Genomic DNA, 115,343 nt, shown 5'->3' with positions numbered 1-115,343 from the left:
CAACCAATGGGTTCTATACGCCAGGTATTTAAAAACACAACCGAGCCGGAAAACATTTTTGTTATCTCCTCTAAAAACTCGGAAAACGAAGCAAGTGAGTGGACAGATTTTTCATTTTCGGCAACCATTGCCTTTATCACGGTTAGTAATGGTTACATCGCCAATATGCCTATGAATGTACCACAATACTATCCTCCACAATCAAAAATAAATGAATTGTATGGAACCGATAATACCGATAGCCGGAAAGATGAATTTTTTAAAGCAAGTCCGTTTGGCGATGTAAATAAGCCTTCGTTAATTAAGTATGCTGATATAGCTTATCAAAATCCTTCAACCAAGTCTGATCCGCGTTCTGAAAGCAATTTAATTGTATTCAGGCTGGCAGATATGATCTTGCTAAAAGCCGAAGCTCTAAATGCCCTGGCCCGAGACGGGGAGGCACTTGTAGCCGTAAATACGATAAGGGCCAGAGCAGGTGCAGCGCCATTAGCAAGTTCAGGATTGATACTTAAAAAGAATATTCTGCAAGAAAGACAGCGAGAACTAATTGGCGAAGGTCATAATTATTTTGACATCGTCAGGAATAGTTCTCAGATCGATAAGGGCGGTCCAAATTATTTTACTCAGCTAACACCCTGGGCAATGTCTGTTGATCGCTTTAAACAAAAAGGATACCTGTGGCCAATTCACAACAGTATTTTAAATGCCAACCGGTTAATCAGCCAAAATCCATGGTGGATGGGGAAATATTAATTCAACACTCAAAACTTACATAACATGAAAAAAATTATATATATACCTGTTGCCGCATTTATGCTGTTGCTGGCAATCAGTTCCTGCAAAAAAGACCCTGTTATTGATGGAGGGCTTTCCATTGCAAAGGTAAATATGAGCACTTATGATTACCTGAAATCAAACAGCAGGCACCTGTTTGATACTACTTTACTGATCGTTGACAAAGCAGGGATGAAAGATATGATCAATGGGCCGGGGACTTTCTTTGTCCCTGACGATTATGCCATAGCCTCTTATTTGGCCGCAAAACAAAATGATGCAAGGAAAATTGATGAAAGGAAAAATTTCACAATAGACACCTTGTTTAAGTATTACTCAGCCCAAATGCTTAAAGATTCAATGGGTATTTATTTCTTTCCGCTCAAGCTTTCCAGGGATGAACTCAGCGCAAACGGGGTCCTGTACCAAACCAGTACCCCGAATATAAAGCTGATGGTTTCGTTGGAGGAGAATGCAGATGATTATCAGGTAGATGGCATTATATCCACAAAGCCCAAATATATCTATTTAACAAAGATCAGAGGCGAAAAAGACCTGGTAAATAGTAATGGCACTACATCGGATCCATCTGGGAACCCTCAAAAACTGGATATTAAAGTTTTGTGCCAAACAACCGGTATTATAACCAATAATGGTATAATACACGTATTGTCAAACCAGCATACCTGGACATTTAAACAATAATTTCCCTTATAATTTTTAAATATAATGAAGAAATATATAAAACTATTAAGCTTAGCATTGTTCGCCGTGATCAGTATACTAAGCTGTAAAAAAACAATTCCTGGTTTTTTAAGTGATAATGTACGTTATTCTGCTGATCCGCTTACCGTTAACCAGGGCGTATTCCTCATTTCAAACGGGATAATACCAGATAACTCTACCCCACCTTTTAAAATCACTTTACTAAACGTACGTAATATAACTACGGGTGCGAGAGAAGAAACCTTTTTTAAGGAGTACGATGTACCTGTCTGGAAAACAGCTTATAACCCGATAACTGACACAACCTTAGATTTGATCAACAAAAAAAGAGCATTTGAAAAGAAAGTTCCATTCTCTGTTCTGGAGAAAAGCGGACAGTTCCTGTTTACACAAGCAACAGAGAACGTGCCTCCGGGTCAATACCTGATTGATATAAAAATTGAAAACCCGCACGGCACCAAAACTTATATGGGGGTATGCAAGGTGATCCTCAATCCTGTTGTACAATATGAATATGTGAATACCCCATATTTTATTGCCTTGCCTGCAAATACTGAAACCGGTATACGGTTTCCTTATGACGATCAATGGATTGATGCAGACAAAGGGCAGTCAACAACTATTACACTTAATATTAAAAGAGTTGCCGCAAGCCCCAATCAAATAGTTTTAAAAGTTCTGGATAAAAATGGTGCGGTTTTCCCGGGAGCTGCATTGGAAAGAAGACCAAGCGGTAACAGTTTTTTAAAAACCCTATCAACATTTGCTTATAAAACAACGGTAACTGATACTGCGGTATTATATGATTACGCACAAACAAGATTTCCAGATATCTATTGGGATTCACAAAGCAACGGGTTGAACTGCTATTACCGCATATACGATAAATACATTGCATCAATCGATACTGCCGATAGTAAAAATTGGAATCCTCCGAGTCAAATTCCTTATGGTACCTGGAATAAACAACCAGTTAAACTAAATATCAGGTTTAATACTAAAATAAATCAGCCTGGTAAGTATATCTATGAACTACGGTTAAAGGCTACAAAAAAGTAAATTACAAAATGATAAGGGTGCCGTTAACCGGGCACCCTTGCATGAAGCCCAAACGATTCGATAAATTTCCGGTCACTTGTATAAAAGTGATTTATGATATTCCTTATAGCGTTTTTTGCTGGTTCGATATCCACTTGAATCTTGTTATTTTTAGTATTGGTAATACTCTATGTTTTGCTATATGATATAAAAGTTTAAAATAACTGTTGCCTAATCTTCATCAACTTGAATATTGTTTTTAGCCATTATTGAAATACCGTTTAATCGGAATTTTTTCTACCCATGTAATTCCTTAATCCACTATCTGGATTTATCATTTTAAACATACGTGGCGATCTTCAAAATGATAAAATCTTTGACCGAACTTTATTAATCTTTAGTGAAATCGTTTCCGGTTTTAATATCGATAATAGTTGGTGGGATCAATTCTTTATACCCCCTCATTACATCTTCTAAAACAAAGCTAAATAATTCTGTTGCTTCATGGGATAGTATTAATTCCTGTAATTAGTCATTATAATTATTATTTATAAGATTCACTTTTGCTCATCCTTCGGGGGAAACCGCTGCGAACTTGCGGCTTCTGTAAGATGACAAATGTTGTGTTTTTATGATAAAAAATTGGCTGCCTGAATCTACTTCAAAAGTAATTTTACGCTTGCAAAGCTGCTACAATTCTAAATCACGTTGCTGCTAAATTATAAACCAATAAAGCCGACTGGCAAGTTCTGTTAAGATTTCGATTTAAGTTATTAAAGGCTTGATCGATCCTGTATACTTTAATTTAATCGTATTCAGAAAAGTACAAACCGGCCCAGCTCTACAATCGATTGCAATTTCATTATGAGACCTATTATGAAAGAATAAATCAAGAGAACTTGTTTCGCCGGTCACAGATTCGTGGCCCGCAGTAAACTACATCGGTATCCATATTATGGATTTTATAACCAATAAATCCGAATCTGATACAAGCTACCGGTTAAGCAACCAATTAAGTAAACCGCTCTTTTATTAAATAAAGTCTTCTTCAAACCGTATGGTTTATTATTTCAGATGAATTAATTCATCTATCACCTAACCCATTAGAAATGCAAAGACCTGTTTGATATAAGTGCTGAACCTTACTAATTTCTCAACCAATGTTTTCAATTAATAAACCACAATATGAAAAAAAAATATTTACTAAGCACTTTCATGAGAATGACGGTTATAATAGTATTTATAAGTATTACTATTATAAATTCCACGTATGCGGCTAATAAACTGGCTCATTTGCGGCATACAGATTCTGACATAATCAAACCAGCCATAAGCAAGATTATAACAGGTAAAGTAACCGATGAAAACGGTTTAGGATTACCGGGTGTGACTGTTAAATTAAAAGGCACTACCACTGTGGTCGGAACCGACGTTAATGGCGCGTACCGAATTGAAGTGCCTAACGACCAGGCGGTACTCGTTTTCAGTTTTATAGGTTATGCGTCAAAGGAAGTTCCCGTTTCAGACAAATTGGTGGTTAATGTATCGCTAAGTAGTGATTCTAAATCATTAAACGAAGTTGTTGTTGTTGGTTATGGAACACAAAAGCGTGCCAACGTAACTGGAGCGGTTTCGTCTGTAAGTGGCAAAACAATATCAGCTTTACCTGTCGGCGGTGTCGATCAGGCTTTACAAGGTCGGGTGGCAGGTTTAACAGTAACCAATAATGGTTCGCCGGGCACCGCGCCAATTGTACAGATACGTGGTGTAAGTTCTGTAGGTTACGGATCAGATCCATTGTATATTATTGATGGTTTTCCCGGTTCTATCGGTAGTCTCGATCCAAGAGACATACAATCAGTTGATGTACTTAAGGATGCAAGCGCTGCCGCGATTTATGGTTCAAGAGCGACTAACGGCGTTATCATCATCACAACTAAGAAGGGCTCCAGTGGCAAAGTGGTTTTAAGCTTCGACTCATATGCCGGATTTCAGGAAGTTACCAAAAAGTATGACCTTCTCAATACAAGCCAATATGTACAATACGAAAGGGCTTTGAATGGAGCCGCCGGTATTGGCGTACCGCCACGATTACAACCGGCAAACTTTAATCAGCCCATTTATGCGGGTTCTTCGCAGACCTTCGCCCAAACCAATACAGACTGGCAGGATGCCTATTTCAAAAAAGGAATTGTACAGCAGCATGCTGTTTCATTAAGCGGCGGAAATGAGAATTCACGCATATTTACATCTGCCAGTTACTTTGATCAGGATGGTATTACCGTTGGAACTAATTTCAGCCGCAAAAGCTTCCGGATAAATTCTGATCATAATCTGAGCAAGTTTATTACAATCGGCGAAACATTCAATGCCTCGGTAACCCGGCAACGCTTTGGCATTCCTCCAGGCAATAGAACGCCCATTACCAATGTGATAAGGATGCAGCCATACTTACCTATTTACAATCCAAATAATGCCGGCGGTTTTTTTGGTCCTCAAAGCAGTTTTGACGGCGCCGACCCGGTAAATCCGATAGAACAGGCATTGATTAACGAAAACCGTAATTATGGTGTCGGAATTCGCGGTAACGCTTATTTAACGGTAAAGTTTACTCCATGGCTGAAATTCAATTCTACCTACGGTATTGATTACGGAACAAACAGGCAAGAGCAATATACCCCAATCTATAACGATGGCGGTACATCAAGCAGCCCGCTTGCATCGATAACCGAAAATACTGGGACCGGTACAACTACATTGTACACACAACAATTAACTTTCGACCACACCTTCGCCAGCAAACATCACGTTTCGGCTGTGGCAGTTTACGAAGTGCAAACCAATCGCAGCGACAGTCAAAACTCTTTTGGCAATCAAAACAACAACATTGTACGCACACTAAACAACGCTACAAATACAACTACCAATTACACTTATAGTACTAACGTTCTGCATTCATTAGTAGGCAGGGTGGGATATGACTTTGAGGGGAAATACCTAATTTCCGGTTCAATACGCCGCGATGGTTTGTCGGTTTGGGCCCCCGGCCACAAATATGAAAACTTCCCTGCAGTTTCGGTGGGATGGAAAGTTGACCAGGAAAGTTTTATGAAAAGCCTTAAATCAATAAGCGAATTAAAAATACGAGGCGGTTACGGCGTCACCGGGATAAACGGAACTGTATTGGGAAATTATCCTTACGTTTCCAATGTTTCTGCGGGTGGTACAACATATCCGTTTGGCAACCTGGCAACAGGTAATAACTCAGGTAACGGATCTTTTTATAGTGCGTTGAGTAACTATTTCCTTCATTGGGAGATAACAAAATCAACAAACATAGGTTTTGATCTGGGCTTATTCCAAAATGCATTTACGCTATCGGCCGAGATTTATAAAAGAAAAACCGATGCTCTGATCTTAACCGTACCGGCACCGCCAAGCCAAGGTGTTGGCGCTCCGTTGGTAAACGTTGGCTATATGCAAAATACTGGTATTGAATTGACCGCAGGTTACCACAAAACATCCGGCGACTTTAAGTATGATGTATCAGCCGTATTTGGATTAAACAGAAATAAGGTGACATCATTAACAGGAACTGCAAATGGTACAATAACCGCGGGCGGCGATGCTGATTTTGGTGGTGGCGGCCCGCTCACGAACACTTCGGTTGGACAGTCTATCCAGTATTTCTACGGCTATGTGGTAGAAGGTATATTCCAAAATGCATCTGATGTAAGCGGTCATGCAACTCAAACTGGTGCGGCACCAGGCGATCTGAAATTTAAAGATGTTAATCACGACGGTGTAATTGACGCTAACGACAGGGTTAACCTGGGCAGTTACCTCCCTAAATTTACCTATTCATTAAATTACTCCGCCAGTTACAAGAATTTTGACCTTGCCTTGTTTTTCCAGGGAGTATATGGCAATAAAATATTCAATGCCGAAAAAATCATCGCAGAAGGTATGTCGAGGCTATTTAACTCAGATGTTAATGTGCTAAAAGCCTGGACTCCCACCAATACCAATACCAATGTTCCGAGGGCTATTTCAGGAGACCCTAACTCGAATGTAAGGCCATCATCCCGCTGGGTGGAAAGCGGTTCATACCTTCGCTTGAAAAACCTCCAGTTAGGTTACAATTTGCCAGCGCCGTGGCTTAAAACGGCTACTAACAATTTAGTAAGCAAAGTGAGGATCTATTTATCATCAACAAACCTATTCACCATTACAAAGTACACCGGGCTTGATCCTGAGGTAGGTTCCAAAAACGGAACGCTTACAAACGGTATAGACTATGGTCAATACCCATCGCCAAGAGTGTTCCAGGTAGGTTTACAGGCAACATTTTAATAATCATAAAATTGGTATATTATGAAACGTAAAAAAATTTATTTTTTGTCAACCATTATCTTATTAACGATAACGGCCATTGTTTTGTCCTGTAAAAAAACGGCGTTAAATACATCTGACCCCAACAACCTTACTACGGCAAACTATTATAAAACAGCAGCGCAATTAAAATCGGGAGTTAACGCCATTTATGCGGTTATGCATCAAAACAACCTCGTATCCCGTGAGTGGTATTATCTGCATGATACAAGGAGCGACGAAGTAGCGCCTGGCGGTGGACAATTGGAAGCTCCAAGGCTCCAATTGCTCAACAATACCGACGATCCTACAAACTCTGTGATGAATTCTGTATGGAGTGGCTGGTATACGGTAATTTTCCGTGCAAACGTTGTAACAGACAATGCGCCAAATGTTACAGATGACGTAGCCGACGCGAAAAAATCAGTGGGTGAGGCAAAATTTCTTCGTGCCTGGGCTTATTTCGACCTGGTTAGCATGTGGGGCGGTGTTCCACTGGTAACATCAGTTCCCAAAAGTCCTACCGATTTTAAACCACGCGCCGATGTTGCCGCTGTTTATGCGCAGATAGTTCAGGATCTTAAAGATGCCGCAGCAGTACTGCCCGGAAAATCAGCTACCGACAAGGGACGGGCCACGGCATCTGCCGCCTATGCGATGCTGGGCAGGGTGTTAATGCAACAAGGTAATTATGCTGATGCCAAAGCTGCATTTCTTAAGATACCGACCAGCGGGGCCGATGGCTATTCGTTAACTGCCCGTTATCTTGATAATTTTGAGTTAGCCACCGAATTTAACAATGAATCAATTTTTGAAGTTGTATTTGTTGATAAAGGAACCAATGGTTACAACTGGGGTGGCGAAAGCGCAACTGAAGAGCAATCAACAGTTAGAAATCAGGAATACTGCCCTGTTGCATGGAGAAACCTTATTCCTTCAAACAAATACCTGAATGAATTTGAAAACACAGCTACCGGTGCAGTAAAAACAGACCCCCGTTTTTCATATAGCGTTTATCAGACCGGCGACCTTTATAATAATGGCCAAAGCACTTTAACTGATGCCGATCAAAACGGTAATTCATCAGTGTTGAACGGCGTCACCAAAAAGATTAGCTGGCGTAAATTTATGATCATTTACCAGGAGAGCGCAAGTACTGCAAGCTTCCACCCTGGTGGTAACAACCAACGTATTATACGTTATTCGGAAGTTTTACTTAATCTTGCCGAGTGTGCTAATGAAACGGGCGACATAGCCGGAGCTGTAGCATACCTTAATATGGTGCGTGCAAGGCCAGATGTTGCCATGCCTCCTTATCCAACAGCTCAATTTCCGGTTACTTCCAAAAACGATGTGGTTAAGGCTATCATGCACGAAAGAATGGTGGAATTAGGCGATGAAGAAGTGCGTAACATCGACATTTTAAGATGGCGCAAAAAAGGATATTTCACTACCGAGCCCATTGCTTCATTCCATGCTAACAGGGATGAGTTATTACCTATACCTCAAGCCGAGTTGGATAATAATCCCCTTGTTTCAGGGCACCAAAATCCAGGCTATTAATTTATTAAACCAATTTTTAAAGCAGGCGGCTTATGGGTCGCCTGCTTTTTCTTATATTAATTGTTAAATTATGAAAAGGCTTCTTATTGGTTTTACTGTGGCTCTGCTAATTTCTTCCTGTAAAAAACATACGCTATTTGAACAAATACCATCTTCTGTTTCCGGCATTATGTTTAATAACCTGATTACAGAAAACGATTCGATTAATCCTATCGATAACGCAACTGTATATAATGGCGGAGGCGTTGGCATAGGTGATTTCAATAATGATGGTTTACCGGATATTTATTTTGTAGGCAACATGGTACCTAATAAGCTATATCTTAACAAAGGCAATTTTAGGTTTGAGGATGTTACCGCCAAGGCAGGAGTAGATGGTAAAGCCCGTTGGGGCCGCGGTGTTGCAGTAATTGATATCAATAACGATGGCTTGCCCGACATATATGTTTGCAACTCTTTTGCAAATGAGCCGCAAAAGAGGCAAAATTTATTGTATATAAACCAAGGCATTAACACAAACGGCGTACCTGTATTTAAAGAAGAAGCGAAGGAATACGGCCTTGATAGTCAGTTATTTTCTACAATGGCCAGCTTTTTCGATTATGATAATGACGGCGACCTCGATATGTACCTGACTGTTAATGAGCCGAACCCTGCGGAGTTTCCCAATCAATTCAGGCCTATTAATATCACTGGCACCGGCAGAAGCACGGGACGATTATATCGGAACGACTGGGACCCGAAACTTAAACATCCGGTATTTAAAGATGTATCATTAGTCGCGGGGATTAAAATAGAGGGATATGGACATGCGGCAACTATTGTTGATATTAACCTCGATGGCTGGAAAGACATATATGTTACAAACGATTTTCTGTCGAATAATATATTGTATATCAACAATCATGACGGCACTTTTACTGACAAGTCAAAGGTGTATTTTAAGCATACCTCTTTCAATGCTATGGGTCAGGATATTGAAGACATCAACAACGATGGGCTGGTCGATATAGTTGAATTGGATATGAATCCTGCTGATAATTTCCGAAAAAAAATGATGTCGGGCCCAAGCAGCTACACCACTATTCAAAACTTTGATCACTATGGTTACCAATATCAATATGTTCGAAATACACTTCAGCTGAATCAAGGGCCTTCTGTTGGCGAAAATAACCAGCTGGGGCATCCTGCCTTTAGCGAAATAGGCTTTTTAAGTGGTATGGCACAAACAGACTGGAGCTGGACACCAATGGTAACGGATTTTGACAACGACGGTTACCGCGATATTATAGTTACGAACGGTTATCCCCGCGACGTTACAGATCATGATTTTATCGCTTATAGGTCCAATGCATTTTTAGTTGCGCCCAAAAAAGAGGTTCTTAAACAGATACCGTCAGTCAAAATTCACAATTACGCATTTCGCAACCATGGCGGTTTGCAATTTAAGGATGTGAGCATAGATTGGGGCTTGGGTATTCCCTCCTTTTCTAATGGTGCCGTATATGTCGATCTAAATAATGACGGCGCAATGGATCTCGTCATTAATAATATCAATGACGAAGCTCTAATTTATAAAAACACAACCGATGAGGATAAAAAATATGTGCATCATTATCTCAACATAAAGTTTGAAGGACCCAATCAGAACCGCGAGGGAATCGGAGCTTTTGTTGATATATATTACCAGCATGGCTTACATCAGGTTTACGAAAACAACCCTTACAGGGGCTATCTTACCAGCATTCAACCTATTGCACATTTCGGGTTAGGTGAATGCAAAATCATAGACTCGGTGGTTATTAAGTGGCCGAACGAATACAGGCAAACATTTTTAAATGTAGATGCAGATCAAACTTTGTCGGCAAACGTTAATAACGCTCATCAAACCTATACGTGGGCAAATCCTATACAAGCAAAAACTCCGCTATTTACAAATATCACAGGCAAAAGCGCGGTTAAATACATTCATCGCGACACGGATTATACAGACTTTAACATTCAAAAGCTTTTGCCGCATAAGCTTTCAGAATACAATCCTGCGCTATCCGTCGGCGATATTAACGGCGATGGCTTAGATGACATCGTTGTCGGTGGAAATTTAACCGAGCCAGCACAGATCTTTTTTCAACAAAAGAACGGCACATTCATACAGCGGGGCCTTTTAGAAGAAAAGAAATACGATCACCCCTATCTTGATGGAGGGATTCTCATTTTTGATTCAAACGGTGATAAATTTCCTGATGTATTAATCACTGGCAGTGGTTATAAAACTCCGGCAAATGATCCGGCATATCAGGACCGCTTATATATTAATGATGGCAAAGGCCATTTTACGCTCGCAAAGGATGCCTTACCCATATGTTTTAAAAGTAAGCTATGTGTAAGGGCTTTTGATTATAACAACGACGGCAAATTAGATCTTTTTATTTCGGGGCGAGTGGAGCCATGGAGATACCCGGAACCGGTAAATAGCTATATTTTAAGAAACGACACAAAAAGCGGGAAAGTGAGATTCACAGATGTGACCAATGAAGTTGCTCCCGATCTGAAAAAGATCGGCCTGATATGCGATGCCATTTTCAGTGATTTCGACAATGATGGCAAAACAGATTTGATATTGGCAGGAGAATGGATGCCGCTAACTTTCTTGAAAAACTTAGGCGGAAAATATGTAAACGTTACAGCAAAAAGTGGCGTTGGCGATAAAACAGGATGGTGGACCTCGATAATTGCAGGTGATTTCAGGCATACAGGTAAAATGGATTACATAGTTGGAAATGTAGGCTTGAATACCCTTTATCAGGTCAGCGCCGAATTTCCGGCCTTTATTACAGCGGGTGATTTCGATAAAAGGAACCGGTTTGACGCTTTTCCATCATTATTCCTTTCGGGCAAGGATGACGTTAAACGGGAATACCCTGCGAATGTAAGGGACGATGCTGTTAAGCAGATGATTACCTTACGTGCAAAATTCACCAATTATCATTCATATGCTGAGGCAACCATGCAAGATGTGTTAAGCGCCGACCAAATGGAAAATGCGTTGCGGCTTAAGGCTACGGAGTTAAGGTCATGCTATTTTAAAAACGATGGCAACGGTAAATTCACAGCAGTTCCTCTACCTCTTGAGGCACAGGTTTCAGCATTAAATGGCATGGTGGCCGATGATTTTGATGCGGACGGCAATCTCGATTTATTGATTAATGGGAATGATTTTAGTACAGATGTTTCCATCGGCAGATATGACGCCTTAAATGGTTTATTGCTAAAAGGTAACGGCAAAGGTGAGTTTGCCCCTTTATCAATTGCACACAGCGGGATCTATTTACCTGGCGATGGAAAGGCACTTGTAAAATTAAGAGGGGCAAACCACAGTTATCTCATGGCGGCAAGCGAGCACTTAGGGCCTCTCAAAATCCTTCAATTAAATGCTAAAGTATCTATGTTTAAAGTAGATGATACAGATCAGAGCGCTGTCATTACATACAAAAACGGCAGTCATACCAAACAAGAATTGTATTATGGCAGTTCGTTTCTTTCCCAATCATCCAGATTTATCCTCATCAATGATAAGATAGCACAGGTATCAATAAAAAATAATTCAGGAGTAACCAGGCTTGTCAAATTTTAATTAAATCTTGTTGTTGTTAGATAGTGCTCGATTGGCTGTTTTTAACAAAGGATTTTATCGGTGCAAATCTAAATCATCGGCCATGATATCCGGTATGGGAATTTAGATTTGCATTTTTCTATATACATACTTAACATCCTCGCTTTTTACATATCAGCCATCTTCATCGACATTGCTGGCTCACTTGTATTAAATTTAAGCGTCTTCAAATTAAATGGTGTTACCTTGCCATCTTCTGTTATTTCCAGGAACTGGTTAGCCGTTATTTTTTGAAGATGCTGCACAGTGCCACTGCCTGCCCACCGGATTTCGATTTCATCTATGATCTTGGCCTGCCCTATCCCTATTTCCTGCCGGAGTGGAGATGAACCAAAGCTTCCACCGGAATTTACATCCTTAAACACACTTCTTTGTAAACCATTCTCTGTAAAAGTGACCTTGATTCGTGATCCGATAGCACACCTATTTGACTTTTTACCAATCAGCTTCAATCCTATCCAATTATTATTATTTTGACCAGGATTAAGGTATAATGCACTTTTGTAGGCATCACCTATATAAGCCCCGCCCATTTCAATGAAAATATCCTGCAGCCCGTTATTCCTAAAATCGGCAAATGATACGCCATGGCCTTTTTGCAAATTGCCGGTACGAGAGGAACTGGTTACATCAGCAAACTTTTTGCCACCTATATTCCGGAAAAGCTTATTCGGTATAAGCGACCCAAAATCCGGATTGCCGGTACCAAAATAAATATCGGGATAGCCATCATTATCAATATCACCAAAATTACCTCCCATGCTAAACACTACCTTGTTCAGCCCTACCTCATGGGTTACATTTGTAAACGTACCATCGCGGTTGTTTTTAAAAAGAAAAATATTGCCATTGTCTGCCACAGGTGTACCCAAAGCCTCCAACGCGGCATAATAACCCAGGGTTGTGGTAAAATTGTAACTGCTAACCAAAATATCAGGCCATCCATCGTTGTTGTAATCATAAAACCAGGTAGTAAATGTATTTTGGGTAATATTAATGCCCGCTTTTTCGGTAACATCTTCAAAATCTACATTCTTCCCTGCCTTACATTTATTTTTTAATAAATATTTTCTTCCACTCATGGTAGAAACAAAAATGTCTGGCCAGCCATCGTTATTGTAATCAGCAGATGTTACACCCTTTACAAAATCGTTTATCCGGCAGTGCGCTTTTTGAGCCATTTCTTTAAAAGTACCATCATGGTTATTTATATAAAGTGCCGATGGATGATTATTCTTAGGATCGGTCTCGCCATGGCTTTCCATCCCGATAAAAACATCAAGCCAGCCATCATTATTAAAATCGTTCCATACGGCGGTTTGCGTAGGATGCATAAAATTAATACCGGCCGCGATGGTGACGTCGGTAAACCCACCATGGCCGTTGTTTTTAAGTAATGAGCTTGGCTGATTACCAAAACCGTCCTTAAGCCAGCCTCCCCGCATTATAAAAATATCAGGATGGCCATCGTTGTTATAATCGGTTTGTTCAATATTAAGGCCGCCGACCACATCTTGTAAGCCACTTTGAGTAGTTCGATCGCTAAATGTACCGTCTCCATTGTTATGAAAATAATGCATATGATCCTGAAGATCCATCCCTGTGGTGATAATATCTATATAACCATCGCCGTCAAAATCATCGGCTATAGAACCGCCCGCCCTGCTATTCAGGTTAATACCAACATTGGCTGCTACATCTGTAAATGGCTTCACTTTATAAAGCCCATCGCCGGCATTTAAATTGGGGATCAAATATTGGGCAGGAACTTGCGCTGGATAACGCCCTAATGTCATATAAGCTATGTTTAACAGCCATCGGGACTGGGCATCGTGAACATTACTTTTCAAGATATTTTCCAGTGTTTCAATTGCTTGCTGCGATCCTGTTTGAGCTTGATGTATACCTGCTCCCTTAATAGGAAATATGCATGATGATCCGTTATGGCCAAGCATGCAATTGGCACGCTCGCCCAAACGCATATAGGCCACAGCCTGATCAGGCATTATATTTACAGGGTTCATATAACGGGGCAACTTTGAAATTTTTGAATATATATCAATAGCCTCTTGTTCATGACCTTCCTGTAATTCAAACAAGGCTTTTTTTGACAACAATTGAACATCATAGTTTGGCGAATCAATCTTTAACAGTGAATCACAGGCGGCAAGCCGGGCATCAGAACTAAAAACATTTTGAGGGTTATAATTTCGCTTTTTAAGTTGTTGCAGCAAGTCTGCCATTTTTGTAGGGGAATGTGGCTTACATGATATTATTAAGCCACAAATACCTGTAGCAAAAAACATGATCATTTTTGCAAATCGCGATATCATGATAATTGATTATAAAATTGGAAACGAATCTTTTTCAGCCTCTTAATATCGAAAATCATAAATGCAACGCAATAATAAATTTGGGCTATAGTAAAATACCAAAAATTTAAACCAGCCGTACACCTTATAATAATACTAACAAGGCAATTAACAAATATAAAAAGGTACGGCAGCTCAAAACACAACATTTGTGTATATTCATATAACATCTGAATAAACCCATCGATTTTAACTACCTGATAACCTGATATGATAACCCATCATTATTATAACTAAACTCCTGCAGTACCCTCAAAATTTGTGTTATAGGATTAAGACTTTGTCAGTTTCATCCAATAATAATTTTATCGCTGCATAAAAAAGTCAGGTAAACCGTATTAGCCGGTATGTTGAACATATGATGTATATATACATACAAATGTGCGTGCGTAGGATGTTTAACCGGATTATATTCGCCCTACAGCAAAAAAAATTAACTGCAGCTGGGGCAGTATACACCCCATAAATTGTTCTGAAATTCAGGGTAAGAAACGACCTGCGGATATTAGGATATAATTAAAGATTAAATAATTAAATAAATCGAAAATATGAAGAAGACGTTTTTAAAGATGATTATGCTGACCGCTGTGTCAACCCTCCTATTCAATCCCTTAATTGCGCAGAAAATCAATAAAGTCAAATATCTTAATCCCCCGCTTATTAAAAATATTTATACAGCAGACCCCTCTGCTCATGTGTTCAATGGGAAGATTTACATTTATCCTTCTCATGACATCGATGCAGGTGTACCCGAAAACGATAACGGCGACCATTTTGCAATGCGCGATTACCATATATTTTCACTTGACCGAATAGGCGGAAAAGTTACAGACCACGGTGTCGCCCTGGATATGAAAAACATTCCATGGGTTGGCAAACAGTTATGGGCCCCCGATGCTGCCTATAAGAATGGGAAATATTATCTGTATTTTCCCGCAAAAAACAAGGATGGTATTTTTCAAATAGGATGCGCAACATCCAATAACCCTGCAGGGCCCTTCAAAGCCAATCTACATCCTATTACCGGAACCTATAGTATTGATCCTGCTGTATTTGTTGATGATGACGGTAAAGCATACATGTATTTTGGAGGTATCTGGGGTGGCCAGCTCCAACGGTGGCAAACCGGAAAATATGAACCTAATGGTTCAAAAACAGATCTTCATAATGACAAGGCACCAGCGATAAGCTGCAGGGTAGCTAAATTGAATAAAAATATGACGGAATTTGACGGTAAAGTGCAAAATGCGTTGATTATTGACAGCGCCGGACACCAGTTATTAGGTGGTGACCACGATCGCCGCTTTTTTGAAGGCTCATGGATGCATAAATATATGGGCAAATATTATCTTACCTATTCTACCGGGGACACGCATTTTCTTGCCTACGCAATTGGCTCCAGCCCCATTGGGCCTTTTGTATACGCCGGGCACTTTATGCAACCTGTGCAAGGGTGGACAACACATCACTCCATTGTTAAATTCAATAATAAATGGTACATATTTTACCACGACACTGAGCTTTCAGGCAAAACAAACCTGAGAAATGTTAAGGTTACCGAGCTGCATCACCTTAGTAATGGTAAGATTGAAATGATTAATACTTACGTGATAGCCGGAGGAAAAAAATAACACCTTAGCAGCCGCATCAATCAACTTTGCGGCTGCTATTTTATATCATTTAAAGTTTGACCCGCGTATCATCGCTAACTTGGATAACAGGTCAATTCACACGTCGTCTGGTTATGGTTACCTTAATTGGATTACCTTTCTATTACGACTGCCGCAATCTCATTTCGCTTTCCTGATTTCAATTGTTAATAATAACCGTTTCACCGGGACGTGTCTGAATATCATATACCCAGGATTTCGTCAGTTTAGCTGTAATATTTTTATCGTCACTTTTTACAATCGGCTGTTTTAAATCCATTACCTGGTAAAAATGGTTTTTATTTATACCACTTGCTGCTGTTAGCAATTTGCTGCCAATCTGTTGATTAACACGCAGACGGCAGTTTCCGCCAAGCGAAGAATGAATAGTCAATTTGATAATTTTGTGGTTGGCCCATTTCATATCAATTTTAAAACCACCCCTTGCCATTAATCCTGATATACTGCCATCCTTCCATTCATCAGGCAATGCCGGCAATAGGTAAATTGCACCATCATGACTTTGCAAAAGCATTTCTGCTATACCGGAAGTACAGCCGAAATTTCCATCAATCTGAAACGGAGGATGAGCATCGAATAAATTAGGATAAGTACCGCCAGAATTCGCACTTATAGGCTTTATTTGATCTTTAATAAGCTTGTAGGCGTGATTGCCATCCAATAAACGTGCCCATAGATTGATCTTCCAAGCCATGGACCACCCGGTTGATACATCACCACGATAAATAAGCGAGTTTTTTACAGCGGCAAAAAGTTGCGGCTGCGTAAAAGGAGATATCTGGTTTCCTGGAAACAAGCCATATAGATGAGAAACATGGCGATGATGATCATCCGTACGGTCAAGATCTTCCAACCACTCCTGTAACTGCCCATATCTTCCAATTTGCATTGGAGGCAATTGACTGCGATACATGGCGAGGCTATCTGCAAATACCTTGTCAATATTTAATTCGGCTGCAGCTCTTATGGCATCAGTAAATAATCCATAAACTAACTGGTTATCCATAGTGGCACCGGCAGTGACAGAAACCTGGTTTTTTCCATCGATATATTCGTGCTCGGGCGAAATTGAGGGTGACACTACCAGCCAGCCATGTTCAGGTTCTTTTTGAAGGGCATCAATGTAATACTCGGCAGCAGCTTTAATTATCGGATAATATTGTCTTAAAAATTTCTTATCGCCCGAGTATAAATAATGTTCCCACAGATGTTGGCAAAGCCATGCATTTGAGGTTGGCCACAACCCCCAGAAAGCACCGTCTACAACACCGGTTATGCGCCAAATGTCTGTATTATGATGTAATGCCCATCCACGTGCTCCGTACATTATTTTTGCGGTTGGCGTGCCGGTAACCGACAAATCGCTGATCATATTAAAAAGCGGGGTACTTAATTCTGCTAACTGGGTTACCTCACTTGGCCAGTAATTCATTTCGGTATTTATGTTAATCGTATACTTACTGTCCCAAGGCCCCTTAAGTTCGCCGTTCCAGATACCTTGTAAATTGGCTGGCTGCGATCCCGGTTGAGATGAACAAATTAACAGATAGCGACCGTATTGAAAATATAGCTCGGCTAATTGTTTATCATTATTATTAGAAAAATTTTGGATGCGGATGTCTGTGGGCTGTTTTGCAGCGCTATCTATACCAAGATCAAGTTTAACTCTATCAAAATACGAGCGATAATATCTGGTACTTTTACTTAACAATTCATCGAAATCGTGCTGATAGGCCTTGTTTAAAATATTTTTTGCCCTAAGCATGGAATTTGCTGAAACATCATGATAGTTGATAAAATTGGTGGCTATAGAAAGATAGATCACCGCTGTATCTGCATTTGCAATAGTAATGCTCGAAGTATCTGCAACGTTTGTGCCTCCGGAATTTTTAACCCTGGTGAGCACATTGAACTTGATTTGCCCCTTTTGTCCTTCGTGCTCACTGCCCTGGCCAGATAAAACCAGTATTTTTTCATCGTTTATGGCGACTGAAGTTTTAAGAGGGCTTTGAAGTTTTAACTTACAGCTAATCATGCCTGGCTTATCGGCCGTAAGCCTTACCATAAACACGTTTGCGCCGAACGACGTAAAAAACTCTCTTTTATAGTTAACTCCGTTTAAAGTATACTTTACTGTAGCTTTGGCATTCGCGATATCCAGATCGCGATAATAATTGCCAACTGTACCCGTTTCAGGAAAGCTGAGATATAAATTACCTGCCAGTTGGTATGGCATGCCACTATTACCCTTTGGCCCAAGTTTACTGTTAGCTAATTCCTGCGCTTCGGCATACTTTTTCTCTGCAAGCAGCCGCCTCACCTGATTAATGTATGGCCTTGCATTTGAGTCGATCGTATTATTGGGTCCTCCTCCCCATATGGTTGATTCATTGAGTTGAATACGTTCATTTTTTGCATCGCCAAACACCATCCCTCCAATAAAACCATTTCCAAGAGGAAGGGCCTCATTCCAGTTTTTAGCTGGTTGATTATACCATAGTTTATATCGCCCTGAGCCATCAGATACGCTGTTTTTTTTATCGGTATAATTTTTTTGTTGAGCTTGCACTGATGAAAAGATCAATAATGCCACAGTGCATAGGCATGCTATTTTATTAACTAATCCTATCATATATTTTGGTTTGTAATACGCAATGTTTATAGTACTGCAATTATATATCTTTTATTTTATCACACTGTATAGTAAAACGCGACTAAAAATTCACCACAGACCAGTAAGCGTTTTTACGTTGCCGGTTTTCGTCAAACAATAAGGGATAGGCTTTGATAATCTGGCGTGATGTATTTGAGCCTGCTGCCGCTCCGCCCATTAATCCGCCACCTCTTCCGTCCAACCAGCTATATCTGTCAGACACATTCCAGAAAGTAACATTTGTTATAAACTTTTTATATTGCCTGAAAATATCGAACACCATTTTGTATTGCGCTATTTGCCTGGCTTCCAATTCTGGCGTATAACCCTGGCCAGCACCTTGCGGCGTTGTTCCGGGCGAAGGTGTTGATTGTGGTAGGCGTACAGTAATATCCAATTCGGTAAATTGTACCTTTAAACCTAACGAAGTTACTTCGTCCAAAGCCTTACGCAATTCATCGGGCGATGGGTCATTCAACTTCCAGTGCGCCTGCATGCCCACCCCATCAATCGGCACGCGGTCTTCAATCAATTTTTTTAACAATTTATATATTTTTTCTCTCTTTACCGGATGTTCACTGTTATAATCATTGTAGTATAGCTTAGCCTGCGGATCGGCTTCATGCGCATATCTAAAGGCGGCGGCTATAAAGTCGGGACCATTGCATATGTTGTACCAGTTGCTTTTACGATATACCTGCGTTGTATCATTGCTGTCATCAACTGCCTCGTTAACCACATCCCAGGCATAAATTTTCCCCTTGTACCTCCCTGCTACAGCAAAAATATGATCCTTCAAACGCTTTAGCAGCAATTCTTTGGTAACCGGCTCTCCGTTTGGCCCCTTAAACATCCATGCAGCTTCCTGATTGTGCCAACATAAGTTGTGCCCTCGTATTTTAATATGATGGCTCGCTGCAAAATCAACAATTTTGTCTGCATTTGCCCAATGATAAATACTTTCCGACGGATGTATCAGTCCCATCTTCATATCATTCTCGGGCGTTATACTGTTAAATTCTTTGATAATTAATGCAGAATCAGGGCCATGTAAGGAAGCCATGCTAACCGCTACGCCAATTGGAAAATAGTTTTTATAATAATCTTTTAAACCCTTATCCGGATGACCGGCTATTGTACCTGTCTGGGATGATGAAGCCACCTGATGTTTTGGTGTACATTGAACAAACAATAAAATAATAAAAGCAATTACCGGGAGCGGGATGCCCCGAACATTTTTTTTATTGACAGTCGAAAAGTTCATAGATCGTTAATGTTTTTATTGAAAATCTTATTGTGTTTACATCGTTAAGCATTGCACATCTTTAACTGGTTAAAGTTTAGTGGTTTTCTTTATGCTTGTAACCCAACAAGGAAAGCATCGCATCGCCGTATCGTTTTCCTAATAACCTGTACCCATCGGCAGTAAAATGCAAATGATCGGAGGAGCAGGCGCAACCTGCTGAAGAAATAACGTATGAATTAGCAACTGTTTGAGGTAAAGTTGCAATAATTTTATTCATCATAGCGCAAACACCGCCCTGGTCTGCATTTACTACCTCGCCTGCAAGTAAAGGCACTTTTTTAGGTTTCAGGTTTAAATCCCTGATCAGATTATCATAAATTCCCTTTACTTTTTTTGTCCATAGCGTATCGTTTGTGTTCGATTCTCCCTGGTGTAATAAAACACCTTTAATTATGCCTGACTTTTGAGCTAATCTGGCCAGCTCTATCAACCTTGCGTATGGATTTCCGCCATATTCAGCAACTATACCTTTCATCCAGCCGGGAGCCGTTGCAAGATATGATTGATAACTATCCTTTTCAAAAACTTCGATTTTGGCACCGGCCACAGAAACATTTATTATACCTACCCTTATTTTTTCAGGTAAGTTAGCCACCAAAGTCCGGCCGAAATAATCTGCCGGAGTTAAGCCCGTCTTGCACCTCGTCAATGGCGGTACGGCTGTGTACCAATTATCTTTTACCCGACCTCTGTCTGCACAATCGACAGCCTGCAGCATCCGGAACCTGCTATCAACGGCAGTAGTATCCTCGGCTTCAATTTTTGCATTACCTTCCATATTTGATTGGCCAAAGCAAATAAATATGTAAAAGTTCTTGTCTTGTGAAAAACTTTTCAGGCTCAACAATGTGAAGCATGCCACTGCCATGAATCTAAGCTTCATTTTCATGCTTGAACTCAATTTTTGAATATCAGGCTTGCAAACTGGTTTAAGGAGCGCCTCCATGATTGCCACTCGTGTGCAGTTCCCGGCGATTCGTAAAATACCTGCTTAATGCCTGCTTTTTCAAGCGCCTCATGAAATCCTTTTACAGTGGTTTGCATTCTTTCGGGTTCGGTAGTTCCGACACTTAAATAAAGCACTTTAACCTTTTTGTTAAAAGCATTTGCATCGGCAAATACACCATTGTACATTTTAGTTATATCAGTTCCCGGCTGCATAAAGCCCGCGCCGCTAAAACCTCCCACATAGGCAAACTTGTCAAGGTTGGTCATGGTAGTCTGAAAAGTTTGAAACCCTCCCATTGAAAGCCCTGCCATAGCGCGGTGGTCGCGATCGGCAAGCGTTCTGAATTTTGCGTCAATCATCGGTATAATTTCCTTTACAAGCACATCCGGAAAAACATTGCCTGCCATGCTCATTCCCCGGGGCGTGCTGGTTACAGGTTGTGTTGGATCTGTAGCATACCCCCTATCCATAACAACTATCATAGGCGTTGCCTGTTTCATGGCAAACAGGTTGTCCATTATAAAATTCATTTTACCTTGTACAGGCCAGCCGGTTTCGTCTTCGCCTGAACCATGCTGTAAGTAAAGTACAGGATATCTCTTTTCGGTTTGTATATCATAGCCGGGGGGCGTGTATACGTTTGCCCGTCTCCATGCCTTTGTTATGCTGGAGTAGTAATTTACTGAACGCACCTCACCGTGAGGCACATCCTTAACAGCATAAAAATCACCCTCCGGATCAGGGATATCGATACCGCTTGCCATTCTCCCCATACCGTAAAAAGTTTGACTGGCCGGGTCGACAACAGATACACCATCAATTATCAATGAATAGTAATGGAATCCTAATGCAATTGGGTCGGTAGTTACTGTCCAATACCCCCCGGTGTCTTTAGTCATTGGGTATTTTTTCAGCAAGTCAATCTGAATGCTCTTTGCCTCCGGTGCTTTTACACGAAAAAAAACTGTATTGTCTGGAAATATTTGCGGGTACTTTACCCCCGGAATATTAGTAGACGCCGGTATACCCACTTCGTTATAAGAATATTGGGGAAATGTTGAAACATTTACGGGCTTAAAAATCAGTTGTGAAAACATATATAAGCCGTTTTTCCAAACCTTAAAGTTATGAACACCAGGTTCTATATAATAGATATGCGGTACGTTTTTTTCTACCAGGTAATCATGAGTTCGTTTGCTGAATGCAATTAACCCATCGCTTGATCCACAGGATATCCAAAGTAACTTCAGTTTACTTTTTGCCGCATCGGGGTTAGGAACCAATTCTTCGGGTTTTTTAGTATTGGGTGCTGCGGAGAAACTACCAACCCATGAAAATACATCAAGGTTTCCCAGGCCGAAATTTAATGATTGCCCCCCTCCCATTGAAAGGCCGGCCACTGCCCTGTGATCCTTATCAGTATATACGCGGTATTTACTATCAATAAATGGTATCAGATCGTTCAGCAAATCTTTTTCAAAAACGGCAAATCCCTGCACCTTATCGGGTGCCATAATATTTCCAGTAGCACGGTCGTCCTTTATAGCCCTGCCATTCGGCAACACTACTATCATGGGTACAATTTTACCGTCCGCATATAGGTTATCCAATATCACCTGGGGGCTGGCACCGTTATACCATTCTTTTTCATCGCCACCAATACCATGCAAAAGATACAATACAGGGTATTTTTTACTTTTAGAATATCCGGGAGGCGTGTAAATAAGCGCACGGCGGGTATTGCCTACGGTTTTTGATTGATAAGTAATGGTGTCAATTTTGCCATGTGGAATATCTGCACGAAATACATCAAAACCTGCTCGTGCCTGGTGAATTACATCTTGTGAATAAGCTGGTATGTTAAACAAAAGAAAGGCGCTTGCCGCAAACAAAATTTGTTTAATATGTTGTAGTCTGTTCATTGTTAATATTGTTGATAGGTAAATAAATTGTCAATTGGTTTGTGGTTTTATAAGCTGGTATTTGCCGCTTAGGTGCATCAGGCTGAATAAATATAACAAGCCGTCATAATATGGATCGAAATATCCATCTGCATACGGCTCAAGCTTAGCGTTCCAAAGAGGTCGAACAAAATCGAATTTTGTATTATCGGTGATCATGAGCGAGGCCGCCGCAGAGGTGGCCACCAATCCCAATGAATGCCTTAACTTCCTAACTCCTCCTGCGGGTAGAATAAAGGCAGGCGTAGATCCATCTGTATTAAACTGATCCTCAAAATCATTTATTCCCTTTGATCGTAAAAAGTTTTGAAGACGCTTTGCATAATTTTGCTGCCACTTTTTGTCCTTGCCAAACCACACATAATCCATTGCAATATTCATGGGCACGCGCCAGGAGTCGAAACGAAAAGCTGGCGGCAACCGGCTCCCTCCGAGTGCCTTACCATTAAAATGAGTATTGTCAGGATTAAGTGCTGTAACAGGGTCGCAGGCCCTGTGTAAAAACACTCTTGCGGTGTCTGCACAATCCCGGTAAAATTGTTCATGGCCGTCTTTTGCATAAAGCGCCCATACCTCGTAAAATGCAGGTAAATCATAGGATGGATCTGTCCATTCATACCCGGCGCCTTCGGGCACAAAGGAAATTTGTTTCGCCGCAAGGTTTATTAAAGGATGAACGTTCCCGGTACCATCTTTTTTCCACATCGCATCCAGTATTATCCTGGCCTCGTCATAATAATTAATGCCTGTGTTATTTCCCCACCGGTTAGAGGCAAAAAGAAGGTCGGTGATATAGTATAATTCTCCGTCAGATGCCGAACCTTCCGAATTATGTTTCATCGTTTGAGGATTAATGCTCCAGGCAAAATATCCTTTGCTTGGCCCGTCCTGGTGTTGAAGATATTTTTTTGACCACCGCCATATACGGTCAAAAACATCTTTTTTATTAAGCTGCACAGCTATCATCATACCATATGAAAGACCCTCTGTTCTGGCATCGTGATTTTTTACATCAGACACATATGCCATTGAATCGCCTACCTCGAAATAAACCTTGTTGGGGCCTTCAAACACATCATGGTAAGCTTTCGCCACTTTAATATTTATATCCCTTTTGCTATATCCCGCTTCATGAAAAAGATCAGGATAAATGCCGGAAGCGAAAGCGCCTTTAACCGGCATTTTTTTTAAAGCTTTCTGACTTTGACTATTTGCCCAGGCAGGCAGCAAGGCAACTATTACATACAATAACACTATTTTTTTCATACTCAAATTGTGGTTTAATAAAGATTAACTCGCCCGCCGAATGTTTTAAAACCGCTGTCTGTTTCGTTTAGGGGTATTGTGGCCATCAAGCTTTTCAGAAATTTCACTTATTCGTTTAAATTGTTTTCTGTATTATTCTACCCAACCGCCGCATGAACGTCGATTTAGTTGCCTTCCAATGCCACATACTCCAACAATTGTTCATTAAATTTTGACCAAAAGTATTTTGTAAATAGAACTTGGCGTGCCACAAATGTTGAAGAAATCAACACTTTGGTTGAAATGGAGAGCTTAAAACATTGGACTGGTAACATTATTATTACGCAATCGATTGTTTATTATCAATTTATCGCTTAAATTTACATTGTGCGATTTTACTTAATGCTTGAATCCGCACCGTTATAAACCTCATTTTTCGAAAATTTATTTTATCAGTACACTTATCTGTTAACAAGCGGATGTGTGTACAATTTTTAAAAAGTAATGGCATCTGATATGTTAAATACTCCCTTATCATTTAAGCGAACTACGGTTACCTGGTTGTTTTTAATTATATTAACGATATCACTCAGTATCACTATTCCATGTAGCGGGCAGGCCATCCGATTTACTGTAATGACATCTCACGACGGTTTGCTCTCGAATACGATTAATGCGATCATAAAGGACCGTTACGGATTTTTATGGTTTGCAACCGCCGATGGGCTTGACAGATTTGACGGTATGGAGCATAAGACATATCGTTTTGATCCGGCAGACAAATCAGGCTATCACTCTAAAGAAGTGAGCAGCATGTATGAGGATGAAGCAGGGCAGTTTTGGGTAGCTACAATGGGGGGCGGCTTATACTATCTCGACCGCTCTCAGGACCAATTTCGGCCCTATCAGGAGCGTTCCGCAGATGGACGTCTTGCAAACAGCTATATAAAATCTATCTACGGTGATAACCATGGCCGCCTTTGGATTGGTATGATAGAAGGCCTGTGCGTACTTGACCCCAAAACAAAAAAAGAAATATTTTACAAGACCGACGAACACAAACCCGGGCAACTCCGTTCGGGTATCATATTATCCATCTTCAGAGATAGCCAGAGCCGAATGTGGATTGGTACGGATAAAGGCCTCTATCTTTATAATGAGGGCTCAAACAACTTTATTGCCTTTAAACATAAAAACAACGACCCCTTAAGTATCCCAAATGAGGGAATAAATACCATAGCTGAATGCCAGCACAGGTTATGGATAGGAACTAATGATGGACTAAGCTGTTTGTCGCCTGATTTAAAAACTTTTAGAAATTTCAAATACCAACCCAGTGATGATAGTACAATAAGCGGCAACCTTATTTATAGCATAGCCGCAAACGGTAATAAAATTTGGGTAGGCACCGAAGGCGGTTTGAATATTTTAGATCCGGTATCTGGAAAGGCAAAACGCTATAATCACGACGACAGGGATAAATTCAGCGTAAGCAGCAAATCTATCCGTTGCATTTATAATGATCCTCAGGGAATTTATTGGCTTGGCACTTACCAGGGAGGTGTGGATAAGTATGACAGAAACCTTACCCTATTTAATTCAAAGCAAAATAATGCTTATGATCCTGCCGGACTAAGCGCCCCTTTCGTTTCATCATTTGCCGAGAACAAGGATGGCGATCTGTTTGTTGGAACAGATGGCGGAGGCTTGAATCTTTTTCATATCAAAAGCGGTTTGTTCAGCCATATTGCTATAAAATCTAAAACGAAAAGTAATTCTGCCGGCCTTCCTATATTAAGTATGATGCTTGACCGCAATCAACAACTTTGGATCGGCACTTTTCAGCATGGCCTGTTCATTTACAATACAAAAACTGGCGAGTACCAACAATTAAATGCCGGAAAAGATGACGCACATATAAACCACAACGAAATTTTTTGTTTGAAGGAAAGCAGCAAGGGCAGGATCTGGATAGGAACCAATGGCGGTGGAATTAATGTGTTTGACCCTGATAAAAAAACCTTTTTAAAGTACGTATCAACTCCAACCTCACCCGGCGAAAGGCAGCTGCCTGTTAATGGTTTTATCAGAGCTATTGAAGAGGATGATAAGGGAAATATCTGGATTGGCACCTATGGCAGTGGAATAGCCGTTTTAAATCCTGCAACTCAAAAGTTCCGGGTGTATAATGATAAGAATACCGGAATGGCGATTGATCGCACATTTTCGCTGTTGCAGGACCATAATGGCAATATGTGGATTGGCACTGCCGGGGATGGGCTATATTGTTTTAATCACAACCAAAAAAAATTGGTTAATTATTCCGCACCAGATGAACTGCCAGACGGGGTAGTGCACAAACTGCTGGAGGACTATAGCGGCAATATATGGCTAAGTACTGACAAAGGAATATGTATGCTTAATGCGGCATCAAAAAAGTTCACTCATTATTCTTCCTGCAATGGGTTGCAAAATGACGCGTTCATTGATGGATCAGGCCTCCGGTCAACTAAAGGCCTGCTTTTCTTTGGCGGGGCCAAGGGCTTTAATTACATTGATCCGCAACAGGATGTAAAAAGTAACAACAATGCCCCTCCGGTATTTTTAACCACCCTTAAAGTAAATAATAACATAATATTATCTGGCAGTAACTCGCCACTTAAGCAAGATATTTCGGTAGCGAAGCAGATTGACCTGAATTACAAGGAAAATTTTTCAATCAGTTATTCTGCAATTAATTTTACGCTTCCCCAGCGGAACAGGTACGCCTACATTCTTAAATCGTTCAATAAAAGCTGGAATTATGTAGGTTCGGCTACAACTGCGTATTATACCAATTTAGACCCGGGAGAATACCTGTTTGTAGTGCGGGCTTGCAATAACGATGGAATATGGAACAACGTGGGTGCACAAATCCGCATCGTGATTCATCCCCCGATATGGATGACCTGGTACGCCTATTTGCTATATGCACTGATAGCTGTGGGCGCGCTTCTGTTCATCCGCCATCGGGGTATAAAAAAATTAAAAAGCAAACTTGCGCTTGAACAGGAAAGAAAGGAAGCGGAACGACTACATGAACTTGACTTACTTAAGATTAAATTTCTTACCAACCTTAGTCATGAATTCCGCACACCAATCTCACTGATCATGGCACCTGCAGATAAGTTATTAACAGAACACAAGGACGAGCAAACCATAGGCCAATTGGCAGTGATACGGCGAAATGCACGGCGGTTGTTGAATTTGGTGAATCAACTTTTAGATTTCCGCAAATTAGAAGAGCAAGAATTAAAGCTTAGCCTAACAGAAGGTGAAATAATTTCATTCATAAGTGACGTTGTAGATTCTTTTCATGATTTGTCAGAATCGAGAAACATCACTTTTAATTATAAGGCCCCTCAGGAAAAATTGTTCGTACGGTTTGATCATGACAAGGTAGAGCGTATTTTATTTAACCTGCTCTCCAACGCTTTCAAATTTACATTACCCGGAGGGAGTGTTTCTGTAAATATTACCAGGCATCCCACATCCAACATAGATAAAACGGTGTTGGAATTTAAAATAACTGACACCGGTATTGGCATTGACCCGGAGAGAAAACATTTAATATTTAAACGGTTTTATCAGGCAGGGGATCCTAATATAGTAAACGTAAATCCTGGAAGCGGAATCGGTCTTTCTATCACTAAAGAGTTTATTGAAATGCACGGTGGCAGCATTACTGTTGAAAGTGAATTAGGAAAAGGTTCAGATTTCACTGTGTTAATTCCTCTTGAAGTTTTTGCTAACCGGTCAATGGAAATTCAGCTGCCGGTTAAAACAGATGTTGAAGAAAAGAATATCCATATTAAAAGAAATATTGCGCAGACAATTACAGACATGCCGGTGCTGCTTATTGTGGAAGATAACGATGAATTTCGTTATTATGTTAAAGATAGTTTAATGACCCAATATAAAATTGTTGAGGCTTCAAATGGCATAGAGGGTTGGGATAAAACGCTATCATGCCATCCAGATTTGATTATTAGCGATATAACTATGCCATTTATGAATGGCATTACGCTGAGCAGGAAAATAAAAGCCGATAAACGTACCAGCCACATTCCATTGATCATGCTTACCGCCTGCACAGGCGAAGATGAGCAGCTGAGAGGACTCGAATCAGGAGCAAACGATTATTTGACCAAACCCTTTAATTTTGAAATTTTAAATATCAAGATCAAAAATCTTTTACATCTCAATGCCATGCTTAAAAACACCTATAAAAAGCAATTAAAAGTTATTCATGCGGACATGGAGGTGGCGTCGAGCGGAGAGAAATTTTTAAAAAGGGTAGTGAATTACATAGACAACAACTTAAATAATCCAAAATTTTCCGTTGTAGATCTCAGCGAACATTTGGCGATGAGCCGGGGAGCACTTTACACCAAAATATTTGAGCTTACCGGTCTTCCCCCCGTTGAATTTATCCGCTCATATAAACTCGACCGGGCCGCAATATTGCTTCTGAAGAGTGATATGACTGTTACACAAATAGCCTATGAAGCGGGTTTTGCTACACCGCATTATTTTTCCCGATCGTTTAAAGAGAAGTTTAATATGCTTCCATCCGATTATAGAAAAGCGGAGAATAGTAGTGTGATGGCATAGAAAAGTGTTTTTAAACAATTTATAATTACGCTTCTTTATGCCAGGCAGATCAGCGAGTGTTCTTTTAAGGTGAAGAGGGTAGCAATAACTTTATAGCCTTTAATACCGAGTTAAAGGTGAAGTGGTGTTAATTCCAAATAGAATAAATCTTATACCCTTATTTGATTTTGAGGGTGCGGTCAAGTCGCTCAATGGCAAACACTTACTACGGGTAATTTCTTGATCGGCTACCTGAAATGGAGTTAAGTTTTTTAGAATCGGAAGTAGAAAATAAGATGTGCTTTTTGAAAAACCTGCCAAAGTGTGCCGAATCTTTAAAACTCAAATAATAAGGCATATTTTACTTTGTTGTAAAGTTTTATTCAAGGGCTAATTATAATAATCTTATTGCTTAGCCAAAGTTCTGGCTTAAACGTTGCAATAATTTATTATACAATTCCCTGTGTGGCAATACCTAAAAAAATTAACTTTATGAACAATCTTAAACCAAACTATGAAGATCTTAACAGAACCTATTGGGAGCATTCCCCGTCCCGCCTATTTGCAGCAGGCTATGACTGCCTTTGGGGCCGGACAAATTAAAGCTGAAGAATTAAACAAATTATTTGACCAGGCTACTCAGGAAACGATCAAAGAACTGGAAACCACGGGTTCGCCTATAATTTCTGATGGTGAACAGTCTAAACCAAGCTTTGTTACTTATCCTTTGCAAGGTTTTAAAAGTTTTGCTCCCGATGGTGTGATCATTCCTTTTGCCGACGGCCATATCCGGCAATTACCTAAACTTACCGCCGGGCCCTTTCATTATACTACCTTTGCTAATTCATACCTGCAAAAAGCCAAACAATTTTCGTCCCTTCCTATAAAACAAGCGGTTATTTCCTGCTCGGCCATGAGCTTGCTTTATCCGCAGGATGGTATTGATGGCTATTCGCGTGAACAATTTTTAACACACCTGGTCAATGACGCGGCCTATGATATCAGAACGTGTTTGAACAATGGGGCGTACAATGTGCAAATTGATTTTACAGAGGCACGTTTGGCTATAAAGTTAGATCCAAGCAAGCATCTGCTCTCGGCGTTTATTGATCTAAACAACCAGGTGCTTGATAAATTTACCCCCGAAGAGCAAAAACGAATAGGCATTCATACTTGTCCTGGTGGCGATCATGATTCTACCCACAGCGCTGATATTCCTTATACCGAACTGCTTCCTCTGTTATTTAAATTACACGCTGGTAATTTTTACCTGGAATATGCTGCCGAAAAGGATAAGAAAACCGTTCTTGAATCGATAAAAGCCAATCTGAAACCAAATCAACGCGTATTTTTAGGGGTCACCAATGTGCTTGATCCAAAGGTAGAAACAGCGGAGCAGATCAGCGACCTGATCCTTGAAGCCACGCAAATAATTCCTGTTCAGCAATTGGGCACTACCGATGATTGTGGTTTTTCACCTTTTGGTGATGATACTTCTACCGCAAGAGACATCGCATTTTCAAAGATCCGAGCCCGGGTAAACGGCACCCGATTAGCCGAGAAAATACTTTCTAATTGAAAACTACAGTAAGCCTTCCTCAAAAATTTTATTGAACCAATAAGAGCCCGGATAAAACCTGGGCTTTTATTGTTATGGTGAATAGGGCAGCTAATTTTGTACCGTAACTGTTGGATTCCAGTAGTAATAGCCAAACAATACCGGATCCGCAAAATCGGTTTGGCGAACGTATAATGCAAACTGAACAGTATAGTATTCTGTTCCGGTATTGATCACATTAGCCTGGTTAAACCAAAAATTCTGTGTGGAAAAATCTACCGGTAACGTAGCGCAATCAATGGGTAAAATACCTTGCCGGGTATAAACACTAAAAGTTAAATTATTAAATACGGTTGTCCCCCCAAACTGGCTTAAGTTGTAAATTACTACTGCAGAGTCGAAATTGCTATTTTCAGAAACAGCATGCCATCGAATTATGTCTCCAACATTGGCCTTTATGGTCAGGTTTGCCGTTCCTGAACCGGTAATAACATCACTCCTGGTGGCAACCATGTACATATAATTATGTGGCAAACCGGTTGGATTGGCGGGATCTTTACTTGGATTTGGATAATCAGTAGTGATCGCATCGGTATCAATAACGATCTGGATATTGATTATTTCCTGTGAGGAAGAAAGAAGCTCATTATAAATTGCCACAATAGTACGGTTAAAAACGCAGGTGTTTTTTTAAGCTTAACAGGAGAAAAGACTGCGTCTTCACGACCTATTTTTCTTATTCCCTGTGCTGCACAAACCTGGCATTAAATATCCAACCCGTTTAGCGTATAAATACCGTATGAAAAAAATGAGTATTTATACGTTCAAACACTTTGATTTATAAAAGCAATTGCACCGATATTTAATATTGCATAAACCGTTATTAATGACATGGGATACTTTTGCGTTAAGCTGATCAAACCCAATTTGTACAAAATGGCCCGCCTGTTCAGGGATTATCATTAAATTACATATTTTCATGGCAGGTAAAATGTTAAGTATGAAAACAGGAAGCCTTTAAGCAATATGCTACCGATATCCCTATAGGGTGTATAGGCAAACCCGATGAGGTAGCCAACGTGATCCTGTTTTTAGCAGGTAACGAATACATGACCGGCAAAGTAGTAAGCTGCGACGGAGGCATGGCTTAAATTAATATAAAGCACAGTATGTCGCGAAACTATCTTTAAAAGTCGTGTTCACCCCCAGCGCTCTCAGGACCAACACATTAACTTTGTATTATCAATTTAAATAATACAATATGAGCACTTTAAATAAACAATTTACAGCAACGCTGTTGAAAAGCCCTAATAAAGGGGGCTGGACTTATTTGATCTGGCCGGATTCGGTTAGCTTTTTTGGCACCCGTGGCCTGGTAAAAATTAAAGCCACGGTTGATGGGCATCCTTTCCAAAGCTCGTTTATGGCCCTGGGCGATGGTACACATAAATTACCCATCAAAGCCGACCTACGTAAACTTATAGGTAAAAATGCAGGTGATACGGTATCGATTAGCTTGCTGGAGCGTATTTAATCATTACACATAATTTTTTAATCCGACATTTTCATACCGGATTTTTTTATTGCCTGATCGCAATTTCAATTGTAACCAGAAACAAACGTTTGCGTGGAAATAAACTGTTTATCATGCTTCCTGCGCCCCTAATTTTTCAATAAACATCTTGCTTAAATTGACAGTTTAAAAGCATTTTACTAATTTTAATGATTACTAAAACTGATAATGACCGGAAAACCAGCCACCATAAAAGAAATAGCTAAAATTCTTAATGTTTCTGTATCAACAGTTTCAAGAGCCTTGCACAAACATCCTACTATTGGTATTACTACCCAATTGAAGGTGCAGGCACTGGCCGAAAAACTGGGTTACGAGCCTAATCAAAATGCTATATCTTTTCAAAAAGGAAAAACCTATACCATCGGTGTTATTATTCCTGAGCTGTCTGAAGCTTTCTTCTCGGCAGCTATCAGCGCTATTGAGGATACTGCCTACAAAAGAAACTATACAGTTTTGATAGCCCAATCACATGACAACGAGGAAAAGGATATACAGCTGGTTGAAAAAATGAAAAACTCCCGTGTTGATGGTCTGCTGATATCGGTGGCTAAATCAACTTCGTCATTTGCTCATTTTGACATGCTGAAGCGCTTTAATATCCCCGTTGTATTTTTCGATCGTATCCCTCCGCTTAAAAACATCCATTATGTGGCCTGCAATATGGAAACCGGCAGCATTGAAGCTGTAAACTACTTATTGCAAAAAGGCCACCGCAGTATCGGTCTTATTAACGGACCGGCTACGCTGGCGGCCAGCGGCGAGCGCAAGGAAGGCTATATTAAAGCCATGACAAAGAACAGGTTAAAGTTTGACCCCTCATTAATAGTAGGCTGCAACTTAACCGAAGAAGGCACACAGGCTGCCCTGGATAGTTTACTTGCGCACAAACGCCGACCTACGGCTATTGTTACCTTTAATGATTATGTGTCTTTATACGCCATAAAACATGCCCGTGCAATTGGTATCAACCTGGATAAAGACCTGCAATTTGTAAGTTACGCCAATTTGCCCATCATCAATTATATGGATTATGCCCCAGTGGCTTCGGTTGAACAGTTCCCCTACCTCCAGGGACAAAAAGCTGCCGATATTTTATTAGATCTTCTTTCCCGCAAAGAGCAATCGCCAGACGAAGTGCAGGCTTATTACAACGTCATTGTTGAGTCGCAGCTGATAGAAAACAAACCCAAAAAACAGCCATTGAAATTGTGAATTTTACACTATTCAAATCGGGCACTGATTTTGAACTTATCTTGATGGATTGTCAATTAAAAAAACAGGCAAACGTTTGCGTGAAAAATTTAGCGGTTTATTAATTAGGTTTGGTTTAAGCATTCAAAAAACCTTAAAAAACTTAGTAAATGTTTGATGTTATCCTAAAATCCTTTGGCCTTATCGCACACGATTATCATATTGAAAAATTTGGCGAAGGATTGATCAACCGAACCTGGAAAATGACCGGTTTTAAAAACGATAACGAGTTTATATTGCAACAGATCAATAAAAACGTTTTTAAAACACCAGAACATATAGCCGAAAACACCAACAAAATAGACGATTATCTATCAAAGCGTTATCCCGATTATTTGTTTGTAGCATCCTTGCCTACCACAACCGGCGATTACATGGTTAAATATACCGATAACGAATACTATCGCCTGTTTCCGTTTATCAAAAACTCCATTACCTTAAACACGGTACAAACCCGCGACGAGGCTTTTGAGGCAGCACGTCAGTTTGCCAAATTCACCAATTTGCTGGCTGGCTTTAATGTAAGTGGCCTGCATTACACCCTGGCTGGCTTCCATGACCTGTCTGGCCGGTTTGAGACTTTTAAACGGGTAGTAAAAAATGCCGGAGTTGAACGGTTAGCTGAAGCCCGGGACACTGTTGACCGGGCTTTCCATCACCGGGATATTGCCGATATGCACCAATCCATCATGCACGATCAGTTGATTCCTTTACGCGTTGTTCACCATGATACCAAGATTAGTAACATTTTGTTTGATGCCGACCATAAAGGCCTCTGTGTCATAGATCTGGATACCGTGATGCCGGGTTACTATATCAGCGATGTGGGCGATATGATGCGTACTTACCTCTCCCCTGCCAATGAGGAAGAACAGGACCTTTCTCTTATCCATGTGCGCGAAGATTTTTTCGCGGCTATTGTAGAAGGCTACCTGTCTGAAATGAATACCAACTTAACCGAAGGTGAGCGGGATCTGTTTGTGTATTCCGGCAAATTTATGATCTATATGCAGGCCATCCGCTTTCTGACCGATTATCTGAACAATGATATTTACTATGGCTCCAGCTATCCCGGACACAACCTGCTGAGGGCCCGTAACCAGTTTACCCTTTTAGAAAAATATATAGCCTGCGAAGATAAATTTATGCAGTTGGTCTCGGCCCCACAAAGTCAGACCAAATGATGTGAAAAAACTTTTTAAACCTTAAATTTTAACACTTCTCTGGCCAAAAACCGGGTAAAAACGGCCTAAAATTTGTTCAAAAACCCTCATTTTAACACTTTTTAACAAATTTCATCACGGTTTTGACGTGTTTTGAAAAGTTTAAAAAGTATTAATTTATTGACTATCAAATAACACATACCAAACGGCCAATTTTTGTTCCCCTTTGGTTCTTTAAGCAAACAGCCCGCTCCTCTGGCAAAAGAGAGCGGGCTGTTTGGCTTTCCATAAATATACGAAATTTTGCAGGATAATCAAATTCGTATTGCAAATGACGCACGGAGAATTTTTCTCCCATTGTCTGTGTTCCCACAGGCAATTATTGCAACTATCAGGCCGTGGTGATCAATTGTATTTCAGGCAAAATCAATAATTCAATAAATCACTAATTCAATAATTAATTATATCATCAGCAACAGGTGTTTGATCATATCAACGGTCATGGCTTCCAGATTAAACCTGGGCTGCCAGCCCCAGTCTTTTTGAGCTTCGGTGTCGTCAATTGATCGCGGCCAGCTGTCGGCTATTTGTTGGCGCAGGTCGTTTTTGAGATAGCTGATGGAAAAGCCCGGAATGTGTTCGCTGATTTCGGCTGCCAGCTCCGCTGGGGTACAGCTAAAACCACCCAGATTATACGAACGGAATACTTTTAGTTTCTCCAGCGGGGTTTGCATCAGCTCGATGGTACCACGGATAGCATCGTCCATATACATCATGGGCAAACACGTACCGGCCGAAAGGAAGCATTGGTAGCTTTCGGTGGCTATGGCATCGTGAAATATCTGTACCGCATAGTCGGTAGTGCCGCCGCCGGGCGCGGCTTTCCAGCTAATGAGGCCGGGATAACGGATACTGCGTACATCCAGGCCATATTTCTTGCGGTAATAATTGCACCAGTTTTCGCCGGCCAGTTTACTGAAGCCATAAACCGTTTGCGGATCCTTTTCGCCAAACTGCGGGGTATCATCCTTGGCCGAACCCGGACCAAATACCGCGATAGAACTGGGCCAGAAAACCTTTTCGACCCGGTAAGCTACCGACAGATCAAGCACATTAAGCAGGCCGTTGATGTTAAGATCCCAGGCATAGCGGGGCTTGGTTTCGCCGGTGGCAGATAACAATGCGGCCAGCAGGTATATCTGTTTGATGCGATACCGCTCAAAAATGATTTTAAGCCGCTCTATATCATTAACATCGGCCTGTACAAACAAGTCGCCCTTCAGCTGCTTACGTGGTCTTATATCGCAGCTAATGACCTGGTACGCGGGCCAGGTTTCCTTTAAGGCGTCAATCAGTTCGGTGCCAATTTGCCCGTTTGAGCCTATTACTAAAATACTATCCATATCCGGTTTAAAAACCGAAATTAGATATCATTAACCGAAAAAGAGGCTTATGAAGCCCTTAACTTCTACACAAACGTTTGATAATGACGGCATCATCTTTATTTTCTTTTGTCATTCCTGATGAACGAAGGATCTTCTTCAGTATACCAATCACCTCACAGATGCTTCAATCATTCAGCATGACAAATTTATTTTGTTTCCTATACTACCGCGGGCTTCCAGCTCTTGGACCACATGGTTTCAGCTTTCAGCTCAACAAAAAAGCCGAGGACTTTAACCATACCACTCACGAGATACGCTATCGCTAATCTCTCGGGAGCGAGGCTGTTTATGAATTCGCTATCTTTATCCATAGAGTTTGTTAAACTCATCCATAATATCTTTTGTTATCTTACTTGAGACTTTTGCAAAAGACTCCAATATGAAAATATTTCTTATTCTTATAAGGCCTAAACTGCCTGCCATGATAACATCCTGTGTCTGCAGAAATTTGAAATTCTTATGCTGTTCAAGTGGCTTATTGAGATCTTTCTGCATAATGCCCCCATTATGTACCAATAAATTTCTTACATCTTGATACTGCGATATTTTATCCCAGGGAGATTTTGAGCGATCTGCTGAGGAAAGGTTACCTGTGAGGTGTAAATAATTGATATATTGGTTTAAAACTCCCCGTCCGCTATGCTCAAGACTAATCTTATTATTTGGCAATTGTTCAATTTTTTTTGCAGCTTTCAATAAATAATGTTCAAATGATGAATACATAGTGATATACAATGCATTAAGAAACAACCATGATATATTATTCAGACGGCTTCCTTCTTCTAACCAGTCCGAATTGCCAGTTTCATCAACAAGCTTTGCGGCAAAGTCTTCGTTTTGCTTTTCAAAAGATTTGAGGTTGTCCTTTGCCAAAGTGAGGTATGAGCTAAGGTTACGAACATATAGCTTGTCGCTTAAATTCAGATCGAATTTCATGAAGGTTTTTTAGATTGAATTTGGTGCAATAAGTATTGTACTAACAAATCTATAATAAGTAAACGATTTTATGACCTATTACCCCAACTGATATCTGTTATTTATTTCAATAGCTCTTTTAACTCCAAATCCCCATCATCCAATAATTCAAAAGCCGTATTTCCATCACAATTGGGGATAGTTTTATCGGCGTCAGCCTGAACCAGGATCCTGACGCATTCCAAATAATTGGATGAAGTGGTTGCGCCTCCGTTCTTTAATCCATGAACAGCCCAAAAGAGCGGTGTGGCTTTAAAATCGATACATATTTTATTAATTTCTGCCCCCTGCTGTACCAGTTTTTCAACTACTTTATCCCTTCCGCACCAGGCTGCCCAGTGTAAGGCAGTACCGCCATGACAGCCGGCGTGATTTAAATCGGCGCCGTTTTCGATGTATAAAAGCGCAACCTGATCGGCATGCAGGCTTGCCGCGGCTGTAAGTGGTGTATCCTGTTTTTCTACCAATCTGTTACCATTGACATTTGCCCCGTGCGCTAAAAATATCCGGGCCATTTTTACGGCTTCGGCATCGGTATACGTTCCGGAAAACACCCCATCGCAGAGCCGGTGCAGCGGATGAGCCTTAGTGGTGTTCACACTATCATACGGAAGGCCTTCATTAGCCAAACTTGGATTATTTGAAAGGGTCTGCTCAATGCCCTGGTAATCTTTATTGTCAATAAGTGTTTTCATTTAGTATCAAGTAGATAGTATCCAGTATCACGACTTTTTATGTTGAATTTAGCTATTTATTTATAAAAATAACAACAAAAAACGGGCATCATGCTGACACCCGTTTCATAAATTTTAACTATACAAATAAAGTTGTCATCCTGAACGTAGCGAAGGATCTTCTTCAACAATGTCTGTTGTACAATAGGTGCTTCAACCGTTCACCCGCCAGTTCAAGTGTCTACGCTTACATCCACAGTAATAAAAATAAGCGTTGACGCTTATTTAAACATCCATCAAGCGTGGACGCTTGATGGGGCGATGTCTTGATTCCTGATTCTAACCTCTTAATTCTATAGCTTACTCCAAAGTCGTTTTGCCCCTGATGGTTTTGGCTTCGTTCTGGTGGAAATCAAATACGATAATTTCATTGCTTCCTTTTTTGAGCCATGATGCCGGGCAGTACAACCTTTGCTGCGGACCGGTGTTCCAGTACCTGCCCAGGTTATGCCCGTTAACGTAAATAATACCTTTGGCATAATTACTCAGGTCGAAAAACGTGTCGCCGGTTTCCCGTAGGTCAAACGCTCCTTTAAAGAACATGCCTTTAGCATCAGCTTCGGCTTTTGCGGGTTTCAGTGTTTTGATGAAAGCTTCGGTCATGGGTAAAGGGTAGATCTGCCAGTCCATCAGGGTCATGCCATTGAGGGTTACCCGATCGGTGATGCCTTTACGATCGATGATGTACTGGGCAAAGTTGATGTGGCCCATGCCTTCTACCAAAATATCCAGTACCGGGTCTTTACTGCTGCTTTCGGGGATCTTGATATTCCATTTGCCGCCGTCGCGGTAAACGGTATCAATCAGTTTACCATCAACAAAAACCATAGCATAATCATGCGGTTCGGTAATGGTAAGGGTACCTTTTTTATGACCGATGAGCTTGGTACGGTAAAGCATCAGACCCTGGTTTTGGTCGTAATACTCCATTGGCTGCGGTTGCGGCGACAGGAAGGGTTTGGGCAGCTGCTGCCAGATACTGGTGAGCGGCGCTAAAGTAATAGCCGGTATGCTGATAGGTTTAGCGGCCTGCGGCACCGCCGGGATCTTGTATTTTACATATTTGCTGATGAGGTTGCGCAGCATATAGTATTTGGGTGTTGCCTGTCCCTGCTCGCTAATGGGCGCATCGTAATCATAACTGGTGAGATCGGGCTGGTATTGGGTAGCCGAAAAAGCGTTGGCACCCGCGGTAAAGCCAAAATTGGTACCGCCATGTATCACATACAGGTTAAATGATTTATGTTTCTCCAACAGGTAGGTAATTTCTTTCTTGAGACCATTGGTATCGGGTTTGGCAAATTTCTCTTTCCAGTGGGTTAACCAGCCGGGATAAGTTTCGCTGCTGAATGATGGTACATTGGGGTTACGTTTAGTGGCCTGGGCAAAATCCTCGTCGCTGCTGCCGCTGTCCAGGCCGATAGCCGCGCCGTCGATATTACCGGCTTCCAGCATGTAAGGTGTAGCGCCATCGGCAGTATAAAAGGGTACAGTAATACCATTTTGCAACCATAGTTTGCGCAGGGCTTCCAGGTAGGTTTTATCGTTAGCATAACTACCATACTCGTTCTCGATCTGCGACATGATGATAGGGCCGCCATTGGTACATTGCAGGGATTTAACCTCAGCGGCCAGGCGGGCTACATAACGGCTAACCGCATTCATGTAGCGGCTATCCATACAGCGCACTTTAATATCGGGAATTTTTAACAGCCATGAGGGCAATCCGCCAAAATCCCATTCGGCACAAACATACGGACCGGGACGCAGCAATACCCACATGCCTTCTTCCTTACAAATGCGGATGAATTCGGCAATATCATGATTGCCCGTTTTAAAGTCAAAAACACCCGGGGTAGCCTCATGATAGTTCCAGAATATGTACGCGGCGATGGTATTGCAACCCATGGCCTTGGTCATGCGGATACGGTCGCGCCAGTACTCGCGCGGAATCCGGGCCGGGTGCATTTCACCGCTGATAATCTGGAAAGGTTTGCCATCCAGCAGAAATTCATTTTTACTGAGGCTGAAAATATGCTTGTCCTGCGCGAAACATAGCACAGGTAATAAAAAGAGTAAGGGTAAAAGGTATTTTTTCACGGTCTATTTTATTTTAGTATCAAGTAGTTAGTATCAAGTATCATGACTTTTTTCTTTCTTTTTTAACATCAAGTAGACAAGGTATCTTGATACTTGACACTAACTACTTGATACAAATCTCACGGTAATTTATTAAAATCTATACTGGGGTGAACGCCTGATTGCGGGCGGCTAAGATCGCTTCTTAAGGTCGAAAAATCATTAAAAAAACCACAATTTCTGAGATAAAAATGATCGCCCTGTACACCGCCGCCATAATCCTTTCTGTATTTGATATTTGCGGTGGCATCGCCGGTAAAAAGAGCCTTGGTGAGCGGGTACCATTTGCCTGCGGTATCTACCAGCCAGCCATTGCCAAAGTTTACCCGGCGCTCGGTAGTACCCATCTCCGGATCAAAATTTTCCAGGAACGAATACAATCCTTTTAAATAAAAGCCCGACATGGGTCGTTTAAAACTGGCCACCAACTGCCAGCCGCTTTGATCGGCGGGTTTAAAGTACGCCGTAAATATGGTGATTTTAGCCGCGGCGTCGGCCTGAGCATGGATCAAAAAGGCGTAGGTTTTGCCCGCTACCCAGGGATAGTTCATGTAGCTTTGACCGCCCGAACCTTCGCCGCCAAACTCCCCGCCGTGTACGCCCGCTCCTTTCTTTAACAGGTGGATCTTTAAACTATCGGGGATACTTTTAGGATCATCGGTATTGTACGGGCTCCAGATAGAAAACAGTACATGGCGCTCGGTAGGTGAATTTACCTGCATACCGAAATAGCCGCCGGTAAAACCATTGGCCATAAAGTACGAACCCAGCACATCGTTGCCTACGGGTACAGTCACTTCATTATAGAACCATTCGGCAGTAGTTTTGGCTTCATCGGGCAGTGGATAATTAAGGTGAACCGACGGCCCCCTGCGTCCCCAGTGGAAATAGTTGCCATGATTATCTTTGGTATACTCAGCGCCATTGGCAGTAGCCCGACCACTCAGCAACAGATCGCTCACTTGCGCGAATACATTGCCGCTCTTTTTTAAACCCTGCAATTTTATTTGCAGATAGCCAGGAGCTTTAATATGGGCAGTGCCAAAATCAACAACTGCGGTTTCATGATTGGATACCGTTTTGGTTAACACACTTTGCCCTGCCGATACTTTGATGGTGCTGCTACCCTCCGGCACTTGCAGCCTAAGCGCAATTTTCAGATCACCAGCTGCCTCCAGGCGCACGTATATGCTCACCACGTCGGTATTGCTGCTCCAGTTAATGAGGCCGGCGCTGTCAATGGCCGCCTGCCCGTTTTTGCTTAGCCAGGCGTTGCCGCCCAACGGTACTTTAAGCATACTGTCTACCGGGAGCGTGGTAGCTTGGCTGCTCAATTGCAGTAGTGCAAAAGTCGCGCAGGCGTATAATATCCTGCTTATTTGTTTTTTATTAATCATATCGTTTATTTAATGATCAGCAACCAGCCTTTGGCTTTTTCAACCGGGATCTTATCATTCAAACCAAATGTTTTGGCTGGTTGGAATGTCCTGATCTCCGGTGCGGTGATTGTTGCCTTTGATGGGTCGATACCCAGTTTTTTCCAATCGATTTTTAGCTGGATCTCCGTATCTGTATCCGCCCAGCTGGCTATGGAAACCAGTACAGCGCCATCTTTTTTGTAGATAGTGGCCAATACTTTATCATGGTCGGTTTTTACGGGGTTATCATCAACCCAGTAACCTATCATTTTGGTGCCTTTGATGCCAAAATCATCCCAAACTTTCCATATCGGGCGTGGGTCGGCGCCATCGCTCCAGGGCATACGGTTGGTCATACCATAAACCATACCGCGCCATTTGTTACCGCCGCCTTGCAGCATTTCGCCCATCAAACCAAACGGGATACCGCTCACTTCGGTCAGGAAAAAATCAGGACTGTTCTTTTCATAATCAAAATACTCACCGAACCACAGCCGGTTGAGGTATGGAAAATGCTCCATGTACAGGTTGGCGCTGTTGTTAAAACCATCGCTTTTGTTGTACTGGTTGGCCGAGTGCAGATCGATAATACCAGGGTGGCCATCCTTAGTCAATACCCTTTTAACCCGTTTCATGGTTACACGGTCAAAAGCCACATCGTCCAGGTAGATACCGTCGATGCCCACGTTTTGAGTCAGCCAGTTCATACCCTCTACATAGTAATTGTGCCAGCGGTTCATACCGCTGTTGATGATGGCGGCATCCTTAATTTCGGGTACAAACCAGGCGGCAATATAATCATCGCCCACGTGTTCCTGCAGCCAGCTGAACCCGCCGCCTTTACCCGGCGAATAGATCTCGTGCCCCAGACTACGCAGAGCAAAGGTTTCATAAGCATGGTTGGATAGCTCGCGGATGGTATTATAGATCTTCACCTTTAAACCTGCAGCGTGTGCCGAATCATCATAAGCTTTCATGGCTTTCCAGGCGATGAACGGATAATTGATATTGGGGTTGATAGCCGTAGCATGATGAATATTGATCACCGTAGCGCCGGCCTGTTTAATGGTATCGATAGGCTTGTAGGCATGATAAAACCGGGTAGTCCACTGAAAATCGGTATTGATGGTATGGAAAGGTGTGATCAGCAGGTTGAAGTTATAATACAACACATCGCCTTTGCTCAGTTTGCGCTCGCCGCTGTAATTGTTAGCCAATACGGCTTTGCCATCGTCTTTTACGTTGATACCCCCTTTGTCGCCATTACCCCATGATGATGGCAGGATCAATGGTTTTTGCAGGTAGAAATTGGTATTGAGCGGACGAACATATTTTTCATCGCGCAGGGAATATTGCAAACCGGCGTTCACATTGCCTATCCAGGCGCCATCCTGATTTTTATGCGTTACATCCCATTTCCATTCAAAATTTTCGGGGCGATAGCCGCCTTTTTGACCCAGACCCATCATGTATTTGGCCACATCCCGTTTAAAGGGAATATGCATGGTAATGTCTTTAAAACTCACATCCTGCAGGGCTTTTACCTTAACAGTATAGGCTATAAAACCATCAAATTCCATGGAAGCGGTCACTTCCATCTGCAGACTATCGTTGGCACTGGTGGCCGTCCATTGTACCGTGCCGGGCTCCTGTTTGGTAAATTGCAGGCCCTGACTTTTTAGTTTAATATTTTTACCCGCGTTGTTCAGGAAATGAAAATGAATAGCCTCGGTCAGCAGATTATTGGGTGCATCGGCATATTCGGTCATTTCGGGCGTAAAGAAAGTTTGGATCTGTTTGGGGAAACCATCGGTATTCACTTCCACTTTTCTGCCTAACAGTTCAACCGTGTTATTTTTTACTACCAGTGGTTTGTATGGCGCTATCACTGTATTTTTCTGCGCCATGGTAGAGTTCAACCAGCCCAGGCGGGTCATTTTCCAGGGTTCGTCAACGCCGCCGTTTTTGGCCAATGCCGGGTTCACTTTCACCAACAATTGAATTCCTTTCGATGCTTTGCCGTTGATACTGATGGTAGCCTTGCCCGTATAAACAGCCGCAGAGGCACTTACAGGCACATCTATACCACACCATAAGGCCTGGATAGTTCCTGTAGCTACGCTTACCGTTTTCGTTAGCGGCGAACCATCATAGGCGGTACCCCCTGTATTGATACAGAACAAAGCCGAAGCCGGAATTTTTTTACCAGTCGTACTTTTCAGATCGCTGAAAGTAACTTTTACATCATCCAGGTTTTGCAGGGCGTATATACCCAACTGGAACGAGAAGTTTTCACCGCGCAGGGCTGAGGCGGTATATTTACTTTGCGGACCAAGTGCTATCCAACGCTGGGGAAGATCTTTGGTCATGCGGATGGAATTTAACCTATCCTCCGGAAAAACCAGGAACGATTCGTTTTTATGTTTGCTGATCAGCGCATCCGTTTCGTTTTTGGTGGCGATCACTTCCATGGGATAAAAGCTATTGAACGCATCTATCGATTGAAACTCCTTTACCGTGGCCGCAGGGATATTGGCGCCTAAACTGTTTAACCATGCAGGTGAAGCCGTGTTCTCTGGTTTCAAATAGATCCCCCTTGGATAATTGGACCGGCCCTCATTTTTATAAGGCATATAATATACAAAGTAAGTTCCCGCGCCCGATGTGGGCTCAAAAACCACTTCGCCGCTTTCGCGGGTAATGGCGTCCAGTTTTACGTTGGTTATTTTTTGCTTTGTTTTGGCATCTTCAATAATCACCCGTTTGTTTTCCGGGTCGTTATCCCTTCTTCTCCAGGGAATTATCGCTTTGGCTGCCTTGCCTGTGCCTGTAAAAGTTAAAACTACCCGGTGGTTCCCCAACGAATCGGGCAGCCAGCAGTTTTTACAATTGGTATAAGGTATTTTTTGAGCCTGCGCCGCAAAACCGGATAACAGAAAGAAGATAGCGAAAAACTGTTTTTTCATAATATGTATAAATCAGCAGATATAAAGTTAAAGGAGGGAGTTACCCCCTCCTAATGTAACTATAAATAAAATATCTGTTTGTTGTGCCAACCCATGCTATTTCTAAAGCATGGTAAGCGTTGTTATTTTAAGGATTTTGTGTGAGTTTTGGATTGTTATCAATTTCTGTTTGAGGGATATAGAATACCACCCGCGGGTCTGTAGGCGCTACGGTTTGCATAATATTGGTTGTTGGGGTATTGTTCAGCGCATGTGTACCCGGGTAGTTGCGTACCATAGGTAAATTATTCCTGAACAGATCATAAGAGCGCTGCCCTTCAAAAGCAAACTCCAGGCGACGTTCTTCCAGCACAGCACTTAATACATCGCCGGCTGTTGCCTGGGTAAGTGTTGGTATACCCGCCCTGGTACGAATGATGTTGACATCGTCAAGCGCCGGCTGACTGTTACCCAATTTAGCATTGGCTTCGGCACGGTTTAAATACATTTCGGCCAAACGGAGGTATACCGGCGAACTCAGGGTTACTATGCCTTCCTGAAAACTGTATTTAGTAATGTAATACATCGGTGTTTTGGGCGTTAGCTTTGGGTTGTACTGTAAAACACCCGAAATGGTGTATGGCGCTATAAAGCTATGACGAAGGTCATTCGGGTATTTATCCAGATCTTCTACATAAGTTTTTGAGGCATATATCTCGCCCCAACCGGTATTGCCCTGTCCACCGGGAGTGGTTAAAGAACTGGTGCCATCTGGCCCCTGCCCGCTGTAATACATAGAGCCAATAGCGCTAAAACCCTGATCTTGTGTTTTGGTGTATTTGATACAGAAAATGGTTTCCTTGTTATTTTCGGGTACACCGCTAAAGTAACCTTTATAATCACCTCCCTGTAGCAAACCATAACGACCGGAATTGATCACGAGGTTGGCATATTTAATGGTATTGGGATAATCGTTCATATATAAATAAACGCGCGATAATAAAGCGTAAGCCACTTCTTTTGAGGCATACACATTGGTATTAGATGATGTCATCAGATCGGCCGCCTTTAAAAGATCAGTCAGTACAGCGCTATACACATCTTTTACCGAGCTACGGGCCGGAGCAATATCGGTACTGGTTTCTACTAATATCGGTACGCCAGGGTTGTTGCCATTGCCTTGTGAATATGGCCTGCCAAAAATACGCACCAGGTTAAATTCGGCCATGGCACGGAGGTACAGATTTTCGCCTTTAAGCTCTTTCAGGCTAACTGAGGCGTTATCGGGAATAGCGGCTATGATCTTGTTGGCAGCTGCAACCAGGTGGTAAGCCTGTTTCCAAAAATTAGTTGCATGCCCCCCGGTCGGAATTTGATTATACCTGTAACACCGTGAAAGATCATCAGATGAAGGTTGTCCCTGTGCTATATTATCACCAGGATATTCCATCAGGAAATGTCCGCTTCTTACATAATCCGGGTTTCTGAGCACGGCATAATTACCAATGGTAGCCGTTGCTATATGCGAGGAATCACCTAAAGCTACTTTTTCATCAATAGCGGTTGATGGCTCTACTTTTTTACACGCGCTCACCATAGATCCTAAAAGGCCAACAATGAGCATTATTTTTATATATTTTAAAATCTTCATTTTCGTTTTTTTTAGAATCCAACATTCACACCGAACAATATTTTTCTGCTGATGGGGTATTTAAAACTCGACGTACCTATACCACTGTCACTCAGGCTTACTTCCGGATCGGTTCCGGTAAACTTGGTGAACGTTACCAGGTTATCGCCGCTAACAAATATCCTGGCGCTTCTGATCTTTAAGCTATTTAACCAGGTTTGAGGTAACTGGTAACCCAGGGTAACGTTACGTAAGCGCAGGTAACTGCCATTTTCGAGGTAGCGGGTTGAAGTAGAGTTGGAATTGGCATTACCCCCCTGTATAGCTTTAGGCTCGGTTGCTACATCCCCTGGTTTTTGCCAGCGTGTCCAGCCCTTGGCCGGTACCATGGCGTTATAGCTATCATATAAACCATCATTATCAAAATAAACACGGCTATCGTTATATACATAGTTGCCGGAAACAAAATTAAGGAAGGTACTTAATGAAAAGTTTTTGTAAGCAAAGGTATTGGTGATACCGCCGGTAAATTTAGGTGATGCTGATTTACCGGTAAATTGTTTAGATGCCGATGCCTGTGAATAAACACTGGTTGTTTGTTTGGTTACATTACCACTGGCATCGGTAACTAATTTTTCCCATAGTGGTTTACCATTTGCCGGATCTACCCCCGCCCATACCGGCATATACCATTCATTCATATCATGCCCTACCGCAATGGGTAGTGATGCACCTGGTGCAGCCATTAATTCGCCGGCATCTAAGGATAATACCTTGTTGCGGTTAAAGGCGATGTTAAAATTGGTTTCCCATTTAAAAGCGCCGATAAGATTTCGCGAATTCACGTTGATCTCCAATCCGCGGTTACGTACCGAGCCTATGTTTTCAAATACATAATTATACCCGGAGGTTGCCGGCAGCGGTTTCTTAAATAATAAGGCGCTTGATGTTTTTTGATACACATCAATATTAATATCAATGCGGTTAAACAAACCCAGGTCTAAACCGATGTTAGCCGTTTTCATTTTCTCCCAGGTAAGATTAGGGTTAGCCTTTTGCGACGGATATGAACCAGGTGCCCCATTGTAACTTGCAGACTGATCAATGCTGTATAAGCCTAAAGCCGCGTAATTACCAATTTCGGCATTACCAGTTGTTCCGTAGCTTGCGCGTAGTTTCAGGAAATTAATCGCCTTTACGTTTTGCATAAAGTCTTCCTTGGTCAGTATCCATGAAGCCCCGCCCTGGTAAAAGTTACCGCTCGGATTGTTGCTGCCAAAACGAGAAGAATACTCATGTACATAGGAGCCCACTAAAAAGTATTTACCGGCATAGTTATAATCGGCCTGACCCAGGTATTTGCGGAAATTATACTCATCCACACCACCGCTTGGATTACTGATAATATCCGTAGCGGTTGACATTACCGGGCTCCCTGCAGGCAAACCTTTTCCGTTCAGGTATTGGTCATCATAATGATATTTCTGACCCTCGCCAACTGCCAGCAACGTTAAATTATGATTGCCAAAGCTGTTATCATACTTTAACCGGTTGGAGGTTAACAAAGTACTGCTGAACGAACTGCTGTTATATAATTCGCCGGAATTTGCCCCGCCATCCTTAGTACGCGTGTCGTAATAGGTTTCATCACGATAGTTATAAAGCGTTACGCGGTTATAAGTGGCAAAACTGAGGTGTTTGGTGATGGCATAGTCTATATTAAAATCGCCGCTGGTGTTGAGGCTTTTCGCATTGGCAAAATTATATTGCAAGCCTTGTAAAAAGTTCTCTTTATCGCGGCCTACCCAACCCGGATAGGTTCTGCCGTCGGTTGGTGTGCCATCAGCATTATATGCGGGGTCATACGGCATACTTAAATAAGCATCGTACAGCGCATTGCCGGTAAAAAGGCTGGTTGGATTATTATCCTTGGTATAAATGGTGTTCAGAAAAACACTTAGCTTTACCTTATCGCTTAGTTTTGTGGTGAGGTTTGAACGCAGGTTATAAGCTGTTTTAGCATTATCAATTAAAGTACCCTGCTCCTTGTAATAATTCCCTGAAACGTAGAACTGTGTTTTATCACTACCGCCCGAAACAGAAATGGTATGATTTTGTGTAACGCCGGTTCTGAAAGCCAGATCGAGCCAATTGGTATTGTTATTTAATACCGATGGATCCGGGGTAAGGAATGTTTTTTGATAATCATACAATTGCTGCGAATTCATTAGGTGGAAATTACCAAATGTGGCCTTGTTAAAACCAACTACCGAGTTTACATCAATTCTGGTTAAACCCGCTTTACCCTGTTTGGTAGTCACAATAATTACCCCGTTGGCCGCCCTTGAGCCATATAAGCCAGTTGCAGCCGCATCCTTCAATATAGTTACCGACTCTACATCTGTAGGATTATAGGTGCCACCGATATTGCCATCAACCACTACCAATGGGCTTGTACTTGCGCTGATGCTGCTTGCACCACGGATCAGGATGCTGGACCCTGCCGAAGGATCGCCAGATGCGGATGATACCACTACGCCTGGCGCTTTACCCTGTAACAGGCTAACCAGATCATTTGAAGTAACATCCCTTAATTTATTTCCGTTAATAACCGAAACCGAACTGGACAGCTGCGATACCTGTTTAGAGGAGTACCCTACTACAACTACCTCGTTCAGCTTATTCAAATCATCTTCCAGCACAACCGATACTTCATTTGATGAACCTATCGTTACTTCCTGCGGTTTATATCCTATATAGGTTACCGTTAAAATTCCAGATTTACCTTTAAGGGTTAATTTAAATTTACCGTTGATGTCGGTTACAGCGGTGTTTTTATTTCCTTTTTCGGATACTGTAGCACCAATGGCGGGCAAACCCTTGGTATCTTTTACGGTACCATTAATTACCGTTTGGGCATTGGCCCAGGTTGGTAACATTATAAACAGATAACAGCAAACCAGTTTTAAAAAAGGACTAACGCAGGAGCGGCCTTTTGAAAAAATACCTTGCATGAAATCCGGGCCAGGTTGTGAGTAAATTTTAATCATACATTGTTGGTGTTAATTATTAGTTGGTCAATAAATTTCCAGTCGGTTTTTTTATGTTTTTTTGGATATTGGAAATTAGAAATATGGCCTAAACAAAGCAAGATTGAAGCCCCCTAAACACCACGCAAACGTTTGTTTTACAAAAGATTAAGCAACACAAACGTTTGATAAACAATAAAATACATAGGGCATCTGTCAGAAAGATCCCGCCGGGAGCAGGCTTTTTGTCTTTACAGGCTGATATAATTGGAGGTTATAGTTCAAAAGCTTCCTGTTTTGAGTAAACAGGTAAAAACTTTTTATTTTCTGGCGACGTAACAGGCACATTTTTAAGTGGTAACAGGCGGGCAGGTTGCCTTAGCGATAATCCATTGTGCTTATGATGCCTTCAATAAAGGTGCTATATAACGATACACTTTGTCCGTACATTCTGGGGAGCTTTCGTCAGTGTATAAATGATCAGTTCGGGTTGAATGGAGGTTCCAAAGCCCAAACTGATCCGGTATCTTTTTAAGCGGATATTCCGCTCAATTTATATCTTTTCGCTTAATCTGATTTGAATTTTACTCAGGCAATTTAAAGATATTATTGCTGCGGTCAATATCCGGCAGTTGCCTGCCCGGGTCGGCTATGACCGAGGTTATTTTTGATGTGGTATTACATTTCAGCTTCCACTTGCCCCCTTTTTGCCATACCTCAACCGGAAGTTTGATCAATTGAGCTTTACCACTTTGCTCAGTCACTTTTAAAGTAATGGGCAGGGCCATTTCTCCTAAATTCTCAATAGTAATGATAGCACCAGCTGTAGGGTCATTTTTGTTATATTTCACATCGGTAACCGCCTGATCAAGCTTCCAGGTGGTGTAAAACCATTCCTTCCAAAACCAGTTCAGGTCTTCGCCGGAGGCATCATTCATGGTGCGGAAAAAGTCCTCTGGCAGCGGGTGTTTGTAGGCCCAGCGTTTGATGTACATATTGAACGCATAATCAAACCTGTCGGCGCCTAAAACCTCATTGCGTAAAATATTCAGGGCCAAGGCGGTTTTGTAATAATACTGGCCGCCATCGTGCATTACTTCGGGCGGAGTCATCAGTGGGTCTTTTTCGTGCATCAGACTGCGGGTCATACGTACGGCCATGCTGCTGGTATCTCCATATTCGCCGTGATTGAACCAATTAGAGGCATATCCGTTGATAAAAGTGTTCATCCCTTCGTCCATCCACATAAAGCGGCGCTCATTGCTGCCCACAATCATCGGGAACCAGTTATGGCCCATTTCATGCGTAATGTCATGCCACAGATCGTCCTTTTTGATCTCGTAGCTACAGAAAACAATTCCAGGATATTCCATACCTAATGCTACACCCGCCACCACAAATGCCGAATGCCAGGGATATTCAAAATAGTTTTGAGCGTAAAACTCAATACTGTTTTTTAAATATTGCGCCGCGCGACCATAGCGGTCATAACCTCTACTTTCAACCGGGTAAACCGCATTGGCCATTCCCTTTTTGCCACCTGGCAGGTTAACCCTTGCAGCATCCCAGATAAATGCTTTTGAAGCCGACCAGGATACATCGCGCGTATTGTGCATTTTATAATGCCAGGTTAACGTCCCTCCTTGTTTTGGCCTGATGCCCGCCGTGCCTACTTCGGCCCCGGTAATAATGTGTACTGAACTATCGCTCTTAGCGGCGGCAGCCAGGCGCTTATTTTGCTCAGCAGTTAATACCTGCTGCGGGTTCTGCAAATCGCCGGAACCGGCTACGATCAAATCGGCAGGAACGGTAATCGAGTAATCATAATTACCATACTCACAGTAAAACTCACCAGTACCTATATAAGGTAAAGTATCCCAGCCATTCACATCATCATACACGCACATACGCGGGTACCATTGCGCCAGTTGGTAGATCACGCCCTGTTTAACCCCTAAACGCCCCATGCGGTCGGCGCCATAGTGGGGTACATAAAAGGAGTAGTCAACTTTTACGTTGATCTGATCACCATGGGGCTTTACCACAAAGGGCAGGCGTAATTGCATGCGCGTATCAGTAATAGTAGGTTTGATCACATATTTTTTGCCCATATAGGTAACCGAAACCGCGCCAATATCATAGCCCCCCTTGGTATATCCTTTGGCGTCGAAACGGTCGCCGCTAACCGGGGTTGAGGCTGCTCCGCGCGAATCGGGCTTAAACAGATTTTGATCCAGCTGCAGCCACAGGTAATTGAGCGTATCCTGGCTGTTATTGGTATAGTTGATACTTACATTGCCTTTAATCAGGGTATCCTTTTCTATCAGCTCGGCATTAATCACATAGTCGGCCTTGTTTTGCCAGTATTTGGGGCCTGGTGCACCGTTCGCACTGCGAAATTCGTTACCGTTATAGGTAAAAAATGAATGATCGAAAACCTGGAGTTCATTATAGGCCGGCTTGGTTTGGGCAATGGCCAAAAATGGCATCATCGCCGCACAAAAAAACCATAAATTGATGTGTTTAAGTTTCATACTATAATTTAAATAACATTGATATTTTAAGCAGGGCCCAAACCTTTTGTTGCTGTTTACTATCGATGAAATTAATGATTAACTCACGCAGCCTTAATAATTAATTCAACACAAACGTTTGTTATGGCCCTAATTACTTTAAGATCAGTTAATTTTCAATACCTATATTTTGCGGCCTGAGGGCAATAGTTTAGCACCTATTTAACCTTACACAAAAACCCCTGATTAAGCAGCGATACCTTGTTGTACAGGAAGGGCTCACCATTGAGCAAAGTCATTTTTGCACCGCTAAATGTGGCTATGGCCTGCCCGGCAGCGGTATCCCATTCCATGGTAGGGCCATGGCGATAATAAATATGGGCTCGCCCTTCGGCTATCAGGCAAAATTTAAGCGAACTACCTACAGAAATGGTTTCCTTTACAGGATACTGGCTAAGCACAGCGGTTTCTTCGGGCGAGGCGTGCGAGCGGCTGCCGGCAGCTATCCAACCGGTGCTGCTTACATCGGCATGCAGGTGGGTGGTTGTTCCATCCCGGCTCTCTTTCCAACTGCCGATGTTTTGGCCACCGTAATATAATTCGCCGGTAACGGGGATGTAGATAATGCCCAAAACCGGGGTATTTTGATGGATAAGGGCGATGTTCACCGTAAACTCACCGTTATGCTTAATAAACTCTTTAGTGCCATCCAACGGGTCGGCACACCAGAAATAGGGCCAGTTTTTGCGGGTTTCGTAGGGGATATCCCTACCCTCCTCAGAAATAATGGGGATTTGCGGCGTTAAGGCGGTCAGGGCATTGAATATCACCTCATGCGACAACTTATCCGCAGCTGTAAGCGGCGATTGGTCGTCTTTCAAAGTGAGCCCAATATTTTCGGGCGACAGATTATAAATGCTGAGTATGGCAGCCCCGGCTTCTTTGGCTATCTGGTTAACTTGGGTCAGATCGATAGGTTCCAGATCCTGGTAGGTAAAAATCATTTTGGATGGATATGCTGTTTTAATGATCGGATAAAAATTCAACATTCGCAAAAATAGCTACGAGATTGCTTCGTCGTTCCTCCTCGCAATGACATGATTTATTAATACTGACGCAAACAAACCTCAGGACTCCGAACTCAAAAGTTCCGCTTCCGCCTCGATTTTCTTCACGTACAGTTCATCAACCAATATCATTACAATAGCCAGTAGCGGCACGGCCAGTATAATACCCAGTACGCCCGAAAGTGTACCCATTAATACCTGCGACAATATGGTGAGGGCCGGCGGCAGGTCGATCATCTTTTTCTGAATCAGTGGGGTTACAATATTGCTCACAATGGTTTGCGAAACAATATAAATCAACGCTACAATAACGGCGGTATTAGTGCTTATAGTAAGCGCCAGCAATACGCCTGGGATCATGGCGGCCAGCGAGCCAAAGTTGGGGATCAGTTTTAACAAGCCCGTCAGCAGGGCCAGTACCAACGCCACCGGGATGCTCATAATACTTAAACCCACACCTATCAAAATAAACACCAGCACCATCGAGAGCATCATACCCTTCAGCCAGCCTTTGAGTGCCGTGCTGATCCGGTCGATCACGCAGTGGCCTACCTCCTTACGGTCTGCAGGGATCAGTTTAATGATGCCGTCTTTATATAAATTGGGATTGGCTGTAAAAAACATAGCCAGGAACATAATGATATAGATATTGCCCAAAACACCAAAACTGGTATTAAAGAACTGCTTGGCGGTAGCAAACAGCTTGTCAGAATTATCGTCAGACAGATACGATAACACCTTATTGCCCAGAGGATATTCAGACAGCTTTGCTTTAACGGTGTTGACCGTTTGGGGTAGAGAATCGCTCAATACGGTGATCTGCTTGGAGATCTTGGCTCCCATAAACCAAAATAAAACCGTGAGGATAATAAAGGTACCTCCTATGGATATGATCATACAGGCCCGCCGGCTCCATTTGGTTTTGCGCTGTATCATATCGCCAAGGCCATGAAAATAAACCGATACCAGCACACCCGCCAGCACCATCAGCAGTACATTAAACGCTACCCGGGCTATCAATATCACCACTACCAGCAGGGCTACAATAGCTACGGTGTGCCATACTTTTTGGATATAAGTGAGTTCTTTTTCGACAGTTTCTTTTGCAGGCTGTTTGTGATTTTGGGCCATATGGTTTCTTAAAGGTTAATTCACATTTACATTACAATAATTAAATATAAAAGTTTTGTTGACAGGTATCATACGCTTTTAGCGCAAGTATTGTGTGGTTGCCGGTGGGTTGATGACTTGTGCCTGTCGAAGAGTCACAAGTCAGCCTTCATACACAACCCATCACGCAATACTTGCGCCAATAAATGGTACCCGCCGCCGCTATGTTTTTAATTATATTTGCCTGCTTCATTTGAATAGCTGCAATGAATTACACTGAACCACAACTCAGAACCATTAATGTGATACGTTACGTTACCCCGCTGCGCGAGGGCGGCTCGCTGCCTGCCATTGCCGAGGGTGACGATGAGTTTTTATATGTACTCAAATTCCGCGGCGCGGGCCAGGGTGTAAAAGCCCTCATAGCCGAACTTATAGGCGGCGAAATAGCCCGTTTGCTGGGTTTGCGCGTGCCCGAGCTGGTATTCGCCAACCTCGATCCAGCCTTTGGTCGCTCCGAAGCCGATGAGGAGATCCAAGACCTGCTTAAATTTAGCGTGGGCCTTAACCTGGCACTTCATTATCTGCAGGGCGCTATTACGTTCGACCCGGTGGTGACCACGCTGGATGCCAAAACAGCCTCGCAAATTGTGTGGCTGGATTGCCTGCTCACCAATGTGGACCGTACCCCGCGCAATACCAATATGCTGATGTGGCATAAGGAGCTTTGGCTGATAGATCACGGCGCCTCACTATATTTTCACCATTCCTGGTATAACTGGGACGAGCAGGCCATACGACCCTTTATGCCCGTAAAGGATCACGTGCTGCTGCCCCAGGCTTCGCTGCTGGATGAGGTCGACGCCGAATTTTCTGCTATCCTGACCGATGAACGCATCCTGGCCATTGTTAACCTGATTCCTGACGAATGGCTTACCGACGATTCGGAAAATGGCACACCCGCCGAACGCCGCGATGTTTATTACCGTTTTTTAACCACACGCGTAGCCGCGTCTGAAAATTTTGTAAAAGAAGCACAACATGCAAGAGCCATACTTATTTGAGTACGCCGTAGTACGCGTTGTGCCGAGGGTAGAGCGCGAGGAATTTATTAATGTGGGGGTGATCATTTACTGCCCGAAACAACAATTCCTGAAAGTTAGGTTTGTGTGGAACGAAGCCCGCATAAGCGCACTGGCCCCGGGCCTGGACCTGGATTGCCTGAAAGATAATATCAATTCCTTTGAAAGGATATGCCGCGGCGATAAACATGCTGGCCCAATAGCCAAACTGGATCTTGCTTCCCGTTTCCGCTGGCTTACGGCAACCCGTAGTACAGTGGTACAATCGTCAAAGGTGCATCCAGGCTTGCTACTGGATGCCGAAGCTACTTTGAACAAATTATTTGATCAGTTAGTGGCGTAATCGACTCACCCGGCCATCGCTACGCTTGGCCACCCTCTCTTCGCCTGCGGCGGAAAGAGGGAATTCTTTTCTCTACGCGTCATTGCGAGGAACGACGTGGCAATCCCCGATATGCAGAGCGCCCCTACTAATTGGGGATTGCCACGCTGCGCTCGTGACGCATGGGAAGATTTCGCTGGCTACCTATATTTTCTTTAACGAATTAAAATTCCTTAAATTGAAAAAAGCTCATTAATATTGATGCTTAATTCATAACACCCATGAGCACTCCCGAAAAACGACATTGGGAAAATGTATACGGCACTAAAGCCGAGGATGATGTAAGCTGGTTTCAAACCTACCCCAAAACTTCGATGGATTTTGTGGAATCGCTGCCGGTAGATCTGTCGGCCAATATCATTGATATTGGTGGAGGCGATAGCCGGCTGGTGGATGCTTTGCTGGAAAAAGGTTATCAAAATATATGGGTGCTGGATATATCCGCAGCATCTATCGAAAAGGCCCGAAAAAGATTAGGTGCCAATGCAGCCAAAGTGCACTGGATAGTATCGGATGTTACCGAATTTACACCGCCTGTAAAGTACCGAGTATGGCATGACCGCGCCGCTTTTCATTTTTTAACTACCGGAGATAAAATAACCCGCTACCTATCCATAGCGGAAGATGCCATTCATCCGGGCGGGTACCTGGTACTGGGAACGTTTTCAGAAAATGGCCCAACCAAATGCAGCGGTCTGGAGATCAAGCAATATTCTGAAACCTCGATGACCACCCAGTTTGAAAGTTCCTTTGAAAAACTTCAATGCATCACCGAAGATCATCAGACGCCGTTTAATACCACGCAAAATTTCACTTTTTGCAGTTTTAGAAGAAACAATAAAGCAGGTAACATCGAATAATGAATTTTGAATGTCCAATATCGAACTCTTCAATTCATCATTGGATATTGGATATTCAGTGTTCAATATTAAAAAATCTGTTTTAATTCCTTCCCCACGGGCTACTGTGTGTACACATCTTTTCAATGCACTAATAGTTAAAAAAAGCTGCTCCAGAGGAGCAAAATGTCGGTAGAAATAATAAAATTCAATCCTCTTTTAGTGCTGTAGGTACTCCACTAACCTGGTTGACGTCTCTTGATGCGCCATTATTTGACCTGCAAAGTTCAATAGTGACGTACTTACGGCACGTAAACTTCTTTTGATTCTATTTCTACCGACATTAAACCCCTCTGGGGATTTATCAAAAAGATGTGTACACACAGTAGCCCCACGGAGGGGTGCGGTTGGCTTGAGCGCAAAGGCAGGGAGGGGTTTAGCCAAGCAGTATAAATTTGCAAATCCATGAAACCCCTTCCTCTCCTTCCCACAATGTCATTAAGTTAAAGTACTCCGTAGGAGTAAAAGCTTTGTAGCAAACAAAAAACACGCATTAAGCATGCCGTAGGTATGTAACCTGAGTACAGTACCTACGGCCCTGACTGGATAACCTACATTTTCTACAAAGCTTTAACTCCTATGGGGTTTGCAAAATCCTTTAACTTAATGCATTGCCTCTTCCCAGGGACGGAATCGCACTGGCCCTGTTTTTAAAGATCATTTCTTTGTCCGGGGTTACTGCTCTTCTACACATCCGTACTTTTTTAAAAGCTGGTCACAAAGAGCCAAAATTTCATCGGGAGTTTTGTCCAAACCACGAATAGAAAAAACAACATCCTCTTTAGTCGTTTTCTTTTCGATGTAAAGGTAATGCTGGGGAGTGGTATAAGTGGTCGGGCCTGTGCCATCAGTAGGAGATGCTGTGAAATCGACGTTACGGGTTACCAATTTGAGTTCTTTTATGTTCTGCCATAAAATTAGCTTCTCCTGTTTGCCCATAAATCTTTGCCAAAAGGCAAAACTGTCATAAATTCCTTTGCTGGAAGATAGTGTAAGCCCTTGATCTGATATGATCATGGCTGCTTTTAAAGGAATCATAGTCACTACCAGGTCAGCGCTTCCGGCAAGCAGAAAAACTGCTGCGATAATACCATACATAACTGTGTCACCTGTGTGCGTGCTTCTAAACATCCCCATTAAAAACCCAATAACCGGTATCGCCACTATCAGTAAGCATCCAAGTCCTTGTTCTCTTTGAGCCTCCGGTGATCTTTTTATGATTATAGCTTCCATAAGGAACGATGATTACTATTTTAGCCTTGTTTGCTTACATCTCTCTTCATATCCTGACAAGGACACTAATACCTGTGAAAACCCTCACATAAGGGACAATTTAATGATTTTGAAAGTATTCTAAATATTTTGAACCAATGAATGGCTAAAGTTTTCCCGCCTGATATTCCGTATTGGACGTGTTAGATAAGTTAAATTGTCGCACGTTGCCGGTGTCCTCACAGGCAACAATATTGGAAATATGTAAAATGGCGTTAATTGCGAACTCAGCAATCCCTAATATGCAGAGCTTCTCTGTATGTTGGGGATTGCTGCGTCGTTCCTATTTACAATGACGTGTGGAGAGGATGATGTTATCCTCTATTCATTACATCGTCGCCACAACCGCCTTTTTCTCTTTTATCTCTACCCAGGGATAGCTGAAGATGTAATCGCCGGAACCAACGCTGATGGTAACGCCGTCATCAACTGCATGTGCCGTATCCGGGGCGATGGGTTTACCGTCGAGCTTTATCTCTTCGGCATGTGCCCGTGGCAGGGTCACATCGGCTGTGGTATTAGGTGGTATCGTTACGTGGACCTGCATAGTGCCATTGTTTGTTTCCCACCCCGATAATACCTGCCCATACATGCTTTGGAACGTTACTTTAGCAAAGCTGATCTTTTGGTGAGGTTCGGGTTTAATAATGATGTGTTTGTAACCTGCCTTGCCCAATTGTAAACCCGCCATTTGCTGGTACATCCAGTCGCCAACAGCGCCGTACGAATAATGATTAAAGGAGTTCATGCTTTTATCTTCAAAAGTACTATCGGTTTTAATACCATCCCAGCGCTCCCAGATGGTGGTGGCACCCATTTTTACCGGGTACAGCCATGAAGGATATGTTTTTTGCAGCAGCAAGTCATAAGCTACATTACTATAACCGTTTTGCGACAACACCTGGCACAGATAAGGCGTACCCAAAAAGCCGGTAGACAGGTGATTATTTCGGCTGCGCACATCTTCAACCAGGTAAGCGGCGGCCTTGGCTTTCAGACTGTCGGGTACCAGGCCAAATTTGAGGCCCAGTACATAGCCGGTTTGCGAGTCGGCAAAAATGCGGCCTGTTGGAGTGATATAATTACGAATAAAGGCCTTTTTAACCTGCTCATATATCCCCTTGTAGTATTTTTCGTCGGCAGTATTACCCAATACGCCCGCAGACTCACTTAGAAGTTTGGAAGAGTAAGCATAAAAAGCGGTGGCTATCAGATCGGGGTTGGTATAGCCGTTGGGTTCCGAAAAATCATAGATACCCGGGCGGTAGAACAGCCAGTCGCCAAAAACGCTGCCGTTGTGCCAGATATATTTATCGCCAGATTTTTTGATGATATAATCAACATAAGCCTTCATGCTGGGATATTGGGTTTGCAGGATGCGTTTATCAGCATAAACCTGGTACATGGTCCATGGCACAATAACCGATACATCACCCCAGCCTGCCGATGTGGTTTGGTTAGTTTGCAAAATATCGGGTACTACAAAGGGTATCCCGCCTGCCGGGAACTGATCGGCAGCTACATCCTTCATCCATTTGGCAAAAAATGGCGCTACCTGCATATTAAAGGCCGCCGTGCGCGAAAACACCTGCGCGTCGCCAGTCCAGCCCAGGCGCTCATCGCGTTGCGGGCAATCGGTAGGGATATCCAGGAAATTACCTTTCTGCCCCCACTGGATATTATGCTGCAGTTTATTGATCATGGTATCGGAACAAGCAAACTGTCCGGTAACCGGCATATCTGAATGAATGACTATAGCCGTGAAATTCTCCGGCTTCAACTCTCCGGGAAAACCTTCCACCGCGATATACCGGAAGCCCATAAAGGTAAAGTGTGGTTCAAATACCTCGGCCCCACCACCTTTAAGCGTATAGTTGATGGTTGCCGTAGCCGCGCGCAGATTGGCCGTATAAAACTCTCCAAATTTATCCAGCACCTCTGCATGGCGGATCCTGACGATTTGCCCCGCACTGCCACTTACTTTTAAACGCACCCAGCCGGTCAAATTCTGCCCAAAATCAACAATCTGTGTGCCTTTGGGACTTTTAAATATGGCAATAGGTTTAATCTCCTGTATTTTGTGTACGGGTACGCTTTGTACCCCTACCAGTATTTTATTATCAAAGCTGGCCTCATCAACGGGTTCCCAGCCAGCATTGTTAAAACCTTTGCTGGCCCAGCCGGGTAACTCTTTGCGGGCGTCGTAATTTTCGCCGTCATAAATACCATCAAGGCGCACAGGCCCTTCATTGGTACCCTTCCATGAACCATCAGTATTGATGTTTTGCACGGTGCCATCAGCATAAGTGATCTGTAACTGGCATAGCAGGCCCAGTTTTTTACCCCAGAAACCCCATTGGTTGATATAACCTGTAGTTCCGCGGAACCAGCCGTCGCCAAGCATGGCTCCTACTACATTATCACCTTGTTGCAGCATAGCGGTAATATCATACACCTGGTATTGCAGGCGCTTTTTATACTCGGTCCAGCCGGGGGTAAGCACCTGGTCGCCTACTTTTTGGCCGTTAAGGTATAGTTCATATAAACCATGCGCGGTGGCATATGCCCGGGCGGATATGATCTTTTTGGTTACGCTGAACTGTTTGCGCAGCATGGCTGCCGGTATTTTGCGCAGAGGCTCCTGTTTAGGTTCAACCCAGGTGGCTGTCCAGTCGGCAGGCGAAAACATACCCGTTTCAAAATAAGCCAGTTTGCTCCAGGCCGATGCGTGATTATGGTTATCCCAAACCCTTACCTGCCAATAATAACGGGTAGCCGGTTTTAGCGGAGTTCCGGCATAGGTGATGAGGATGGAGGAGTCGGCGTTTACTTTGCCCGTATTCCACACTGTTTTGGCTGCGGAAAAAGACGCATCAGTCGCTACCCTGATATGGTAGGCCTGCTGCAGGATATTACGCTGTGCGGAACTGATCTTCCAGCTGAGGCGTGGATTTACGATATCGATGCCTACCGGATTGGTCAGGTATTCGCAGGTTAAACCATCAGCTGCCGGATTTTGCGCCATACACATAACCGGGAACAGCAATAAGAGACAAAAGAGTATAGGTTTCATGATAATAATTGGTATATCAATGATATCAATTGTGTTTTGAGGCGGCAACCCTGTCTGTCTTATCGCTAAAGAAGGTTGTCAAAGAGCTCCGTCTACGCATGGTGGATAGGCCTCTGCGCCCGACCCTTCGACGGAGCTCAGGGTGACACCCCTCTTTTCATACTTTTTTTCATTTATAAAAACCTACTGACATAAGGCTGTCACCAGCTGTTTGTTACTTTGAATCATCAAACAAGAACAGTAAATATTTAAAACGATAATCATGTCAACCATCACCGCATTACTAAAAGAAATGGAGCTGGAAGCTCAAACAACCCGTAAAATGCTGGCCATTATACCCAATGATAAATATGAATGGCAGCCGCATGAAAAGAGCATGACCGTACAACGCCTGGCCAATCACATTGCCGAAATACCAGGCTGGGTAACTATGGCCCTTACCACCGATGAACTTGACCTTGCGCATAACCCCTATAAATTTGAGCCTCATCCTAATACAGAAGGTGTATTAGGATTTTTTGAAAAATCACTCGACAGCGGAAAAACTCATTTAGCGCAAGCCAGTGATGAGGATCTGCAAAAGAGCTGGACCTTACGTTACGACGGTAAAGTTATCAGTGTGCGGACAAAAGCCGAAGTGATCAGGATGGCTTATTCGCAAACCGTGCATCACCGGGCACAAATGGGTGTTTATTTGCGTTTGTTGAATGTGCCCATACCTGGCAGCTACGGCCCCAGCGCGGACGAAGGCAGATTTTAAAGATAACATACACCAACCTGCGAAAAAAAAAAAAGCCATTGTTTAATAACAATGGCTTTTTGCATGAGGTATAATGAATACTAATGCCTGTGTTTTGATAAGTTGCTTACATTAATTTCTTCCAGGAAACCATCTTCGTTGATAGCATAGCGGGCATACTCGGTATTGGTATCAATCTTATAAACGGGCTTTGATCTTTTCCTGAACTTTTTTCGTACAACCAATAACGGAAGAATGATTACGGCAAGCAGGGCGGTAACTTCTAATAAAATAATATACATGACTTTTTCTTAAATAAATTTGCTTGATGACGCTGGTTATCAACAACAAACAAAGCAATGAATTACCTTGTTCCAGATTTAGCCACCATCAAATAATTTTATAGCTAATTATGTGCCATAATTCTTACAAACACAAAATATTACACTTTTATTATGCTATGGGTTACAAATAATTGGTCAAAAGCTTGTTGTTAACTGCAGAGGCCTGGTTAACAATATAAGGTAGGTTAACGGTAAACAGAAGTATATCTGCAAATCAGCTATAGATGATCACCGCATTGCTGCCACAGTACATAGTTACATACTTTTATTTTATTTAGCAACAAAAAAATTCAAAATGATAATGGCGTATCATTTTGAATTTCAGGCTTATAAATTATAAAATAGTGTAGCATTTTCACCCCAGAAGAGGTCCTGTTCTGCTGCCGAAAGTTTTGAGCAATAATGATTGACCACCTGCATGGTGCCTTCATAACCACCGGCCAGCAGGCATACGGGCCAATCAGATCCAAACATGACCCGGTTGATGCCAAAGGCGTTGAACACCACTTCCAGGTAAGGTGTAAAATCTTCGGGTTTCCAGGAGTTCCAGTCGGCCTCGGTTAACATGCCCGATACTTTGCAGTAAACATTGGGGTGTTTGGCTAAAGCAAGGATGTCTTTTTGCCAATCATGAATGTCTTGATCTTTAATATGTGGTTTAGCCAGGTGGTCAAGCACAAATTTCTGATCGGGGAAACCACCAGCCAGCAATGCGGCATAAGGCAGGTGTTCAGGGTATATCAGTATATCATAGGTGTAGCCATACTTCTGCAGACTGGCGATTCCCTTTTGGAAACGGGGTTGAAGCATGTACTGCTTATCAGGTTCCGATTGTAAAATATGACGAAAGCCCTTGAGTTTATCAAATTGCTTAAAATACTCCAGTCGTTCCTCCAGGTTATCTGCTTTCAAGTCAACCCAGCCCACTACACCTTTTACAAAAGGATTGGAGGCAGCCATTTCCAGCAAAAACTGGGTTTCCTTTTCGGATTGATCGGCCTGCACAGCTACACAACCATCAATGCCGTTCTGCTGTAGTACAGGCAGCAGATCGATTGGTAAAAAGTCTTGTTTAATCACCAGCATTTCATCGTTGATCCAGCTATCACGAACCGGGTCAAATATCCAGAAATGTTGGTGCGCATCAATTTTAGGCATAAGCTACCACGTTTTGTTTTGATTCGCCCAGGCCATCGATGCCCAGTTCAACCACGTCGCCCGGTTTTAAATAAAATGGCGGTTTCATACCCAGGCCAACACCTGCGGGTGTACCTGTTGAAATGATATCGCCCGGCAACAAGGTCATGAACTGACTTGTATAGGAAATTAAATGGGGCAGATTAAAAATAAAGTTAGAGGTGGTACCATCCTGCAAGATTTTGCCGTTCACCTTTAACCATAAACGCAGGTTATGCGGATCGGCAATTTCATCTGGGGTAGCCAAAAACGGGCCAAGCGGCGCAAAGGTATCGCAACCTTTTCCTTTGTCCCAGGTGCCGTTACGCTCCAGCTGAAATTCGCGCTCGGATACATCATTATGCAGCACATAACCGGCTACATAGTTCATCGCATCGGTTTCATCAACATATGATGCTTTTTTGCCGATCACTACAGCCAATTCCACTTCCCAATCGGTTTTTACCGAATTTTTAGGGATCACGATATTATCATTCGGACCCACAATAGCGGTGGTGGCTTTCATAAATATCACCGGCTCTGGTGGCAGGGGCGCATTAGTTTCTTTAGCATGATCGGCATAATTTAAACCGATGCATACAATTTTTGAAGGACGCACAATCGGGCTGCCTAAGCGTATGCTATCGGCAACTTCGGGCAGTTGTTTATCTTTTATAAATGCAGCCAGACGAACCACGCCATCAGTTTCAAAAAACTGCTCGGTATAATCTTCGCCAAAGGCAGATACATCATATTTTTTATCGTTAAGGATCACTCCTGGTTTCTCGTTGCCGTTTTCGCCAAATCGTATCAATTTCATACGGGATTTTATTAAGATTTAGAGTTTAATATTTAGGAATTAGAATTTAATTATTCAAAGTGATAAATCCACCATCGATAGGATAATCGGTACCGGTAATAAAACCGGCTTCGTCTGAGCAAAGATATAAAGCCAGGGCGGCTACTTCTTCCGACCGGCCCATCCTGCCGATTGGCTGACTTTTGGATAGTTTTTCGAATATCTCATCCTCTTTACCGGCATAATTCTTGGCGATAAACCCATCTACAAATGGTGTATGAATGCGTGCGGGTGAAATACAGTTACATCTGATGTTATCATGCAGGTAATCACGCGCTACAGAAAGCGTCATGGCATGTATGGCACCTTTGCTCATGGAGTAGGCAAACCTATCGGTAATACCCACGCTGGCCGCGATAGATGCTGTATTCAATATCACTCCTCCGCCATTGGCTTTCAGCACCGGGATCACCGCGAAGAGACAGTTATACGCGCCTTTTACGTTTACATTAAATACACGCTCAAAATCTTCGGTACTGGTATTATCAGCCCTGCCAATGTGGGCAATGCCTGCGTTATTGATCAAAATATCGATCTTACCTATCTTGTTAAAAGTATCCACTACCTGCTGCTGACTGCTTACATCGCAGGCATAACCGATGGCTTTTCCGCCGGCTGCCTCAATTTCGCTAACGGTTTCAGCCGCGGCCTTGTCATTTAGTTCGATGATATGAACGGTAGCGCCCTGCTGTGCAAACAATACCGACATAGCTTTACCAATGCCGCTGCCACCGCCTGTGATCACTACCGATTTATTGGTTAGTTTAAACATGTTATTCTTTTTTTTATTTTTCATAGGTGAGTCGACTCACCCTGTCATCGCTGCGCTTGACATCCCTCTCTTCGCCTTAGGCGGAAAGAGGGAGTTTTTTTATACTTCGTCACGTGCTGTTCGAAGTCTCTGACTTCGAACTTATATGCTTGTAGTCTTCAGACTACAGGAAATATCAGAACAAGACTTTCGGTAGTTACAAACTACCAGCATAGTGATCCGAAGTCAGAGACTTCGGATAGCGCTTATCCTTTATCTTTTGTCCTTGCCCGCGCTGTTCGAAGTCTCTGACTTCGAACTCATATGCCCGTAGTCTTCAGACTACAGGAAACATCAGAACAAGACATTCGGTAGTTACAAACTACCAGCATAGTGATCCGAAGTCAGAGACTTTGGATAACGCTTATCCTTATCTTTTGTCCTTGCTCCTTTATCTATCTTCAACTTACAACGACACCCCTCTTTTCCAGGGTATAAAATCATCCTGGCCCAGTTTTACCGATTTGGGTTCAACCTCGCCGCTGGCCAGTTGGATCACATAATTCAATATACGTTCACCGGCCTGCTGAATGGTTTCCTCACCTTCAATGATCGTTCCGCAGTTAATATCGATAATATCCGGCATACGCTCAAACATCGCGGTATTTGTAGATAATTTAACTACCGGAGTTATGGGGTTACCCGTAGGCGTACCTAAACCGGTAGTGAACAATACGATATTGGCGCCTGAACCTACTTCGGCAGTAGTGCTTTCCACATCACTGCCAGGGGTACATAACAGGTTTAAGCCTGGTTTGGTTACTTTTTCGGGGTAATCCAGTACCGCCGCAACCGGCGATGTGCCCCCTTTTTTTGCCGCTCCTGCCGATTTAATAGCATCGGTGATTAAACCATCGCGAATGTTACCGGGTGATGGATTGGCATAAAAACCAGAACCATCCGCTTCGGCACGCGCGTTGTAAGTGGTCATCAATTGCATAAAGCGGTTAGCTGTTTCCTCGTCCACACAACGGTCGCTCAATTCCTGCTCCACACCGCAAAGCTCGGGGAACTCTGCCAAGATCACAGAACCGCCCATAGTTACCAGCAGATCGGACACATAACCCAATGCAGGATTTGCCGAAATACCCGAAAACCCATCAGAACCGCCACATTCCATACCAATACAAAGTTTGGACAACGGCGCGGGCTGTCGCTGATTCTGATTAGCTTGTACCAAACCGGCAAAAGTTTGTTTAAGCGCCTGTTTCAGCAGTTCGCTTTCGGTACCCACTTTTTGCTGCTCCAGTACCACCATAGGTTTGCTGAAGTTGGGATCGCGTTTGGCTATCTCAGCTTGCAAAATACTCACCTGCGCATGCTGACAGCCCAGGCTTAAAACGGTAGCCCCTGCCACGTTGGGATGAGTAATATACCCCGCAATCAGTCCGCACAAGGCATCAGAATCGTCCTTGGTACCACCACAGCCCATACTGTGGTTCAGAAATTTAATACCGTCGATGTTTTTGAACAACCGCTTTGAATCCGCTTTTTCTGCCGAGGCCTGGATATCGGCATTCAATATTTCTTCAACGGATTTGCCCGCCTGGTAAAGCTCCATTAACTGTTCCACATCGCCCTCATAGCTTTTGGCTTTTTTATAGCCAAGTTTATCAACCAGGGCTTCTTTTAATACATTGATGTTTCGGTTTTCGCAAAATACCAATGGCACCACTATCCAGTAGTTGGCAGTACCTACAGAGCCATCGGCACGGTGGTAACCATTAAAGGTTTTACTGTCAAACTTACGGGTATCGGGTTGGTGCCAACTTAATTTACGCTCGCCCAAACGGTAACCGTCCGAAGCATGGTGCACATTTTGCGTGCTCAGCAAACCGCCCTGCGGTATGGTACTGGTGGCTTTACCCACCAGTACGCCATACATATAAATTTCCTGACCGGTTTTTAGTTCATTGATCGCGAATTTGTGCTTCGCGGCAATACGATCGGCTAAAGTAAAGGTGTTACCCTCAAAAGTGATCGGTGTTCCCTGCTCCAGGTTTTGCAGGGCTACCAGCACATTATCATGCGGGTGTATCCTTAAAAATGTTTCTTTTTGTGTTGACATTATATCCTAAATTCTAAACTCTAATCCGAAACGCTAAGTCTTAAATTCGAAACGCTAAATCCGAAAAACTAAATTCTAAATTCTAAGCTCTAAATTTTCCCGAATCAGAATTTTAAATCCCAATTCGAACTCCGAAATCAAACTAACGTTCCCCCTTCAGGGGGTTAGGGGGCTAATTCAGCGTTAATTCAATTACAGGTATCTCGTAATTTGGTTTTTTAACAGGCAGGGTTAACTCTACGTTCTGCCCATCAGTTTTACTTAAAAGCTCTGAATGATCATTTAAAAACTGTGCGTATTTAATTTTACCGTTATAGCCAGGTAAGGTTAACTTGCCATCTTTAGGGTAATCAAACAAATGTACATATAAACGTCCGTTCACTTTATTATATGTTAGTTTAGTACCTTCCGGTATCTTGTAGCTATCTGGTGCAAAAGTACAATTATAAATAGATTGATTGTTGGCATGCATCCAGTGGCTCAGGCTGTCCAGCGCGTTGGTTGCACGATAGTCAAACTCTCCACGGGCTGTTGGGCCCACATTCAGTATCAGGTTACCGCCGTTGCTGGTTGAAGTGATCAACAGATCAAGCAGCTGGCGGTGTGTTTTCCAGGTATTTTCGTCGCGGTAATAGCCCCACGAGCCCGAAAAAGTTTGGCAGGTTTCCCAGGTTTTACCACGATATTTTGCCAATTCCGCGGTACTCACTTGTTCAGGAGTTTCAAAGTCAGCGCCATCTTTATACTCTTCCAAATTCAGGCGGTTATCTACAATGATGCCCGGTTGCAGTTTGCGGATCAGTTTTAACAGCTCCACAGAGCCCCATTCGTCCTTACCTTTTCCATGACCATCTTTACGGGGGAACGAAAAATCGAGCCAAAGGATATCAATTTTACCATATTTGGTTAATAGCTCGGTGATCTGATTACGCATGTACTGGCGGTATTTAGCCATGTCGCGGTTCTTGTTTAAAGCGGCATAAGAAGCATCGCTTTTGTCTTTTGGCGATTGCGGATGGATCTCGTCAATAGTATAATCCGGGTGATGCCAGTCGAGCAGGGAATAATAAAAACCTACTTTAAGGCCCTGCGCACGAAATGCGTTTACATACTCACGTACCAAGTCGCGTTTGGCTTTGGTATTGGGTGCCTTGTAATCAGTAAACTTAGAGTCGAACAGGCAAAAGCCTTCGTGGTGCTTGGTAGTTAATACCGCGTATTTCATACCTGCGGCTTTGGCTTGCCTGGCCCATTTTTGTGGGTCGAACAAGTCAGGATTAAACTGATCGAAATATTTCTGATAGCCGGCATTATCAATCTTTTCATTATGCTTTACCCATTCATGCCTGGCTGCGCCAGAGTATAAGCCCCAGTGAATGAACATACCGAAACGATCGTCCGTCCACCATTCCATACGTTTTTGTTTCTGGGCATCAGTTTCGTTGCCAATCATTTTTTGTGCAAATACCGGTGAGAGGGACAGGAGCACCAGCGCAAATAGCAATTGAGTTCTCTTAAGCATAATTTATTTAGTTGAATTGGTTTACAAGGCAAATATTTTATTCATTAAAACCCATTTTTCGCCATTCAGCGCCCCTTTTACGGGTTGTTGATATTTCCACATGAGGTTTTCCCATTCCTGTACTTTTACATTAGCGGCATCAGCGGCTGCTTTCTTTTCAAAACTGAAGCTATCATCGGTTTCCATGATCATGAACAAACGCACATCAAAACGGTAGATCTCCATGCTGGTGATGCCCGAATCGACTATGCTTTTACGGATCTCGGGCCAGATGGCTTCGTGATATTTTTCGTACCCGGCAATCAGGGCTTCATCATCAACCAAATCAAGTGTTAAGCAATATCTGTGGGCCATAGCTATTTTGTAAAGCTGGTTACATTGGTAATACAAAGAAAAAAGGTTTGGCTTTAAATAGTTATCTCAAAATCATCAAAGTGTTAAGCTTTTTTGGCATGGGTTATGGGAGCAAGGATTTTGGGAGCAAGGAGCAAAGACTAAAAAAACAGTTTGATTAGTTTCTGCACAATACATGCTTTACGCCGCATGACAAATTCTCTTTTATTGAAAAGAACTGTTCAACGATGCAACACGATAGTGTTTATATACTATAAACCAATTCTTTTCCAATAGATCATGGTTGCCGTTAAACCACCGTGTGGTTTCAAAGCATAATCGGGAATGATACCGGTTAAATTGAACCCTTGTTTTTCATACAAACCCGAAGCGCCTTCCTCCTGGGCGGTGTCAAGAACCAGCAGGCTGCGTTTGTGTTCAACAGCCAGCTGCTCGGCAGCCTGTAACAGGGCTTTGGCTATACCCTTGCCACGATAGTTGGTACGGGTCATCATTTTGGCTATTTCGGCCCGGTGCGGCTGGTTGGGCGGCAGGCTAAGCTGCAGGGTTACTGTAGCCACCAGTTCATCACCATCAAAAGCGCCAAGGATGATGCGCTCGCCGCAATCAGCAGCAGCTAATGAGCTTGTCCAAAAGTTAATAGCTTCAACTGGACTTAAGGGATGCATAAAACCCACCGAACCGCCGTTGGCTACCACTTCTATCAGCATAACGCTCAACGCTATAATTGTTTCTGGCGAACTGTTTAACGGTTTTATTTTTATTTCGGACATAGTTTTTACGGTATATTCAAATATGAAATGAAATCTGTGAAAATAAAAATCCAAGTGGAAGCTTCGGGTATAACATAGCGCATAGTAAACTCACCTGGTCTACGCTTCGCTGGACCACCCTCTCTACGGCTTTGCCGCAAAGAGGGTAAAAACCCCTCTATGCGCGGAGCGGAGAGAGGGGTGACGAGCGAAGCGATGTCGGGGTGAGTCGACTCTGCATTAGACCAGGCTATTCATTCCTCAATGAGGATGTAGGATTAGTAAGCGCCGCTCTAAATGTGAGATAAAACGTTGTGCCTATAGCTATAACAACCAGCGCGAATACCGGCAGTACAAACTGCCACCAGGTAAGCGACACCTTAAACGCATAGTGATTAAGCCACTGGTTGATAAAAATATAGGCCATCGGCAAAGCGAAAAGGCTTGATACCAGTATCAGTTTCACCACATCCCAGGTGAGCAGCGAAATAATGCTTTGTACCGATGCACCTAAAACTTTGCGCACCCCAATTTCTTTGGTACGGCGCGCGGCCGAGTAAGCGGTTAAACCAAACAACCCGATACAGGCAATAAATATAGCCAGCGATGAAAACAGGGTGAATACATGGCCAAACTGTGTTTCCTGCTTATATTGGCGATTATAAAAATCATCCAGGAAAAAGAAATCGAATGACGATTCAGGGAAATTCTCGTTCCAGGTACTTTTAATATTATTTACCATTTGGGGCATGTTGTTCTGGCTCACTTTAACCGAAAAATAATCGGCCGGGATCCACGCCAGAGCCGGGTCCATAAACAATATGACCGGGGTATATTTTTGCTGTAGTGATTGCTGATGATAATCTTTAATGACGCCAATTACTTCGTCGGGGTGACTGTCGACTGTTTCGAGCCATACTTTTTTTCCAAGGGCATCTTCCGGCGAACTAAAACCAAACTGCCGTACTGCCGATTCATTCAATACTACACCGATCGAATCAGCCGGACGGCTTTTATCAAATGCCCTGCCCGCGATCAGCTGCATGCCGTAGGCCTGCATAAAATCATGGTCAACCTTGAGCATCTCGTATGTGCGTTCTTCAGATTTTGGGGCACCGAAACGCCTGTTGGCCAAAAACTCGCGCACTTCCCTGCCCGGCACAGCACCCGAAACGGTAACCGCCTTTACACCTGAAAAGCCCAACAGTGTATTTTTAAAACTACTGATCTTTTGCGCATAATTGCTGGTATTAACCGGCGTTTTGATCACGATGGTCTGGTTAATATTTACCCCCGTGTTTTGACTGCTCATGTAAACAATTTGCCTGTAAACCGCAAACGTACCCGCAATAAGCAGTACAGATGCCATAAACTGAAAAGCAACCATTCCCCGGCGAAGCAGTATGCCACTTTTAGAAAATGCGAACCGCCCTTTGAGTACCACTATCGGTTTTAACCGAGCCAATACCAAGGCTGGGTAAATGCCTGATAGTAAAACACTACCCAGGAATACCGCACTCACTTTTAACAACAAGGCGTCGTTAAATAACAGGCCATAGGTATTACTGTCAGATAAATAATGTAACAACCCGTAACGGGCTCCTAACACCAGTATAATGCCCACCAAAAGGGCCGCTATATTAATGATGAATGACTCCATCAGGAATTGCAGAATAAGCTGTGAAGCATGTGCTCCGCTTACCTTCCGGATCCCTACCTCACGGGCACGATCAACCGATTTGGTGGTTGCCAGATTAATATAGTTGATACAGGCTATCATCAGGATGACGAAAGCTATGATATTTAAAAAATTAACCGCGAAACGGTTGCCTTTTACCTCTATTTCATAAGGCTTTGCAGGGTTTAAATGGATATCGGTAAGCGGTATCAATTTTACAGCCCACTTCAGTTCTTTTAACGAAGGACCTGTTTTATACTGTTCGGCCAATGCCGGGAATTTAGCTTCTACTGACTGAATGGTAGCGTCGTGGTTCAATTTTACAAAAGTGTAGCTTTCATGCTGGTACCAAAAATTCTGAATGAACTTAGATGAAGTAGACCAGGACATCAGGAAATTAAACTGCATGGTTGAATTAGGCGGAATATCCTTAAACACGCCAGTTACCATACAATGATACTTATCGCCAAGGGTGCTTACATCCAGAAATTTACCCATGGCATCGGCATTGCCAAAATATTTTTTTGCTGCCGATTGTGATATGGCGATGGTGTTAACCTCTTTAAGTACGGTTAGTGGGTCGCCTTTTACCAGTGGATATGCAAAAAAATTAAAGAAGTTACTATCGGCAAAACAAACATGTTCTTCCCGGTACTTGATGTTTTCATATTTGACAACCCTTTCTGAATTGGCCCAACTGATACGTGCGTAAGAGGCTATCTCGGGAAAATTGGCCTTCATAGCAGGGGCATATCCGTTAGTACTGGTTGGCCAGCTGTCGGTAAGCTCTTTACCACGATAAAACTGGCTCTCTACGCGGTAAATGTTGGCAGCATCGGGATGTATGCGGTCAAAGCTTTTTTCAAAATTCACAAAAGCGGTAATGAGTATGAATGCTGCCATACCCAGCGCCAAACCGGTTACATTTATAAAAGTATATATTTTGTTTTTTACCAGGTTACGATAGGTAACCAATAGAATATTACGAATCATAGTTTGAAAAGGTTGAAGGCTAAATATAAGGATAATCAGGAGATTATGCGAGCACATATAACCGATCCCGTCATTGAGCGTAGCGTGGCAATCCTTAAAATACAGAGCGACTCTGCTTATCGGGGATTGCCACGCTACGCTCGCAATGACGCGTTTTTTATTACTGGATTGCCCTTACGGATTTTTGGTAAACTCCTTCTGATACATCAGCGGACTTTTCCCGGTTACCTGTTTAAAGTGTTTATGAAAAGTTGAAAAATTATTGAACCCGCTATCATAGCACAATTGCTTGATGTTCATTTTATTTTCTATCAGCAGCTTGCAGGCATAGCCAACCTTTATTTCGATAATAAACTGTGAATAGGTTTTACGGGTTTTTGACTTAAAATACCGGCAAAAGGAGTTTGAGCTCACCCCCGCTATTTCGGCAATCTCATCCAGGTATATCTTTTTCCTGAAATTGCGTACCGAGTACTCATAGATATTGTTGAGCCTGTCGTTCTCCGATTCATTGTGATCATACTTGAAACCAATAGAGGTAAGATAGTTAACCGGATTGCTGATGGCCATGGTATTGAGGGCCTTAAGCAGCATAATTATCCTTTCGGCGCCATCGGTATCCAGCATATCTTCCAGTAGCACAGTCAATTTCTCCTTAGTGCCCCCGCTGATCTGCAAGCCCCTTTTTGATCGTTCCAGCAAAACTTTGATCAGCTTATTTTCGGGCAATTGCAAAAAATGATCTCCCCAAAAGTTTTCGCAAAAGTGAACCACAATTATCTCTACCTTTTCATTCCCGTTATGATCAAAATACACATCATCAAAGCGCCAGTAGTGCGGCAGGTTTGAACCAACCAGAGTCATATCACCAGCTTTAAACTGTTTAATACTATCACCGATAAACTGGGTTCCCCCTCCTTTTTTAAAGTAGATCAGTTCGAGCTCCGGATGACAATGCCAGCGGTTATTGATATCGGGCAACACATCGCGCCTTACACTAAATGAATGTGCGGGTCCCGAAGAAACTTTTAACAAAAGCGGTTTCATTCAAGCTAATTTACAATTGATAAGATAAATGTAGATAAAAAATGTATAAATAGCTTAACTTTTTAGAATCTGCTCATATTTAAGAACATTTTACAAACCATCAGAGTAGGTACATTCGACGGAATCTTCAATCTGACCGACAAAATCGAAAACCTATCCCGTTGTTTTTCCGTATGATAATAAGAAAGCGTCCCGGTATCTCACCTCCGGAACGCGCAGTTACTGATTAAATCAATAACATCAACTAAATCCAGATCAACCTCATGTTTGATCTTTCTTACCAGCTTTCTCGGGGATGGTAAGGCCTTCAATGCTTTATCCCCGCAACAAGGTGGCGGCTTCTGGCTGCCACCGGAAAGTTGTTCCTATTTCCAGAAATTTAAACTTTATGCAGAAGTAACAAATATGAATGTAATTTGTTTAAAAATAAAATTACAATATTCTTATTATCAATAATATACAAAAACAAATTCAAATCCTTCCGGCTTAAAACACCTCTAATATCGCGCCGCGGTATTTATGATTTATCGTACTAATGTAAATCATTGGGGTATAAGTCACCCAATTTAAAAATCATACGTATTTTAGCAAATGCAATTTTGCCGGGTTTAGTACTGTGCAATATTGTGCTCATTAAACTGTTGAATAATAATAGCTAATTTTAATACATGCAAACGGTAACCGTATCCTGGCTAAAATCGCTCGAAGCATTTAATAACGTACCAGAAGACCAGCTGCAATGGCTGTTGGATAATAGTGTTGACAATATTTTTGAGGATGGTGAGCTTTTTATGCAACCCGGCGAACCCATGAGCGGCCCTCATATCACGGTTGATGGCAGCCTGCGTTTTTTTATGATGCAAGGCGGTTTCAGACGTGAGTTTACAGTTGTTGGCCCAGGTAATATTAGTGGCTATCTTCCGTTTTCAAGAGGTAAAATATCCAAGGGATATGCGCAGGCTATTGGCAAGTTGCACATACGCAGCTTTAATACCGAGCAAATACCTGAAATGATCAGGAACCATTATGAGCTTACCCAATCGCTGGTTAATATTATGACTACCCGTGTACGTGATTTTACAGCTCTGCAACAACAGAACGAAAAGATGATGGCCCTGGGTAAGCTTTCGGCCGGATTGGCGCATGAGCTTAACAATCCGGCATCGGCCATTGTACGTGATTCACTTACCTTGAAAAAACACCTGGAGCAGGAACCGGAAAGTGTAAAGGCCATCTTTACCATGCGACTTGAACCAGATCAGGTTACCGGTATCACCGACCTTTTATTTCAGCAAATTTCACAGCAAAATACAACCCGCCTAAGTTTAAAACAACGTACCCATCGCGAAGATGAAATAATGGAGTGGTTTGATGAGCACGAGGTAGAGAATGGTTATGATATTGTTGAAAGCTTTGTTGATTTTAATTTCAGCACAGAAACTCTTGAAAAACTTGACGCGATTGTTGGATCTGAAAACCTATCTGATATATTGAACTGGATAAGTGATGTGTTGATCTCTGAGAAAATGATCAGCGATATACAGGAATCGGCCCGGCGCATTGCCGAGCTGGTAAGCTCTGTAAAAACTTTTACCCACATGGATCGCGGGCAGGATAAACAGTATGCCGACATACACATTGGTATACGCAATACGCTTACCATGCTGGGTTATAAGATCAGGAAGGGAAATATCAACGTTATTGAAGATTTTGATGAAACCCTGCCTGAAGTAAAAGCGCTGATAGGCGAACTTAACCAGGTGTGGACCAACCTTATTGATAATGCCATTGATGCCATGTCTGTTAACGGCAAGGGCACATTAACCATTAAAACACGCCGTGATCGGGAGTTTGTAGAGGTATTTATAGTTGACGACGGTCCTGGCATACCCGAAGATATACAAAGCCTGATATTTGACCCTTTCTTTACAACCAAAGAAATGGGCAAAGGCACAGGCATGGGGCTCGAAGTGGTACAGCGTATTGTAAAGCAACACCGCGGCTCCATCAAAGTAAAGTCAGAACCAGGCAAAACCGTATTCAGTGTTTGCTTTCTGATTGACGGATGAGTTCTTTAGTATCAAAGTACTTAGTATCAAGTATCACGACAATCTCTGTTTTAATACAGCCTTAAAAAATCTTGATACTTGATACTAACTACTTGATACTTATCTCAAAATATTAATAATTTTACCTTTAGAAAAACACCCCTATGAGTCGCCCCATAATATTTTCCATTGACGATGACCCGCAGGTACTGCGGTCCATAAGCCGCGACATTAGGTCGCAGTATGGTAAAGAGTACAAAATTTTGAGTACCACATCAGCAAATGAGGCCCTGGAAAGCCTTACCGAACTAAAAAACAGCTCGGATGTGGTTGCTTTGTTTCTGTGCGACCAGCGCATGCCCGAGATGGAAGGAGTGAAATTTTTAGAGAAGGCAAAAAAAATATATCCCGAAGCCAAACGCGTTTTGCTCACCGCTTACTCCGATACCGAAGCTGCCATAAAAGCCATTAACGATGTGCAGCTTGATTATTACCTGATGAAACCCTGGGATCCGCCCGAAGAAAAATTGTACCCGGTAATCAATGATCTGTTAGACGATTGGCAAAATAACTTTGTACCTGAGTTTGTAGGCGTTAAACTGGTAGGTTTCCAGTTTTCGCCGCAGTCGCACCAGATCAAAGACTTTTTGGCAGGTAACCTGATACCTTACCGCTGGTTTGATATCGAAAAAAATCTTGATGCCGCCGGTCTTTTAAGCTTAAATAGTTTAACCACCGACGATCTGCCTTTGGTAATTTTTGAGGATGGCAGCCACATCGCCAAACCAAGCATAAGAGCCATAGCCGAAAAACTGGATAAAAGCCCGCAGCAACTAACCGATGTTTATGACGTAGTGATCATTGGTGCTGGCCCGGCCGGGCTGGCTGCAGCTGTTTACGGTGCATCGGAAGGCCTTAAAACCTTATTGATTGAGCGTAAGGCACCAGGCGGACAGGCGGGTACCAGCTCGCGTATTGAAAACTACCTGGGTTTTCCCGCAGGTTTAAGCGGTGCCGACCTAACCAGGCGCGCTATAAGTCAGGCTATGCGTTTGGGCGCCGAATTTTTATCGCCACAATCTGTAAGTGATATTAAACAAAAAGATGGCTACAAAACCATTGTTTTGGATGATGGGCCAGAGATAATCAGCCGCACCGTAGTAATTACTACCGGTGTTGATTACCGTAAACTGGAAGTTAAGGGAGTTGACAACTATACCGGTGCCGGGATTTATTATGGCGCGGCCACTACCGAGGCTACCGCTTGTACCGGTAAAGAAGTATATGTAATTGGTGGCGGTAACTCCGCAGGTCAGGCGGCTATGCACTTATCCAAATTTGCAAAAAACGTATACATTATTATCCGCCGTGATGACCTGGTGGCTACCATGTCGGCATATCTGATCAATCAGATAGCAGATACACCCAATATTCATCTGGTGCCCAATACCGAAATTATTGAAGCCGATGGCACCAATTGCCTGGAAGAACTGACGCTGCTAAACTGTAAAACCCAGGAAACAGAGAAAAAGGTGGCAAATGCTTTGTATATTTTTATCGGCGCAAAACCTTATACTGATTGGATCAAGCTCGATATTATCAAAAACAACAAGGACTTTATTGAAACCGGGCGCGAGCTGCGCAGCTATGAAGGCTTTGGTAAGATCTGGAAGCTTAAACGCGACCCGTTTTTATTAGAAACCAGCTGCTCAGGTATATTTGCCGCCGGCGATGTTCGTGCAGGAGCCATGAACCGTGTAGCATCTGCCGTAGGCGAAGGATCGATGGCTATCAGCTTTGTTCATAAATACCTGGCCGAAGTTTAATAAAATTAAAATGATGGAAGAGGAAACATGCCAGCATTTAGCGGCCATTAAGGATATCAAACAGCCAAAGGAATACATTTGCGAGGAGTGTGTAAAAACACATTCCTCGTGGATGCATTTGCGTACCTGCCAAACCTGTGGTGTTACACTTTGCTGTGATAGTTCGCCCAATACGCACATGACCAAACATTTTAAGCAAACAGGGCACCCGGTAGTTATCTCCGCCGAACCCGGCGAACGCTGGCTCTGGTGCTATGCAGATGAATTGGCGACAGGATATTGACCGTTGATTTAGATGATTATTCTGATTTCGCTGATTATCGTCTAAACCGGGATTCATTAGATTAAAGGATGATCAGGATTTTTATCCTTAGTCCTTTTGTCTTAATCTCTTATTCCGAAAGATACTTATCCAATGATATCGGTCCGGAGCCCAGGATGGTGAAAAGCACCAGTAAAATAAGCGCCACAATAGATGGCCATGCCATTGCATTGATAGGTTCCTGAAATATGTTGGTTAAAAATACAGCGCCCAAAACTATCGGTATCTGTATAATACAGCCCAAACGGGTGAGTATACCTACCGCTATCAGTACCCCGCCAACCATGTGCGCGAATGTTACATAGTAAACCAGCGCCATTAATACACCAGGTGTCAGGTCCACCACATCCTGGCTATCGATCAAACTTTTGAGGTAAGCGGTATTTTCCATAAAGGCTATACCTTTCAGCAATAGAAATACGCCCAGCGCAATACGTACCAGATCAAGGGCTTTGGGGTGATGAGTATCTCCCCAATTCTCAATTTTATGAACGAGGTTCATGTCGGCCTCCTTTTTTAAAAGGTTAATTGGTATAAAAGGCAGCGGCTTTATGAGTTAAAGGGGCATACCTTACTTTACTAAATATAATAAGAAACTTATTATATATGCAAATTGTTTTATTGACAGCCATGCAGGTAAGTACCCGATAATAATGGCAACGTATCAATTATCTGTCAATTGATCACAAGGCATTATCTTTTAACCACCCGCGCAATGTGGATAAATCTTTTTGCACCACGCTGGTAAACTGTTGCTTACTAATGGTTATTTGTTTGGCGCCATCCTGCGCACCGCCCAACGCATCGTATTCGCAATGCAAACTCAGCGGACCGCCAATGCCCTGTTGTTTAATCACCTCAAAGTATTTCTTAAAATTAACCATCCCTTCGCCCAGTGGCACGCTTTTCACTTGCCATTTGCCATCTTTTTTCTCCCAGTAAAAATCCTTGATGTTGGTGGTTTTAATAAAAGGCACCAGGGGCTGTATGGAAGTAGCCCAGGTATCGGCCCCTTCGGTAGTGGCATGCCTGATATCATACTGGCAGCCAATTGATGCGGGGTCAAGGTCTTTAAGTGCCAGCCAAAGGTCCCAGACAGAAGCGCCAAACAGATCACCGGAATGGTTCTGATAAGCGCCGTGCATACCATATTGTTTGTTTAAGGCAGCCAGGCCGGCAAATTGTTTACTGATAGCTTGCAGGTTTGCGGGAATGGAGAGGGCTTTATCATAATTGAACCAGGCCGTACGGTAATATTTTATACCCAACGCCGAAGCCGTTTTTAGAATATCGGCAGCATATTTTTCATCGGGTTGTTTAATATTGGTTACTATGGAGTACACTTTTAACCCTGCTTTTTCAACCGCGGCAACCGCCTTTGGCAGGTCGGCGGTGACATTTTCGGGCAGTACATGACCATCCGGGCGTACGGTAAGGTCTACGCCATCAAAACCCATTTCGGCAGCCAAGGCGGCCATATCAGTATAATTAAGCCAGTGCAGATGTTTTGAAAAGATGCTTACTTTGATCTTTTCGGCGGCGGAAATACCGGCACCATGTTGATCATCAAAAGCTAAGGGGACCGAAGATATTTTTCCGAGGGCATTTAACCCAAGGGACATACCGGCTGCTGTCAGCGCGGTGGTAGTGAGAAATTTTTTTCGGCTGATGGTTTTCATAGGCTTTATCAATTGGTTATGCAATATAATAAAGCTGTATTAAATTCTGCCTGGTGAAAGCTTAATCGAAGCCGATGAACTCTTTCTGTTTTACTTCTATTGATCCGAAGGTATTATCGCGGTTAACGTATACAGCAATGTGATAAAAGCTATTATCGAACAGATAAATATTATTTGCGGCGTCGGCTCCCTGGATATTCATTTTTAACCCGGCGCTTTTAGCCTGCGTTATCAAATTGAACAGATGCTGAGTGGTTTGCGATTTGTAGGTAACGGTACGCAACATAGTGCCGTTACTAAGCTTATAGCCTTCGCCAATAATCACTGTTTCATGGGTTTTATTGCCGGCAATTTTTTGCAGGTGCTCCACTGTATGGCCATTTACATCCTGCAGGTACTCGTTTTTAAAGCCTTTGCCATTAACCAGGTAATTATGTGCATCGTCATTAGGCAGGTTGGAAATATTGATCAGGTCGTTCAGTGTAATGCTTTGGCCAAATACATGGCCACTGCAACATGCCAGTAAGACGATCAGTAGATATTTCTTCATTTTTTTTGATATCCAAATATATAGTTAACTCAGTAGTTTAATCGCCCGGGTGGTAAGTTCGCTGAGCGTGTTTCAATACATCGTTTTTATAAAATAACACATCCTTAAACTGGCCATCAATAAACCCTTGTGCCTGGTCGGTAAAATTTTTTGACGCGGCATCAAAAGACTGTCCGCCGGTCATAATACTTTTAGCCTTTATGCGCGGGCCAAACTCAACAACCGCCACAAAACTATTACCAGAATAACCATAGCGTTTTTGCGTATTCATGGTACGGCTTTGAAACGATGGCAGCTGTCCAAAACCCGATCCGGTTGCACTCACCGGAATACTCGGTAGTTTATCATCAAAGGTAATGCCATCGGCAGGGCGCTGGTACCGGTTGATGTCTCCCCATGCCATTTTCCATGTACCAAAGCGGCTTTGCAGGTTTTTTAAAACAGCTGCTAAAAGCTCAAGCTGTTGGCCGCCATTCATCTGAGCAAGTTTTTTCACACGTTGGGTAATAAAAGTGCTCTGCTGATCGGTTTGGGGTGGCGGCAGGTTTTTCATCATCAGGGTACCCCACTCAATAGCCAATGTACTGGCTACAGAATTTGCAGCACTGTACCTATCCCATTGCCGTAAGAATTGGATAGGCTCAACCAGTGAATGCTTAACAGAATCCGGAGCATTGTCATACGCTGTAAACAGGGGCGGCAACAGATCGTCAAAAGCGGCCAGGTAATGATTATAACCCTTCTCAATCAATTGGTCAAGTGTGATGTGGTCAGCATCTTTGAGCAATTTAATAGCGGTGATGGCCCGGTAGTTTTCGCCATCAGGAGCCATATAAACCGGGTACCTGTTCTTATCCGGGCTACTGGTTCCGGAAGCCGTATAAGGTGTGGAATTACAGTTCTGGATCCAGCCGGTTGCGGGATTTATATCGGTTATAATATCTTTTAGAGCATGCACGCCCTGCCACTCGGTTGCCGTGATGCTGCCATCAACAGGCAGGCTCCAATCAAATTTTGGATCGCGTTTGGGGATATAGTTGCCGTACCAGAAAACGATATTGCCCTTATCGTCGGCATAAACGGTACTGTTGGATGCATTAGATACCAGGTCCATAGCCTTTTTATATTCGGCCAGAGTATTAGCCTTGGTGATCAACCATGATTCCAGCAGGGCGTTATAAGAGCGGTTATTGGCTTTCAGCGCCAGCCATTTGCCATCGCGACTGCCCAGCACAGGCCCATGATGCGTATAATAGCCCGTGATTGTTTTTTGTTCGAGTTTATCGCCATTCCTGATATTCAGCACCAATTGGCGGGTGGTAACGGGCTTAAGCGAACCATTATATTCATAGTACCATTTGCCGTCCTTCTTACTCATTTTCTCGGCATAGAGATCGCCTACATCATCATAGCTGCTGGTATGCATCCAGCCGCAATGCTGGTTAAATCCCTGGTAAATAAAAAACTGTCCCCAGGTAACCGCGCCATAGGCATGCAGCCCTTCATCGCTCACCAGCTCAACTTCACTGCGAAAATAAAAAGGCACATGCGGATTAATATACAACAAAGCATGCCCCGATGCCGATTTGGAAGGCGCGATAGCAAAACCATTTGATCCGGTTTCTCGCTCATTCACCATATCATAAACAGAGCCGGGCTTGTTGATCAGAACACCAAGCTGTTTATTCCATCTACTATAAAACGCCTCTGTTTCGTTAAGATGGATCCCGCCGGTTTCTGTAGCGGCCACACTGCCATCGGTAAACATTAAAGCATACCAGGGCTCAAAGCGCTTAAATACCTGCGGCTTTACTTCGGGATGTTTGTACAAATAATAATTGATACCATCGGCAAAGGCATTCATGAGTTTTTTGAACCGGGGTGCACTGGCTTTATAATCTTTAATGGCTTCGGCACTATCGGCTATCAATTGTAATTGTATATCGGTATATAGTTTGCTATTTCCGTCAACTTCTGTTTGCCGGCCCAACTGGTACAGATAATTCCGTTCGATGCCTTTAAAATTGTCTTCGCATTGGGTATACATCAATCCAAAAACCACATCCGCGTCTGTTTTTCCATAAATGTGCGGAACTCCCCAATTATCACGTACAATGGTGACCGCTTTTGCCTGTTCTTCTGCCCTTTTTATTTCGTTTTGGTTAAATATTTGAGCAAAAGTTACTATCGGGAAAAATATTAAAACTATAGTTATATAAGGCTTCATGGTAACGACATTTTTACTGGCCAATTTGACTTTTTGGTTATAAAGTTTAAAATGATTTCATAATAATTACAGTAGATTTGCGTTCAAGCATACAATGTTTACAATACATAGGCGTTTCCATTCAATTATTCATAATTGAATACTAAAACTGATCGATCCTACTGCTATATACGGCATACTTACAAAGTAATAAAGTTTTGTTTACCGATCACTTTTTTTTTCAACGGTAAATTTATAAGAGCTTAGGTACTCATTAAGCATGATATCTGAGATTTAGTTGATACAATATCATTTGATGATATTGCAGTGCGTTCCGGGGGTGAGATACCGGGACGCATTTTTTTTATTAGCTCATTGGTTTACTTGTTCATTAGTTTATTGGTGTACATTAGTGAGACTTGTTAGGTACTAATGAACAAGTGAACCAATGAACAATGGAACTAATGAACCAATGGATTAACCCAATTTTTACGTTCCTGTGCCATCACCAGCAATACCATCCGGTTATAAGTTTCGAGTCCTTTGGGTTGATTGTTTGCTTTTAAGAAGCTATCGTAAAATATACTGCTGATGGCGTTGAGCTTGTTTTCATAAGAGAGCCAATAGTTACGTTCGGTGGCATAATCATGGCGAACATCCTTTGATATGGTAGCTTTTAATGTTTTATAAGCCACACTATCACGCCTGCCCAGCGAGTACATAAATTCGCTCACAGCCAAATGATAAGCAGAGTACCGCAACAGCCGGTCATTGGAGTGTACTGCCACAACAAAGCCGGCAAAATCGGCTTCATCTTCGGCACCATAACCCATCTGGTGCGACATTTCATGGCAGGCCACAAAAGGCCGGTTAAAAACGGGCATCTGGTAATTAATCTGTGCTTCGGAAGTAAAAGGGTTATAATAGCCCGAGGTACCCATAAAATTGAGCAAAAACGTTAGCATTGACGGCTTAACATCCGGATGCCAGGTACGAAAACTAACTGAAGCAGCCGATAATGAACTGAGCGCGTGCCTGGCGGTTTGGTAAATAGCCTTATTGCCTTGTGCCATGTCGGCTGCAGTAACCCTCGCCCGTGTGGCATTTGCGCTATCGATGAGCAGTTGGGTTACCTTATGCAGATCGGCAGTCGTAAATGAGGTATCCTGTAAATTAAGCCTTTCCGCTGCTGATGGCCTAAAATAATTCATCCCCCAAAAAAGATAAAATACCAGTATGCCGGCCTGCACCCCGATCACTAAACCCAATAACATTAATCCCATTTCTTTAAACTTCTTTTTAAAAAGCAATTTAAAAAAGCTGATGGCTTTGTAGATGAGATAAACGATGATGGCTATGTATACAACATCGCCCACGCTAAAAGGAAATAAATTAAAAACCGGATGCAACACCCTGCAAATAAATATATAAAACCCTTCCGAATAATAACGTTCCACCCAGATAGGATGATCTGCCAGTTGCATCAGTATAAAAATGGCCAGAGCCAGTAATAATATAACGGCTATTCTTTTTAACAAAGGTTTTTCGCGAAGATTATAACGCATCAGGGATGTAAGTGTAAGCTAATGGTAATTGGCTAATTTACCATTAAACAGTTATTCGGAGTTACCATGTCATAAAAAAAGCCCCTCAAAGGGGCTTTAATGTGATCAGATTAAGTCAAAAATCCTTATTTTATAGAAACGGGTACTTCAAATGTATCCCATTTTAGGCTAAAGCCATTTTTGCCAATAGTATAAGTAAGGCTTTCCTGCTTAGGAATAGTTTTTCCCTTAACAGTTACCCGTAAAGCATCATTACTTTCTTTGTAAGTATAAGCTCCCCATTGTTTAGGGTTCTTGTCAAAAATAACAGTCCATATTCCGCTTTTAGATGGGATAACAAAAAATGCATATCTTCCTGCAGGAAGTGTTTTACCTTCTACTTTTATAGCTTTGCTGGTTGTAATGCTTGTTGCTGAATCGGCTCCGGCGCGCCATACTTTATCAAACGGCACTAACTCACCTAATACTTTACGACCCTTAACATAGGGACTACCATATTTAATTTTGATAGTTGAACCAGCTACCACTGCTGTTGTACTGTCATGCGGGCTTGCCGGTTTTTTATCCTGGGCAAAGGCAACTGAAGTTAAAAGCACAAATGCAAAAAGCAATCCTGCTTTAAATTGTAATAATCGTCTCATAGTGTGTTTTATAGTTTTACTGGTAAATATAAGATGAAATTTGTTTGCATAATCACTTAGCTGATAAATAAGTTAGTTTAACACATTACCAGTGAAATATACAAATGGTTAAAACTAATTATCGCACAGAATTGTTATATAACAAGAATACCGCATTGCAGTTAGGAATTGATCTTAGGGGTTCATAGCCTTAAGATTAAACAATTGTTGTGGTTTTTGCCCTTGCCGCAAGGCAGGGGTTTTTTATATTATCTTTTCCATGATCAGATGTTAAGCTCAAACATTAACATCGTCTTTGAACTCTTCCCAGTAAATGGTTTCGCAGTATATTCCATTTTGAATAGCTACCCTGTTTTTTATTTCCTGTAGTTCGGCCCTGATCTCTTCGGCGGTATGGTTGCCGCTTATGGAATGATAATAAATTACATAACCAGTTTTACTGTTTATAAATTTATAGTGTTTATCAGCGGGTTTCATAATAATGAACTTATATAAATATAATGCAGCGTACAGGCATATTGTTTTACCCCTGCTCAAATGTTACAGAGTATTATAAGTACTGAACGGTGAAGCGGATTAAGCTTTTCTGAAACGCAAGGCCATTTGCGACAATTCATCATCGCTAATTGTAGTGGGATCTTCAAACTGCCGAAGCACTATATGGGTTGGGAAACTGATACTCCCTCCAGAAGTTTTAACCATAACACCGGTATCAAACGCGCTATGGTTCCTGTAATCACCTATCAAATAATTATATTGAGATAGCCTTATCAACAACTCAACAATAACATAAGTTGGTAAATGGTGCTTGGACATGCTATAAATATACGCCAATTAATAATATTAAATTAACATTACGTTAACAATAACATGACCTTTAAGCGCAAATTAATATCTACATTTAACCAAAATATCATTAAGGATCCAGGCAAGTTAATCAGCTAAAATTCAATAGTTTAGTTTGATGATATTAAAAAGGATCATAAAGTTTAGTGTATGTCGATACTTCCAAATTCCAATAAAATTTTTTATGACCTGTTTAATAGGGCGGCAGCCAATGTAGCCGAAATGGCTAAACTGCTTGATATGGCCGTAAATTCAAAAGATGTTTTTGAGCAAAAGTATAACTTTACACATATTGATAAATTAAAGATAAAAAGCTACGAAATTACCCATTTGGTATTTTCAGAATCGGGCAAACAGCTCATATCGCCGTTTCAGCGTAAGGATATGTGCGATCTGGCAGCCGCTATTGACGATGTTGCCGACAGCATAGCCATGGCATCGCGCCGCATACATTTATATGATGTACCTAAAATAACGCCACCTATGCTGAGTTTGGCCAACTTGATACTACAAACCAGCACCGAGCTCGAAAAAGCGATCAACGCCATGAACAACCTGGGTAATTCGGCACAGATATTTGAGCTTTGCGCCAGTATCAAAAAACTCGAATATCAGGCCGATACTGTTTATAATAAAGCTTTTGCCGATCTGCTGGCCAATGAAAAGGATGCCATACAACTCATTAAATACACCGACGTATTTATGGCGATGGAAACCGCTACAGACAGTTGTGAAGATGCCACCCTGATTATTGAAAGCATCCTGATCAAGAACGGATAAAGATATATAGCTATTTTCTTAAAGCTGTTAAACGAAAAGCGATGTTGAAATAAGTTCAGCATCGCTTTTTGCTTTACTTGCTTTTGCCGCCGCCGCCGTTGTCTTTAGGCTTTTCTGTAGAAGGTGGATTATCAGAACTGTTATTCATGTTATCATCCTCTTTATTATCCCTGTTGTCTTTCTTAAAATCAAGCTTGCCAAATTTGTAGCTCAGACTTATACCGAATGACTGCACCGGTACCAATCGCAGATTGGTTTGATAAAAACCGTTTCCAAAAGTTGATGAACTCTGACTAACATACTTGGCAAACGGATTTGATGCAGTAAGCCCGATGCTGGCTTTTTTGTTCATGAACATTTTACGCATCGCCAGATTGTAGAACACAAATTTAGGATTAGTACCTTGTATACCCTTTTGCGATGAATTATAATTACCAAAAAACTCCGCGCTCAGGTCATGCCCAAAATTGTATTGCGCATTCAGGTTTAAGCGATAAGCAAAAGCGCTTACGCTTGTAAAACCCGGGTTATTGCTGGTTCTGTCGCTAAAGATCATATTGGTACGCAAACTTAATTTACTGGTAACAGGTACCGAAGCATAAATGTTAATACCGGCACGCGTCTCTGATCCTAAATTGTATCGCTGGTTATAGGATACGTTGGTATAAGTAGTACCATTTACATCCAACGTAGAGTAAAATGTTGTGAACGACTGTATATCATCCGTATTGCGGCGATAAAAGGCAGCAATATTAATGTTAGCTCCTTTATCAAAGCTTTTATTATAACCCAGTTCAAAATTATCGCCCTTTTCCGGTTTCAGGTTTGGGTTACCGGTGCTGATATTGTGCACATCGCTGATATTCAGAAACGGGTTCAGATCGCCATAATCCGGGCGTTGTATCCTGCGGGTATAACTTAGCTTGATAGATTGCGTAGCATCCAGCTTATGTGAGAATACCAGCGATGGCGCCAGGATATTATAGTTTGGGATATTAACACCCTGAAAATCTGCTGTTGTAACCGTGTACTCATTCCGTAAACCACCTTTCACATCCAGGAAATTGTTAAACAACGATGCTGAGGCCGACAAATAGTAAGCATATATTTTACGATCATACTTAAAGCTATAGGTTTGGCCCGGACTTAGTTCAAACACCCCATCAGGCGATAGTACAGAAGTAGCTACACTATTATTGATATTGTTAAAATCAAGTTTGCCACCTGTTTCTACAGTAAAAGTTTTACTTACAGGGTGCGTGTAATCAACAGAAACGGTGGTTTCATGATCTTTACCCGGGTTGGTATTTGATATCCCTGTTGAAGGTTTAACATTGTTTAAATAGTCCTGCTGCTGAAAAGAGCTGAAACTATTGTTACCAAAGCTGGAGGTATACAGCACATTAAGCTCCTGCCCTTCTTTATCAAACGTTTTTTTGTACCCCACACTCACATCGGTAGATGTACCGTTGAATTTACTGTTGGAATTGCGGATATCGCTTGTATCTGACAGTAAATTTCCACTGGGGTCTGTTTTACGCGAATCTTCATTGGTTAAGCCACCGCTATGATTACCAAAATGATTGAAGCCGATAGAGGCGTTCAGATCGTCGTGCTTGGTAATGTTCCAGGTAAAATTCAGGCCCGATTGATAGCCGTTACGCCTGAAATTATTACTACCCTGCTGAAACAGGTTGGTATTATTATTCAGCGAATCTTTTGAATTACGGTTACGGGTGTTGGGTGAGTTACTGTTGATCTGCGCATTGCCGCTGAAAAAAGCGTTCACCCCAAAGTTTCCTTTGCGGACATTCAAGTTAAACGAGCCGTTTTCCCGGCGTGTACCAGCCGACAGGTTAACACTGCCGTTAACCCCCTCTACCCTGCTATCTTTCAAAATAATGTTTACTATACCACCGGTACCTGCAGCATCATATTTAGCGCCCGGACTGGTAACTACTTCGATGCTCTTGATCTGACTGGCTGGGATACTGGCCAGCGCGTCGGCTAAACTTGCTCCAAAAATGCTGGAAGGTTTACCGTTGATTAAAAAACGGATATTGGCATTACCCTGCAACTCCACATTGCCATCAATATCAACCGTTATCTGAGGTACTTTCTTTAATATGTCGATAGCTACACCGCCTTGCGCACTCAGATCATTTTGAGGGTTGTACACCATCTTATCTATCTTATTTTCAACCGTAGGTGTTTTGGCCGTGATAGTTACACCCTGCAACTGGTGTGGTACGGGTACCAGTTTTATTTCGCCGATGGATACATTGCCATCTTTCACAATCACATGCTCAATAGTGGCCCGCTGGTAGCCTAAAAAATCAGCCGTAACTTTGTATTCGCCTGCAGGGATATGATCAACCGTAAAATTCCCTTTAGTATCGGTACTGATGCCGTTAAATGGTGATGCCGTGCCCTGCTTATAAACGGATACTGTTGCATAGTCAACCGGCTGCTTGTTAGTGACATCGGTAACTTTGCCGCTTATTTTTCCTTTGGCAGCCGGGGTAACCTGGGCCTGGGCATTTACAAAAAATACAACAAATAAAAATAGTATATAAACGGGCTTCATTACTGTGCTAAAAGGGTTATTCAAGCCGCGAATTTGCCAAGAAAGATTGGATAAAAACTGAATTTTATCAATTGTTGTGTATTTGTTACAATATGATTAAGCTAAAGTAAAATACCCGGTACAAAACCCTTAAAAAATAAGTACTAAAGTACCTCCGATAATGAGCAAAGCTCCAGAGGCTGTTTTCCAGGTAAGAGGTTCCCCTAAAAAAATTACCGATAAAATAATGGCAATGGCCACACTCAGTTTATCAACCGGCGCCACCTGCGATACCTTGCCCAGTTGTAGGGCTTTAAAATAACAGATCCACGAAAGCCCTGTAGCACAGCCCGAAAGTATCAGGAACGTCCAATTAACTTTGGTTAAACTACTGATACCCTGATTACTTCCTTTAAATAGCACAATTCCCCAGGCCAGTATCAATATTACCACCGTACGTATAGCAGTCGCAAGGTCGGTATCAACACCCTTAATACCTATTTTTGCAAATATTGCGGTAAGGGCTGCAAACAGGGCCGAAAATAAAGCGTATATCCACCACATAGTTTTTAAGTTTAATGTTATGAGTTTTAAGTTTTTTATAGGTTCACTCCGGTGCAAAAACTTTTTAAACCTGTTATTTTAACACTTTTTTGTTCAAAAAGGGGCTAAAAAAGCTCACTAATTATCCGTTTCAAGTAAGTTTTAACATCATTTTAACACTTTTTAACAAATTTTTGATGGGTTTTGAAAACTTTAAAAAGAATTAAATAATTGAATTTCAAATAACTAATCATCAAACGACGCTTTTCGGTCAGTATTTTCCTTTAACCAAACAGCCCGGTTTCCTTTTTTATCAGGAAAACCGGGCTGCTGTATATACAAAAATACGCAATATTTTATTGAATACCTAAGCCTGGTACACAAAGCTCCGGATCAAAACTGTATTAAATCTGGTCGAATACAAAATGTCTACAAATTGATGTTATAGCTTGCATTCCAGTAAATACTCAGGAGTAAGGGTAAAAACTACTGTAAGTGTTGTAAATAAAAAATAACAACAATTTAATCAATATCATGAAAAATTTCTGCACTTTCGGAGGCGCTTATAATAAGCCTTATTATAGATCTGATCACCGCAAAAACCCCATTAAAACAGTCTCTATGGGTGTTAATGCAAATATATAGCCTGAGTCATCTGCCTGAAATTTAGCGGGGCCGGCTTACACTCCCGTTTGAAATATAACATACTTAAAGCGTTGGTGCTCAGGTATCGGCAAAGTAAATTTCATATAAAATATTCGTGAATTGTTTATGAATTTTTGATCTTTGACGAAAGTTTTTTACAAAAAAATGATACTTTCAACACCTTATTGGTATATTTAGCGTTTATACACTATATGATTAAGAAAACTGATTTTGTTTATTCCCAGGAGTCTGAACCTCATCGTATCCGCACAAAGAAGATCTTAAAGCAATTTCCAGAACTACGCAAGCTTATCGGTAAAAACCCAAAAACCATATGGGCTATTATTGGCCTGGTAGCATTTCAGGTGGTTTTAGCCTGGTTTGTTCGTGACCAATCATGGTGGATTATTTTTGGCGCGGCTTATTTATTAGGCGCTTTTGCCGATCATGCCTTGTTTGTAATGATACACGAATGTACTCATCAACTGTTATTTAAAAACCGTAATGCCAACCGCTGGGCTTCTATGTTTGCCAATTTACCGCAAATATTGCCAAGCGCTATATCGTTCGAAAAATACCACATCAAACATCACTCTTTTCAAGGTGTACATGAACTGGATGCCGATCTGCCCAACAAATGGGAAGCAAAACTGATCAGCAACTCTTTTTTTGGCAAAGCACTGTGGTTATTGTTTTTTCCGGTTTTCCAGCTTTTCCGTTTATCCAGATTGAGAGAGATACATCCATTTGACGGTTGGATCCTGACCAACTTTGTACTGCAGGCGGTATTCACTACTGCTATATGGTATTTTATGGGCTGGCCGGCAGTTGCCTTTTTGCTATTAAGCTTTTCTTTCTCGGTTGGCTTGCACCCACTGGGCGCCCGCTGGATACAGGAACATTACCTTACCCACAGCGATGAACAGGAAACCTATAGCTATTATGGCAATTTCAACGTGGTAGCCTTTAACGTAGGTTTCCATAACGAGCATCATGATTTTCCGTCGATCCCATGGAATAAACTACCAGAGATCAAGAAAACCGCTCCTGAATATTATGATACCTTACATTATCATACGTCATGGACAAAATTATTTTTCCGTTTCCTGTTTGATCGCGAGATATCCTTATTTAACCGCATCCTGCGTAAGGAACGCGGTAAGGTAGCCTTAACCGATGTATCAAAACCCGATACTGATATCATCCGGACCGAAAGCATAAAACCCGCGCTTGCACCAAGCCAGGTATAGATATAAAAGTATTATAAAAAGGGCCCTCTTTGAGGGCCTTTTTTGTTGGCATTGTTTTAATTTCCTTCCATTTACTCCAAAGGGTGTCATGCTGCTCCGTCGAAGCATGGTGGGAGGGCCTTTGCGCTCTAGGGGTGACATCCCTTTTAGGAAATCATTCAATGGGTTAATTCGCGATGCCTATCCTATAAACCCCTCGCTACCTCCCAAGAGTAATAGCCCATCAAATGACAGGAGGGGTAGCCCGCTACGGGGCACACCAAATTTTTACAATTATTTTCTACAAATATGTAGTCCCTACGGGACATAGAGCAACAATTTAAGCTGCAAATGTGGCTGTATTTCATGTCCCGTAGGGACTACATATTTGTAGAAATAGAACCAAAAGGTTTTTTGCCCCATTAGGGGCTACACCTCTTGAATTAGTATAGATGCTGTCTTTTCATGGGCTATTTCCCTTGAGAGGGAGGGAATCGCACTTGCCCCTTGCTTTTGCCTTCCACTTCTCATCAGGCAATATGCCCCAAAACAGGCCCAAAAATGAACAAATGATGAAGACGCAAAGATCAATGAGTTGATTGATACTAAATTAACCTATCTTTAACTTCCTATTAATTTAATCAATGGCAGAGCTGCGCTCCTTTTTCTCACATCACGAAGATCTCACCCAGGTAATTTTATATGCAGGCATTATCACCAGTTTATGGTTTGCCGAGGTAATGGCTTCATCAGAAGGAACCCTCACCAAGTGGAAACACTCTACCGTAAACGCTTTATTCATTTTCACCGCGTTGCCTATACAGCTGTTGTTAACCACTTTTGTCATCCTGATATCCAAATGGGCCATTGCTCATCATTGGGGATTAATCACTTTTATCCCCTACCATAACAATCCCTGGGTGTATTATACCAGCCTTTTTGTATTGCTTGATTTATGCGAGTATATTTACCACGTGACCATGCATAAGGTTGAGGCTTTATGGAAATTTCACCTGGTACATCATAGTGATTTGAGCGTTGATGTATCCACCACCACCCGCGAACATCCTTTTGAAACCGGCGTACGTACCTGTTTCCTGATGCTTTGGGTATTTATTTGCGGTCCGGCTATCGGTGTTTTAATTTTACGTCAAACATTTCAATCGTTCTCCAATATCATTGCGCACACCCAGTTCAGGTTGCCCGAAAAGGTTAACCGTATTGTAGGCCTGGTGTTTATAACGCCCAATTTGCACCACGTACATCATCACTACCAATTACCTTATACCGATTGCAATTATGGCGATGTGTTAAGCATCTGGGACAGACTGTTTGGCACTTTTGGCAAACTAAGCAAAGAGGAAACCGTGTTTGGTATCGACACACATATGGATGAGCAATTAAACGGAAGCTTTGTTGGCGCGGTTAAGATGCCATTCCAGAAATTTGAACGGAAACCCCAACAGCTGGATTAAAAAAAGCGTCTCTTACATAGCTGATAATTTATTGCGTACCAATCGCTTAATGATAATCAAGGCGATTTAATTAATGCTATCTTCATAATATTTTGATTAATTTGCGTTATTATTTGCAATAAATAAGATGACCAGATCAAAAAAATTAAAATTAATAGCGCCATTAGTCATCATTATTTTTGTAGGGGCATTTGCCAAACACCGGCTGTTTGACAGGGTTGCCCAATCCGGTACACTTCAAAGTAAACAGATGGACGAGATATCGGGCATAGCCGCCTCATCCATCAACCCCAACATTTATTATGTACATAACGATAGCGGTGATACCAGTCGTTTTTTTGCGATAACCCCCGATGGTAAATTAAAAACCACTATATACTTTACAGGTGCCAACAACATCTATTTAGGTGTACGCGACTGCGAAGACATTGCGGTTGGCCCCGGGCCATCCAAAGGCAAAAGCTACGTTTATATAGGTGATATTGGCGACAATGCCGGTAGATGGCCATACATTACCATTTACCGTATCCGCGAAAAAAAATCATGGGCAACGGACAGCCTGGCCCATGCCGACACTGAACCCCTTTATCTGAAATACCCCGACGGCCCTAAAGATGCAGAAACCCTGATGCTTGACCCGGTTGAAAAATTACTGTGTATTGTGAGCAAAAGAAAAGATACGGTATCGGTTTATACTACGCCATTGATGTACACCGCTAAAGATACCGTTATCCTTACCAAACGCGCGCAATTGTTTTTCCCTGGCTTTAAGCCTTTTAAATGGATCACTGCTGGTGATATATCCAAAGACGGGAAACAGATATTGCTAAAAAGCTACGAAAAGGTTTACTACTGGAAACGCGGACCCAAAGAGCATATCTGGGAAACCATGCTCCGGAAACCGGACGAACTGCATTATAAGGTTGAAAAACAAGGTGAAGCTATTGGGTTTACTCCCGATGGAAAAGCTTATTACACCACCAGCGAAGGTGTTTTTGCTCCTATTTATTATTATGAAACACCGGAGTAAGGTATCATATTAAAAAGCGCTTATGCTGAGCCTATCGAAGTATGGCAGCTTGGCCTCTACGCGCGCCCTTCGACGAGCTCGGGGTGACAGGCCTTTTTTAGACTATAAAAACCATGTCATTGCGAGCGATAGCGTGGCAATCTCTTCGCTTGCATATTGAAACGCGATGAGATTGCTGCGTCGTTCGTTCAATTACATGATGTTTAATCAGATATTATTGAAAGACTTACGAAGTCTTAAAAACTTCGTAAGTCTGACTAGTTTTCCAATCTTATTTCTCCACCCGGATCAGTATAACGCCATGCGGCGCTACTTTGGCGCTGAAATCTTTACCGGTGGAAATGATATATTTTTGCTGCCATACATCTCTGAATTTGGTGTATCCTTTTAAAGCGTCATCATCTTTAGCAAGGCTGATGGTTTGATATTTATCCGACAGGTTGAATAAACCGATTGCCTTACCACCGTCTTTAAGTTCCTTCACCCAGATCTGGTAATCGTCTTTTTTTACATACTGGCTGGCGCCTTTACCCAAAGCGTCCTGGTCAATGGCCAGTACCTCATCATTGGTAAGCAAATTGAGGGTGAACTTGTCCAAGTGTCCCATATCGCAGCCAATTAATAATGGTGATGATAGTAAGCTCCACAAGCTGATATGGGTATATTGCTCATCATAAGTAAGGCGTGTATTATGCAGGCTTGGCCCCCAGCCTACTTTACCAACCACCAGCATATCAGGATCGTTAAAGTGACCCGGCTGCGAAAATGGCGCAGCCTTGTCCTGGTTAAAACCTATAGATGATAAACTGCGCCAGGTATCCTGGATATCACCGGTTGTACGCCAGCTGTTACCGCCTACTTCGGCACCCCACTCCCACACTTTACCCCAGCCATACTGGCAAAGACTGTACATGATATCGCGGTTTATTTTATCCAAAGAGCTGCGCATTACCTGGTAAGGTTTCTTAAGTCCGGCAAGATCCGGATGCGGGTCTATTTCCGAATAAGCACACCAATCATATTTCAGGTAATCAATTCCCCAGTCGCCATAAGTTTGCGCGTCCTGGTCTTCATGCTGCCAGCTGCCCAAGAACCCACCACAGGTACGTGGACCTGGTGAGGAGTAGATCCCCATACGCAAGCCCAGGCTGTGCACATAATCAGAGAGGGCTTTCATGTCCGGAAATTTACTATTGGCTACTATTTTACCATCAGCCTGGCGATGTTCGGCCTCCCAGCCATCATCAATATTGATGTAGGCCCAACCGTGCGCGCTCAACCTATCGGCCATGGCCTTTGCAGATATGCGTACTTTTTTATCGTCCACACTTAAACCCCATGCATTCCAGCTGTTCCAGCCCAATGCAGGAGTTAAACCAATCTTATCACCAATAATAATGCTGAACGCTTTAGTTTTACTGCCGAGTCTGTTGCTCACCGTAAAGGTTACTGGATAAGTACCTTTTTGAGCTATCGCGCCGGTGATAACACCTGTAGCAGCATCCAGCTTTAAGCCATCCGGCAAACCCTGGGCTTTATAAGTTAATGGTTTTTGACCGGTAGCCGGTATAAGATATAAGAAGGGATGGCCCGGCCGTGCGCCAAAAACATCGGCACCGTTTATTTTTGGTTTAGCCGATGGATATGGGGTAAGCAGATAAGGTGTTGTTTCCGTATGAGATATTTCCTTGCCCGATTTTTCGTCGGTAAAGGTGTAAACAATGGTGTATGATTTTTTTTCTAAACGGGCTATTTCAAATGAGTAAGTGAATGGTTTGCCTGTCGTAAACGTGACATCGTTTGTTTTTTCGTACAAAACGGCATTGGTTTCAGGGTCGGTAACTTTAAAGGCCAGTTTGCCCTTGTAATCATAATGATTGGTGGTGATCAGTTTTATTGATTTGCTCAAACTCTGACGCTCTCCATACTCAAAATCGGCCTCGGTATTTACGGTTACATGATCCATCACATCGGCCATGCCTATGCTAAAGTTGGTGCCATAAATGCCGCCATCGCCGCCGGTATCAAAAATACGTACGGCCAAAACATTCTCCTTATCCCATAAAATAGCCGGATTATTTGCGGCTATAGTATAGGTACGCGGACCATAAAAAGCACCGGTTTTAATTTCGCCGGTTTTGCCGCCGAACCGGCCGATCAACTTCCCGTTGAGGTAAACCTCATCATTATCATCAACACTGCCCAGGTTAATACGCAGGCTGTCTTTCAAAAATGCTTTTTCTTTTAACGATGCGGGGATCACCACATGGATCCGGTACCATCCAAATCCATCATAGCCGGGATGTCCTTCCTGTTCCCAACTTTGGGCTACATTAACATCCTTCCAATGATGATCGTTATAAGTTGGCGACGCCCATTGCGCCGAATCGCCAACGGCCAGTTTCCAACCTTTGGCAAGGGATACATCCTGCGCACGGACGCTTAAAAAGCCCGCGGCAAGCAATGCAAGTAAAAATAGTTTTCTCATTCAAAGTAATTTTACAGGTTAAACGGTTCTCTCTTTTTGAAAATTCAGGAGCAACTAAGATACAGGATTAACCAATAAAATGTATGCTTAACAATTATATAGCACTGAATACATTGAAATTTAACTTGTTGTTCACCATGAGTTATAATAGGGATTTTACCTTTAAGTATTGAAAAACAACAATATGAAAAGGACAATTTTCACGACCGTCTTATTAATTTGCTGCTTTTTAGTCAGCTTTGCAGCTATCGCCGATTTTTCGGGCATGTGGACAGGCACCTTAAAGGTTGAAACCGGTGAGGTTTATCCGCTGCTTTACAATTTTAAAATTGAAGGTGATAAATTAACCGGAACCGCCAAAACCCCCAAAGGCGATTTGCCTATTGACGACGGCAAAATAACCGGCAACGATTTTAAATTTACCGTAACACTGGGCGATATGGAGATAGCACACACCGGTAAATTCTATGCTGATTCTATCGGGGTTGATATTGCTGTGGGTGATACCAAAGCGCATACAACGCTGTTGAGGAAGAAGTAGTTGAGAGAGGCAAGAAATTAGAATCAAGAGATAAGACATACGAAGTTTAAAACACCCGGGTGTCCTAATCATAATGGCGACGACTCACCCCGTCTGCGCTTCGCTGGACGGCCCTCTCTTCGCCTTCGGCGGAAAGAGGGCAGCCTCACCTAAATCCTCTCCAAAGGAGAGGACTTGAGAAGCTTGCCTTAGTAACTATAGATATTAAAAGCCCTCCCCTTTGGGGAGGGTTGGGTGGGGCTAATTCTCCGTCGTATCCCTTTCCACCAATTCCATACCACATTTAGAGCAAACACCGGGTTTGTCGAAACTCAGGTCGGGGTGCATGGTGCAGGTGTACTTGCTTTTCTTTTGATGACTTTTGGCGGCTTTATCGCCGTTGCTGCAAGCCGTGATGGCGCCTAAGGACCATACAGCTAAACACAAAATAATGATTGATCTTTTCATAGTTACTTATTTTTTATAAATGCGGCAAAGCCAAACAGCGATACTACTAAAACACCCAGCGCGGCCAGCATACTTACGATATCCCGAATATCCTTACCGGCCCAACTCATGCCAAAATACTTATGCAGGAAGATAAAGGAGAGCCCCTCGGCCCTGTCGATACCGGCAACTTTGGTAGCCAGTTTTGATGAAGTTGTTTCGATATACCAGTTATCGCCATTGGGGTAAGCTACCCGTGCAACCGGCAGTCGTTTGTTGATAAAGCCGTACTCATTATTAAACTGCCTGATCACATCCACCTTTACCCTGCCTTTAAATGTGGTTAAACCCGAAGCTTTGGTGTGATAATAGCTGCTTAAAAAACGGGCATAATCCTCGTCGCCCAATTCCTGCTCTTTGCCGGTTTTGGTATCAAAATACAGCACTTCTTTTTTGTTGTTAACCACCTGGTAAAAGGTATTGCCGTTAAAGCTCACCAGGCCCGTTTGTTTAATGGTGCTATCGGCAATGGGTAATGTTAAGTTTGATGTACTCAATTGCTTGCGGGAAATTACCTGTCCGTAGTCAGCTTTTGCCGATTCGTTATGGTACAGTTTTACTATCAGGTGGAAAGCCCCGCTAACCACAAAGGTGAACATCACAAAAGATACGATGATCCCTATCTGCCGGTGAAAGCGGTGCACAAAGCGTTTATCCTCCGTGCCTTTGGTTTTACGGTTTTGCTGGATGGTTTTAAACTTTTTCCAGAACAGGCCGTAGATGGTTAGTCCGCTGATGAGCGAGAACAGCATCACACACATAATAGCCAGCAGGAACGCGTTGCGGAAAGTATCGCCGGCAATATCGGCCAGGAACTGCCAGGTGTGGAACTGCTCAAACACCCACAAAAAAGCTTTGCGGGTGTTGTTATTAAAAGTGCCCATGCGGTTATGGCCGGTTTCAACATAAACATCCATTCCATCAGGGCGGTTAAAGGAAACTTTCCAAACGGGCAGCAGGTGATTGATTGGCTGATATTGCGCGTCGAAAGTGGTTTGCAGCAGGATGCTTTTCAGGGTAGATGTAGAGTCCTGTGTAAAAAAACGGGCGAGATATTCGGCATACTGCACGTCGCCATTGGGCAGCAGTATACCATCGGTGGCCGAGTAGTATTGGTAAACACTGTCGCGGCCAAGCACCTGGTAAAAGGTGCCTTTGTTAAAATGGATGAGGTTAAAATTCCGCAACTCGTGCAGGTTGTTCTTATCCATCACCTGCTGAAGGGACAGCGCCGGTTGCATTTTGCTTTGCGACAAAGGTTTAAAAACTTCCCTGGCGATAGTCGGCCTGAACCAGTTTGACATAAAAGGATGCGACAGACCGCTCAATGTCCAAAAGATCACCGGTACCAGGCCTATTAAGCCCAGTACACGATGCCATTTATAAAAACCACTTTTTATTGCTGATGATGCCATGATCAATATTTTGAAAAAGAGTAACTGATGCCCAAAGTGTACGTACGCGGCGGCGCGGCATTATACGTATCGCCGTATTGGTTGCTGGTTACCGTAGTGGCATACAGCTTATTGGTTAAGTTCAACACGTTAAACCATATGCCCGCCCCTTTGATCACGCTGCTTTTGATATCATAGCCCAAACGCAGGTTATAAATATCATAGCCGCTGTAAGTTTTGGTATTGGCCGGGTTGGTATAGTACTGGTTGATGTGTTGCCACTCGGTAGCTATCCTGAAACCCGGCAGATACTGAGGTTTGTAAGTCAACTCAGAATTAGCTATCCAGGCTGGAGCATTGGTCATGCGGTTACCGTTATAGCTGATCACTGTGCTGGTGCCATTACTGGTGCGTACTTCGCTGTACTCTACATAAGTATGGCGGGCATTGGTACCGCTAAATCTGAAGGTCAATTCTTTAACCGGTGCTACGGTTACCGAATACTCAACACCCCGGTGACGGGTTGCCCCCGCGTTTTGGTTTTGGGTAGTATTATCGGGCAACAGCTGACTAATGATCTCATTATGCCCTTCCATATCAAACAAACTCAGTTCAAAGTAGAGCTTTTTATTGAACGCCGAAAACCATCCGCCTACTTCATAATTATCAAAAGTGGCTTGTTTCAATGGTGTTAACTGACGAGAGCTGTACAGATCCCCAGTTTCCGGTGGTTGAAAACCTACGCTGTAGTTGGCGTAGAAACCTTTGTTATGTCCCAGATCGTAAGTTAAACCCAACTTTGGCGCCAGGATGTTAAAGTTATTGGTTTCCTGCTGTTTGTATTTGGTTTGCCCCGCTGGGATGCTGTTGGTAAAATCATAGTGCACTCGGTCGTAACGCAGGCCGCCTACAATGCGCAGGGCTTCTACTGGTTTTATCTCATACTGCAGGTAAGCTGCAGTATTGAACAGTTTGATGTTATAATTATCTATATATCTGCCGGTATTGGTAAAGCTGGTGTAGTAGTTGTTCTGTACATCTTTATCAATATTCAAGTATTGCGCATAGTACGAGCTCGGACTGTCATCCATATAAACACCACCAATTAAACGCGAATGCAGAAAATCAATGTCGACGCGATGCTGAGCCAGCAAACCGTAGCTCTGGAATTTCTGATCATTCACCTGTCCGTTTGAACTTACATACTTACCGGTATTATCCCGTACATCGGAGATATAATAGCTGGGCAGTTGCGCGGTGGAGTTATCGCGGAAAAACAGGGTTACAAAAGTACTGTTCTTATCATCCCATTGATGATCCAAACGGGTGCTTGCCCGGAAAGCCTTTACCCTGCGATAAGTAAAACGCTGGTTGGCGCCATAACTACGACAATAAAAATGCACGCTATCCAGACTGCCCGGCGTTTGGGTGTCGAGGTAATTATAAGCCGCGGCCGTGGTTAAACGGGTGGTGGCATTAAAATCATACGTGGTCTTGAAGTTAACCGAGTACTTGTCGAAGTCGGAGTAATCCTGCCAGCTGTCTTTCTGGTGGGCTACATATCCGCCCACATACAGTCCAAACTTACCCTGACTAAAACCACCGTCGGCATCAACCCGGCGATAATGGTAATTATCACCCTGAACAGAAACATTACCCGCATAACCCGTAGGCGGCCCTTGCGTAATAAAGTTAACCGCACCGCCAATAGAGTTACTGCCATACAACGATGAAGCCGGACCTTTGATCACCTCAATATCCTTAACCCCCGACATATTGATCTCATACAGCGAGTTATGGTTAAAGATCCCTGTAGGGCGTATCGGCAAACCATCCTCCATATATAAATAAAGCGCGTTGTAAGTAATAGGCTGACGAATGGCCATGGTATGCTGCTCGTTACCTAGATTCACCATGTATACACCGGCTACCTTATTCAATAGCTGGTATAAGGCAGTGGCTTTGGTATCCTTAATTTGGGTAGAATTTATTTTGCTGATGGCGATAGGCGCATCCTGACGCGCCTGCCCTTCGCGGCTGGCGGTGACCACCACCGGCTGCAAATCGACGGTTGAAGGCTCGAGGGTGATGTCGAGATCGTGTCCTTTTAATGTCGCCACATCTACAACGCGGGCATTATAACCTACCATGGCAAACTTAAGCTTGGTAATGCCTTCTGCGTTGATACTAAAATGCCCCCTGGCATTGGTTGTGGCCAGCTTTACACCCGTTGCGGCATCGGCCTTACATATGGAAGCGCCCACCAGAGCCTCATGCGTATTGGCATCCGTAATGGTTCCCTGTAAGGTGATTTGGCCGAATGACCGGGTAAAAAGTGTTATAAAAAGTATAGATAGAATGAGATATTTTTTCATGAATAAACAATCAGGAGCCTAAACCCCGGTATAAAATCTTGTTAGGATAATGGAGATTCCCGGGATGAATAGTCGTCTGAATCAGAATTTACAGAATTTTAGAATTGACAAAATTCTGGTAGACAAAATGCAGCAAAACATTAACATGCAAAAACACACCGTGTGATTTTTTGACTTATTCTGTTAATCCTTAAATTCTGTAAATTCTGATTCAGACAATTGCACACGCAAAAGCGCATAGCAAAGCCATCAATCAAAAGATCCGGGAAAATAAATGGAAATTATCCTAACTGGGGAGGCTGGAATATGGTACCGACACGGTCGACCGGAAGGGTACAATCATAAGGGGTCACGATCACTTGCAACAAGCTGGAGTGAAATTTAATAACCGTTGAACTGGCTACATAAACTTCCTGAAAGAGGCTCTTTTGCGACTGCCTTTCATCGCTGGCCTGCTTTTCCTCTGCCTGTTTTATCTTTTTCGCAAAATAACATTTACCATCGCAATGCAACCAGGGTCTATTCCGGTTTTCACAAAGCTTGGTGGCAATGTAGTTCCTGTTCAGTTCAAAACCCGCGTAAATAAAAAACCGCGAGAAATTAACCGTGATCAGCGAAACGATGAGTAAATAGGCTGTAAAACGTTGCAGCATGATGCCGCAAAGGTAGCAGCTATACGTTTAATAAGCAATGCCAAATAAAAAATAAGTTTTAATTAGCCCGTTTGAGTACCGTGCTCAAATGCTCGCCTTTATAAACAATGTGCATCTGGATAGAATCCGGATAAATTTTACCGGTATGCGGCGCATTGCCATCGGGCACGGGCACATTGAAGGAAAAATCGCCGCCGTTGATCATACCATCCGTAATTTGCACATCCCCTTCGGGCATGTGTGCCATACCCGTAAGCTTATCGCTATCAACCTTAAAAGTGTAGTTTAACTGAAATGTAGTTTTGTTAGGCAGTTTTAAGATACCTGTCCATTTTCCGTTAATGTCCATAACTGCGGCAAAACAGATCATGAAGCATATGACCATAGCAGCGGTTGCAAATATTTTTCTTTTCATGAGGGACGTGCAGACAGGATATTGCCTGCTGTTATGGTTATACAAACTTTTGGTTAAATAGTTTAACCAAATAAAAAAACCTTACTAATTAGTAAGGTTTTCATAGCGAGGTTTAAGTATGAAAATACTTTTGTAGCTTCCTTATCCCAAAGGATAAAGATTATTTCTTTTCTTCTGGCCTTTTTAATAAAGAGTGAACTTTCGCGCCATTGATCTCTAGGTCGATGCCTGTTGAATCACCATAGAACTTGCCGGTATGCGGAATGTCCATACCACCGGTAGTAACACTGAATGAAAAAGTGGTACCGTCAGTTTTACCATTAGCTATCTGCACGTCGCCATCTGGTGTTAAAGCCGTTCCGGTTAATTTATCACCATCAACTTTAAAGTTATATAATAATGGGTACTCAGAGCCATCGCCCAAAACCAATTTTCCGGCCCATTTGCCATTCAAATCGGCGATGGCTGCCAAACAAACCATAAAGCAACCTACCAACATCGCGGTAGTAAAAAACTTTCTTTTCATAACGTATTTTTTATTTACCTAAGATAATGTCTTTTTTGTTAAAAATCAGTTAAGTATGCATTATTTAAACCATACAAAAGTTAAAATAAAATAGCCGTTTAAACAAACTATTTTGCCTTTTATTTTCACATATTAACTGAATGTTATTTAATGTCACCAATAATTGACGATTGTTTGATGCCAACACTACCTGCCCGGGTATAACAAAATACCACCATGCGGTTAACTGATCCTTTTATCATCCTGACAATACACGCAGCTTGTGCTGTTATAATTTAAAAAATATTTTCTTCCTATAAAGAAAATAGCAAAACAGCCACTCCAGTCCAAAAACGCAGACAGCGGTAATAATCACTTTCAGTAATTCACCGGCGTTAAACCAGCTTAAAACGCCATTGCTGATACTGCTGATATAACCATTGAACCAGCGGCTGCCAACAATTTCAAAAAACAGGTAAATAAAAATAGAGTTCATACCAACAATAGTAAAAAAGGTTAGGTATTTGCGATGCCCCAATACATCAACCCACCAATAACATATTGCTAAAAACCACAAACACCAGCCCAACGAGGTAATAGTAAACGAGGTTGTTGCAATCCGCTTAATTATTGGAGTTATGCTCAACGCGTCGAGGCTATAACCAATTACAAGGCAGGCAAGCCCCCAAAGCAGGAGTTGTCTTAATTTATGATTACCGTTTAATAGCAGTTTGCCTGCCAATGCCCCTGCAATGGTATGTACAGCGGTTGGGATGCAGTTGATAGCTACCCAGCCCCCTTTATTGATCTTATTCATGAGCAGCAGATCGATATAATTACCAAAATTATGCTGATCAGTAAATGGCTGATCGAAACCGGGTATATGGGTAAACCGGTAGAGCGCTTCGGTAAGCAACAGCAAACCAATGCATACGCCAATTTGTGCCAGTGGGTTCCATTTGAGGATCAGAAAAGCTATTAATGTAGTAAATGAAAGCTGGGTTAATACATCCCACAGTTCAAAAGACAAACCTTTCGGGCGTACGGCATAATCCAGCACTCCCCAAAAGAACAGCCAGCCGCAACGGATCAAAGTTTTTTTAAATGTTTGGTTCCATGTAACGCCATTACTCCATTGTTTATTTAACGAAAACGCCATAGCCACTCCAGCTATAAACATAAAAGCGGGCTGCACCAGATCCCAAAAATGAAGGCCATGCCATGGATGATGCGTAAATTGTTCTATAAAACGCCCATGCGTATGCTCATACAAATAATCATATATCCCTGTTGACTCTATGGCAAGCAATACCATAATAAAACCCCGAAGAAGATCAAGGGAAAGGAGGCGTGTGGAGATGGGGTTAGCGGTTTGGCTTACAGGCATAAATATATTTCAATATCGGTTAAACAATATACTTTTTAAAAATAGATAAAGAGTTATTGTTAAACAAAATCACTATTTAAACCATATAAAAGTTGAGCTAAAATTCCTGTCTAAACAAAACTGCTTACCTTTTATTTTTACATATTACCTGAATGTTATTTAGCGGCACAAATAATTGTTTAATTTTACCCCGATGAAAAAGGTGGAAGTATTAAAGCTGATGGACTTGGTTGAAGACATCAAAAAACTTGATGAATTGATTGTTGCCAGTCGCCAAAAAAAGACCTCAGATTTTGTACTGAACCAGTACGAGGCCAAAAAGGTCAAGATGGTGGGCTCTATCATCCATGAGCTGGCTAATCCTCCTATTCAATCCATAGAAAGCTACCTGCTCATTAAAAAGATCCTGAACAAGTATTATCCCAACATGCCCGAAGAAGAGCTGATTAGCAATAGCGACATTGGCAAAATTGTGGCCGTTATTGAAGGATAAGCTTAGTAAATACCGGCCATTGGTTCCTCCATTTCTCCGCCTTTCCAGAAAGTAGTGGCCGGATGAAACTGTTTCCAGGAGCGCCAGTATTCCTGGTATGCCTGCACTTTGGCAAGGCGCTGCCCTTTTTGAGTTCCGGAGATACATAAGCCGTCCCAATCCCAAACCGAAGCCGTTTCCAGATCGGTGAGCAGGCCATCATTGCCCAGGTTAAAATGCAGGGTTTTGCCATTTACGGCAGTATTCCAGGCATGATAAGTAAGACTATCATGCTCAATACCCAATAGCAACGAGTGATGGTCAAACTCGTCATTAAGCAAACGCTTGTTATTTAAACGCCGCCAGTCATAAGCCCGGGCTTTGCCGTTGATAATTACACCCACCACCCAGCTTTTACGGATCAGGGAATCTTTATTTTTAAGGATGCTGTCGCGATCGATAGCCTGTATGCGGTCGTAATTTTTCAGATCTGCGTAATCGGCTGCATACAATTTATCAGGCTGCATGATCAGTGAGGTTGGATGTTTTTGCAGCCATGCTCCCAGGGTTGATTGCTCGTAAGGTAGTTCCTGCAGCTGATGGCCTTTCAATTCACCCACGGCAGCGTTACCTGTAGCCTGGTACCACCACGTTCTGGTACTTTCATCCTCAATAATGGCGTTGTAATGCCTCGCCCCTACCAACCTGAAATTTTGCCGGCTGCCGTTAATAACCGGGTTGTACACCCTACCCGTACGGCACATGGTGCAATAGGTTACCAAGATGGGTTGCTGACCAACCTGATCCTGTACTTTATGATGATAGCCCAGGTAAACTACCGGATAGGCTTTGGCCACGCCATTATTCACAACCCCTATGATCACGTAGTTGAGCGGCACTTTATTGGTAAGACCATTGGCAAACTTCACCGCATCAGTTTCCTTAAACATGGTTTCGGCCTTGTAAGCGATATCTGTAAAGTAAAAACTGCCTAAACAAAGCAGTAATACTATAGCTTTTACAATTTTACTTCTTACCGTATTTTTCGCATAGTATTTAATCAGGTACCAAACAATCAGCAAGGCACCTATAACACGCAAAGGATTTACAATTTTTTCGAGATAATAACATAGGGTAATAGCATTCAGATCCTGACTGCCTGGGAAAGGCATCAGCAGGTAAGCATGTACCAACCCTGGTATGATCAATAAGATGATACCCCACCAAAACATCCGCGATCTGTTCTTTTGCTGCATTACACTTCGGGGTTTAAGGCAGCGTAGCGGTTTGGCGATGGCAAATAGCCATTATTTTTCAATATACCTGCAAGGCGATCATAAAAAACAGGTTCGATTGGGGTTACACTGGCCAGGCCATCAACATAACGGTTATATAAACTAAACAACGCAGCAATCAAAACGGTATCGTGTATTTCCAGATCCGTAGCGCCAGCCTCACGGGCTTTATCTACCAGTTGCGGAGTAACCCGTTTACCATTTACCTGTGTTTGACGTGCAATTTCAAGCAAGTGTTTCATTTTTTCGCTCACAGGGGCATTATCCGGGTCGTTCTTTACTTTTTCAGATGTTTCTGTTTCGCCTAAAAGGGCGTTGGCCGCGGCGGTATGGGCATTGGTACAAAACCGGCATTCATTACCATTACTTACCACGGTAGCTATTAGTTCACGCTCACCTTCGGTCAGGGTCGATTCGCCCCGCAACAATATCTGGGTAAGCTGCCTGATGGGCAAAGCTGTATCCTGACGATAATTCAGCAAACCTGTAATACCGGGCAGGCTTTCGTCTAATGGTATGTATGGCATATCAATAATTAGGGTACCAGTAAATTTTCAATAATTGGATTTATAATAATTCCGAATTTATTAAAAATTACTTTTATAAAGAATAGCCAGCACCATAATTATTTTCAGCAAAGGCCTGCCTATCAAACAGGTATTATTGCTTTTTGCCATTCTCTACACTTTTGATCTCTTCCTTACGGTCTTTGGCAAAATCAAAATGGTCAAAATCGGTAGTTTGCGGTACATCAAGGGTAAAGCTGCTTAGCGGATTAATTTCAACCGTAATATCCTGAGCTATCAGGTCGACCACGTGGCCGCCGAACGCTTTGTCTGTTGATAAAAAATGGAAGTGATAACCGGCAATATGCGGGCCTTCCATAAACTTAGGAATGCGAAAGCCGATCAGATCGCCGTTCATATCAGTGTGATCAAAAAAGTGTTGCCTGTCCAGCATCGAAGCCAGCGGCAGGTACGGTTTTTCGACCGGCGGGAAAGCTCTCGTTTTCACCAATTTAAATTTACCGCTGATGTGGATGGCATAAATACCATTCTGATTGGTTAGCAAACTATCCAGATAACTGTAAAACGCGGCCTTATTTAATGTACCGCTGTGCTTATACACTTTAGCGGCGTTAAAAAAGCACACAACAGCGTAAGGCGTTTTGCCGGTATCAGGTATTTCGGCGGTTTTGCCACTTGCCTGTGTTTGATATAAATGGCCTTTAAAAACCAATAATTCGCCATCGAGCCGGGCCGGGGCGCCTAAGCCAAAATTGCCATGCTGTTTTAATTGTTTATAAGGATAATATGAATCATATAAACCACCAATAAAAGCCGAAGCCAAACCGGCACTGAATAAATTATTAGCATTAGGATTGGCAGGCTTTACTTTTTGCTGTGCCGATGCCGTAAAGCTGTAACACATAACAGCCAGTAAGAAATAAACAGGGGTATTTTTCATAGCTAAGTAAAGTATTGTAAATGTGGCAGCAAAACAATCGTTTTTTTGGCAGTATGGCAAATATTAGAGGATACATTATTCCATAGCATTGCAAATTTTACTTTGCGTTTACTGCCGGGTGGCATGTGTATGCTAACTTTGCACATTCTAAAAAAAGAGATAACATGAAAATAGAGATATGGTCTGATGTGATGTGCCCGTTTTGCTATATCGGCAAACGCAGGTTTGAAGATGCGCTGCAACAATCGGGGCACCAGGAGCAGGTAGAAATTGAGTGGAAAAGCTTTCAGCTCAACCCGGATATGAAAACCGATCTGTCGACCAATATTAACCAGTACCTGGCCGATGCAAAAGGCTGGACACTGGATTATGCTGCCCAACTAAACGATCATGTAACCCAAATGGCTGCCGAAGTTGGCCTTACCTATAATTTCGACCGTGCTGTAGTGGCCAATAGTTTTAAAGCGCACCGCTTTACCCACCTTGCCAAAAAACATGGTTTGGGTGATGCTGCCGAAGAGGCCCTGTTTAAAGCTTACTTTACCGAAGGACAAAATATTGACGATAACGATACCCTGATCAAACTGGGAGTGACTATCGGTTTAGATGCCGCTGAGATAAAACAAGTATTAGAAAGCGACACCTATGCCGATGAAGTAAAATACGATATTGCACAAGCACAGCAGTTAGGTATCCGTGGTGTTCCGTTTTTTGTGATGAACAATAAATATGGCGTATCGGGGGCACAGGCTGTACCGGTGTTTCTGGAAACGATTGAAAAATCATTTACCGAGTGGCAACAGGAAAACCAAAAATCTTCATTAACCATTATTGAAGGTGAATCCTGCTCACCGGATGGTGATTGCGGTTAATCTTACATTTCGCGTAAATCTTTTTATATCAGATAATTAAAAAACGATTTAGCTGTTCCCATTGTAACATATTTGTTATACCTTTGTATTTACAATACATAGTGTACTAAATACACTTACATAAGTATAAAATGATAGACGCGCCGGCTGTACCAGTTTCTGTATCAAAAAAAGCACTCCGCATTGCTGTTGGAGCTATGTTTTTTATGGCCGGCCTTAGCTTTTCGAGCTGGGCATCACGTATTGCAACAGTACAGCAAGACATGGGACTATCTGATGCCGCATTAGGCGCGGTATTGTTTGCACTCCCCGTGGGTTTAATGTGCTCGCTCCCATTTTCGGGCTGGATCATTACTAAAATAGGCAGTCGTAAACTGCTTATCAGTGCTTTGCTGGTATATGCTGTGGCCCTGGTGACTTTAGGTCTGGCGCAAAACCCTTTCCAGCTGATCATTTGCCTGATATGTTTCGGATTCAGCAGTAATGCAGTGAATATTTCCGTAAATACCCAGGCTGTAATCACCGAAGAATTATACAAACGCCCCATCCTTGCCTCGTTTCATGGTTTATGGAGTTTGGCAGGATTTACCGGCGCGGGCGTTGGTACCTTCATGATCGCCAATCATGTAGCCCCCTATCGTCATTTTTTATTGATGATGGTAGTTATTATGATTGGTGTAATTATAGCTGCACGCTATTTGAAAGATGATAAAGTAGCCAATGCGGGCCCGGTTTTCGTGATGCCCGACAGTTCGCTGGTCAAACTGGGCGTTATCGCCTTTTGCTCCATGATATGCGAAGGCGCCATGTTCGACTGGAGCGTTATTTACTTTAAAAAAGTAGTACTTGCACCAACAGCTCTTGTAGGTGTAGGCTTTACAGCATTCATGCTTACCATGGCCGGAGGCCGGTTCTTTGCTGATAAATTCGCCCATCGGTATGGCTTAAAACGTACATTGCAGGTAAGTGGTACGTTAACCGCCACAGGACTGCTTTTCGCGGTAGCGTTTCCTTATGTATACACGGCCATAGCTGGTTTTTTGCTGGTAGGTGTCGGCGTATCATCGGTAGTGCCAATGGTTTTCAGCGCTGCCGGAAAATCAAAAACCATGCAGCCGGGTGTTGCTTTGGCCGCGGTATCAACCATAGGTTTTCTGGGCTTTTTAATAGGCCCCCCTATCATTGGTTTTATAGCGGGCCTGGCCACCCTAAGAGCTTCGTTTATATTAATAGCCTGCATGGGTGTATCTGTTGTGGTGGTATCTACCAAAGCCAAAATCTGATCATTCCCGGTTCAGATCGCCCCCAGCAGGGTTAAGCAGGTACTCAAACTGTTCATAACCGTTATGGAAAATAAATTTCAACCGCTCTTTGGGCACGTCAATATCCAACGACATTAAACCAATGGTTTGCGGCAGGTTATCCCTTATTAATTTCAGATCGGTTACGTTTGGCATATTGATAAATATATCCTCGCCACGAGCCTCAATTGCCCATCCCGGCAAGTTAGCATTGTGCAGTACATTGAGCCATTTTTGCTGATAAGTATTCATAGTAATGTTTTATGAATAAAGGCTTGAGCGCCCAACTTGGTTTTAAATAATTCCTTAATTTAGTAGCGATGAGGAAAAAAACTCCGATTGAAAAAATCACAGCGCCGGTAAATAAGTTCATCCATCAGGAACATACCAGTGGCATTGTGCTTTTTATCAGCGTAGTGGCAGCCATTATATGGGTTAATTCGCCACTGGAGCACTTTTATCATGCCTTGTGGGATCTTAAATTATCCCTGGGCTTTGATGGCCTCATGCTTGATCATTCCCTGCACCTCTGGATAAATGACGGTCTGATGGCCATATTCTTTTTTGTGATAGGCCTGGAATTGAAGCGGGAGTTTATGGCCGGCGAACTATCCTCCATTAAAAAAGCGTCTCTGCCTATGGTGGCTGCCTTGGGTGGGATGCTGGTACCGGCCCTTATTTATTTCCTGATCAACAAAGGCTCCGAGTCTGAATACGGCTGGGGCATTCCTATGGCTACTGACATTGCCTTTGCACTGGCCCTGCTTTCCATCGCTGGTAAACATATTCCATCATCAGTAAAAGTATTTTTATCGGCCCTTGCCGTTGCTGATGATCTGGGAGCAGTACTGGTAATCGCTATATTTTACAGTTCGCATATCGCCTTATTACCTCTAACCGTCGGCGTTTGGTTATTGGTGATCCTCCTCATCGGTAACAAAATGGGGGTACGGCACATCGCTTTTTACCTGGTGATAGGTTTTGCTGTTTGGGTGGCGTTTTTACTTTCGGGTGTGCATGCTACTATTGCCGGCGTACTGGTTGCATTTACTATTCCGGCGCGCACCCGCATCAACGAAAAAAGTTATGCGGATAGCCTTCGTGCTTTACTCTCAGATTTTGAACAGGCCATACCCAATAACAGTACCTTAACTACGCCCGAGCAGCATGACACCATTGAGAAAATAAAGAAACTAAGTACCGATGCCGAAACACCGCTGCAAAAGGTGGAGTTTATGCTGCATCCCTGGGTAGCCTTTGTAGTGATGCCGCTTTTTGCTTTAGCCAATGCTGGTATCGTGATCGGCGCCAACTTTTTTTCGTCGCTGGCCAACCCGGTAAGCATAGGTGTAACTATTGGCTTATTGGCCGGTAAATTTATTGGCGTGCTGTTAGCTACCTGGCTCATGGTAAAATGCGGTGCACAATTGCCAGCAAAATCTACATGGAAACAAATAATTGGGGTTGCACTGCTGGCTGGTGTTGGTTTTACCATGTCGTTATTTATCTCGGGACTTGCCTTTAGCCATCCGGAAATGGTGGATCAGGCTAAGTATGGAATATTGTTAGCATCCCTCCTGGCCGGCGCGCTTGGAGTATTGGTGCTGAGAAAAGCCCGATAGTGAGTAGGGAATAGTGACCGGTGAGTTTTTGCCTGAACTTTGATTTATTACCTGTTGTTTGTTTTCAAGAGGGTTCAAGAGGGCTCCGCCGTTCATGTGGTTTAGGAACTCTCGGGGTCTTCGCCTAAATTGCCCGCCATTTTTACTCACCACTCACCACTCACCACTCACCACTCACCACTCACCACTCACCATTAGGTTTGCCATACACGCTTAAAGGCGTAAGCCTGTTCTGGAACATCACTTGCGAACTGTTATAAAATTTCACAAAATCATCGGCACTTACCTGTCCGGGATAGGGCACATAATAATGATCGGTACGACCATTACGCCAGGCCAGTACATAGGATAATTTATGCTTTGCCAATGTAGGCAGTAAAACTTTTGTCCACCAATCGGCCTGGGGTATTTGCTCATAACCAGTTTCGGGTAAGCAGGCTACTTTATGATGTTTGGCAGCTATGGTTTCTAAAATGGACAGGCGTTTGTCCAGCTTGCTCTGGTAGTCGGCAACATTTTTATAACAGTAATTATCAAAGCCAACAAAATCCACATAATCATCTCCGGGATAACGTTCCAGGAAATCTTCTTCGGTGTTAAAATCGGCTGTTGAATATACGATGAGCAGGTTGTGGAGCTTTTTCTTTTTATGCAGATAATCAATAGTGAACCGCCATAGCGTTTTAAATTCATCGGGCGAGCTGGTGTTTTTACCCCACCAAAACCAATTGCCGGTAAGTTCATGAAACGGTCTGAACAATATTGGGATGGCTTCGCCGCCTGAACCTTTCAAGTTGGCCAGGTAAGCCGCCGCTTTATCCAGCCACGAAACATAAACATCATGATATGCTCCTCCCGGTATCAGTTCTTTAATGCTATGCATGGTGTTATCCCAGGCTGTTTTGCCGTTAGCCGGGTTATCCATATGCCAGCAAAACGTATTGACACCGCCACGTTCATAAGCCTCTTTTACCAGTTGTTTTTGCAGTTTAAAGGGGATACCGTTAATATCATTAATACTGTCGTGCTCAATTTTTGCCAGATCCCAACCATATATAGCCGGATATGAACCTGTAACACTTTTTACATCCGAGCTATTGGGCTCAAACTTCCAGTTAACGCCGTAAGCTGTATCGTCATGATGGCCAAACATGATCCCCGCACCCAACAGGCGTTGCATGCTGGAAAAAAGCGCGTTGGTTTCGGCCGTGGCTTTTTTATCACTGGGCTTATATAATTGCGCGCTGGCAAACAAATTATAAAATAATAAAAATAAAGCGGTAATGGTTATATACCTTAAAACTGCATGCATATCTTAAATTGATCGGTGCAAGCGACTAATTTAATATTATTAAAACGCATGCCACAATCTATTTGTTTAATAATTTCTATACAGATGTTGCTATTGCTATAACAGCTATTTTTAACTAACACAGGGTATAATAAGTGCAAGCAGGGAAATTTTACACTTTATTAACCATATTCTCCCGGGTGCATTATTCAATATAAATTATAACTGTTAGGTTTGCAACCAATTGTGATTTTAATTTTTTACCCAAACGGTCAGAAACTTAAACTCAATTTAATATGTTATTAAACTCCGCCTCGTTAACTTATGGGAGCGTGATTGGCATTTTTTAATTTGGCTTGTTAATTGTATTGTGAATTCGAATTTATCAGGCAAAAACATGAAATTGCCATATAATATATCTGGTTCAAACAATTGCCATAAGTTATTGTAGAGTAACCATAATTAAGTTATACAAATACCTACTATATCATATTTAATGGATACAGCAGAAAGCGCAACAACAGCTAAAAAAAATTCGAAGTTTAAACAAAGCCTCATTAATTTTTTTACCGACCTGTATAAGATCAACCAGTTTATTTTACGTTTTTTCAGAGAGGCTTTTGTACCTCCTTTTGAATTTAAAGAAATTGTACGACAGTGCTTTGAAGTAGGTGTACGTTCGTTTACACTGATATCGGTTACCGGGTTTATTGTTGGGGTGATATTTACCAAACAATCCCGCCCTTCGCTATCTGAATTTGGGGCACAGTCATGGCTGCCATCTCTGGTGTCTATTGCCATTATGCGTGCCCTGGCTCCGTTGGTTACCGCGCTTATCGCCTCGGGCAAGGTAGGTTCAAGTATTGGCGCCGAGCTGGGCTCTATGCGGGTAACCGAGCAAATTGACGCTATGGAGGTATCGGGTACCAAACCTTTTAAATTTCTGGTGTGTACCCGTGTACTGGCTACCACCCTCACCATCCCTATCTTATCAACCTATACGGGCTTGATAGCCATACTGGGTGGTTATTTAAACGTAAGCCAGAACGAAGGTACCAGTTGGAGCACTTTTATACAACAGGTGTTTGAGCCTTTAACTTTTGTTGATTTTGTGGCATCGTTAATCAAATCAATCGTATTTGGTTTTACTATAGGTATTGTAGGCTGTTACCAGGGCTACAATTCAACCAAAGGAACCGAAGGTGTGGGTAAAGCAGCCAATGGCGCAGTGGTTACCGCCATGTTCCTGGTATTTATTGAAGAAGTTATTATTGTGCAGATAACCAGCTGGTTCCGTTAATATGAAAAAGACACAAACACAGGCAGATCATAGCAACCCGGTTATCAGCATCAGGGGACTTAAAAAGTCTTTTCAGGATTACGCGGTACTCCGGGGTATCGACCTTGACCTTTACCCGGGCGAAAACCTGGTGGTGCTGGGTCGTTCGGGTACGGGTAAATCTGTATTGATTAAAATTATTTCGGGCCTGCTGAAACCTGATGCGGGCGAAATAACCGTATTAGGGCATAATATGGAGCAAATAACCGAAAAAGAACTGCAAGAACTGCGTGTACGAATCGGTTTTTCGTTCCAGAACAGCGCTTTGTATGATAGTATGACGGTACGCAAAAACCTGGAATTTCCATTAGTCCGCAACCGTAAAGGTATTACCCGAAGCGAGATCAATAACGCTGTGGAAACGGTGTTAGATGCCGTTGGCTTATCACAAACCATTAACCAGATGCCTGCCGAGCTTTCGGGCGGTCAGCGTAAACGGATTGGTATCGCACGCACGCTGATCCTTAACCCCGAGGTAATGCTGTATGACGAACCAACCGCCGGGCTTGATCCGATAACCTGTATCGAGATCAATGACCTGATCAACGAGGTGCAGCAACGTTACAATACCTCATCTATCATCATTACGCACGATTTAACCTGCGCTAAACAAACCGGCGACCGGATAGCCATGCTGCTTGACGGGCAGTTTCAGCGTACCGGTACTTTTGACGAGGTTTTTAATACCGACGACAGCCGGGTTAAACCTTTTTTTGACTATAACTTTATTCACTAAGAACAGATATTATAACCATTATCATGGATGCAACAGAAAATAGAAAAGCAATTATAGTAGGCATATTTTTAGCGCTCGGCCTTATCGTATTTATACTGGGGGTATTCACACTTGGGGGCCAGCAAAAAAGCTTCGTAAAAAACATAAAAATAAGCTCCGTCTTTAGCGATGTGGCCGGGTTAAAAAAAGGTAATAATGTATGGTTTTCCGGAGTTAAAGTAGGTACTATTAGTGAGGTTAAGTTTATTGGCCCTTCAAAAGTACAGGTGTTTATGAACGTTGATCAGGCTACCCAGCAATATATTCACCGTAACGCGGGCGCCAAAGTAAGCTCCGACGGGTTGATAGGAAACAAGATCATTGTGATAGATGGCGGTAGTCCGCAGGCACCGGAAATCCAGGATGGAGACGTACTGCAGGCCGAAAAAATGCTATCGACCGATGATATGCTTAAAACCCTACAGGATAACAACCAGAACCTGCTGGCCATCACCACCGATTTTAAAGTCCTGAGCCATAAAATACTGGAAGGCAAAGGTACAGTTGGCGCCTTGATGGCTGATAGCAGCATGGCTATGCAACTGCGCGCCGCCATGCGTAATTTGCAGGCTGCCACACAAAGCGCGGCAACCATGGCTGTACAGCTCAATAATTTTAGCGCCAAAATGAATACCAAGGGTGGCTTTGCCGATAAATTACTGACCGACACAGCTACTTTTAATAAAATAAGTCAGTCGGTTAATCAGTTGCAAAAGGCAGCAGCCAATGCCTCCACACTGACTGACAACCTGACCAAAGCCAGCAATAAGCTCAATACTACCGATAATGCTATTGGCGTATTACTGAATGACCCTAAAGGTGCTGCACAGGTTCAAACTACCCTAAATTATCTGCAACAAAGCTCCGTTAAACTTAATGACGATCTGGAAGCGGTACAGCATAATTTTCTGCTGCGCGGCTTTTTCAAAAAGAAAGCAAAAGCCAAGGCCGATAGTTTAAAAGCGCAATAAACTTTAACAGGTATGCAAAGCGGCTGTATGGTATTGGGGATAATTGAAATGTGTGCTGCGGGGCTGCTCATTTTTTTGGCCTATCTTATCAAATATAAAAAAAGGGTCGAGATCATTGCCGGCTATGACGAGCGAACCTGTAAGGATAAAGACGGCCTGGCCAATTGGATAGGCGGCAGTCTCCTGATCACCGGATTCATATGTCTTTTATTAGGTGTTGTAGCCACTTTGATGCCCAACCATACCGATCATATGCTGATAGCTTTTGGCATTATTGTACTCTTGTGGGTGGTTATTGTTAATGTAGGCGGGCGGAAGTATAAGGGGTAATCTCTGCCTGCACACTATAAAAGTTTGTCATCCTGAGGAACGAAGGATCTTTTCAATACGCCTATCGCATAACAGATGCTTCACTCCGTTCAGCATGACAAAAAGTTTTTTTACAATATAAAAAGTTTGTCATCCTGAGGAACGAAGGATCTTCTTCAACATGCCTTCTGTACAATAAGTGCTTCTTATTCTTCTGAAGAACCCATAAGTAAAGGCGGCCATCCCATAATCTCTTGATTCAAAAAATTCCAATTTGGGTTTTCCTCCTCAATTAGCTTGACTTTTTTATCCCTTGTCCATCCTTTTATCTCTTTTTCACGCTCAATCGCATGATCTATATACTGATGCCGTTCAAACCATACTAGATAATAACACTTATATTTTGATGTAAAACTTTCTTTTTGATCAATACCAAAATAGTGTTCATACAAACGTTGATTCAAATCATTAGTAACACCAGTGTATAATACCTTTTTACTGTAATTAGTGAGGATGTAGGTAAAAAAGTTATACTGGCGCATGATCAAATCTATGAAGAATACGGATATGTTGATATGAAAAATTTGTGATCTTGAGATCGAAGTATCTATCTGGACACCAGGCGAAGAAGATGCTTCACTCCGTTCAGCATAACAAAATGGGTTGACCAAACATTAAAAGTTTGTCATCCTGAGGAACGAAGGATCTATCCGTACGCCAAGCGAAGAAGATGCTTCACTTAGTTCAGCATGACAAAATGGGTTGACCAAACATTAAAAGTTTGTCATCCTGAGGAACGAAGGATCTATCCGTACACCAAGCGAAGAAGATGCTTCACTTAGTTCAGCATGACAAAATGGGTTGACCAAACATTAAAAGTTTGTCATCCTGAGG

General features: G+C 42.6%; 87 protein-coding genes and 1 pseudogene (1 of these 88 running past the window's edge). 33 read left to right on the top strand and 55 right to left on the bottom strand.

Annotated elements, in window-relative coordinates:
• From AB6735_RS11650 to AB6735_RS11625, 6 genes are all read left to right on the top strand, one after another.
• On the top strand, window positions 1-756 hold the 3' portion of the coding sequence (locus AB6735_RS11650; RefSeq protein ID WP_370996099.1) for a RagB/SusD family nutrient uptake outer membrane protein. 771 nt of this gene lie to the left of the window's left edge; the window shows 756 of its 1,527 coding nt (coding positions 772-1,527); its start codon lies off the left edge, out of view; it ends in the stop codon at window positions 754-756.
• 24 nt (window positions 757-780) lie between these two features.
• Entirely contained in the window at window positions 781-1,482 is a 702-nt protein-coding gene (locus AB6735_RS11645) for a hypothetical protein (protein ID WP_370996098.1), read from the top strand.
• Between the two features lie 24 nt (window positions 1,483-1,506).
• The gene (locus AB6735_RS11640) at window positions 1,507-2,562 is read left to right on the top strand and encodes a DUF5007 domain-containing protein (protein WP_370996097.1); all 1,056 of its coding nucleotides are present in this window, start codon (window positions 1,507-1,509) and stop codon (window positions 2,560-2,562) included.
• Between the two features lie 1,164 nt (window positions 2,563-3,726).
• Complete coding sequence (locus AB6735_RS11635) at window positions 3,727-6,894, top strand: SusC/RagA family TonB-linked outer membrane protein (protein WP_370996096.1); 3,168 nt, start codon at window positions 3,727-3,729, stop codon at window positions 6,892-6,894.
• A 21-nt stretch (window positions 6,895-6,915) separates the two neighbouring features.
• On the top strand, window positions 6,916-8,475 hold the full coding sequence (locus tag AB6735_RS11630) for a RagB/SusD family nutrient uptake outer membrane protein (RefSeq protein ID WP_370996095.1): 1,560 nt from the start codon (window positions 6,916-6,918) through the stop codon (window positions 8,473-8,475).
• Window positions 8,476-8,545: 70 nt separating this feature from the next.
• A complete protein-coding gene (locus AB6735_RS11625; protein WP_370996094.1) occupies window positions 8,546-12,109 on the top strand; it encodes a VCBS repeat-containing protein in 3,564 nt (1,187 codons plus the stop codon).
• 146 nt (window positions 12,110-12,255) lie between these two features.
• Here AB6735_RS11625 and AB6735_RS11620 read toward each other — a convergent pair whose 3' ends face one another.
• Window positions 12,256-14,391: an FG-GAP-like repeat-containing protein gene (locus AB6735_RS11620; RefSeq protein WP_370996093.1), complete on the bottom strand. Its 2,136-nt coding sequence runs from the start codon at window positions 14,389-14,391 to the stop codon at window positions 12,256-12,258.
• A gap of 677 nt (window positions 14,392-15,068) precedes the next feature.
• Here AB6735_RS11620 and AB6735_RS11615 point away from each other — a divergent pair.
• On the top strand, window positions 15,069-16,151 hold the full coding sequence (locus AB6735_RS11615) for a glycoside hydrolase family 43 protein (RefSeq protein WP_370996092.1): 1,083 nt from the start codon (window positions 15,069-15,071) through the stop codon (window positions 16,149-16,151).
• A 178-nt stretch (window positions 16,152-16,329) separates the two neighbouring features.
• Here AB6735_RS11615 and AB6735_RS11610 read toward each other — a convergent pair whose 3' ends face one another.
• The 6 genes from AB6735_RS11610 to AB6735_RS11585 all read right to left on the bottom strand — a co-directional run bounded on the left by AB6735_RS11610 (window position 16,330) and on the right by AB6735_RS11585 (window position 24,927).
• Complete coding sequence (locus tag AB6735_RS11610) at window positions 16,330-18,822, bottom strand: glycoside hydrolase N-terminal domain-containing protein (protein WP_370996091.1); 2,493 nt, start codon at window positions 18,820-18,822, stop codon at window positions 16,330-16,332.
• Window positions 18,823-18,904: 82 nt separating this feature from the next.
• Window positions 18,905-20,107: an endo-1,4-beta-xylanase gene (locus AB6735_RS11605; RefSeq protein WP_370996090.1), complete on the bottom strand. Its 1,203-nt coding sequence runs from the start codon at window positions 20,105-20,107 to the stop codon at window positions 18,905-18,907.
• Window positions 20,108-20,183: 76 nt separating this feature from the next.
• A complete protein-coding gene (locus AB6735_RS11600; protein ID WP_370996119.1) occupies window positions 20,184-21,017 on the bottom strand; it encodes a sialate O-acetylesterase in 834 nt (277 codons plus the stop codon).
• A 29-nt stretch (window positions 21,018-21,046) separates the two neighbouring features.
• On the bottom strand, window positions 21,047-23,020 hold the full coding sequence (locus AB6735_RS11595) for an alpha/beta hydrolase-fold protein (protein WP_370996089.1): 1,974 nt from the start codon (window positions 23,018-23,020) through the stop codon (window positions 21,047-21,049).
• Between the two features lie 30 nt (window positions 23,021-23,050).
• On the bottom strand, window positions 23,051-24,325 hold the full coding sequence (locus AB6735_RS11590; RefSeq protein WP_370996088.1) for a glycosyl hydrolase family 8: 1,275 nt from the start codon (window positions 24,323-24,325) through the stop codon (window positions 23,051-23,053).
• Window positions 24,326-24,798: 473 nt separating this feature from the next.
• Window positions 24,799-24,927 carry a hypothetical protein gene (locus AB6735_RS11585; RefSeq protein WP_370996087.1) on the bottom strand — a complete coding sequence of 43 codons (129 nt, stop codon included), beginning with the start codon at window positions 24,925-24,927 and terminating at the stop codon, window positions 24,799-24,801.
• 13 nt (window positions 24,928-24,940) lie between these two features.
• Between AB6735_RS11585 and AB6735_RS11580 the strand changes: the two genes are divergently transcribed.
• On the top strand, window positions 24,941-28,957 hold the full coding sequence (locus AB6735_RS11580) for a two-component regulator propeller domain-containing protein (RefSeq protein ID WP_370996086.1): 4,017 nt from the start codon (window positions 24,941-24,943) through the stop codon (window positions 28,955-28,957).
• A 493-nt stretch (window positions 28,958-29,450) separates the two neighbouring features.
• Window positions 29,451-30,515, top strand: a complete 1,065-nt coding sequence (locus AB6735_RS11575; protein WP_370996085.1) for a cobalamin-independent methionine synthase II family protein — start codon at window positions 29,451-29,453, stop codon at window positions 30,513-30,515.
• A gap of 90 nt (window positions 30,516-30,605) precedes the next feature.
• Here AB6735_RS11575 and AB6735_RS11570 read toward each other — a convergent pair whose 3' ends face one another.
• A complete protein-coding gene (locus tag AB6735_RS11570) occupies window positions 30,606-31,154 on the bottom strand; it encodes an inclusion body family protein (RefSeq protein WP_370996084.1) in 549 nt (182 codons plus the stop codon).
• Between the two features lie 362 nt (window positions 31,155-31,516).
• On the opposite strand from AB6735_RS11570, the pseudogene AB6735_RS11565 reads away from it, so the two are divergent.
• From AB6735_RS11565 to AB6735_RS11550, 4 genes and pseudogenes are all read left to right on the top strand, one after another.
• Window positions 31,517-31,645, top strand: a pseudogene (locus tag AB6735_RS11565) (SDR family oxidoreductase); the annotation flags it as partial.
• A gap of 110 nt (window positions 31,646-31,755) precedes the next feature.
• On the top strand, window positions 31,756-32,028 hold the full coding sequence (locus tag AB6735_RS11560; protein ID WP_370996083.1) for a DUF1905 domain-containing protein: 273 nt from the start codon (window positions 31,756-31,758) through the stop codon (window positions 32,026-32,028).
• A 207-nt stretch (window positions 32,029-32,235) separates the two neighbouring features.
• The gene (locus AB6735_RS11555; protein ID WP_370996082.1) at window positions 32,236-33,282 is read left to right on the top strand and encodes a LacI family DNA-binding transcriptional regulator; all 1,047 of its coding nucleotides are present in this window, start codon (window positions 32,236-32,238) and stop codon (window positions 33,280-33,282) included.
• A gap of 149 nt (window positions 33,283-33,431) precedes the next feature.
• Window positions 33,432-34,505, top strand: a complete 1,074-nt coding sequence (locus AB6735_RS11550) for a phosphotransferase enzyme family protein (protein WP_370996081.1) — start codon at window positions 33,432-33,434, stop codon at window positions 34,503-34,505.
• Window positions 34,506-34,945: 440 nt separating this feature from the next.
• On the opposite strand, the gene AB6735_RS11545 is transcribed toward AB6735_RS11550, so the two are convergent.
• From AB6735_RS11545 to AB6735_RS11495, 11 genes are all read right to left on the bottom strand, one after another.
• Complete coding sequence (locus tag AB6735_RS11545) at window positions 34,946-35,887, bottom strand: NAD-dependent epimerase/dehydratase family protein (RefSeq protein WP_370996080.1); 942 nt, start codon at window positions 35,885-35,887, stop codon at window positions 34,946-34,948.
• A gap of 345 nt (window positions 35,888-36,232) precedes the next feature.
• Window positions 36,233-36,865 (bottom strand): hypothetical protein, encoded by a 633-nt coding sequence (locus AB6735_RS11540; protein WP_370996079.1) that lies wholly within the window; start codon window positions 36,863-36,865, stop codon window positions 36,233-36,235.
• Between the two features lie 101 nt (window positions 36,866-36,966).
• On the bottom strand, window positions 36,967-37,599 hold the full coding sequence (locus AB6735_RS11535; protein ID WP_370996078.1) for an ankyrin repeat domain-containing protein: 633 nt from the start codon (window positions 37,597-37,599) through the stop codon (window positions 36,967-36,969).
• 339 nt (window positions 37,600-37,938) lie between these two features.
• The gene (locus AB6735_RS11530) at window positions 37,939-39,738 is read right to left on the bottom strand and encodes a beta-galactosidase family protein (protein WP_370996077.1); all 1,800 of its coding nucleotides are present in this window, start codon (window positions 39,736-39,738) and stop codon (window positions 37,939-37,941) included.
• A 119-nt stretch (window positions 39,739-39,857) separates the two neighbouring features.
• A complete protein-coding gene (locus tag AB6735_RS11525) occupies window positions 39,858-41,174 on the bottom strand; it encodes a DUF3472 domain-containing protein (protein ID WP_370996076.1) in 1,317 nt (438 codons plus the stop codon).
• A 5-nt stretch (window positions 41,175-41,179) separates the two neighbouring features.
• Window positions 41,180-44,161, bottom strand: coding sequence for a glycoside hydrolase domain-containing protein (locus AB6735_RS11520; RefSeq protein ID WP_370996075.1), 2,982 nt, complete (start codon window positions 44,159-44,161; stop codon window positions 41,180-41,182).
• A gap of 127 nt (window positions 44,162-44,288) precedes the next feature.
• The gene (locus AB6735_RS11515) at window positions 44,289-45,791 is read right to left on the bottom strand and encodes a RagB/SusD family nutrient uptake outer membrane protein (RefSeq protein WP_370996074.1); all 1,503 of its coding nucleotides are present in this window, start codon (window positions 45,789-45,791) and stop codon (window positions 44,289-44,291) included.
• Window positions 45,792-45,802: 11 nt separating this feature from the next.
• A complete protein-coding gene (locus AB6735_RS11510; protein ID WP_370996073.1) occupies window positions 45,803-48,820 on the bottom strand; it encodes a SusC/RagA family TonB-linked outer membrane protein in 3,018 nt (1,005 codons plus the stop codon).
• A 563-nt stretch (window positions 48,821-49,383) separates the two neighbouring features.
• Window positions 49,384-51,333, bottom strand: coding sequence for a M1 family metallopeptidase (locus AB6735_RS11505; RefSeq protein ID WP_370996072.1), 1,950 nt, complete (start codon window positions 51,331-51,333; stop codon window positions 49,384-49,386).
• 197 nt (window positions 51,334-51,530) lie between these two features.
• Window positions 51,531-52,316, bottom strand: a complete 786-nt coding sequence (gene cysQ, locus AB6735_RS11500; protein WP_370996071.1) for a 3'(2'),5'-bisphosphate nucleotidase CysQ — start codon at window positions 52,314-52,316, stop codon at window positions 51,531-51,533.
• 123 nt (window positions 52,317-52,439) lie between these two features.
• Entirely contained in the window at window positions 52,440-53,510 is a 1,071-nt protein-coding gene (locus AB6735_RS11495) for an AI-2E family transporter (RefSeq protein WP_370996070.1), read from the bottom strand.
• 245 nt (window positions 53,511-53,755) lie between these two features.
• Between AB6735_RS11495 and AB6735_RS11490 the strand changes: the two genes are divergently transcribed.
• From AB6735_RS11490 to AB6735_RS11480, 3 genes are all read left to right on the top strand, one after another.
• Window positions 53,756-54,553, top strand: coding sequence for a HipA family kinase (locus AB6735_RS11490; RefSeq protein ID WP_370996069.1), 798 nt, complete (start codon window positions 53,756-53,758; stop codon window positions 54,551-54,553).
• On the top strand, window positions 54,531-54,914 hold the full coding sequence (locus AB6735_RS11485) for a DUF3037 domain-containing protein (protein WP_370996068.1): 384 nt from the start codon (window positions 54,531-54,533) through the stop codon (window positions 54,912-54,914). Before AB6735_RS11490 ends, AB6735_RS11485 begins: the two co-directional genes overlap by 23 nt.
• 260 nt (window positions 54,915-55,174) lie before the next feature.
• A complete protein-coding gene (locus AB6735_RS11480) occupies window positions 55,175-55,813 on the top strand; it encodes a trans-aconitate 2-methyltransferase (RefSeq protein ID WP_370996067.1) in 639 nt (212 codons plus the stop codon).
• Between the two features lie 714 nt (window positions 55,814-56,527).
• On the opposite strand, the gene AB6735_RS11475 is transcribed toward AB6735_RS11480, so the two are convergent.
• Together AB6735_RS11475 and AB6735_RS11470 are read right to left on the bottom strand one after the other, a co-directional pair.
• A complete protein-coding gene (locus tag AB6735_RS11475; protein ID WP_370996066.1) occupies window positions 56,528-57,085 on the bottom strand; it encodes a hypothetical protein in 558 nt (185 codons plus the stop codon).
• A 367-nt stretch (window positions 57,086-57,452) separates the two neighbouring features.
• Window positions 57,453-60,197, bottom strand: coding sequence for a family 78 glycoside hydrolase catalytic domain (locus tag AB6735_RS11470; RefSeq protein WP_370996065.1), 2,745 nt, complete (start codon window positions 60,195-60,197; stop codon window positions 57,453-57,455).
• A gap of 262 nt (window positions 60,198-60,459) precedes the next feature.
• On the opposite strand from AB6735_RS11470, the gene AB6735_RS11465 reads away from it, so the two are divergent.
• The gene (locus tag AB6735_RS11465) at window positions 60,460-60,957 is read left to right on the top strand and encodes a DinB family protein (protein ID WP_370996064.1); all 498 of its coding nucleotides are present in this window, start codon (window positions 60,460-60,462) and stop codon (window positions 60,955-60,957) included.
• Window positions 60,958-61,037: 80 nt separating this feature from the next.
• Here the strand turns inward: AB6735_RS11465 and AB6735_RS11460 are convergent, their stop codons facing one another.
• From AB6735_RS11460 to AB6735_RS11415, 10 genes are all read right to left on the bottom strand, one after another.
• Window positions 61,038-61,238: a hypothetical protein gene (locus AB6735_RS11460; protein ID WP_076373622.1), complete on the bottom strand. Its 201-nt coding sequence runs from the start codon at window positions 61,236-61,238 to the stop codon at window positions 61,038-61,040.
• Between the two features lie 369 nt (window positions 61,239-61,607).
• The gene (locus AB6735_RS11455) at window positions 61,608-62,438 is read right to left on the bottom strand and encodes an amidohydrolase (RefSeq protein WP_370996063.1); all 831 of its coding nucleotides are present in this window, start codon (window positions 62,436-62,438) and stop codon (window positions 61,608-61,610) included.
• Window positions 62,431-63,276: a fumarylacetoacetate hydrolase family protein gene (locus AB6735_RS11450; protein WP_370996062.1), complete on the bottom strand. Its 846-nt coding sequence runs from the start codon at window positions 63,274-63,276 to the stop codon at window positions 62,431-62,433. Before AB6735_RS11450 ends, AB6735_RS11455 begins: the two co-directional genes overlap by 8 nt.
• A gap of 46 nt (window positions 63,277-63,322) precedes the next feature.
• Window positions 63,323-64,087, bottom strand: coding sequence for an SDR family NAD(P)-dependent oxidoreductase (locus AB6735_RS11445; RefSeq protein ID WP_370996061.1), 765 nt, complete (start codon window positions 64,085-64,087; stop codon window positions 63,323-63,325).
• A 445-nt stretch (window positions 64,088-64,532) separates the two neighbouring features.
• Window positions 64,533-66,194 carry a UxaA family hydrolase gene (locus tag AB6735_RS11440; protein WP_370996060.1) on the bottom strand — a complete coding sequence of 554 codons (1,662 nt, stop codon included), beginning with the start codon at window positions 66,192-66,194 and terminating at the stop codon, window positions 64,533-64,535.
• A 172-nt stretch (window positions 66,195-66,366) separates the two neighbouring features.
• Window positions 66,367-67,716 carry an alpha-L-fucosidase gene (locus tag AB6735_RS11435; protein WP_370996059.1) on the bottom strand — a complete coding sequence of 450 codons (1,350 nt, stop codon included), beginning with the start codon at window positions 67,714-67,716 and terminating at the stop codon, window positions 66,367-66,369.
• 21 nt (window positions 67,717-67,737) lie between these two features.
• Window positions 67,738-68,070, bottom strand: a complete 333-nt coding sequence (locus AB6735_RS11430; RefSeq protein WP_370996058.1) for an L-rhamnose mutarotase — start codon at window positions 68,068-68,070, stop codon at window positions 67,738-67,740.
• 251 nt (window positions 68,071-68,321) lie between these two features.
• Window positions 68,322-68,843 carry a GNAT family N-acetyltransferase gene (locus AB6735_RS11425; protein WP_370996057.1) on the bottom strand — a complete coding sequence of 174 codons (522 nt, stop codon included), beginning with the start codon at window positions 68,841-68,843 and terminating at the stop codon, window positions 68,322-68,324.
• A 229-nt stretch (window positions 68,844-69,072) separates the two neighbouring features.
• Window positions 69,073-71,493 carry an ABC transporter permease gene (locus AB6735_RS11420; protein WP_370996056.1) on the bottom strand — a complete coding sequence of 807 codons (2,421 nt, stop codon included), beginning with the start codon at window positions 71,491-71,493 and terminating at the stop codon, window positions 69,073-69,075.
• 174 nt (window positions 71,494-71,667) lie between these two features.
• Entirely contained in the window at window positions 71,668-72,540 is an 873-nt protein-coding gene (locus AB6735_RS11415; protein WP_370996055.1) for an AraC family transcriptional regulator, read from the bottom strand.
• A 668-nt stretch (window positions 72,541-73,208) separates the two neighbouring features.
• Here AB6735_RS11415 and AB6735_RS11410 point away from each other — a divergent pair.
• The 3 genes from AB6735_RS11410 to AB6735_RS11400 all read left to right on the top strand — a co-directional run bounded on the left by AB6735_RS11410 (window position 73,209) and on the right by AB6735_RS11400 (window position 76,697).
• On the top strand, window positions 73,209-74,609 hold the full coding sequence (locus tag AB6735_RS11410; RefSeq protein WP_370996054.1) for an ATP-binding protein: 1,401 nt from the start codon (window positions 73,209-73,211) through the stop codon (window positions 74,607-74,609).
• A 143-nt stretch (window positions 74,610-74,752) separates the two neighbouring features.
• Window positions 74,753-76,414: an FAD-dependent oxidoreductase gene (locus AB6735_RS11405; RefSeq protein WP_370996053.1), complete on the top strand. Its 1,662-nt coding sequence runs from the start codon at window positions 74,753-74,755 to the stop codon at window positions 76,412-76,414.
• A gap of 13 nt (window positions 76,415-76,427) precedes the next feature.
• On the top strand, window positions 76,428-76,697 hold the full coding sequence (locus AB6735_RS11400) for a UBP-type zinc finger domain-containing protein (protein ID WP_370996052.1): 270 nt from the start codon (window positions 76,428-76,430) through the stop codon (window positions 76,695-76,697).
• Window positions 76,698-76,806: 109 nt separating this feature from the next.
• On the opposite strand, the gene AB6735_RS11395 is transcribed toward AB6735_RS11400, so the two are convergent.
• The 8 genes from AB6735_RS11395 to AB6735_RS11360 form a co-directional block, all read right to left on the bottom strand.
• Window positions 76,807-77,238: a DoxX family protein gene (locus tag AB6735_RS11395; protein ID WP_370996051.1), complete on the bottom strand. Its 432-nt coding sequence runs from the start codon at window positions 77,236-77,238 to the stop codon at window positions 76,807-76,809.
• A gap of 181 nt (window positions 77,239-77,419) precedes the next feature.
• Complete coding sequence (locus tag AB6735_RS11390) at window positions 77,420-78,415, bottom strand: sugar phosphate isomerase/epimerase family protein (protein ID WP_370996050.1); 996 nt, start codon at window positions 78,413-78,415, stop codon at window positions 77,420-77,422.
• A gap of 61 nt (window positions 78,416-78,476) precedes the next feature.
• Complete coding sequence (locus tag AB6735_RS11385; RefSeq protein ID WP_370996049.1) at window positions 78,477-78,965, bottom strand: hypothetical protein; 489 nt, start codon at window positions 78,963-78,965, stop codon at window positions 78,477-78,479.
• A gap of 37 nt (window positions 78,966-79,002) precedes the next feature.
• Entirely contained in the window at window positions 79,003-81,192 is a 2,190-nt protein-coding gene (locus AB6735_RS11380) for a penicillin acylase family protein (RefSeq protein ID WP_370996048.1), read from the bottom strand.
• Between the two features lie 440 nt (window positions 81,193-81,632).
• Entirely contained in the window at window positions 81,633-82,736 is a 1,104-nt protein-coding gene (locus AB6735_RS11375) for a DUF3810 domain-containing protein (protein ID WP_370996047.1), read from the bottom strand.
• 125 nt (window positions 82,737-82,861) lie between these two features.
• Window positions 82,862-83,377, bottom strand: coding sequence for a DUF2911 domain-containing protein (locus AB6735_RS11370; protein ID WP_370996046.1), 516 nt, complete (start codon window positions 83,375-83,377; stop codon window positions 82,862-82,864).
• Window positions 83,378-83,653: 276 nt separating this feature from the next.
• On the bottom strand, window positions 83,654-83,854 hold the full coding sequence (locus tag AB6735_RS11365; protein ID WP_370996045.1) for a hypothetical protein: 201 nt from the start codon (window positions 83,852-83,854) through the stop codon (window positions 83,654-83,656).
• 99 nt (window positions 83,855-83,953) lie between these two features.
• On the bottom strand, window positions 83,954-84,193 hold the full coding sequence (locus tag AB6735_RS11360; RefSeq protein WP_370996044.1) for a hypothetical protein: 240 nt from the start codon (window positions 84,191-84,193) through the stop codon (window positions 83,954-83,956).
• A gap of 180 nt (window positions 84,194-84,373) precedes the next feature.
• On the opposite strand from AB6735_RS11360, the gene AB6735_RS11355 reads away from it, so the two are divergent.
• On the top strand, window positions 84,374-85,003 hold the full coding sequence (locus AB6735_RS11355) for a DUF47 domain-containing protein (RefSeq protein WP_370996043.1): 630 nt from the start codon (window positions 84,374-84,376) through the stop codon (window positions 85,001-85,003).
• Window positions 85,004-85,076: 73 nt separating this feature from the next.
• On the opposite strand, the gene AB6735_RS11350 is transcribed toward AB6735_RS11355, so the two are convergent.
• Together AB6735_RS11350 and AB6735_RS11345 are read right to left on the bottom strand one after the other, a co-directional pair.
• Window positions 85,077-87,590 (bottom strand): TonB-dependent receptor domain-containing protein, encoded by a 2,514-nt coding sequence (locus tag AB6735_RS11350; RefSeq protein ID WP_370996042.1) that lies wholly within the window; start codon window positions 87,588-87,590, stop codon window positions 85,077-85,079.
• A gap of 129 nt (window positions 87,591-87,719) precedes the next feature.
• On the bottom strand, window positions 87,720-88,133 hold the full coding sequence (locus AB6735_RS11345; protein WP_370996041.1) for an EamA family transporter: 414 nt from the start codon (window positions 88,131-88,133) through the stop codon (window positions 87,720-87,722).
• An 836-nt stretch (window positions 88,134-88,969) separates the two neighbouring features.
• On the opposite strand from AB6735_RS11345, the gene AB6735_RS11340 reads away from it, so the two are divergent.
• The 3 genes from AB6735_RS11340 (at window position 88,970) to AB6735_RS11330 (ending at window position 92,491) form a co-directional block, all read left to right on the top strand.
• Window positions 88,970-90,007: a fatty acid desaturase gene (locus tag AB6735_RS11340; protein ID WP_370996040.1), complete on the top strand. Its 1,038-nt coding sequence runs from the start codon at window positions 88,970-88,972 to the stop codon at window positions 90,005-90,007.
• A gap of 623 nt (window positions 90,008-90,630) precedes the next feature.
• A complete protein-coding gene (locus AB6735_RS11335; protein ID WP_370996039.1) occupies window positions 90,631-91,461 on the top strand; it encodes a sterol desaturase family protein in 831 nt (276 codons plus the stop codon).
• A 127-nt stretch (window positions 91,462-91,588) separates the two neighbouring features.
• Entirely contained in the window at window positions 91,589-92,491 is a 903-nt protein-coding gene (locus AB6735_RS11330) for a hypothetical protein (RefSeq protein ID WP_370996038.1), read from the top strand.
• A gap of 271 nt (window positions 92,492-92,762) precedes the next feature.
• Here the strand turns inward: AB6735_RS11330 and AB6735_RS11325 are convergent, their stop codons facing one another.
• Complete coding sequence (locus AB6735_RS11325; protein WP_370996037.1) at window positions 92,763-94,979, bottom strand: putative Ig domain-containing protein; 2,217 nt, start codon at window positions 94,977-94,979, stop codon at window positions 92,763-92,765.
• Window positions 94,980-95,163: 184 nt separating this feature from the next.
• On the opposite strand from AB6735_RS11325, the gene AB6735_RS11320 reads away from it, so the two are divergent.
• The gene (locus AB6735_RS11320) at window positions 95,164-95,520 is read left to right on the top strand and encodes a hypothetical protein (protein ID WP_370996036.1); all 357 of its coding nucleotides are present in this window, start codon (window positions 95,164-95,166) and stop codon (window positions 95,518-95,520) included.
• Between the two features lie 240 nt (window positions 95,521-95,760).
• On the opposite strand, the gene AB6735_RS11315 is transcribed toward AB6735_RS11320, so the two are convergent.
• The 7 genes from AB6735_RS11315 to AB6735_RS11285 all read right to left on the bottom strand — a co-directional run bounded on the left by AB6735_RS11315 (window position 95,761) and on the right by AB6735_RS11285 (window position 102,735).
• Window positions 95,761-95,967 carry a heavy metal-binding domain-containing protein gene (locus tag AB6735_RS11315; protein WP_370996035.1) on the bottom strand — a complete coding sequence of 69 codons (207 nt, stop codon included), beginning with the start codon at window positions 95,965-95,967 and terminating at the stop codon, window positions 95,761-95,763.
• 2 nt (window positions 95,968-95,969) lie between these two features.
• Entirely contained in the window at window positions 95,970-97,421 is a 1,452-nt protein-coding gene (locus AB6735_RS11310; protein WP_370996034.1) for a PepSY-associated TM helix domain-containing protein, read from the bottom strand.
• Window positions 97,422-97,423: 2 nt separating this feature from the next.
• Window positions 97,424-99,775 carry a TonB-dependent receptor gene (locus AB6735_RS11305; RefSeq protein WP_370996033.1) on the bottom strand — a complete coding sequence of 784 codons (2,352 nt, stop codon included), beginning with the start codon at window positions 99,773-99,775 and terminating at the stop codon, window positions 97,424-97,426.
• A 281-nt stretch (window positions 99,776-100,056) separates the two neighbouring features.
• The gene (locus AB6735_RS11300; protein ID WP_370996032.1) at window positions 100,057-100,428 is read right to left on the bottom strand and encodes a hypothetical protein; all 372 of its coding nucleotides are present in this window, start codon (window positions 100,426-100,428) and stop codon (window positions 100,057-100,059) included.
• Window positions 100,429-100,486: 58 nt separating this feature from the next.
• On the bottom strand, window positions 100,487-100,843 hold the full coding sequence (locus AB6735_RS11295) for a hypothetical protein (RefSeq protein ID WP_370996031.1): 357 nt from the start codon (window positions 100,841-100,843) through the stop codon (window positions 100,487-100,489).
• Window positions 100,844-101,003: 160 nt separating this feature from the next.
• On the bottom strand, window positions 101,004-101,369 hold the full coding sequence (locus AB6735_RS11290; protein ID WP_370996030.1) for a hypothetical protein: 366 nt from the start codon (window positions 101,367-101,369) through the stop codon (window positions 101,004-101,006).
• A gap of 268 nt (window positions 101,370-101,637) precedes the next feature.
• Window positions 101,638-102,735, bottom strand: coding sequence for an acyltransferase family protein (locus AB6735_RS11285; RefSeq protein WP_370996029.1), 1,098 nt, complete (start codon window positions 102,733-102,735; stop codon window positions 101,638-101,640).
• A 193-nt stretch (window positions 102,736-102,928) separates the two neighbouring features.
• On the opposite strand from AB6735_RS11285, the gene AB6735_RS11280 reads away from it, so the two are divergent.
• Window positions 102,929-103,228: a hypothetical protein gene (locus tag AB6735_RS11280; RefSeq protein ID WP_370996028.1), complete on the top strand. Its 300-nt coding sequence runs from the start codon at window positions 102,929-102,931 to the stop codon at window positions 103,226-103,228.
• A gap of 2 nt (window positions 103,229-103,230) precedes the next feature.
• Here the strand turns inward: AB6735_RS11280 and AB6735_RS11275 are convergent, their stop codons facing one another.
• The 3 genes from AB6735_RS11275 to budA all read right to left on the bottom strand — a co-directional run bounded on the left by AB6735_RS11275 (window position 103,231) and on the right by budA (window position 105,969).
• A complete protein-coding gene (locus AB6735_RS11275) occupies window positions 103,231-104,463 on the bottom strand; it encodes a DUF3179 domain-containing (seleno)protein (RefSeq protein WP_370996027.1) in 1,233 nt (410 codons plus the stop codon).
• A complete protein-coding gene (locus AB6735_RS11270; RefSeq protein WP_370996026.1) occupies window positions 104,463-105,029 on the bottom strand; it encodes a carboxymuconolactone decarboxylase family protein in 567 nt (188 codons plus the stop codon). The genes AB6735_RS11275 and AB6735_RS11270 overlap by 1 nt, the downstream gene beginning before the upstream one ends.
• 133 nt (window positions 105,030-105,162) lie before the next feature.
• The gene (budA, locus tag AB6735_RS11265) at window positions 105,163-105,969 is read right to left on the bottom strand and encodes an acetolactate decarboxylase (RefSeq protein WP_370996025.1); all 807 of its coding nucleotides are present in this window, start codon (window positions 105,967-105,969) and stop codon (window positions 105,163-105,165) included.
• A 164-nt stretch (window positions 105,970-106,133) separates the two neighbouring features.
• Here budA and AB6735_RS11260 point away from each other — a divergent pair, with 164 nt between their 5' ends.
• Together AB6735_RS11260 and AB6735_RS11255 are read left to right on the top strand one after the other, a co-directional pair.
• A complete protein-coding gene (locus tag AB6735_RS11260; protein ID WP_370996024.1) occupies window positions 106,134-106,841 on the top strand; it encodes a DsbA family oxidoreductase in 708 nt (235 codons plus the stop codon).
• A 131-nt stretch (window positions 106,842-106,972) separates the two neighbouring features.
• Complete coding sequence (locus AB6735_RS11255) at window positions 106,973-108,124, top strand: MFS transporter (RefSeq protein ID WP_370996023.1); 1,152 nt, start codon at window positions 106,973-106,975, stop codon at window positions 108,122-108,124.
• Here the strand turns inward: AB6735_RS11255 and AB6735_RS11250 are convergent, their stop codons facing one another.
• A complete protein-coding gene (locus AB6735_RS11250) occupies window positions 108,125-108,394 on the bottom strand; it encodes a hypothetical protein (protein ID WP_370996022.1) in 270 nt (89 codons plus the stop codon). It lies immediately after the preceding gene.
• Between the two features lie 68 nt (window positions 108,395-108,462).
• Here AB6735_RS11250 and nhaA point away from each other — a divergent pair, with 68 nt between their 5' ends.
• Window positions 108,463-109,764 carry a Na+/H+ antiporter NhaA gene (gene nhaA / locus AB6735_RS11245; RefSeq protein WP_370996021.1) on the top strand — a complete coding sequence of 434 codons (1,302 nt, stop codon included), beginning with the start codon at window positions 108,463-108,465 and terminating at the stop codon, window positions 109,762-109,764.
• 181 nt (window positions 109,765-109,945) lie between these two features.
• On the opposite strand, the gene AB6735_RS11240 is transcribed toward nhaA, so the two are convergent.
• Window positions 109,946-111,076, bottom strand: a complete 1,131-nt coding sequence (locus tag AB6735_RS11240) for a glycoside hydrolase family 26 protein (RefSeq protein ID WP_370996020.1) — start codon at window positions 111,074-111,076, stop codon at window positions 109,946-109,948.
• A gap of 475 nt (window positions 111,077-111,551) precedes the next feature.
• On the opposite strand from AB6735_RS11240, the gene AB6735_RS11235 reads away from it, so the two are divergent.
• From AB6735_RS11235 to AB6735_RS11220, 4 genes are read left to right on the top strand one after another with little or no spacing between them, the layout of a single operon-like run.
• Window positions 111,552-112,355: an MlaE family ABC transporter permease gene (locus AB6735_RS11235; protein WP_370996019.1), complete on the top strand. Its 804-nt coding sequence runs from the start codon at window positions 111,552-111,554 to the stop codon at window positions 112,353-112,355.
• Window position 112,356: 1 nt separating this feature from the next.
• On the top strand, window positions 112,357-113,130 hold the full coding sequence (locus AB6735_RS11230) for an ABC transporter ATP-binding protein (RefSeq protein WP_370996018.1): 774 nt from the start codon (window positions 112,357-112,359) through the stop codon (window positions 113,128-113,130).
• 23 nt (window positions 113,131-113,153) lie between these two features.
• Window positions 113,154-114,140: an MlaD family protein gene (locus AB6735_RS11225; protein ID WP_370996017.1), complete on the top strand. Its 987-nt coding sequence runs from the start codon at window positions 113,154-113,156 to the stop codon at window positions 114,138-114,140.
• Between the two features lie 12 nt (window positions 114,141-114,152).
• Window positions 114,153-114,470 carry a DUF3784 domain-containing protein gene (locus tag AB6735_RS11220; RefSeq protein ID WP_370996016.1) on the top strand — a complete coding sequence of 106 codons (318 nt, stop codon included), beginning with the start codon at window positions 114,153-114,155 and terminating at the stop codon, window positions 114,468-114,470.
• Between the two features lie 185 nt (window positions 114,471-114,655).
• On the opposite strand, the gene AB6735_RS11215 is transcribed toward AB6735_RS11220, so the two are convergent.
• Window positions 114,656-114,991, bottom strand: a complete 336-nt coding sequence (locus tag AB6735_RS11215; protein ID WP_370996015.1) for a GIY-YIG nuclease family protein — start codon at window positions 114,989-114,991, stop codon at window positions 114,656-114,658.
• Window positions 114,992-115,343: the final 352 nt, after the last annotated feature.

The organism is Mucilaginibacter sp. RCC_168, assembly GCF_041355315.1.
Classification (GTDB): Bacteria; Bacteroidota; Bacteroidia; order Sphingobacteriales; family Sphingobacteriaceae; genus Mucilaginibacter.
The sequence above is the reverse complement of the archived record's forward strand: the minus strand, read 5'-3'. Positions and strand labels throughout refer to the sequence as shown.

What these genes read in the sequence shown, in the direction of transcription:
- AB6735_RS11645 (WP_370996098.1), top strand. Translation starts at nt 781, where the DNA reads ATGAAAAAAATTATATATATACCTGTTGCCGCATTTATGCTGTTGCTG.
- AB6735_RS11640 (WP_370996097.1), top strand. Translation starts at nt 1,507, where the DNA reads ATGAAGAAATATATAAAACTATTAAGCTTAGCATTGTTCGCCGTGATC.
- AB6735_RS11635 (WP_370996096.1), top strand. Translation starts at nt 3,727, where the DNA reads ATGAAAAAAAAATATTTACTAAGCACTTTCATGAGAATGACGGTTATA.
- AB6735_RS11630 (WP_370996095.1), top strand. Translation starts at nt 6,916, where the DNA reads ATGAAACGTAAAAAAATTTATTTTTTGTCAACCATTATCTTATTAACG.
- AB6735_RS11625 (WP_370996094.1), top strand. Translation starts at nt 8,546, where the DNA reads ATGAAAAGGCTTCTTATTGGTTTTACTGTGGCTCTGCTAATTTCTTCC.
- AB6735_RS11620 (WP_370996093.1), bottom strand. Translation starts at nt 14,391, where the DNA reads ATGGCAGACTTGCTGCAACAACTTAAAAAGCGAAATTATAACCCTCAA.
- AB6735_RS11615 (WP_370996092.1), top strand. Translation starts at nt 15,069, where the DNA reads ATGAAGAAGACGTTTTTAAAGATGATTATGCTGACCGCTGTGTCAACC.
- AB6735_RS11610 (WP_370996091.1), bottom strand. Translation starts at nt 18,822, where the DNA reads ATGATAGGATTAGTTAATAAAATAGCATGCCTATGCACTGTGGCATTA.
- AB6735_RS11605 (WP_370996090.1), bottom strand. Translation starts at nt 20,107, where the DNA reads ATGAACTTTTCGACTGTCAATAAAAAAAATGTTCGGGGCATCCCGCTC.
- AB6735_RS11600 (WP_370996119.1), bottom strand. Translation starts at nt 21,017, where the DNA reads ATGGCAGTGGCATGCTTCACATTGTTGAGCCTGAAAAGTTTTTCACAA.
- AB6735_RS11595 (WP_370996089.1), bottom strand. Translation starts at nt 23,020, where the DNA reads ATGAACAGACTACAACATATTAAACAAATTTTGTTTGCGGCAAGCGCC.
- AB6735_RS11590 (WP_370996088.1), bottom strand. Translation starts at nt 24,325, where the DNA reads ATGAAAAAAATAGTGTTATTGTATGTAATAGTTGCCTTGCTGCCTGCC.
- AB6735_RS11585 (WP_370996087.1), bottom strand. Translation starts at nt 24,927, where the DNA reads ATGGCCTGCCCGCTACATGGAATAGTGATACTGAGTGATATCGTTAAT.
- AB6735_RS11580 (WP_370996086.1), top strand. Translation starts at nt 24,941, where the DNA reads ATGACATCTCACGACGGTTTGCTCTCGAATACGATTAATGCGATCATA.
- AB6735_RS11575 (WP_370996085.1), top strand. Translation starts at nt 29,451, where the DNA reads ATGAAGATCTTAACAGAACCTATTGGGAGCATTCCCCGTCCCGCCTAT.
- AB6735_RS11560 (WP_370996083.1), top strand. Translation starts at nt 31,756, where the DNA reads ATGAGCACTTTAAATAAACAATTTACAGCAACGCTGTTGAAAAGCCCT.
- AB6735_RS11555 (WP_370996082.1), top strand. Translation starts at nt 32,236, where the DNA reads ATGACCGGAAAACCAGCCACCATAAAAGAAATAGCTAAAATTCTTAAT.
- AB6735_RS11550 (WP_370996081.1), top strand. Translation starts at nt 33,432, where the DNA reads ATGTTTGATGTTATCCTAAAATCCTTTGGCCTTATCGCACACGATTAT.
- AB6735_RS11545 (WP_370996080.1), bottom strand. Translation starts at nt 35,887, where the DNA reads ATGGATAGTATTTTAGTAATAGGCTCAAACGGGCAAATTGGCACCGAA.
- AB6735_RS11540 (WP_370996079.1), bottom strand. Translation starts at nt 36,865, where the DNA reads ATGAAATTCGATCTGAATTTAAGCGACAAGCTATATGTTCGTAACCTT.
- AB6735_RS11535 (WP_370996078.1), bottom strand. Translation starts at nt 37,599, where the DNA reads ATGAAAACACTTATTGACAATAAAGATTACCAGGGCATTGAGCAGACC.
- AB6735_RS11525 (WP_370996076.1), bottom strand. Translation starts at nt 41,174, where the DNA reads ATGATTAATAAAAAACAAATAAGCAGGATATTATACGCCTGCGCGACT.
- AB6735_RS11520 (WP_370996075.1), bottom strand. Translation starts at nt 44,161, where the DNA reads ATGAAAAAACAGTTTTTCGCTATCTTCTTTCTGTTATCCGGTTTTGCG.
- AB6735_RS11515 (WP_370996074.1), bottom strand. Translation starts at nt 45,791, where the DNA reads ATGAAGATTTTAAAATATATAAAAATAATGCTCATTGTTGGCCTTTTA.
- AB6735_RS11510 (WP_370996073.1), bottom strand. Translation starts at nt 48,820, where the DNA reads ATGATTAAAATTTACTCACAACCTGGCCCGGATTTCATGCAAGGTATT.
- AB6735_RS11505 (WP_370996072.1), bottom strand. Translation starts at nt 51,333, where the DNA reads ATGAAACTTAAACACATCAATTTATGGTTTTTTTGTGCGGCGATGATG.
- cysQ (WP_370996071.1), bottom strand. Translation starts at nt 52,316, where the DNA reads ATGATTTTTACCTACCAGGATCTGGAACCTATCGATCTGACCCAAGTT.
- AB6735_RS11495 (WP_370996070.1), bottom strand. Translation starts at nt 53,510, where the DNA reads ATGGCCCAAAATCACAAACAGCCTGCAAAAGAAACTGTCGAAAAAGAA.
- AB6735_RS11490 (WP_370996069.1), top strand. Translation starts at nt 53,756, where the DNA reads ATGAATTACACTGAACCACAACTCAGAACCATTAATGTGATACGTTAC.
- AB6735_RS11485 (WP_370996068.1), top strand. Translation starts at nt 54,531, where the DNA reads ATGCAAGAGCCATACTTATTTGAGTACGCCGTAGTACGCGTTGTGCCG.
- AB6735_RS11480 (WP_370996067.1), top strand. Translation starts at nt 55,175, where the DNA reads ATGAGCACTCCCGAAAAACGACATTGGGAAAATGTATACGGCACTAAA.
- AB6735_RS11475 (WP_370996066.1), bottom strand. Translation starts at nt 57,085, where the DNA reads ATGGAAGCTATAATCATAAAAAGATCACCGGAGGCTCAAAGAGAACAA.
- AB6735_RS11470 (WP_370996065.1), bottom strand. Translation starts at nt 60,197, where the DNA reads ATGAAACCTATACTCTTTTGTCTCTTATTGCTGTTCCCGGTTATGTGT.
- AB6735_RS11465 (WP_370996064.1), top strand. Translation starts at nt 60,460, where the DNA reads ATGTCAACCATCACCGCATTACTAAAAGAAATGGAGCTGGAAGCTCAA.
- AB6735_RS11460 (WP_076373622.1), bottom strand. Translation starts at nt 61,238, where the DNA reads ATGTATATTATTTTATTAGAAGTTACCGCCCTGCTTGCCGTAATCATT.
- AB6735_RS11455 (WP_370996063.1), bottom strand. Translation starts at nt 62,438, where the DNA reads ATGCCTAAAATTGATGCGCACCAACATTTCTGGATATTTGACCCGGTT.
- AB6735_RS11450 (WP_370996062.1), bottom strand. Translation starts at nt 63,276, where the DNA reads ATGAAATTGATACGATTTGGCGAAAACGGCAACGAGAAACCAGGAGTG.
- AB6735_RS11445 (WP_370996061.1), bottom strand. Translation starts at nt 64,087, where the DNA reads ATGTTTAAACTAACCAATAAATCGGTAGTGATCACAGGCGGTGGCAGC.
- AB6735_RS11440 (WP_370996060.1), bottom strand. Translation starts at nt 66,194, where the DNA reads ATGTCAACACAAAAAGAAACATTTTTAAGGATACACCCGCATGATAAT.
- AB6735_RS11435 (WP_370996059.1), bottom strand. Translation starts at nt 67,716, where the DNA reads ATGCTTAAGAGAACTCAATTGCTATTTGCGCTGGTGCTCCTGTCCCTC.
- AB6735_RS11430 (WP_370996058.1), bottom strand. Translation starts at nt 68,070, where the DNA reads ATGGCCCACAGATATTGCTTAACACTTGATTTGGTTGATGATGAAGCC.
- AB6735_RS11425 (WP_370996057.1), bottom strand. Translation starts at nt 68,843, where the DNA reads ATGTCCGAAATAAAAATAAAACCGTTAAACAGTTCGCCAGAAACAATT.
- AB6735_RS11420 (WP_370996056.1), bottom strand. Translation starts at nt 71,493, where the DNA reads ATGATTCGTAATATTCTATTGGTTACCTATCGTAACCTGGTAAAAAAC.
- AB6735_RS11415 (WP_370996055.1), bottom strand. Translation starts at nt 72,540, where the DNA reads ATGAAACCGCTTTTGTTAAAAGTTTCTTCGGGACCCGCACATTCATTT.
- AB6735_RS11410 (WP_370996054.1), top strand. Translation starts at nt 73,209, where the DNA reads ATGCAAACGGTAACCGTATCCTGGCTAAAATCGCTCGAAGCATTTAAT.
- AB6735_RS11405 (WP_370996053.1), top strand. Translation starts at nt 74,753, where the DNA reads ATGAGTCGCCCCATAATATTTTCCATTGACGATGACCCGCAGGTACTG.
- AB6735_RS11400 (WP_370996052.1), top strand. Translation starts at nt 76,428, where the DNA reads ATGGAAGAGGAAACATGCCAGCATTTAGCGGCCATTAAGGATATCAAA.
- AB6735_RS11395 (WP_370996051.1), bottom strand. Translation starts at nt 77,238, where the DNA reads ATGAACCTCGTTCATAAAATTGAGAATTGGGGAGATACTCATCACCCC.
- AB6735_RS11390 (WP_370996050.1), bottom strand. Translation starts at nt 78,415, where the DNA reads ATGAAAACCATCAGCCGAAAAAAATTTCTCACTACCACCGCGCTGACA.
- AB6735_RS11385 (WP_370996049.1), bottom strand. Translation starts at nt 78,965, where the DNA reads ATGAAGAAATATCTACTGATCGTCTTACTGGCATGTTGCAGTGGCCAT.
- AB6735_RS11380 (WP_370996048.1), bottom strand. Translation starts at nt 81,192, where the DNA reads ATGAAGCCTTATATAACTATAGTTTTAATATTTTTCCCGATAGTAACT.
- AB6735_RS11375 (WP_370996047.1), bottom strand. Translation starts at nt 82,736, where the DNA reads ATGCGTTATAATCTTCGCGAAAAACCTTTGTTAAAAAGAATAGCCGTT.
- AB6735_RS11370 (WP_370996046.1), bottom strand. Translation starts at nt 83,377, where the DNA reads ATGAGACGATTATTACAATTTAAAGCAGGATTGCTTTTTGCATTTGTG.
- AB6735_RS11365 (WP_370996045.1), bottom strand. Translation starts at nt 83,854, where the DNA reads ATGAAACCCGCTGATAAACACTATAAATTTATAAACAGTAAAACTGGT.
- AB6735_RS11360 (WP_370996044.1), bottom strand. Translation starts at nt 84,193, where the DNA reads ATGTCCAAGCACCATTTACCAACTTATGTTATTGTTGAGTTGTTGATA.
- AB6735_RS11355 (WP_370996043.1), top strand. Translation starts at nt 84,374, where the DNA reads ATGTCGATACTTCCAAATTCCAATAAAATTTTTTATGACCTGTTTAAT.
- AB6735_RS11350 (WP_370996042.1), bottom strand. Translation starts at nt 87,590, where the DNA reads ATGAAGCCCGTTTATATACTATTTTTATTTGTTGTATTTTTTGTAAAT.
- AB6735_RS11345 (WP_370996041.1), bottom strand. Translation starts at nt 88,133, where the DNA reads ATGTGGTGGATATACGCTTTATTTTCGGCCCTGTTTGCAGCCCTTACC.
- AB6735_RS11340 (WP_370996040.1), top strand. Translation starts at nt 88,970, where the DNA reads ATGATTAAGAAAACTGATTTTGTTTATTCCCAGGAGTCTGAACCTCAT.
- AB6735_RS11335 (WP_370996039.1), top strand. Translation starts at nt 90,631, where the DNA reads ATGGCAGAGCTGCGCTCCTTTTTCTCACATCACGAAGATCTCACCCAG.
- AB6735_RS11330 (WP_370996038.1), top strand. Translation starts at nt 91,589, where the DNA reads ATGACCAGATCAAAAAAATTAAAATTAATAGCGCCATTAGTCATCATT.
- AB6735_RS11325 (WP_370996037.1), bottom strand. Translation starts at nt 94,979, where the DNA reads ATGAGAAAACTATTTTTACTTGCATTGCTTGCCGCGGGCTTTTTAAGC.
- AB6735_RS11320 (WP_370996036.1), top strand. Translation starts at nt 95,164, where the DNA reads ATGAAAAGGACAATTTTCACGACCGTCTTATTAATTTGCTGCTTTTTA.
- AB6735_RS11315 (WP_370996035.1), bottom strand. Translation starts at nt 95,967, where the DNA reads ATGAAAAGATCAATCATTATTTTGTGTTTAGCTGTATGGTCCTTAGGC.
- AB6735_RS11310 (WP_370996034.1), bottom strand. Translation starts at nt 97,421, where the DNA reads ATGGCATCATCAGCAATAAAAAGTGGTTTTTATAAATGGCATCGTGTA.
- AB6735_RS11305 (WP_370996033.1), bottom strand. Translation starts at nt 99,775, where the DNA reads ATGAAAAAATATCTCATTCTATCTATACTTTTTATAACACTTTTTACC.
- AB6735_RS11300 (WP_370996032.1), bottom strand. Translation starts at nt 100,428, where the DNA reads ATGCTGCAACGTTTTACAGCCTATTTACTCATCGTTTCGCTGATCACG.
- AB6735_RS11295 (WP_370996031.1), bottom strand. Translation starts at nt 100,843, where the DNA reads ATGAAAAGAAAAATATTTGCAACCGCTGCTATGGTCATATGCTTCATG.
- AB6735_RS11290 (WP_370996030.1), bottom strand. Translation starts at nt 101,369, where the DNA reads ATGAAAAGAAAGTTTTTTACTACCGCGATGTTGGTAGGTTGCTTTATG.
- AB6735_RS11285 (WP_370996029.1), bottom strand. Translation starts at nt 102,735, where the DNA reads ATGCCTGTAAGCCAAACCGCTAACCCCATCTCCACACGCCTCCTTTCC.
- AB6735_RS11280 (WP_370996028.1), top strand. Translation starts at nt 102,929, where the DNA reads ATGAAAAAGGTGGAAGTATTAAAGCTGATGGACTTGGTTGAAGACATC.
- AB6735_RS11275 (WP_370996027.1), bottom strand. Translation starts at nt 104,463, where the DNA reads ATGCAGCAAAAGAACAGATCGCGGATGTTTTGGTGGGGTATCATCTTA.
- AB6735_RS11270 (WP_370996026.1), bottom strand. Translation starts at nt 105,029, where the DNA reads ATGCCATACATACCATTAGACGAAAGCCTGCCCGGTATTACAGGTTTG.
- budA (WP_370996025.1), bottom strand. Translation starts at nt 105,969, where the DNA reads ATGAAAAATACCCCTGTTTATTTCTTACTGGCTGTTATGTGTTACAGC.
- AB6735_RS11260 (WP_370996024.1), top strand. Translation starts at nt 106,134, where the DNA reads ATGAAAATAGAGATATGGTCTGATGTGATGTGCCCGTTTTGCTATATC.
- AB6735_RS11255 (WP_370996023.1), top strand. Translation starts at nt 106,973, where the DNA reads ATGATAGACGCGCCGGCTGTACCAGTTTCTGTATCAAAAAAAGCACTC.
- AB6735_RS11250 (WP_370996022.1), bottom strand. Translation starts at nt 108,394, where the DNA reads ATGAATACTTATCAGCAAAAATGGCTCAATGTACTGCACAATGCTAAC.
- nhaA (WP_370996021.1), top strand. Translation starts at nt 108,463, where the DNA reads ATGAGGAAAAAAACTCCGATTGAAAAAATCACAGCGCCGGTAAATAAG.
- AB6735_RS11240 (WP_370996020.1), bottom strand. Translation starts at nt 111,076, where the DNA reads ATGCATGCAGTTTTAAGGTATATAACCATTACCGCTTTATTTTTATTA.
- AB6735_RS11235 (WP_370996019.1), top strand. Translation starts at nt 111,552, where the DNA reads ATGGATACAGCAGAAAGCGCAACAACAGCTAAAAAAAATTCGAAGTTT.
- AB6735_RS11230 (WP_370996018.1), top strand. Translation starts at nt 112,357, where the DNA reads ATGAAAAAGACACAAACACAGGCAGATCATAGCAACCCGGTTATCAGC.
- AB6735_RS11225 (WP_370996017.1), top strand. Translation starts at nt 113,154, where the DNA reads ATGGATGCAACAGAAAATAGAAAAGCAATTATAGTAGGCATATTTTTA.
- AB6735_RS11220 (WP_370996016.1), top strand. Translation starts at nt 114,153, where the DNA reads ATGCAAAGCGGCTGTATGGTATTGGGGATAATTGAAATGTGTGCTGCG.
- AB6735_RS11215 (WP_370996015.1), bottom strand. Translation starts at nt 114,991, where the DNA reads ATGCGCCAGTATAACTTTTTTACCTACATCCTCACTAATTACAGTAAA.